The organism is Vibrio sp. S457-15 (genome assembly GCF_000960545.1).
Lineage (GTDB): Bacteria > Pseudomonadota > Gammaproteobacteria > Enterobacterales > Vibrionaceae > Vibrio > Vibrio parahaemolyticus.
The window spans coordinates 1-101,396 of record NZ_JYOQ01000126.1; the positions used below are offsets into that span (position 1 = coordinate 1).

At 45.7% G+C, this 101,396-nt stretch carries 88 protein-coding genes, 3 tRNA genes, 1 rRNA gene and 1 riboswitch; of the genes, 36 read left to right on the forward strand and 56 right to left on the reverse strand.

Features of this window, described 5'->3' with window-relative positions; translation table 11 throughout:
* Nucleotides 1–490: 490 nt before the first annotated feature.
* From UF05_RS13245 to UF05_RS13275, 7 genes are all read right to left on the reverse strand, one after another.
* Entirely contained in the window at nucleotides 491–1,744 is a 1,254-nt protein-coding gene (locus tag UF05_RS13245) for an HD-GYP domain-containing protein (RefSeq protein WP_005497344.1), read from the reverse strand.
* Between the two features lie 148 nt (nucleotides 1,745–1,892).
* Entirely contained in the window at nucleotides 1,893–2,903 is a 1,011-nt protein-coding gene (locus UF05_RS13250) for a LacI family DNA-binding transcriptional regulator (protein WP_045544938.1), read from the reverse strand.
* A 105-nt stretch (nucleotides 2,904–3,008) separates the two neighbouring features.
* Entirely contained in the window at nucleotides 3,009–3,764 is a 756-nt protein-coding gene (chbG, locus tag UF05_RS13255; RefSeq protein ID WP_005461089.1) for a chitin disaccharide deacetylase, read from the reverse strand.
* An 18-nt stretch (nucleotides 3,765–3,782) separates the two neighbouring features.
* Nucleotides 3,783–5,105 carry a 6-phospho-beta-glucosidase gene (locus UF05_RS13260; protein WP_045544937.1) on the reverse strand — a complete coding sequence of 441 codons (1,323 nt, stop codon included), beginning with the start codon at nucleotides 5,103–5,105 and terminating at the stop codon, nucleotides 3,783–3,785.
* A gap of 10 nt (nucleotides 5,106–5,115) precedes the next feature.
* Nucleotides 5,116–5,427 carry a PTS lactose/cellobiose transporter subunit IIA gene (locus UF05_RS13265; RefSeq protein ID WP_005461092.1) on the reverse strand — a complete coding sequence of 104 codons (312 nt, stop codon included), beginning with the start codon at nucleotides 5,425–5,427 and terminating at the stop codon, nucleotides 5,116–5,118.
* A gap of 49 nt (nucleotides 5,428–5,476) precedes the next feature.
* Complete coding sequence (locus tag UF05_RS13270) at nucleotides 5,477–6,811, reverse strand: PTS sugar transporter subunit IIC (protein WP_005478832.1); 1,335 nt, start codon at nucleotides 6,809–6,811, stop codon at nucleotides 5,477–5,479.
* Between the two features lie 86 nt (nucleotides 6,812–6,897).
* On the reverse strand, nucleotides 6,898–7,203 hold the full coding sequence (locus UF05_RS13275; protein WP_005478850.1) for a PTS sugar transporter subunit IIB: 306 nt from the start codon (nucleotides 7,201–7,203) through the stop codon (nucleotides 6,898–6,900).
* Nucleotides 7,204–7,450: 247 nt separating this feature from the next.
* Here UF05_RS13275 and cod point away from each other — a divergent pair, with 247 nt between their 5' ends.
* A complete protein-coding gene (cod, locus tag UF05_RS13280; protein ID WP_020841301.1) occupies nucleotides 7,451–8,734 on the forward strand; it encodes a chitin oligosaccharide deacetylase in 1,284 nt (427 codons plus the stop codon).
* 303 nt (nucleotides 8,735–9,037) lie between these two features.
* Here cod and UF05_RS13285 read toward each other — a convergent pair.
* Both UF05_RS13285 and UF05_RS13290 read right to left on the reverse strand, forming a co-directional pair.
* Nucleotides 9,038–9,122 (reverse strand) — tRNA-Leu (locus UF05_RS13285).
* Nucleotides 9,123–9,312: 190 nt separating this feature from the next.
* Nucleotides 9,313–9,978, reverse strand: coding sequence for an SDR family oxidoreductase (locus tag UF05_RS13290; protein WP_020841306.1), 666 nt, complete (start codon nucleotides 9,976–9,978; stop codon nucleotides 9,313–9,315).
* A 303-nt stretch (nucleotides 9,979–10,281) separates the two neighbouring features.
* Here UF05_RS13290 and UF05_RS13295 point away from each other — a divergent pair, with 303 nt between their 5' ends.
* Nucleotides 10,282–11,550 (forward strand): DUF2254 domain-containing protein, encoded by a 1,269-nt coding sequence (locus tag UF05_RS13295; RefSeq protein ID WP_045544936.1) that lies wholly within the window; start codon nucleotides 10,282–10,284, stop codon nucleotides 11,548–11,550.
* 182 nt (nucleotides 11,551–11,732) lie between these two features.
* A complete protein-coding gene (locus tag UF05_RS13300) occupies nucleotides 11,733–12,212 on the forward strand; it encodes an RDD family protein (RefSeq protein WP_045544935.1) in 480 nt (159 codons plus the stop codon).
* A gap of 49 nt (nucleotides 12,213–12,261) precedes the next feature.
* Here UF05_RS13300 and lptG read toward each other — a convergent pair whose 3' ends face one another.
* Nucleotides 12,262–13,332, reverse strand: coding sequence for an LPS export ABC transporter permease LptG (lptG, locus tag UF05_RS13305; RefSeq protein WP_005461103.1), 1,071 nt, complete (start codon nucleotides 13,330–13,332; stop codon nucleotides 12,262–12,264).
* A gap of 3 nt (nucleotides 13,333–13,335) precedes the next feature.
* Complete coding sequence (lptF, locus tag UF05_RS13310) at nucleotides 13,336–14,436, reverse strand: LPS export ABC transporter permease LptF (RefSeq protein WP_005461105.1); 1,101 nt, start codon at nucleotides 14,434–14,436, stop codon at nucleotides 13,336–13,338.
* A gap of 201 nt (nucleotides 14,437–14,637) precedes the next feature.
* Between lptF and pepA the strand changes: the two genes are divergently transcribed.
* The 5 genes from pepA to UF05_RS24710 all read left to right on the forward strand — a co-directional run bounded on the left by pepA (nucleotide 14,638) and on the right by UF05_RS24710 (nucleotide 21,294).
* Nucleotides 14,638–16,146 (forward strand): leucyl aminopeptidase, encoded by a 1,509-nt coding sequence (gene pepA / locus UF05_RS13315; protein WP_005461107.1) that lies wholly within the window; start codon nucleotides 14,638–14,640, stop codon nucleotides 16,144–16,146.
* 114 nt (nucleotides 16,147–16,260) lie between these two features.
* Complete coding sequence (locus UF05_RS13320; protein ID WP_005497325.1) at nucleotides 16,261–16,710, forward strand: DNA polymerase III subunit chi; 450 nt, start codon at nucleotides 16,261–16,263, stop codon at nucleotides 16,708–16,710.
* A gap of 94 nt (nucleotides 16,711–16,804) precedes the next feature.
* Nucleotides 16,805–19,663 carry a valine--tRNA ligase gene (locus UF05_RS13325; RefSeq protein ID WP_045544934.1) on the forward strand — a complete coding sequence of 953 codons (2,859 nt, stop codon included), beginning with the start codon at nucleotides 16,805–16,807 and terminating at the stop codon, nucleotides 19,661–19,663.
* Between the two features lie 210 nt (nucleotides 19,664–19,873).
* A complete protein-coding gene (locus tag UF05_RS13330; RefSeq protein ID WP_045544933.1) occupies nucleotides 19,874–20,278 on the forward strand; it encodes a DUF2061 domain-containing protein in 405 nt (134 codons plus the stop codon).
* Nucleotides 20,279–20,388: 110 nt separating this feature from the next.
* Nucleotides 20,389–21,294, forward strand: coding sequence for a bifunctional helix-turn-helix transcriptional regulator/GNAT family N-acetyltransferase (locus UF05_RS24710; RefSeq protein WP_082064030.1), 906 nt, complete (start codon nucleotides 20,389–20,391; stop codon nucleotides 21,292–21,294).
* 19 nt (nucleotides 21,295–21,313) lie between these two features.
* On the opposite strand, the gene UF05_RS13340 is transcribed toward UF05_RS24710, so the two are convergent.
* Both UF05_RS13340 and rraB read right to left on the reverse strand, forming a co-directional pair.
* Complete coding sequence (locus tag UF05_RS13340) at nucleotides 21,314–22,114, reverse strand: glycosyl hydrolase 2 galactose-binding domain-containing protein (RefSeq protein ID WP_025610192.1); 801 nt, start codon at nucleotides 22,112–22,114, stop codon at nucleotides 21,314–21,316.
* A gap of 146 nt (nucleotides 22,115–22,260) precedes the next feature.
* Nucleotides 22,261–22,674, reverse strand: a complete 414-nt coding sequence (gene rraB, locus UF05_RS13345; protein WP_005455099.1) for a ribonuclease E inhibitor RraB — start codon at nucleotides 22,672–22,674, stop codon at nucleotides 22,261–22,263.
* A gap of 575 nt (nucleotides 22,675–23,249) precedes the next feature.
* On the opposite strand from rraB, the gene arcA reads away from it, so the two are divergent.
* The 5 genes from arcA (at nucleotide 23,250) to UF05_RS13370 (ending at nucleotide 27,869) form a co-directional block, all read left to right on the forward strand.
* Entirely contained in the window at nucleotides 23,250–24,473 is a 1,224-nt protein-coding gene (gene arcA / locus UF05_RS13350; RefSeq protein WP_005455102.1) for an arginine deiminase, read from the forward strand.
* A gap of 155 nt (nucleotides 24,474–24,628) precedes the next feature.
* Nucleotides 24,629–25,633 (forward strand): ornithine carbamoyltransferase, encoded by a 1,005-nt coding sequence (locus UF05_RS13355; RefSeq protein ID WP_005484915.1) that lies wholly within the window; start codon nucleotides 24,629–24,631, stop codon nucleotides 25,631–25,633.
* Between the two features lie 276 nt (nucleotides 25,634–25,909).
* Nucleotides 25,910–26,839: an aspartate carbamoyltransferase gene (gene pyrB / locus UF05_RS13360; RefSeq protein WP_005484879.1), complete on the forward strand. Its 930-nt coding sequence runs from the start codon at nucleotides 25,910–25,912 to the stop codon at nucleotides 26,837–26,839.
* A gap of 16 nt (nucleotides 26,840–26,855) precedes the next feature.
* A complete protein-coding gene (pyrI, locus tag UF05_RS13365; RefSeq protein WP_005455107.1) occupies nucleotides 26,856–27,317 on the forward strand; it encodes an aspartate carbamoyltransferase regulatory subunit in 462 nt (153 codons plus the stop codon).
* A gap of 162 nt (nucleotides 27,318–27,479) precedes the next feature.
* On the forward strand, nucleotides 27,480–27,869 hold the full coding sequence (locus UF05_RS13370) for a RidA family protein (RefSeq protein WP_005455108.1): 390 nt from the start codon (nucleotides 27,480–27,482) through the stop codon (nucleotides 27,867–27,869).
* Between the two features lie 74 nt (nucleotides 27,870–27,943).
* Here the strand turns inward: UF05_RS13370 and UF05_RS13375 are convergent, their stop codons facing one another.
* The 8 genes from UF05_RS13375 to mlaF form a co-directional block, all read right to left on the reverse strand.
* Nucleotides 27,944–28,669 (reverse strand): 1-acylglycerol-3-phosphate O-acyltransferase, encoded by a 726-nt coding sequence (locus UF05_RS13375; protein ID WP_005455109.1) that lies wholly within the window; start codon nucleotides 28,667–28,669, stop codon nucleotides 27,944–27,946.
* Nucleotides 28,670–28,824: 155 nt separating this feature from the next.
* Entirely contained in the window at nucleotides 28,825–30,081 is a 1,257-nt protein-coding gene (murA, locus tag UF05_RS13380; protein ID WP_005455110.1) for a UDP-N-acetylglucosamine 1-carboxyvinyltransferase, read from the reverse strand.
* 9 nt (nucleotides 30,082–30,090) lie between these two features.
* The gene (ibaG, locus tag UF05_RS13385) at nucleotides 30,091–30,345 is read right to left on the reverse strand and encodes a BolA family iron metabolism protein IbaG (RefSeq protein WP_005484869.1); all 255 of its coding nucleotides are present in this window, start codon (nucleotides 30,343–30,345) and stop codon (nucleotides 30,091–30,093) included.
* 3 nt (nucleotides 30,346–30,348) lie between these two features.
* Complete coding sequence (locus UF05_RS13390; RefSeq protein WP_005455113.1) at nucleotides 30,349–30,669, reverse strand: STAS domain-containing protein; 321 nt, start codon at nucleotides 30,667–30,669, stop codon at nucleotides 30,349–30,351.
* Complete coding sequence (locus UF05_RS13395) at nucleotides 30,669–31,307, reverse strand: MlaC/ttg2D family ABC transporter substrate-binding protein (RefSeq protein ID WP_005478835.1); 639 nt, start codon at nucleotides 31,305–31,307, stop codon at nucleotides 30,669–30,671. The genes UF05_RS13390 and UF05_RS13395 overlap by 1 nt, the downstream gene beginning before the upstream one ends.
* A 2-nt stretch (nucleotides 31,308–31,309) precedes the next feature.
* A complete protein-coding gene (mlaD, locus tag UF05_RS13400; protein ID WP_005455116.1) occupies nucleotides 31,310–31,798 on the reverse strand; it encodes an outer membrane lipid asymmetry maintenance protein MlaD in 489 nt (162 codons plus the stop codon).
* 2 nt (nucleotides 31,799–31,800) lie between these two features.
* On the reverse strand, nucleotides 31,801–32,592 hold the full coding sequence (gene mlaE, locus UF05_RS13405; protein WP_005455118.1) for a lipid asymmetry maintenance ABC transporter permease subunit MlaE: 792 nt from the start codon (nucleotides 32,590–32,592) through the stop codon (nucleotides 31,801–31,803).
* Complete coding sequence (mlaF, locus tag UF05_RS13410) at nucleotides 32,582–33,385, reverse strand: phospholipid ABC transporter ATP-binding protein MlaF (protein WP_005455119.1); 804 nt, start codon at nucleotides 33,383–33,385, stop codon at nucleotides 32,582–32,584. The genes mlaE and mlaF overlap by 11 nt, the downstream gene beginning before the upstream one ends.
* 388 nt (nucleotides 33,386–33,773) lie before the next feature.
* Between mlaF and UF05_RS13415 the strand changes: the two genes are divergently transcribed.
* The 11 genes from UF05_RS13415 (at nucleotide 33,774) to mgtE (ending at nucleotide 42,613) form a co-directional block, all read left to right on the forward strand.
* A complete protein-coding gene (locus tag UF05_RS13415) occupies nucleotides 33,774–34,739 on the forward strand; it encodes a calcium/sodium antiporter (RefSeq protein ID WP_005455122.1) in 966 nt (321 codons plus the stop codon).
* Nucleotides 34,740–34,776: 37 nt separating this feature from the next.
* Nucleotides 34,777–35,748, forward strand: coding sequence for an arabinose-5-phosphate isomerase KdsD (kdsD, locus tag UF05_RS13420; RefSeq protein ID WP_005484881.1), 972 nt, complete (start codon nucleotides 34,777–34,779; stop codon nucleotides 35,746–35,748).
* Between the two features lie 90 nt (nucleotides 35,749–35,838).
* Nucleotides 35,839–36,402 carry an LPS export ABC transporter periplasmic protein LptC gene (lptC, locus tag UF05_RS13425; RefSeq protein WP_005467805.1) on the forward strand — a complete coding sequence of 188 codons (564 nt, stop codon included), beginning with the start codon at nucleotides 35,839–35,841 and terminating at the stop codon, nucleotides 36,400–36,402.
* A complete protein-coding gene (gene lptA, locus UF05_RS13430; RefSeq protein WP_005467803.1) occupies nucleotides 36,383–36,877 on the forward strand; it encodes a lipopolysaccharide transport periplasmic protein LptA in 495 nt (164 codons plus the stop codon). Before lptC ends, lptA begins: the two co-directional genes overlap by 20 nt.
* A 1-nt stretch (nucleotide 36,878) precedes the next feature.
* Nucleotides 36,879–37,604, forward strand: coding sequence for an LPS export ABC transporter ATP-binding protein (gene lptB / locus UF05_RS13435; RefSeq protein WP_005467801.1), 726 nt, complete (start codon nucleotides 36,879–36,881; stop codon nucleotides 37,602–37,604).
* A 50-nt stretch (nucleotides 37,605–37,654) separates the two neighbouring features.
* Nucleotides 37,655–39,121 (forward strand): RNA polymerase factor sigma-54, encoded by a 1,467-nt coding sequence (locus UF05_RS13440; protein ID WP_005484866.1) that lies wholly within the window; start codon nucleotides 37,655–37,657, stop codon nucleotides 39,119–39,121.
* Nucleotides 39,122–39,145: 24 nt separating this feature from the next.
* On the forward strand, nucleotides 39,146–39,433 hold the full coding sequence (gene hpf, locus UF05_RS13445) for a ribosome hibernation promoting factor (RefSeq protein WP_005467451.1): 288 nt from the start codon (nucleotides 39,146–39,148) through the stop codon (nucleotides 39,431–39,433).
* A gap of 2 nt (nucleotides 39,434–39,435) precedes the next feature.
* Nucleotides 39,436–39,882, forward strand: a complete 447-nt coding sequence (ptsN, locus tag UF05_RS13450) for a PTS IIA-like nitrogen regulatory protein PtsN (protein ID WP_005467453.1) — start codon at nucleotides 39,436–39,438, stop codon at nucleotides 39,880–39,882.
* Nucleotides 39,883–39,896: 14 nt separating this feature from the next.
* On the forward strand, nucleotides 39,897–40,760 hold the full coding sequence (gene rapZ / locus UF05_RS13455) for an RNase adapter RapZ (protein WP_005468663.1): 864 nt from the start codon (nucleotides 39,897–39,899) through the stop codon (nucleotides 40,758–40,760).
* 2 nt (nucleotides 40,761–40,762) lie between these two features.
* A complete protein-coding gene (locus tag UF05_RS13460) occupies nucleotides 40,763–41,038 on the forward strand; it encodes an HPr family phosphocarrier protein (RefSeq protein ID WP_005468661.1) in 276 nt (91 codons plus the stop codon).
* Nucleotides 41,039–41,257: 219 nt separating this feature from the next.
* The gene (gene mgtE, locus UF05_RS13465) at nucleotides 41,258–42,613 is read left to right on the forward strand and encodes a magnesium transporter (RefSeq protein WP_005468659.1); all 1,356 of its coding nucleotides are present in this window, start codon (nucleotides 41,258–41,260) and stop codon (nucleotides 42,611–42,613) included.
* Between the two features lie 76 nt (nucleotides 42,614–42,689).
* Here the strand turns inward: mgtE and pmbA are convergent, their stop codons facing one another.
* The gene (gene pmbA, locus UF05_RS13470) at nucleotides 42,690–44,033 is read right to left on the reverse strand and encodes a metalloprotease PmbA (RefSeq protein ID WP_005459755.1); all 1,344 of its coding nucleotides are present in this window, start codon (nucleotides 44,031–44,033) and stop codon (nucleotides 42,690–42,692) included.
* A gap of 110 nt (nucleotides 44,034–44,143) precedes the next feature.
* On the opposite strand from pmbA, the gene yjgA reads away from it, so the two are divergent.
* A complete protein-coding gene (gene yjgA / locus UF05_RS13475; RefSeq protein WP_005457057.1) occupies nucleotides 44,144–44,671 on the forward strand; it encodes a ribosome biogenesis factor YjgA in 528 nt (175 codons plus the stop codon).
* Between the two features lie 72 nt (nucleotides 44,672–44,743).
* Here yjgA and UF05_RS13480 read toward each other — a convergent pair whose 3' ends face one another.
* Complete coding sequence (locus UF05_RS13480) at nucleotides 44,744–45,706, reverse strand: D-2-hydroxyacid dehydrogenase (RefSeq protein WP_045544932.1); 963 nt, start codon at nucleotides 45,704–45,706, stop codon at nucleotides 44,744–44,746.
* A 34-nt stretch (nucleotides 45,707–45,740) separates the two neighbouring features.
* Nucleotides 45,741–46,493, reverse strand: a complete 753-nt coding sequence (gene rluA / locus UF05_RS13485; protein WP_020841316.1) for a bifunctional tRNA pseudouridine(32) synthase/23S rRNA pseudouridine(746) synthase RluA — start codon at nucleotides 46,491–46,493, stop codon at nucleotides 45,741–45,743.
* 328 nt (nucleotides 46,494–46,821) lie between these two features.
* Here rluA and UF05_RS13490 point away from each other — a divergent pair, with 328 nt between their 5' ends.
* Nucleotides 46,822–48,087 carry an NRAMP family divalent metal transporter gene (locus UF05_RS13490; protein WP_020841318.1) on the forward strand — a complete coding sequence of 422 codons (1,266 nt, stop codon included), beginning with the start codon at nucleotides 46,822–46,824 and terminating at the stop codon, nucleotides 48,085–48,087.
* 69 nt (nucleotides 48,088–48,156) lie between these two features.
* Here the strand turns inward: UF05_RS13490 and rapA are convergent, their stop codons facing one another.
* Nucleotides 48,157–51,066 carry an RNA polymerase-associated protein RapA gene (gene rapA, locus UF05_RS13495; RefSeq protein WP_045544931.1) on the reverse strand — a complete coding sequence of 970 codons (2,910 nt, stop codon included), beginning with the start codon at nucleotides 51,064–51,066 and terminating at the stop codon, nucleotides 48,157–48,159.
* Nucleotides 51,067–51,623: 557 nt separating this feature from the next.
* Here rapA and UF05_RS13500 point away from each other — a divergent pair.
* Nucleotides 51,624–53,000, forward strand: a complete 1,377-nt coding sequence (locus UF05_RS13500) for a PhoH family protein (protein WP_045544930.1) — start codon at nucleotides 51,624–51,626, stop codon at nucleotides 52,998–53,000.
* Between the two features lie 70 nt (nucleotides 53,001–53,070).
* Here the strand turns inward: UF05_RS13500 and tldD are convergent, their stop codons facing one another.
* The 26 genes from tldD to UF05_RS13630 form a co-directional block, all read right to left on the reverse strand.
* Nucleotides 53,071–54,516 carry a metalloprotease TldD gene (gene tldD, locus UF05_RS13505; protein WP_045544929.1) on the reverse strand — a complete coding sequence of 482 codons (1,446 nt, stop codon included), beginning with the start codon at nucleotides 54,514–54,516 and terminating at the stop codon, nucleotides 53,071–53,073.
* 11 nt (nucleotides 54,517–54,527) lie between these two features.
* Nucleotides 54,528–55,349, reverse strand: a complete 822-nt coding sequence (locus UF05_RS13510) for a carbon-nitrogen hydrolase family protein (RefSeq protein WP_045544928.1) — start codon at nucleotides 55,347–55,349, stop codon at nucleotides 54,528–54,530.
* Between the two features lie 34 nt (nucleotides 55,350–55,383).
* On the reverse strand, nucleotides 55,384–59,262 hold the full coding sequence (locus UF05_RS13515) for a YhdP family protein (RefSeq protein ID WP_045544927.1): 3,879 nt from the start codon (nucleotides 59,260–59,262) through the stop codon (nucleotides 55,384–55,386).
* A gap of 11 nt (nucleotides 59,263–59,273) precedes the next feature.
* The gene (gene rng / locus UF05_RS13520) at nucleotides 59,274–60,743 is read right to left on the reverse strand and encodes a ribonuclease G (RefSeq protein WP_005461826.1); all 1,470 of its coding nucleotides are present in this window, start codon (nucleotides 60,741–60,743) and stop codon (nucleotides 59,274–59,276) included.
* A gap of 18 nt (nucleotides 60,744–60,761) precedes the next feature.
* Nucleotides 60,762–61,331 carry a Maf family protein gene (locus UF05_RS13525; protein ID WP_005461824.1) on the reverse strand — a complete coding sequence of 190 codons (570 nt, stop codon included), beginning with the start codon at nucleotides 61,329–61,331 and terminating at the stop codon, nucleotides 60,762–60,764.
* Nucleotides 61,332–61,335: 4 nt separating this feature from the next.
* Nucleotides 61,336–61,824: a rod shape-determining protein MreD gene (gene mreD / locus UF05_RS13530; protein WP_005461823.1), complete on the reverse strand. Its 489-nt coding sequence runs from the start codon at nucleotides 61,822–61,824 to the stop codon at nucleotides 61,336–61,338.
* Nucleotides 61,814–62,710: a rod shape-determining protein MreC gene (gene mreC, locus UF05_RS13535; RefSeq protein ID WP_005461822.1), complete on the reverse strand. Its 897-nt coding sequence runs from the start codon at nucleotides 62,708–62,710 to the stop codon at nucleotides 61,814–61,816. The genes mreD and mreC overlap by 11 nt, the downstream gene beginning before the upstream one ends.
* A 137-nt stretch (nucleotides 62,711–62,847) precedes the next feature.
* Nucleotides 62,848–63,891: a rod shape-determining protein gene (locus tag UF05_RS13540; RefSeq protein WP_005381144.1), complete on the reverse strand. Its 1,044-nt coding sequence runs from the start codon at nucleotides 63,889–63,891 to the stop codon at nucleotides 62,848–62,850.
* A 151-nt stretch (nucleotides 63,892–64,042) separates the two neighbouring features.
* Complete coding sequence (locus UF05_RS13545) at nucleotides 64,043–68,596, reverse strand: DUF6701 domain-containing protein (protein ID WP_045544926.1); 4,554 nt, start codon at nucleotides 68,594–68,596, stop codon at nucleotides 64,043–64,045.
* A 4-nt stretch (nucleotides 68,597–68,600) separates the two neighbouring features.
* The gene (locus tag UF05_RS13550) at nucleotides 68,601–69,029 is read right to left on the reverse strand and encodes an MSHA biogenesis protein MshP (RefSeq protein WP_025552718.1); all 429 of its coding nucleotides are present in this window, start codon (nucleotides 69,027–69,029) and stop codon (nucleotides 68,601–68,603) included.
* Nucleotides 69,019–69,780, reverse strand: a complete 762-nt coding sequence (locus UF05_RS13555) for a PilW family protein (protein ID WP_025574980.1) — start codon at nucleotides 69,778–69,780, stop codon at nucleotides 69,019–69,021. Before UF05_RS13555 ends, UF05_RS13550 begins: the two co-directional genes overlap by 11 nt.
* Nucleotides 69,780–70,343 carry a type IV pilus modification PilV family protein gene (locus UF05_RS13560; RefSeq protein WP_025545968.1) on the reverse strand — a complete coding sequence of 188 codons (564 nt, stop codon included), beginning with the start codon at nucleotides 70,341–70,343 and terminating at the stop codon, nucleotides 69,780–69,782. The genes UF05_RS13555 and UF05_RS13560 overlap by 1 nt, the downstream gene beginning before the upstream one ends.
* On the reverse strand, nucleotides 70,340–70,801 hold the full coding sequence (locus tag UF05_RS13565; protein WP_025545966.1) for a type II secretion system protein: 462 nt from the start codon (nucleotides 70,799–70,801) through the stop codon (nucleotides 70,340–70,342). The genes UF05_RS13560 and UF05_RS13565 overlap by 4 nt, the downstream gene beginning before the upstream one ends.
* 109 nt (nucleotides 70,802–70,910) lie before the next feature.
* Entirely contained in the window at nucleotides 70,911–71,135 is a 225-nt protein-coding gene (locus UF05_RS13570; protein WP_031821277.1) for a hypothetical protein, read from the reverse strand.
* 66 nt (nucleotides 71,136–71,201) lie between these two features.
* Nucleotides 71,202–71,657 (reverse strand): type II secretion system protein, encoded by a 456-nt coding sequence (locus tag UF05_RS13575; protein ID WP_021822980.1) that lies wholly within the window; start codon nucleotides 71,655–71,657, stop codon nucleotides 71,202–71,204.
* 294 nt (nucleotides 71,658–71,951) lie between these two features.
* Nucleotides 71,952–72,413 (reverse strand): MSHA biogenesis protein MshF, encoded by a 462-nt coding sequence (locus tag UF05_RS13580; protein WP_005456302.1) that lies wholly within the window; start codon nucleotides 72,411–72,413, stop codon nucleotides 71,952–71,954.
* A 3-nt stretch (nucleotides 72,414–72,416) separates the two neighbouring features.
* A complete protein-coding gene (locus UF05_RS13585; protein WP_025631444.1) occupies nucleotides 72,417–73,640 on the reverse strand; it encodes a type II secretion system F family protein in 1,224 nt (407 codons plus the stop codon).
* A gap of 8 nt (nucleotides 73,641–73,648) precedes the next feature.
* A complete protein-coding gene (locus UF05_RS13590) occupies nucleotides 73,649–75,373 on the reverse strand; it encodes a GspE/PulE family protein (protein ID WP_005456306.1) in 1,725 nt (574 codons plus the stop codon).
* Nucleotides 75,370–76,446: a tetratricopeptide repeat protein gene (locus UF05_RS13595; RefSeq protein ID WP_029851997.1), complete on the reverse strand. Its 1,077-nt coding sequence runs from the start codon at nucleotides 76,444–76,446 to the stop codon at nucleotides 75,370–75,372. Before UF05_RS13595 ends, UF05_RS13590 begins: the two co-directional genes overlap by 4 nt.
* Entirely contained in the window at nucleotides 76,443–77,288 is an 846-nt protein-coding gene (locus tag UF05_RS13600) for an ExeA family protein (protein ID WP_005497278.1), read from the reverse strand. The genes UF05_RS13595 and UF05_RS13600 overlap by 4 nt, the downstream gene beginning before the upstream one ends.
* A gap of 43 nt (nucleotides 77,289–77,331) precedes the next feature.
* Complete coding sequence (mshL, locus tag UF05_RS13605) at nucleotides 77,332–78,975, reverse strand: pilus (MSHA type) biogenesis protein MshL (protein ID WP_005456314.1); 1,644 nt, start codon at nucleotides 78,973–78,975, stop codon at nucleotides 77,332–77,334.
* Between the two features lie 20 nt (nucleotides 78,976–78,995).
* Nucleotides 78,996–79,325, reverse strand: coding sequence for an MSHA biogenesis protein MshK (locus tag UF05_RS13610; RefSeq protein ID WP_005481006.1), 330 nt, complete (start codon nucleotides 79,323–79,325; stop codon nucleotides 78,996–78,998).
* Nucleotides 79,318–79,968: a type II secretion system protein GspM gene (gene gspM, locus UF05_RS13615; RefSeq protein ID WP_005497276.1), complete on the reverse strand. Its 651-nt coding sequence runs from the start codon at nucleotides 79,966–79,968 to the stop codon at nucleotides 79,318–79,320. The genes UF05_RS13610 and gspM overlap by 8 nt, the downstream gene beginning before the upstream one ends.
* Complete coding sequence (locus tag UF05_RS13620) at nucleotides 79,965–81,410, reverse strand: hypothetical protein (protein ID WP_045544925.1); 1,446 nt, start codon at nucleotides 81,408–81,410, stop codon at nucleotides 79,965–79,967. The genes gspM and UF05_RS13620 overlap by 4 nt, the downstream gene beginning before the upstream one ends.
* Nucleotides 81,411–81,421: 11 nt before the next feature.
* Nucleotides 81,422–83,431, reverse strand: a complete 2,010-nt coding sequence (gene csrD / locus UF05_RS13625) for an RNase E specificity factor CsrD (protein ID WP_011106082.1) — start codon at nucleotides 83,429–83,431, stop codon at nucleotides 81,422–81,424.
* Nucleotides 83,432–83,671: 240 nt separating this feature from the next.
* On the reverse strand, nucleotides 83,672–84,202 hold the full coding sequence (locus UF05_RS13630; protein WP_005466625.1) for a single-stranded DNA-binding protein: 531 nt from the start codon (nucleotides 84,200–84,202) through the stop codon (nucleotides 83,672–83,674).
* 278 nt (nucleotides 84,203–84,480) lie between these two features.
* Here UF05_RS13630 and UF05_RS13635 point away from each other — a divergent pair, with 278 nt between their 5' ends.
* From UF05_RS13635 to UF05_RS13650, 4 genes are all read left to right on the forward strand, one after another.
* The gene (locus UF05_RS13635; protein WP_005480993.1) at nucleotides 84,481–85,125 is read left to right on the forward strand and encodes a LuxR C-terminal-related transcriptional regulator; all 645 of its coding nucleotides are present in this window, start codon (nucleotides 84,481–84,483) and stop codon (nucleotides 85,123–85,125) included.
* A 257-nt stretch (nucleotides 85,126–85,382) separates the two neighbouring features.
* Complete coding sequence (galU, locus tag UF05_RS13640) at nucleotides 85,383–86,255, forward strand: UTP--glucose-1-phosphate uridylyltransferase GalU (RefSeq protein ID WP_005466627.1); 873 nt, start codon at nucleotides 85,383–85,385, stop codon at nucleotides 86,253–86,255.
* Nucleotides 86,256–86,392: 137 nt separating this feature from the next.
* The gene (gene uvrA / locus UF05_RS13645) at nucleotides 86,393–89,215 is read left to right on the forward strand and encodes an excinuclease ABC subunit UvrA (protein WP_045544939.1); all 2,823 of its coding nucleotides are present in this window, start codon (nucleotides 86,393–86,395) and stop codon (nucleotides 89,213–89,215) included.
* A gap of 67 nt (nucleotides 89,216–89,282) precedes the next feature.
* The gene (locus UF05_RS13650; protein WP_045544924.1) at nucleotides 89,283–91,061 is read left to right on the forward strand and encodes a PglL family O-oligosaccharyltransferase; all 1,779 of its coding nucleotides are present in this window, start codon (nucleotides 89,283–89,285) and stop codon (nucleotides 91,059–91,061) included.
* 118 nt (nucleotides 91,062–91,179) lie between these two features.
* On the opposite strand, the gene UF05_RS13655 is transcribed toward UF05_RS13650, so the two are convergent.
* Nucleotides 91,180–92,301: a pyridoxal-phosphate-dependent aminotransferase family protein gene (locus UF05_RS13655; RefSeq protein WP_029837284.1), complete on the reverse strand. Its 1,122-nt coding sequence runs from the start codon at nucleotides 92,299–92,301 to the stop codon at nucleotides 91,180–91,182.
* 325 nt (nucleotides 92,302–92,626) lie between these two features.
* Nucleotides 92,627–92,805: riboswitch (Lysine riboswitch) on the forward strand.
* A 102-nt stretch (nucleotides 92,806–92,907) separates the two neighbouring features.
* Between UF05_RS13655 and lysC the strand changes: the two genes are divergently transcribed.
* The gene (gene lysC, locus UF05_RS13665) at nucleotides 92,908–94,260 is read left to right on the forward strand and encodes a lysine-sensitive aspartokinase 3 (RefSeq protein WP_005480997.1); all 1,353 of its coding nucleotides are present in this window, start codon (nucleotides 92,908–92,910) and stop codon (nucleotides 94,258–94,260) included.
* 123 nt (nucleotides 94,261–94,383) lie between these two features.
* Here the strand turns inward: lysC and metH are convergent, their stop codons facing one another.
* The gene (gene metH / locus UF05_RS13670) at nucleotides 94,384–98,064 is read right to left on the reverse strand and encodes a methionine synthase (protein WP_029864664.1); all 3,681 of its coding nucleotides are present in this window, start codon (nucleotides 98,062–98,064) and stop codon (nucleotides 94,384–94,386) included.
* A gap of 191 nt (nucleotides 98,065–98,255) precedes the next feature.
* Between metH and UF05_RS13675 the strand changes: the two genes are divergently transcribed.
* The 4 genes from UF05_RS13675 to UF05_RS26835 all read left to right on the forward strand — a co-directional run bounded on the left by UF05_RS13675 (nucleotide 98,256) and on the right by UF05_RS26835 (nucleotide 100,619).
* Nucleotides 98,256–99,590 carry a cation:proton antiporter gene (locus UF05_RS13675; protein WP_011106084.1) on the forward strand — a complete coding sequence of 445 codons (1,335 nt, stop codon included), beginning with the start codon at nucleotides 98,256–98,258 and terminating at the stop codon, nucleotides 99,588–99,590.
* 195 nt (nucleotides 99,591–99,785) lie between these two features.
* Entirely contained in the window at nucleotides 99,786–99,905 is a 120-nt protein-coding gene (locus tag UF05_RS26830) for a helix-turn-helix domain-containing protein (RefSeq protein ID WP_079400693.1), read from the forward strand.
* Nucleotides 99,906–99,934: 29 nt separating this feature from the next.
* The gene (locus UF05_RS25815) at nucleotides 99,935–100,129 is read left to right on the forward strand and encodes a helix-turn-helix domain-containing protein (RefSeq protein ID WP_223848341.1); all 195 of its coding nucleotides are present in this window, start codon (nucleotides 99,935–99,937) and stop codon (nucleotides 100,127–100,129) included.
* A gap of 307 nt (nucleotides 100,130–100,436) precedes the next feature.
* Nucleotides 100,437–100,619, forward strand: a complete 183-nt coding sequence (locus tag UF05_RS26835) for a transposase (protein WP_079400692.1) — start codon at nucleotides 100,437–100,439, stop codon at nucleotides 100,617–100,619.
* A 407-nt stretch (nucleotides 100,620–101,026) separates the two neighbouring features.
* Here the strand turns inward: UF05_RS26835 and UF05_RS13680 are convergent.
* The 3 genes from UF05_RS13680 to rrf all read right to left on the reverse strand — a co-directional run bounded on the left by UF05_RS13680 (nucleotide 101,027) and on the right by rrf (nucleotide 101,394).
* Nucleotides 101,027–101,103: transfer RNA gene (locus UF05_RS13680), tRNA-Trp, on the reverse strand.
* Between the two features lie 68 nt (nucleotides 101,104–101,171).
* A tRNA-Asp gene (locus tag UF05_RS13685) sits at nucleotides 101,172–101,248 on the reverse strand.
* A gap of 30 nt (nucleotides 101,249–101,278) precedes the next feature.
* Nucleotides 101,279–101,394, reverse strand: a 5S ribosomal RNA gene (gene rrf, locus UF05_RS13690).
* Nucleotides 101,395–101,396 lie beyond the last annotated feature (2 nt).

The following is a 101,396-nucleotide window of genomic DNA, read 5'->3' on the forward strand; positions in this document are numbered from 1 at the left end:
TTTAAAGTTTTGTTCGGCTCAATGAATACTGAACATTACATAAAGTAATGTTTGAATTGACTGTGCTGAATCCGAAGATTCAATGGTCACTTCGTTTCATTGAAACCTAATTTGATACCGAAGTATCGAATTGGATTATCATCAACGAGTGCCCACACAGATTGATAGGTCTATATTGTTAAAGAGCTTGCTTTTCGAGAAGTTTTTCTCTCAAAGCGGAGGTGCATTCTAGCGATTTGGTTGTTAGTGTCAAACACTTTTTTCAACTAATTTTTCGTAGAAGCTTTTTACCTCTCCGACCCTGCTGAAGCCTTATCGCGTCTGCCGTGTCGGTGGATGCGCATTATAGGGAGAAGAATTTCTTTAGCAATACTAAAAATGCATTTTTTCTAAAAAAACATGCCAAATGGACACTTTCCACTCAACATCTAAATTCACCTCAATTAACACCCAGCATTTCTACAGAATACTCACAAAAAACTGTGGATAACTACTCATCACTGTCGAAGAAATAGGATATTCGCGAGCGTGGGTTTAGGTACTCTTTTATCTTATCTGGCAATTTAGATGGATGAATCGCATTTACGATCCTCAAATCTTTCGATGCAAGCTCAATGATGGGAGCTTGAGTTCTTGGCACTGATGGGTCGTAAACCAGAACATTTGGAAATAGCAGGTTTGAAGCGTTCACTGAGATGACCAATCCCACCATATTATTAGATAACTGAACAACCGTGCCAGGAGGGAAGACGCCCATGAACTTGATCAGAATATTAAGGTTTTCTTCTTTATATAGGTGTTTACAGTTTTTATATAAATGAGAAAGGGCGGTGTATGGGATTTTCTGTTCTGATGCGATCGGTGTATGGCACAAATTATCAAATGCATTTGCCACTATGACAATTTGAGCCAATTCATCAATTTCATCCCCTTTAAGACCCTCAGGATAACCGGAGCCATCTCTTAACTCATGATGCTGAGCAATCACGGTTTTAGCTGGTTCTGGAAAACCTTCGATCTGATTCGCGAGATCCAAACCATATTTAGTATGTAACTTTAGGTAGTTGGTTTCTGGCTCGGTTAATGGCACTTGCTTTCTTAATATAGCGGTAGGGATTTTGATCTTACCCATATCATGAAACAGAGCAGCGAAAGAGAGCTCTTTTAATTGCTTGGCAGAATACCCTTTCGCACGCCCAATCATCATGGCAATAACCGCAACGTTTAGAGAATGGAAATAGATATCTTCAAATTCGTTTTTGCCATTCATTAGATGAAGCGTGACGTTATCATCGCACATCAACTTCTCAACAATGTCTTCTATTAACAGTTGAGCTTCATCGACAGCGGCAGTTGGGCGGTTACGAATTTTCGTCATGACTGATCGCATCCGTGCAAGTGAGCGTTCAAACTCTTTCTCACACTGAATCACTCGTCGACGATATGCACTGAGCTTTTCAATTCGTTTCTGTTTTTCTTGCCACAGTTTTTGCGTTTCTAGATCCAACGATTCATTGCTTGTTGTGCTGTCCGTTTGGATTTGATTAACGGGCAATGGTGCGGTGTCGCTTTGTTCTGGATTAAAGTATACGAACTTCACACCGAGATGACGAATCATCTCGATCTGTTCCTGGTCTTTAATTTTAAAGCTATTGAGTAGGAAGGGGTGATCGTTCCACTTTAGCGGAAGGCGGATATGTAATCCCGGCTGAATACGATCCACTGTAAGTTTAATTGCTGCCACTTTTTCACTACTATTAAGTTTTCACGATAAACCAAGAATAGTAGTAGATTCTGTAAATAAATTCATCAATAAGAACTCACAAGTGCGAGTCATTCGCGTTAAGGACCAATGTGTTGTTCATAATTTGAATCAAGCTCATACCTGAGTATCAATCAGAGTCTTGTTTTAATACTCGATCCGCATGACGCAGTTTTAGCTTGGCTTCGAAGACAGGTTTTTCTATGTGTTCCTGTTTTTTTACTAACCCCATTAACGTTTGCACAGCTGCTCGCGCCATATCACTAATAGGGAAATGCACCGCAGATACCGTCGGGTACAAACTTTCACATAGGTCTACACTGTCAAAACTGGTCAAAGAGATTTGCTCCGGCACCGAAATTTTATGCTCATGAAGATATTGCATCGCCCCAACCGTCATTTCTTCGCTGCATGAAAATACTGCGGTTACCTCTGGGTGACGTTTCAAAATGGAAGCCATCGCATCATAACCGCTTTGTCTGCCGTAATTCCCTTCTTCACACCAACTTTCATCAATGTCGATGCCCGCTGTTTTCATTGCATCAACATAGCCAAGCTTTCTGAGCAAACTATTGTGACGTAGGGATGGCCCGGTAATACAGCCAATGTTTTTATGGCCACCAGCGATTAAGTGCTCAACAGCGATACGACTTGCATGGTGGTGATTAAACGTAATGCAGCGCTCTTCAATCCCTTCAACATAACGATCGAGAAGCACAAAAGGCGTAGGAAGTTTTGCTAACTCACGTAGATCATCATCGGATAAATAGCGACTATGCAGAACATAGCCATCGCAACGAAGATCGTTGAAACGCTGAATCGCTTCTTTCTCTCCTTCAGCAGAATGATGGCCTTGCGCAGTGATGAGAAACTTCTTATGAATGTCTAATTCTGTTTGCACTTGCTCCATCATTTCACCGAAAAATCCACCGGTGTAATAAGTCACCAACAAACCGACCATATTACTTGACGATGTTGCAAGAGAACGGGCGATCGCACTTGGACGGTAATTCAATTGCGCCATGGCTTGTTCTACTTTTTTTCTAGTTTCTTCACGAAACTTTCCTTCCCCATTAATGATGCGAGAAACGGTAGAACGATTTACACCGGCGAGTTCGGCGACATCTTTAATCCTTGCCATAATGCTAATGAATCCAACTGCTAATAAATAATGAATGTTTTTATTCGAAAAATGGCTGCCAGCAATTCGTAAGGTGACTATAGGGGTCGAATCTGGCAGCCTTAATCATACACCTACAACTTGGCTGGTAGAAACGAGTGCGGAGTAATCCGTGACGGCTATACCATGCTGCGCCAATTGCTCTTTTAGAATGGGAGATGTGAGCACTTGTAGCTCTAACTCTCTTTGCAGAGCATAGCCACTTTTCATAATAAGGGGCTGGTCGGCATAAGCAGGATGACACATCACCTCTACCACATCGTAATTCTCTTTTAAGCTCAAAAGGTGTTGCATTAATCCGTCCAAACTTACCTTTTGATCGTAAAACTCATCGGTAAAGAAATAGCTTGTCGTCATTGGTTGGTGACAGATACCACTCCCGCGAAGTGGCACGCGGTGCTCTTTCGCGAGTTTCTGAACAATAGGAAGAATCTGGGGATGCGTATGAGCATGATGATGACTATCAAGGTGGCTGAGCGTTAGTCCAAGTGACAAGAAGTGATCAATTTGAGCTTTAGCTTCATCGTAAACCGCTTGAGCTTCAAAATCTTGCTTGTTCCACAATTCACTGTATTTGACGAAATGCGTTCTACCATTGGTTAAGTTTGGGTGCTCCGTGAGAGGAGCACCTGCTGTAAACCGTAGATGTACGCCAATTTTTAAGTCTGGATTTTGATGAGCTAACTCGATTGCATTCTGCTCGGCATCCATCCCTACCATCATAGTAGTCGATTTCACGACACCATCTTGATGGGACTTTACAATGCCGTTATTAACACCTTGAGTCAGACCAAAATCGTCCGCATTAAAAATGACTTTCATTGACGCTCTTCCTTAGTATTACAACGCTGTAAGTTTAAATTGAGGCAAATAAGGCGCATTAACCGCTAACAGCTCATCCAATATCGCTTTCGCTCGACCAATGTCTGGCACCAAAGGATTATTCGTTAATGCCATTAATGCTTTGTCGTAGTTACCTTCAACAGCGGCTTCTATCGTCAACTGCTCATAAGCTTTCACTTGATGCAGTAGTCCTTTGATGTTGTTTGATAGCTCACCAACAGCAAGTGGTTTTGCTCCCCAACTACCAATCACTGCACTGCATTCAATCACGGCGTCATCCGGTAGACCATTGATCGCGCCGTTGTTTAAGACGTTTACGACATGAATGCTGTTACGGTTGTTATAAATAGAGTCGACGAGATTGAGTGACGCATCTGAGTAATACGCTCCCCCTCGCTCTTCCAACTCTTTCGGTTTGTGGTCTAAGTTCGGATCTTGATAGAGCTTAAACAATGCGTTTTCGGTTTCCATGACTTGCTCTGCGCGAGTCCCTTTTTCACCTGCGCTCTGCTTTTCTTCTGCCAACATAGCGTCTGTTTGGTAAAAATAGCGATGATAAGGACAAGGAATCGCACCGAGCGCTTTTAGAAATGCCGGATCCCACGGTTCTTCCCAAATGTTCTTCATACTGAAGTTAGCGCCATCTCCGACTTTCTCTAAGACGGTTTGAGTGATGTCTTCGCCTTTCAGCCACGCTTTGTGTACCCAGACCAGATGATTTAGACCTGCAAACTCCAACTGTAGCTCTTTAGGCTCGCAATCCATCATCTCTACAATCATCATTTCCATTGAGACGGGTACATTACATAAGCCGATACTTTTGACTTTAGTATGCTTACTCACCGCTTCTGAGACTAGACCAGCAGGGTTCGTAAAGTTGAGCATCCAAGCGTTTGGCGCCAACTCTTCAATGTCTTTACAGATATCAAGAATGACCGGAATGGTTCTCAGTGCTTTAGCAAATCCGCCAGGGCCTGTGGTTTCTTGTCCGATCACATCGTATTTGATAGGAATTCTTTCATCGTTTGCTCGAGCAGCAAGCCCGCCAACACGGAATTGAGTCATGACAAAGTCAGCGCCTTTGATCGCAGCACGGCGGTCAAAATCCGCTTTAATTTCAATATCCGCGCCCGCTTTATCGACCATCCGCTGAGCCAAGCCTCTGATGATTTCTAGCTTTTCCGCGCCGGATTCTATGTCCACAAAGTGAATCTGTTTAACTGGCAAGTAATCCAAGCGTTTGATTACCCCTTCAACCAATTCCGGGGTATAGCTACTGCCACCACCAATAATGGCAAGTTTGATCGCCTCTCTAGACATAATGATTTCCTTACTTATTCGCGAGTTGCTTGTTCAAAGCGACAATCTCAACAGCCATTTCTTGCGCTAGAATCGTTGTCATTAAATGATCTTGAGCGTGCACCATAACCAGAGTCATCGGCACTTTGCCTTCCCCCTGATCTTCTTCGATCAATTGCGTCTGAATTAAATGCGCCTTGTTAATGCACTCTCTGGCTTGCAACAATTTCTCTTCTGCTGCTTCAAATTTTTGCTCTCTCGCCAAACGAAGTGCTTCATAACTTAAACTTCTGGCTTCACCCGCATTACAGATGATTTCCATTACAACCAGTTCTTGTTCCATTTTCTCTCTCCAGAAATATGGGCTGCTTGGTAAAACAGCCCATTCATAATTAAGCGGTTACGCCTTCACCAGCAGGTTGTTCTGCCTGTTTCGTTTCTTTGGTTGTTGGTAGTTCTTGCTCAAGCATTTGCTTCTCAAACATTTTGAAGAATGGGAAGTAGATAAGAAGGTCAAGAATCAACAGACCCACTACGAGCAGTACCGGAGAAAACGTCCAGCCGCTTCCCCAAGACGCACCAATAATTGCCGGCGTCGTCCATGGCGTAGTAGCCACCCCCATACCTACGAAGCCAAGATGCACAGCAAAGTAAGCAATCGTTGCGTTAATTACTGGAGCAAAAACAAATGGGATGAACAATGTTGGGTTCATTACGATTGGGCTACCAAAAATCACTGGTTCATTAATTTGGAAGAAGCCAGGAACCGCACTCATTCGGCCGATACTCTTTAAGTGAACAGATCGGCTAAATGACATGAGTAGCACCAAAGCTAACGTCGCACCAGAACCACCAATGAAGATATAGAAATCCCAGAACGGCTGAGTGAAGATATTCGGAACAGGCTGCCCAGCAACAAATGCGTCGATGTTTCCACTGATGTTTGTTAGGAAAATTGGCGATAGAAGGCCAACCACAATCGCGGCACCATGAATCCCTGCAAACCAAAGTAATTGACACATGAGTAGTGCACCAATGATGGCAGGCAAAGTATTTGATGCGCTGATTAATGGCTTGAACATCGCCATAACTGCATCAGGAATCAACATGTCGTATTGGGTTTGAACGAAGATGCTTAATGGATAAAGCGTGACAAACACAGCTAGAACAGGCAGTAACACCTCGAAAGAACGCGCGATCGCAGGTGGCACCTGCTCTGGCATGCGAATCGTGATGTTGTGCTTTTTCATAAATCGATACAGCTCAACAGCAAAGAAGGCACACATTACTGCAGTGAAGATCCCTGTACCGCCCATGTGTTTCATCGCTAACGAGCCATCTTGAGCTGGTGCAGCCACCAGCAAGAAACACATTAAAGATAAAACCGCGCTAGTGATCCCATCCATTTTGTACGCTTTCGCCAGACTGTAGGCGACACCGAGCGACACAAAGATGGTCATGATCCCCATCGACATATTGAAAGGCATCATAATGGTGTCAAAGTGAGTGGTAGCAAAGTCGAGCCAAAGACGACCAAAGGTAAACGTCGTATCTTCAGCAAATGGTGGAAATGCAAAAATCAAAATGAAACTGCCCACGATGATAAACGGCATAGCGACAATAAAACCATCTCTCATTGCGCGAACGTGGGGTTGATTACCCACTTTTGCAGCGATAGGGGCTATATGCTTTTCGACTGTTCCTATAATCGCGTCATAAAGCTTCATAGAGTCCATCCTTATTTCAGACAAAATAATCCCGCATCAAATATTTATATTTGATGAACAATTTTCTTTTATTTCAAATTATTGGCTTAGTTAATTAATTCTAATGCTTGTTCTAGAACTTCGTCCCCTTTCATCATTCCATATGCTTGGGGAGATATCGCATCGATATTTTTTCCGTACTCTTGCGCTGTTTTTCTTAACTCTTCCAGTTGAAAACGTACCTGAGGACCTAGTAAACAAACGTCATACTCTTTAATCGCCTCTTCAAATGCATTCACTGACATCGCATCAATTTTGCATTCAATTCCTTTAATTTCAGCAGCTTGCTCCATTTTTTTAACAAGCATACTGGTCGACATCCCTGCGCTACAGCATAAAAGGATCTTTTTCATAGCCTTACTCCCGTTGTGTAAATTTCAACCTGCAAAAACTGTAGCAAAAATAATCAGCACAAAAAAGCGCAACCGGTTGCGTTATTCGTGAACAGAATCTCACTTTAGAAAATAAGGTCTATTTTTTAATAATTATTTAGGTCTAGGATAAAAGTCAGAGAATTAAGGAAGATTACGAATTTACATTTACAACTATCAATATATTACTACTGACAACGTCATTATTAATTTCGAAAAGGAATCGAAAATGAAATTAAATAAACTAGCTATTGCAACGCTTGTAAGTGCCGCTCTATCTCAATATGCATTTGCCCAAACTGACACCAAAGGAACCATTTATCTGACGTTTGATGATGGCCCAATCAACGCCTCAATTGACGTCATAAATGTGCTAAATCAAGAAGAAGTAAAAGCGACGTTTTACTTTAATGCGTGGCATCTAGATGGTATTGGTGATGAAAACGAAGACAGAGCGTTAGAGGCACTAAAACTGGCGTTGGATAGCGGCCACATCGTCGCAAACCACAGTTATGACCATATGGTTCACAACTGTGTTGAAGAATTTGGCCCAAACAGTGCGGCAGAATGTAATGCAACGGGTGATCACCAGATCAACTCTTATCAAGATCCAGCCTACGATGCCTCGATGTTTGCAGAAAACTTGTCAGTACTAGAAAAATATTTGCCGAACATTACGAGCTACCCAAACTATAAAGCGAATGAGTTTGCTCGTTTGCCGTATACCAATGGTTGGCGCGTCACTAAAGACTTCAAAGCAGACGGCTTATGTGCCACGTCCGATGATCTAAAACCTTGGGAGCCTGGCTATTCATGTGATACGGCAAACCCATCCAACAGTGTAAAAGCAGCCATCGCGGTTCAAAATATCCTAGCGAATAATGGCTATCAAACTCACGGTTGGGATGTGGATTGGGCCCCTGAAAACTGGGGCATTGCGATGCCAGCAAACAGCCTTACAGAAGCTGAACCATTCCTTGGGTATGTCGACTCCGCGCTAAATACTTGTGCACCTACGACAATTAACCCTATCAACTCCAAAGCGCAAGAGTTCCCATGTGGTACACCTTTGCATGCTGATAAAGTTATTGTGCTAACTCACGAGTTCCTGTTTGAAGACGGTAAACGTGGCATGGGTGCAACTCAAAACCTACCGAAGCTCGCGAAGTTTATCCAGCTAGCCAAACAGGCTGGTTATGTCTTCGATACCATGGATAACTACACACCGAACTGGCAAGTTGGTAACAACTACAGCGCCGGCGACTACGTTCTACACCTCGGTACGGTATATCAAGCAGTAACAAGCCATACAGCGCAACAAGATTGGGCGCCATCACCAACATCTAGCTTGTGGACGAATGCGGATCCAGCAACTAATTGGACTCAGAATGTTTCATACAAACAAGGCGATGTGGTGACTTATCAAGGTTTGCGTTACCTAGTTAATGTACCGCACGTATCTCAAGCAGACTGGACTCCGAACTCACAGAACACCTTGTTCACAGCTCTATAAGCTGTTCCCTACTATCATCATGTAGTAGTTTGCGCGAGGCATACCCCTCGCGCTTTTTTCTTTTGAAACGCGGCAAATCGGTATTCAACTCGAATCTCCAAACACACGTAAATCTAAGCACATAAACACCCCAAACGACGAAAGGCCGCTATAAAAGCGACCTTTCTATATATGGTACTGATAAGTGAGGTGACTGGACTTGCATCCAACTGGGCAGGCACTCCTGACACCACGCTGGATTTGAATTAACAAACGCCAGAAACAACAAAGCCCCGACTTTCGTCGAGGCTCTGTCTTGGAATATGGTACCGGTGGGCGGACTTGAACCGCCACGCCCGAAGGCAACGGATTTTGAATCCGTCGTGTATACCAATTTCACCACACCGGCATCTCTGGGCTATTGCCCTTTGATGGTTGGCATTATACGGAAGCTTTTGACCTGCGCAAGCAGAAAAACCTTAAATAACTATCGTTTGCTGATAATTTCGCCACAAAGTGTGACAAAGCTAAGCTCAGAGGAAAAAATCAAATTCATCTTCACAAAAAAATCGCGCAAAATTCTCTAGTTCAGAAAAGATTTACTGTCGATTCACTGTAATATCAGAAACGTAGCCGTTGCCAATGTTAGCTAGCGAACCATGTATCATTAATGCTGCTTCTTCTGCGCTCATAAAGCTACTCGTATCCAAGCTCTTACCACTGGTTTCCCAAAACTCCGTCGCCATTCCTCCCGGATACACGGCAATAATCTTCATTGGCTTACCTTTCAGCTCCAGACGAACCGATTCAATCAATCCTTTGACTGCCCATTTCACAGCGCAATATGTGGATTCTTGAGCTTTGGGCTGCTGAGCCGCAGTAGACATGATCATCACTACATTAACAGGCTGATCCTTGTATCGCTTAACCAACTCCCGAAGCACGTTAATCGCTGAGCTGAGATTGTTCTCTATTAAGGTTTGAATCTGATCTGGATCTTGCTTTTCTAACGGCCCAAAGTATCCACTGCCTGCACTGTGAACCACCGTGCTCGGAATAGAATCTAACTGTTCAAACAATTGTTCTACTTCTTGATGGGACGCGAGATCACAAGCTCGATAGCCAACATTGTTCGATAAACAGTTTGTGACTGTAGAGAGCTTACTCTCACTTCGGCCAGTCAGATAAGTGGCTTTCCCTTCCGCATCATAAAGCTTGGCCAACTCCGCCCCTAAGCCGCTACTTGCACCTGTGATTACAATCATTTTCTACCTCGTTCGTAAAAGTGCTTTCTAATGTGTGTACCAATTAAGGTAACGGAATATAGGCTGATTCACATCTTACGAACGCCATTCTTTGAAGCAGCAAGACTTTCTGATTTTAACGCTCGTTAACTTCTAAATATGCCCAATAGTTTTCAAAACTATCCAATGGTTCGGATACCAGTACCTTGATCACGAAGCCCATCAAGCACAAAGAGAACCCGGAAATTTCACCTATGCTTAAACAAAGAATAACGTTTTGAATTTCCTATCGACTTTCTCACTAAAGATAAGAGGCACATGAGAATGACCGGCTCCAAATGGCAGTGGCTGCTTAAACAAATGACACGCAAACTGTGGGTTCGAACATCACTTTTTGCCTTACTTGCTGTTGTAACCGCCCTGATCTCTATTGTTTTAAATAAATTTATTACCCTGCCTCCCACCATCAATGTCAGTAATGAGCTGCTGAATAACATATTGAATATTCTCGCGACGTCGATGCTGGCGGTGACGACGTTTTCACTCAACATTATGGTTTCAGCGTACAGCGCGGCCAGTGCAGGGGTCACTCCTAGAGCTACCAAGCTATTGATGGAAGACAGCACAACGCAAAATGCTCTGGCGACTTTTCTTGGCTCATTCTTGTTTAGTTTGGTAGGCATCATCGCACTTGGCATTGGCGCCTATCACGAGCAGGCACAGATCTATTTGTTCATCGTAACCATGGTGGTGATCATTATGATCATCCTGACTCTACTTCGCTGGATTCAGCACCTATCTGTACTTGGTAGAGTCTCGGAAACCACCTCAAATGTGGAACAAGCACTATTAAGTGCGATTCGAAAACGAGGCTGTGAGCCTTGGCTGGGTGCATTTCCTTGGAGTCATCCAGAACACAAGCCGAGAGGAAGCAAACCGATTGTCAGCCAAGAAATTGGTTACTTACAACATATTGATATGCACCATCTAGATAGTATTGCTAAAGCCTCTCAATCCACTATCTATATTGAGAGGCAGCCAGGGAGTTTTGTTTATCTTGGTCAACCATTGGCTTGGATCTGTGGCGAATTAGCAGAAGAAAGTGAGGTAACGGCAGCGTTCACGATCCGAACTGAGCGATCCTATGACCAAGATCCTCGCTTTGGCTTAGTTGTACTTGCAGAAATAGCCTCTAGGGCCCTCTCTCCTGCCGTTAATGATAATGGTACTGCGATTGATGTTCTGGGACGTTCGATTCGGGCGCTTTCACTTTGGGGAGAACTTATTAGCCAACAGCCGACCAAAACTCGCTTCCCAAGATTGTTTGTGCCCTCGTTAAACTGCCAAGATTTATTCGATGATGTCTTTTTGCCGATAGCTCATGATGGGGCAGCTCAACTGCAAGTTCAGGTTCGCCTGCAAAAGGCATTACTAGCCCTGTCTAGTATGTATCCCAAGCTGTTTAGCTCTCCAGCAACCAAGCTGTCAGAGAAAGCATTAGAACTCACGTTGACCCAACATTTTACTGAAGATGAAAAGCATCAACTTGCGCAACTTTCGAACCAGGTAACTGATCCCAAAACACGGCGCTGACGATCCATTCAATCAGCAGCGTTTTAAGCACACGCCTCAAACATGCGTATGCGTAGCCATCATCCTTCGTGAAAAGTCTCTTAGATTTGGCCGTAATTGGAGAGTCTGTGCGTCAGCTCTCTTTTCACAGACAGGCGGAATCTATATCCTGACGCACAATTTTTAAGGTAAGTGATGGAATTATGACTACTTCTACAACTCTTCCACCAGCGGGATTTTTCCGTCGATTGGCCGCTTTGTTTTATGACACACTAATTGTCTTAGCCATTGAGATGATGGCGGCGGGTGTCGTAATAGCAGTGGTGTTTGCTTTGAATGCAGCAGGCTTGCTGAGCTACGGAGAATATGTGGATGCCGCAGATATGTTAGGGAAACACCCGGTGTTGAGTCCGATATTCACACTTTATCTGGCGGTAGTCTGGATTTACTTCTTCGTCTTTTTCTGGACGCGAGCAGGTCAAACCCTAGGCATGCGCGCTTGGAAAATACAAATTCGAAACGCGAAAGACGGCGCTCCAATTACGGCTACTCAAGCATTAATCCGCCTTGCGACATCAGGCTTTGGTCTTGCGAACTTAACCGTGCCAATTGACCCGCAAAAACGTGGTTTCCACGATATATGGGCAAAAACTGAAGTGGTGTTTTTGCCAAAAGCAAAATAAATCGCAGAGAAACAAAAAAGGAAGGCATAGCGCCTTCCTTTTTCTTTGATTATAGCTTTCTTCTCAGCAACGCCACCGCAATCGCCAAAAAAGCTAAGCTCGGGGCTAAGGCACCAAATATCGGCGGTATGCCATACACCAGAGTCAATGGCCCGAAGAACTCACTGGAGATATAGAAAGTGAAACCAGCCACAACGCCAGATAAAACTCTCGCCCCCATTGTTACACTTCGCAACGGACCAAAGACGAAAGACAACGCCATCAGCATCATTACGGCAATCGACAAAGGCTGCGTCAGTTTACGCCAAAATGCGAGTTCGTAACGTGAAGCATCTTGCTCTGATGCTTTCAAATACGTCACGTAATCATACAAACCGCTCAGAGAGAGCTCTTCTGGTTTTACTGTCACCACGGCTAGCTTGTCAGGAGCCAACGACGTGTGCCATTCCATTTGATCCATCTCTTGTTTGGAAATCACATTTTCGTCTTGCATGTTGGTGATTTGTACGTCACGCATCAACCAATTGTTATCTTGTTGGTAATCCACTTCTTCAGCGAAGATAACTTTTTCTAAGTTCTTGTCATCATCAAAGCGCCACATGTTCAACGCATACAACTTGTCATCTTCCACTTTACCGATGAAGATGAAGTCGTTGGCATCACGAGCCCAAACCCCAGCACGAACCGAAACGATGCTGCCGCCAGACAATGCAAAAGATCGCAAATCACGCGCCATTTTCTGAGCTTCTGGAGCCCCCCATTGACCTAAAGTCATCACGATAAGCATCAATGGAACGGCCGTTTTTAGCACTGACAAACCGATATCCAGCTTGGAGAAACCCGCCGCTTGCATGACCACAAGCTCAGAGCTTGACGCCAGCATACCCAAACCAATCAGCGCACCCAGCAATGCTGCCATTGGGAAAAACATTTCAACGTCACGAGGCACGCTCAACAAAACGAAATACAAAGCGTGCGTCAGGTCATACACACCACGCCCCACTTTTCGTAGCTGTTCCACGTATTTGATGATACCCGATAGGCCAACAAACGTTGCCAGAACCAAGGCTGTGGTAGAAATGATGGTTCTGCCGATGTAAAGGTCTAAGATTTTGAACACAGCTTACGCGAGCCTCTTCTTACGGAATTTTTCTTTCATTCGTCGAGCTGGAACACTGTCCATCATATTGGCCATGATCGCGACAATCAGCAACATCGCATTAATAGGCCACATGCCAATCGCCGCAGGAATCGCACCATCTTCCAATGCCGATTTTGTCGCACTAATCGCAAGGAAGTATGCCAAGTAAATCAGAATCGCCGGGCCCATTTTGGCAAAGCGCCCTTGACGAGGGTTCACCGCAGACAAAGGAATCACAAGCATCGTGAGCAATGGAATACATACAAACAGAGAAATACGCCATTGCAGCTCCGCTTGCGCTTCAGGATCCGGGTGGCCAATCAAATCCGCCGTTGGGTAAGCTTCCCAGTCACGACCTTTCTGTTTGACTTCACGCTGCCCGATCACCCCTTCATATTCATCAAATTTGGTGATCATATACTCCACGCGAGTTGGCACACCTTCATAGCGTGTACCTTCTTGCATCGTAATAACCTGACGGCCATCTGACAGTTCTTTTACTTCACCAGAAGAAGAGAACATCACGCTAGGTAGAACCGAATCTCGTGGACGCATTTGCGCGACAAACACGTTACTAAGCGTACTGTCCTTAATATCGTCAATGAACACCACGGATGAACCGTCTGGCGTACCTTGGAACTGACCCTTTTTAAGTAAGTCGACGCTATTTTCCGCCGCGACTTGTTCGTAAAGGTGCTCCACTCGGTCTTGAGACCAAGGTGATAACCAAAGTGCATTAAACGCAGCCACACCAGAGGTGATCAACGCCAAGTAAAGTGCAGCTTGCACTAGGAACTTGTTGCCGATCCCCGTCGCATTCATCACGACAATTTCGCTTTCTGCATAGAGACGACCAAAAGTGATCAATATGCCGATGTACAAACTCAATGGCAGCATCAATAAACCCATTGCTGGCATGTTCAAACCAACAATAGAGAAAATCAATCCAGCAGGAATATCCCCGTCAGAAGCGTCAGCGAGAACACTGATGAACTTCTGGCTCACAAACACCAAAAAAAGTACGAAAAAAATCGCAAATTGACTCTTGAGTGTTTCGCGGATCAAATATCTAACAATAATCACGCTGAAATTACCTATACAAAACTTGTTTTTTTGGTCGAATCACTATAGTTTCCCGTTGAACCATTTATTTTTTTAAAAATTATAAACTAAATGTTAGTCGCTTAAATCAGCTCTAAATGTAAGCTCGGAGCTAAAATTCAACAAGTAAGCGATCATTATCTAACATTTAGAGCAATTTGTCTTCAGGATGTAGGAGTACGCATGGAGTTCAGTGTTAAAAGTGGCAGTCCAGAGAAACAACGTAGCGCATGTATCGTTGTTGGTGTGTTTGAACCACGTCGCCTTTCTCCAGTAGCCGAGCAACTTGATAAAATCAGTGACGGTTACATCAGTTCACTACTTCGCCGTGGTGATCTAGAGGGTAAACCTGGTCAGATGCTGCTACTGCATCAAGTACCAGGTGTTTTGTCAGAGCGCGTTTTACTTGTCGGTTGCGGTAAGGAACGTGAGCTTGGCGAGCGCCAGTACAAGGAAATCATTCAAAAGACGATCAGCACACTTAACGAAACAGGTTCAATGGAAGCCGTATGTTTCCTAACAGAACTGCACGTTAAAGGTCGCGATACTTACTGGAAAGTTCGCCAGGCAGTAGAAGCGACGAAAGATGGTCTATACACATTCAACCAATTCAAGAGCGTTAAACCTGAAACTCGCCGCCCACTGCGTAAACTTGTTTTCAACGTACCAACGCGTCGTGAATTGAGCCTAGGTGAAAAAGCAATCACCCACGGTCTAGCCATTGCGTCTGGTGTAAAAGCATCGAAAGACCTTGGCAACATGCCACCAAACGTAGCCAACCCAGCTTATCTTGCCTCTCAAGCTCGTCGTCTAGCGGACGATTACGAAAGCGTAACCACCAAGATCATTGGTGAGCAAGAGATGGAAAAACTGGGCATGACATCTTACCTAGCGGTAGGTCGTGGTTCGAAGAACGAATCTATGATGTCTATCATCGAGTACAAGGGTAACCCTGACTCAGATGCAAAACCTATCGTGCTTGTAGGTAAAGGTCTAACCTTCGATTCAGGCGGTATCTCATTGAAACCGGGCGAAGGTATGGATGAGATGAAGTACGACATGTGTGGTGCGGCATCGGTATTCGGTACAATGAAAGCGCTAGCGAAGCTAAACCTACCAATCAATGTAATTGGTGTTCTAGCAGGCTGTGAAAACATGCCAGGCAGCAACGCTTACCGTCCAGGTGACATCCTGACCACAATGTCAGGTCAAACTGTTGAAGTACTAAATACTGACGCAGAGGGCCGTTTGGTTCTGTGTGATGCACTGACTTACGTAGAGCGTTTCGAACCAGACTGTGTTGTTGACGTAGCAACGCTAACAGGCGCTTGTGTTATCGCACTTGGTCACCACATCAGTGGCGTTCTATCGAACCACAACCCACTGGCGCACGAACTTGTAAACGCATCTGAGCAATCAAGTGACCGCGCGTGGCGTCTACCAATGGCGGATGAGTACCACGAACAGTTGAAGAGCCCATTTGCTGATATGGCAAACATTGGTGGTCGCCCTGGTGGCACTATCACTGCGGGTTGTTTCCTGTCTAAGTTTGCGAAAAAGTACAACTGGGCACACATTGATATCGCAGGAACTGCGTGGAAGTCAGGCGCAGCGAAAGGCTCAACGGGCCGTCCTGTCTCAATGCTTGTCCAATTCCTTTTGAACCGCAGCGGCCAAGAGACAGAAGAGTAATTTCTGAACAAAATCGAAAAGGGCCGCAAGGCCCTTTTTTATTACCCCGATTTTCTTCATTGAAAATGGGCTTTAAGATGGTCTTAGGATGAGACCAAGGCAAGTGAGAGAATGATGCAAACTGCGACCTTCTACATCATTAACGAAGAGAGCCCGCAAGCAACGACGGCTGGCTTTGAAGAGTACATCGTTTTTTTGGCGCAGCATTTCGCACGCCAAGGCGCTAAAGTGTACCTAAACTGCCAAGATAAACCGCATGCCGAACAGCTTGCTGAAGCTTTCTGGCAAATTGATGCAGACCAGTTCATGGCACATAATCTCGTTGGCGAAGGACCGAAATACGCCACCAATATTGAAATCGGCCACGATGGTGTGAAACCATCTTGGAATCGTCAACTGGTAATTAATTTGGCGGAAAATGAGACAACCTTTGCGAACAAGTTTGCTCAAGTGGTAGACTTCGTGCCTTGCGAAGAAAAAGCTAAACAGCTCGCAAGGGAAAGATATAAAATTTACCGACAAGCAGGCTACCAGCTGCAAACGATCGAAATTCAATATCCTTAGCAGTCAATCCTTATAGTTAAGCTCTCTCTTTAGAGAGTTCACTTATAGAGATTGACTAAGATTCAACCATCAACGTATCCATTTAAAGAGCGCTATGGAAAAGACATACAACCCAACTTCAATCGAACAAGCTCTGTATCAGACTTGGGAAGAGAAAGGCTACTTTAAGCCACACGGTGACACTACTAAAGAATCATACAGCATCATGATCCCGCCACCGAACGTCACTGGTAGCCTACACATGGGCCACGCGTTCCAAGATACGATCATGGATACGCTTATCCGTTGTGAACGTATGAAGGGTAAAAACACCCTTTGGCAAGTAGGTACTGACCACGCAGGTATCGCTACTCAGATGGTTGTTGAGCGTAAGATCGCAGCAGAAGAAGGCAAAACTAAGCACGATTACGGTCGTGATGCTTTCATCGACAAAATCTGGGAATGGAAAGGCGAATCAGGCGGCACAATCACTAAGCAGCTTCGTCGTCTTGGTGCATCGGTAGACTGGGATCGTGAACGCTTCACGATGGACGATGGTCTTTCTAACGCCGTTCAAGAAGTTTTCGTTCGTCTATACGAAGACGATCTAATCTACCGCGGTAAGCGTCTGGTTAACTGGGATCCTAAGCTACACACCGCAATCTCAGATCTAGAAGTAGAAAACAAAGACACTAAAGGCCACATGTGGCACTTCCGCTACCCGCTAGCAGATGGCGTTAAAACAGCAGATGGCAAAGACTACATCGTTGTTGCGACCACTCGTCCAGAGACCATGCTAGGCGATACTGGTGTTGCGGTTAACCCAGAAGATCCACGTTACAAAGATCTTATCGGTAAAGAAATCATCCTTCCACTCGTAGAACGTCGCATCCCAATCGTGGGCGATGAGCACGCTGATATGGAAAAAGGTACTGGCTGTGTGAAAATCACACCTGCGCACGACTTCAATGACTACGAAGTTGGTAAGCGCCACCAGCTACCAATGATCAACATTCTGACGTTTGACGCAAACATTCGCGGTGCGGCTGAAGTATTCAACACAAACGGCGAGCCAAGCGACGCTTACTCAACCGAACTTCCTGCTAAGTACCACGGCATGGAACGTTTTGCTGCACGTAAAGCTATCGTTGCTGAGTTTGACGAGCTAGGCCTGCTTGAAGAAGTGAAAGATCACGATCTACAAGTACCTTACGGCGACCGTGGTGGCGTGGTTATCGAACCAATGCTAACTGACCAATGGTACGTACGTACTGCGCCTCTAGCGAAAACAGCAGTTGAAGCAGTAGAAAACGGCGACATCCAATTCGTTCCTAAGCAGTACGAAAACATGTACTTCTCTTGGATGCGTGACGTTCAAGACTGGTGTATCTCTCGTCAGCTATGGTGGGGTCACCGCATCCCAGCTTGGTACGACAACCAAGGTAATGTTTACGTAGGTCGCACTGAAGAAGAAGTTCGTAAGAACAACAACCTAGAGTCAGTCATTGAACTGCACCAAGACGAAGACGTACTGGATACCTGGTTCTCTTCTGCACTATGGACGTTCGGCACTCAAGGTTGGCCAGAGCAAACTGACGATCTGAAAGTATTCCACCCTTCAGACGTACTAGTAACTGGTTTCGACATCATTTTCTTCTGGGTTGCGCGCATGATCATGATGACCATGCACTTCGTGAAAGACGAAAACGGCAAACCACAAGTACCATTTAAAACGGTTTACGTTACTGGTCTAATCCGTGACGAAAACGGCGACAAGATGTCTAAGTCGAAAGGTAACGTGCTTGACCCAATCGACATGATCGATGGTATCGACCTAGAGTCTCTAGTAGAGAAGCGTACTGGCAACATGATGCAACCTCAGCTAGCGAAGAAGATCGAGAAGAATACTCGTAAGACGTTTGAAAACGGTATCGAAGCATACGGTACAGACGCACTGCGTTTCACGCTTGCAGCAATGGCATCAACAGGTCGCGATATCAACTGGGATATGAAGCGCCTTGAAGGTTACCGTAACTTCTGTAACAAACTATGGAACGCAAGCCGTTACGTAATGATGAACACAGAAGAGCAAGATTGTGGCTTCAACGGTGGTGAGATTGAATACTCACTAGCGGACAAGTGGATCGAGTCTCAGTTTGAACTAGCGGCGAAAGCGTTCAACAACCATATCGACAACTTCCGTCTAGATATGGCATCTAACACGCTTTACGAATTCATCTGGAACCAATTCTGTGACTGGTACCTAGAGCTAACGAAACCGGTTCTATGGAAAGGCACAGAAGCACAGCAACGCGGTACTCGTCGCACGCTAATCACGGTTCTTGAGAAGACACTGCGTCTGGCTCACCCAGTGATTCCTTACATCACAGAAACTATTTGGCAAAGCATCAAGCCACTAGTAGACGGTGTTGAAGGCGAGACGATTATGCTTCAAGCACTACCTCAATTCGACGAAGCAAACTTCAACCAAGAAGCGCTAGACGATATCGAATGGGTGAAAGCGTTCATCACTAGCATCCGTAACCTACGTGCTGAATACGACATCAACCCAGGTAAGCCGCTTGAAGTGATGCTGAAAGCAGCAAACGCAGAAGATGCAGCGCGTCTAGAAGCAAACAAGCAAGTACTGATGTCTCTAGCGAAGCTTGAATCTGTACGCGTGCTTGCAGCTGACGAAGAAACGCCAGCGTGTGCAACAGCATTGGTTGCTAAGTCTGAGCTGATGATCCCAATGGCGGGTCTGATCGACAAAGATGCAGAACTTGCTCGTCTTGATGGCGAAATCAAGAAGACTCACGGCGAAATCAAGCGTATTGAAGGCAAACTAGGTAACGAAGGCTTCGTTGCGAAAGCACCTGAAGCAGTTGTTGCTAAAGAGCGTGAGAAGCTTGAAGGCTACAAAGAAACACTAGCGAAGCTGGAAGAGCAAAAGAAAACCATCGCAGCTCTTTAATCGTTAGCGTTGGACTAGAAGCGAAACGCTTCTGCTCTTAAAATCAGAAAGGTTGGTCATAATGGCCAACCTTTTTTGTATCAGTCCATTCAGTAAAAACCTCCTATCGATAGTTTTTACCTATCAAATTAATATCCACCACCCATTAGCATTAATGAGAAGCATTATCGATAATGTATTCATCGAAACAAACACGATTGAGTAATTATCATGAAAAAGACACTAACATTCGCAACGCTGCATTTTACTATCGCATTTAGTGTCGCTTACGTGCTTACTGGCGACATTCTAATTGGTAGTTTAATTGCCATGATTGAGCCATCAGTAAACACCGTCGCTTTTTACTTTCATGAAAAAGCTTGGGCAAGTGTTCCCGCTTTAAAAGCTCGTCAATTCATGACCAAGCTAAAAACCGCGAGTTTCGCAACGGTACACTTTAGCGTAGCGTTTACGGTGGTTTACTTGTTAACGGGTGATGCATTTATCGGTAGCGTTATGGCAATGCTAGAGCCATCATTAAATACCGTAGCCTACTACTTCCACGAAAAAGTTTGGTTACGTAAATCGTCTGATGAGAGCTCAGCGCCGCATTTTTGCTTTCATAAACACGCATAAGAGCGGGTCGAAACCGAAGCAACAGCTAGCTCAAACCGATTCATCATTGACAATGTTGCGCACCGCAATTAAATTAATTGCGGTGCGCAACTTATTATAGGTAACTTAAGATGAATTCTCGTCAGCTCAGACATTACTCCCGACAGACCGTCCGCTTGTTAGGTATGCTTGATAAACAATGTGGTGAGGTTACCCTCACCCCAGTACAAGCTCATGCCTTGGGCGAGATCCAATTACAGCCACTGACTATCAATCAACTGGCGCAGCAGCTTAACGTGGATAAATCCAATGCCAGCCGCACCGTAACTGCTCTCATCAAGCAGAGCCTGGTTGAGAGCATCGAAAATCCAAAAGACAAGCGCAGCCAGTTCATAGCTTTGACCGAGCAAGGCCAACACGCGCTATCTCAACTCGACCAACAACAAAATACTTTCTTCGAATCATTGCTATCCCATCTGGACGAAAACGAACAGCACCAGCTCAAACAAGGGCTTGAAGTGTATCTAAAAGGCTTAACCAAAGTATGCCAAGCAAACCAATTTGTTCTTCGCCCACTCAGCAAGGCCGATAACCCACAAGTCGCCGACGTGATTCGTCAGGTTTCCGCGGAATATGGTCTAACCGCAGACAAAGGATACGGCGTCGCAGACCCAACACTTGATGACATGTATTCTGTGTATAACCAACAAGGTGCCGCTTATTGGGTGATTGAGCACAATGGCGTCATCGTCGGTGGTGGTGGTTTTGCTCCACTAGCAGGCGAACCTAACGTGTGCGAACTACAGAAAATGTACTTTTTACCCCAAACTCGTGGACACGGCTTGGCAAAACGTATCGTCGCGCTGAGTCTGCAATTGGCTAAGCAACTTGGCTATCAAAAGTGTTATTTAGAAACGACAGAATGCTTAAAAGAAGCGATAGGTTTGTATGAGAAGTTAGGCTTTGAGCATTTACATGCCCCGCTTGGACAAACAGGGCATGATGCATGTGAAGTAGTGATGCTTAAAACACTGTAATAAAGAGCATTACTAAGAATTAAAGCACAACATGGGTAACGCAAAGCTCTTGGCTAAGCGCAACTGAAAATGCTTGGCGCTGCCCATCTAATTCCACCGCAAGTTGGTAGAGATCTTTCGGATCGGGATTATTCAAATCAGCGTACTTAGGCGCTTCGATCTGAAATAACGCACTGGCATGATCGGCGCGCACATCAATTGGAATATGGTAAGTCATACCATCAAACTTCACTGATGCCGAGACCAGACCCGGCACAAAAGTCTGATAGTAAAGATCCACTTTAAACTCACAACCACCACCGTGGTGCCAGATTTGTTCGGTCGCGACACGATCTAAACGTACGTTGCGAATAAACTGCAGGTAAGGCACTTGCCACACGCCTAAGCGGTCATCGCTTTTTCTATATTCATGATCAGACAGCGAACACAGCTCAGGTTTATCTTCATCAAACAGAAGATCTTCGTCTTCCTCTAAGAACAAGATTTCAAAGCGGTTGCGCCCCATTTGCATGTAAGGGCGAATGTCTTTCTTGTAGACATTCTGAGAGCCATCGCAGTCAAACAATGCAACGCCATTCAAACGCACCTCAGCGTGGTAGTCCACCCCACCCAGCACCATTTCAACCGCTGGGAACGCCATCATGGATTCATCCACCTCAATGTCGTGCATCAAGTGCCATTCTTGTTGGCGAATGGCCGCTTCCGTCAATTCAGCGGGCAGCACCTGACTAAGAGGAGCAGGGAAAGTGATGTCATCCTGTGGGATAGAAAGGTCCGTCAGTGGAGAGACTTGCCATAATCCGGCGAGTGAGAGTTGCATATTTACCTTGAGCTAGATCAATTTTCACGCATTATAGGGAGAAATACCCCATAAACTCAACGTGAATTGTTTATCGTTACCCACCGTTGTCATTTTCTAGGCATAAAAAAACCAGCGATAAACGCTGGTTTTTCGAAAACATTAAATTACTCGTCTTCATCATCTTCGTCAGAGTAAAGCGCATCTTCGCCTTCGTAGTACGTACCCCAACCATCGTAGATGATGTCGTATTTTTCAGCTAGGTGAACCAGCTTTTCAACTTGTGCGTCAATCGCCTCTGCATTTAGAGCCGATTCCATTGTCGCGTCACAACACAGCAGTTTGTTGCCGTCTTCGTCTTCTGTTTCTTCTGCTTCTAGAACTTCGAAGCCCATTTTGAACGCTTCAACAACCGCTTTTTCTAGCGTATCGAAATCTTCAGCAAAAAGGTGGTGCTCAATTTCGTATAGCGAATCTGGATCGCTGCCATCTTCTAGCAATGCTGCAATGATATCGCGAGTCTCTTCCTTTTGAATCTCAATTAATTCTTCTACTGATAGATATTCATCTTCGTGAGACATGTTTTTGGCTCCAGATTAGTTACTTGATGGAAACACTATACCCGATACTGAGTATGTTGATCCGGTGAAATATGGCATGGATTGCGATGAAAAGCCACAAACAAACGCCAAACCGCGATGATTCTTCCTGCCCAAATATTAAAACCCATCACAAAGAAACAAAAAGTTAACAAAAAACGGTATTTTTTAATATTCAGAAGATCCTAATTGAGCTCATTGTAGGATATTTGATGGTTTGTTGAGTGATTATGACGCCTGAGTGAATACAGCCACGCTACCAATTTGGAAGGATAACGAATAAAGAAAACTTAAAAACTGCATATTTTGGAATAGAAATGCACATTTTATGCACTAAGCATGTAATCTTTCCTGCAAAATACAAAAAGAATAAAAACGCATTCATTTAAAAACCAGCAATATGGAATTAAAAACCAAAAATTAAATACAAAAATGCCAACTAAAATAAAAACCACTAAAAATATAACCAATCACAACATTTAAACGAAGTTAACGAATTTGCATCTTTGCCGTAAGATTGTCATAACTAATGGCTGGAAAATTTGTAAGGATGCAAAATGAGTAAGCTGTACGTTGGATCAGAAGTTGGTCAACTTAGACGAGTACTTTTAAACCGCCCAGAGCGCGCCCTCACCCACCTCACGCCGTCAAACTGTCATGAGCTATTGTTTGATGACGTGCTTGCTGTAGAAGCCGCGGGTGAAGAGCATGATGCTTTTGCTCGAACCTTGAGAGAGCAAGATGTTGAAGTACTTCTGCTCCACGATTTACTGGTGGAAACCCTAGCCGTTCCAGAGGCAAAACAGTGGCTGTTGAACACGCAGATTTCTGACTTCCGCTACGGGCCAACCTTCGCTCGCGATTTACGCCAATATCTTTTGGAAATGGACGACGAACACCTCGCGACTATTTTGCTTGGCGGCTTAGCCTATTCTGAGTTACCTATTCAATCTTCTTCGATGCTACCGAAGATGAAGCGCCCACTGGATTTCGTGATCGAACCACTACCAAACCATCTATTTACCCGCGACACCTCATGTTGGGTATATGGCGGTGTATCACTCAACCCAATGATGATGCCTGCGCGCCAGCGCGAAACAAACCATTTACGCGCTATCTATCGCTGGCACCCGATCTTTGCAGGCCAAGACTTCATTAAATATTTTGGTGATGATGATCTGCATTACGACAACGCAAACGTTGAAGGCGGTGACGTACTGGTGATCGGTAAAGGCGCGGTATTGATTGGCATGTCTGAGCGCACCACGCCACAAGGGGTAGAAAACTTAGCGGCAAGCCTGTTTAAAGCAGGACAAGCGAGCGAAGTGATCGCCATTGACCTACCTAAGCACCGCTCTTGTATGCACTTAGATACGGTCATGACACATATGGATGTGGATACCTTCTCGGTCTATCCAGAAATCATGCGCAAGGATCTGGATACATGGCGTCTGACCCCGAAAGGCACAGACGGTGAAATGCATGTCGAAGCGTCACACAACTACCTACACGCGATTGAATCCGCTCTTGGTCTTGATCAGCTTAAAATCATCACCACAGGCGGTGACAGCTACGAAGCAGAGCGCGAGCAATGGAATGACGCGAACAACGTGCTGACTGTAAAACCAGGCGTTGTGATTGGTTACGAGCGCAACGTCTACACCAACGAGAAGTACGACAAAGCTGGCATCCAAGTGCTGACCGTTCCTGGTAACGAATTGGGTCGTGGTCGTGGTGGTGCTCGCTGTATGAGCTGTCCAATAGAACGAGACGATATATAGCCGATTCGCCTTTTACATTAAGTGAATAAAAACTAAGGTTGATGTGAATGCATCAACCTTTTTTAGTTTTATTTCAAAATAATTATTCACAATAAAAGCATTTATATGTTTTAATGCAATGACTCAATTCAATCACACGTACTAAGGGACGAGCTATGGCTTTCAATTTACGTAACCGCAACTTTTTGAAGCTATTGGATTTCTCAACCAAAGAAATCCAGTTCTTGCTCGAACTGTCTGCAGAGCTAAAAAAAGCAAAATATGCAGGAACAGAGCAGAAGACACTTCAAGGTAAAAACATTGCACTCATCTTTGAGAAATCTTCTACTCGAACCCGATGTGCGTTTGAAGTCGCCGCCTTTGATCAAGGCGCACAAGTCACCTATATCGGTCCTTCAGGATCTCAAATCGGCCATAAAGAATCGATGAAAGATACCGCACGCGTCTTAGGTCGCATGTATGACGGCATCGAATACCGCGGCTTTGGTCAATCCATTGTGGAAGAGCTTGGCGCTCATGCGGGCGTGCCGGTTTGGAACGGATTAACTGACGAGTTCCACCCAACGCAAATCCTCGCAGATTTCCTTACCATGCAAGAACATAGTCGTGGCAAACAGCTCCACGAAATGACCTTCGCGTACCTTGGCGACGCTCGCAACAACATGGGTAACTCATTGATGGTTGGCGCAGCGAAAATGGGCATGGACATTCGCCTAGTGGCACCAAAAGCGTTCTGGCCAGAAGAACACCTTGTCGCGACTTGCCAAGACATTGCTAAACAAACCGGCGCGAAAATCACCTTGACGGAAAACGTCGAAGAAGGCGTGAAAGGCTGTGATTTCCTCTACACTGATGTTTGGGTTTCAATGGGTGAAGCAGCAGAAGCATGGGATGAACGTGTCGCGCTTATGACGCCTTATCAAATCAATATGGATGTCATCAAGCAGACGGGTAATCCACACGTGAAATTTATGCATTGTCTACCTGCGTTCCATAATGACGAAACCACTGTCGGTAAAGAAATCGCAGAGAAATACGGCATGAAAGGCCTAGAAGTCACCGAGGATGTGTTTGAGTCAGAGTACTCTATCGTCTTTGATGAAGCAGAAAACCGCATGCACACAATCAAAGCCATTATGGTTGCAACGCTAGGAAGTTAGTGTTTTTTGGAAAGCAAAAAGCATGATGTAATCGCTTGCGCTCGCAAAAGTTAGGCGTATAATGCTCGGCAATTTGTCTGAGGATTAAGAAATGACCAAGCTGATTGCTGACGTAAAAACGCGATTTGCTCTAACTAAGCGACTACGCTTACGTAGTGTTATTTTCGTTAATTCTATCGGTTTTTAAACCTCCCCATTTGGGGAGGTTTTTTTATGTCCAAAATTCCTCAGCGGTCAATTTTGGAGATAGTCATCACTGTTATAGGGAAGAAGATCATGGCGAACTCGCTTTACCAGAAGCACATCATCTCTATTCCAGAGCTTTCTCGTGAAGAGCTGGAACTTATCGTCGAAACAGCAGGTAATCTGAAGAAGGAACCTCGACCAGAACTGATTAAAAACAAAGTCGTTGCGAGCTGTTTCTTTGAGCCATCAACGCGTACTCGCTTGTCGTTTGAGACCGCGATTCAACGCATTGGTGGTGATGTCATTGGTTTTGATAACGATGGTAATACGTCTCTGGCGAAGAAAGGGGAAACGCTTTCTGATTCTGTACAAGTTATCTCTTCATACGTCGATGCATTTGTGATGCGCCACCCTCAAGAAGGTGCAGCGCGCCTTGCTTCCGAGTTTTCGAATGGCGTTCCAGTGATTAACGCGGGCGACGGTGCTAACCAACACCCAACACAAACGCTGCTTGACCTCTACACCATCGCGGAAACGCAAGGTCGCTTAGACAACCTAAACGTAGCATTTGTCGGCGATTTAAAATACGGCCGCACCGTTCACTCACTAACTCAAGCACTGGCGAAGTTCAATAACATCCGCTTCTACTTTGTCGCTCCAGACGCATTGGCGATGCCAGAGTACATCTGCGAAGAACTCGATGAAGCTGGCATTGAATACAGCCTACACACAGAGATGGAAGCGGTAATTCCTGAGCTCGATATTCTTTACATGACTCGCGTTCAAAAAGAGCGTTTCGACGAGTCTGAATATGCGCACATCAAATCGGCTTACATTCTGACGGCGGCTCTATTGGAAGGCGCGCGTGAAAACCTAAAAGTACTGCACCCGCTACCTCGTGTTGATGAAATCACGACAGACGTAGATAAAACCCCACACGCGTACTACTTCCAGCAGGCACAAAATGGCGTGTACGCTCGCCAAGCGCTGTTGGCTTTGGTTCTAAACGAAACACTGTAATCGAGGAGATAAAAACATGGCTAAAGAAACTCAATTGCAGGTAGAAGCAATCAAAAACGGCACCGTCATCGACCACATTCCAGCACAAATTGGTATCAAAGTGCTGAAATTGTTCGATATGCACAATTCTTCTCAACGTGTAACGATTGGTCTGAACTTGCCATCTTCAGCTCTGGGTCACAAAGACTTGCTGAAGATTGAGAACGTGTTCATCAATGAAGAACAAGCAAGCAAACTGGCGCTGTACGCACCGCACGCGACGGTAAACCAAATCGAAAACTACGAAGTCGTGAAAAAACTGGCTCTAGAGTTGCCAGAGAAAATCAACAACGTGTTTGAGTGTCCAAACTCAAACTGTATCTCTCACAACGAGCCAGTAGAAAGCAGTTTTAAAGTTTTCGAAAAGAAAGAAGAGATTCGTTTGAAGTGCAAATACTGTGAGAAAGTATTCTCACGTGAGATTGTGACTGAGCGATAATCTCGCCAACGCTCCGAACTCTCATACGCATGAAATACCCTGTCTTGGCAGGGTATTTTGCTCTTTACCTGCCGCAGGTTTAAAGGCAAACTGATTACCTTCAAGCATATTAATAAGGCTTGGGTATACTCTTTCTTCCCCTAAAACAGATGGAAAAATCAAATGACGAAAGTACTTCACACTGAGTCTGCACCAGCAGCAATCGGTCCTTACGTTCAAGGCGTAGATCTAGGCAACATGGTTCTAACTTCTGGTCAAATTCCAGTAAACCCAGCGACAGGTGAAGTGTCTGCTGACATCGCAGAACAAGCTCGTCAATCTCTAGACAACGTTAAAGCGGTTGTTGAAGCATCTGGTCTTAAAGTGTCAGACATCGTAAAAATGACGGTTTTCGTTAAAGATCTAAACGACTTCGGTACAGTAAACGAAGTGTACGGCAAATTCTTTGATGAGCACGAAGTAGCAAACTACCCTGCTCGCTCTTGTGTTGAAGTTGCACGTCTACCAAAAGATGTGGGTATCGAAATTGAAGCAATCGCGGTTCGCAAATAATTGCGATATCAGATTGAATGAATAAAAAATGGGTAGCCTTAGCTACCCATTTTTGTGCTCGGCGTTTAACCCGTTCAAGCGGCGTTACGTTGTTTTACTTCTTCATCCAGCGCTTCTAGCTTTTCCTTCATCTGCTCGCGGCATACATTTGCGAGTTCACGAATGCCATCTTTACCGTAACCTTCAGTGCTCACCGGTGGCAACATTTCAACAATCACATGACCATTGTTCCAGCGGTTAAGTTTAATGTGGTCAGTGGAGCTACATACGATTGGAATAATTGGCACTTCAGCGCCGATTGCCGCATGGAACGCACCCGTTTTAAACGGCAGCAAACCACGACCACGTGAGCGTGTACCTTCTGGGAACATCCAAACCGACACATCACTTTCTTTCATGCTGTTAACCACTTGGTCGATGGTACCTTTGGCTTTTGAACGGTTTGCACGGTCAATCAGAATATTGCCCGTCAACCAGTAAAGCTGACCAAACAGTGGCATCCACGCTAGGCTTTTCTTACCGACGGTCACCACTTTCGGTGTCACTGCCGCAGACACAGTAAACATGTCCCAGTTGTTTTGGTGGTTAGCGATGTAAACGTGCTGACCACGAGAGTACGCATCTTCAGGAATACGTAATTCTAGCTTTACCCCAAATACGCGAGACATCTTGGCAAACAAGCGGCCAAATGTGAAAACGTGTTTAGGATTTCGAGGGCTTAATAGGCAGTAACCACAACCACCAATAAACATCACAATTGCGAAAATTGCGACAGCAAATACACGTAACAGTGCAATCATTCTTGTTCTCCAGGAACCGGCTTTTGCCAGATACAGCTATTAATATCGCTTTTTACATAGTCAGAAACTATGACAGAAAGCGCGATATAAAAAAGCCGAAACCTGAGTTTCGGCTCTCTTCATATCCAAGTCACCTGCTGTGCAGTTTAACTTGACTAGCTCACTCGCTCAATATTTGCGCCGAGTGCAGCCAGTTTATTTTCAATTTTGTCATAACCGCGATCGATGTGATAAATACGATCTACGATGGTTTCGCCTTTCGCGATACAACCAGCAATCACCAAACTTGCCGAAGCACGTAAATCCGTTGCCATCACTTGTGCACCACTTAGAGATTCAACGTCACCACAAATAACCGTATTACCTTCAATCTCCGCTTTCGCCCCCATACGCATCAGCTCAGGCACGTGCATAAAGCGGTTTTCAAAGATAGTTTCAGTGATCACGCCGCCGCCTTTCGCCATCATGTTCAATAGCGTAAATTGCGCTTGCATATCTGTCGGGAAACCAGGGTGAGGCGCAGTACGGATACTTACCGCTTTTAACTCGCGGTCTGTCATATCAACAGAGATCCAGTCTTCGCCTGTCTCCACCAATGCGCCCGCTTCTTCTAGCTTCGCTAGAACCGCTTCAAGCAAGTGACCGTTGGTATTACGACAAACCACTTTACCGCCAGATACCGCTGCAGCTACTAGGAATGTCCCAGTTTCAATACGGTCTGCTACGACACTGTGCTTGCCGCCACCTAAGCGCTCAACACCTTCGATAGTGATGGTGTCTGTACCCGCGCCAGAGATTTTCGCGCCAAGTTTATTTAGGAAATCCGCCGTATCGACGATTTCAGGCTCGCGCGCTGCGTTATCTAACGTTGTGGTACCTTCAGCCAAAGCTGCTGCACACATGATGGTAATGGTCGCGCCAACGCTCACTTTGTCCATCACGATGTGCGCGCCTTTCAGACGACCATCAACTTCAGCTTTCACGTAACCATCTTCAAGTGTGATGGTTGCGCCTAGTTGTTCCAGGCCAGTAATGTGCAAGTCAACTGGACGTGCGCCGATAGCACAACCACCAGGTAGAGAAACTTGACCTTGACCAAAACGAGCCACAAGTGGGCCTAACGCCCAGATAGAAGCACGCATGGTTTTAACTAAATCATAAGGAGCGCAATATTCATTGATGCTGCTTGGATCGACGTGAACAGAACCGTTACGGCTTACTTTAGCGCCAAGGCGTTTTAGTAGCTCCATGGTTGTGTCGATATCGCGAAGATGTGGTACGTTTGCCACTTCTACAGGCTCTTCAGCCAAGATAGACGCAAATAAAATAGGCAGTGCTGCGTTTTTTGCACCAGAAATGGTCACTTCACCAACTAGTGGTTTATCTGACCCAATAACTCGAAACTTTTCCATCAATAAACCTTAAAGCGACATCAGTTTCTTATCACGAGCCCACTCTTCCGGTGTGAACGCTTTGATCGATAATGCGTGAATGTCGTTACGCTGGATGTATTCCATCAGAGGACCATAAATCAATTGCTGCTTCTTAACGCGGCTCATTCCCTCGAAACAAGCATCAACAGCAACCACTTCATAGTGGCTACCTTCACCTTTTACATGCACTTCTTGAAGGTTTAGTGCTTCTTCTAATAACTGTTGTACTTTTGCGCTGTCCACAATTTACCCCTGATAATTCTTTATGTGTTTGGCCACTAAAGATTCAACGTTGCTAAGTTGAAACAAAGTGCGCAGTTGCGCCGGCACGAAACTGAGCATTATATGACAGTTTTGCTTTTTTGCATGCTCTAATAAGTGGATTAACATCACCATTCCTGCAGAGTCGACTCGTTCGATCTCTTCTAGTGAGCATTCCAGTTCTTTTTGCGACGGTTTCCACTGCTGGGCAAAGGCCCACAATGACGGCACTGAGTCTCTATCCAGCGCCCCCGTTAGTGTTAACGTGTCTTGTTGCAACTGCCACTGTGCGTGAGACTGAGCCATTACTTTTTCGCCTCAAAGCGAATTGGCTCCGCTGCAAGTTTTTCAAGGTCTTGCGCTACCGCAAGAATACCGTCTTGGCGAATTTTGGTGTTCCACTCAGATTGCTTGCTTGAAAGTAAACTAATGCCTTCTGCAACCATGTCGAACGCTTCCCATTCGTCAGTTTTGTTGTCTTTACGCAGTTTAAATTCTAGTTTGATGTTTGGACGAGGCGCATCAATGATCTCAACTTTGATGCTGGTAATACGCTTAGAGTCGTCTAATTTCGGCTCTGGACCAAACTCAATTTGTTGATCGCTGTATTGCGTCAATACTTGTGCGTAAGACGCAATCAAGTAAGCACGGAACGCATCGACAAACTCTAGCACGTCTTCACGTTTTGCCCCTTTCAAGTTAGGGCCAAGCAGTTTCAGTGCTGCGTAACGGTCGTTGACGTAAGGCATCAGCTCTTGCTCAACAATCACCTTTAATAGATTAGGATCTTGTTTGATTTTTGGCTGTTCTGCTTTTAGTCGGGCAAATGTCACTTCAGCCACTTGCTTCATCATTTGATATGGCTGAGTTTTATCCACTTCTGCCGCGCCAACACCAAAAGCGGTAAGCACCACTGAAAATGAAAGTAATAGTCTAGCTAACATAGTTATTCCTTACTTGAACCGTCTGAACCACCAACGCTGTAAAGTACCTGACCAATTAAGTCTTCAAGTACTAACGCAGATTTAGTGTCTTCGATGGTATCTCCGTCTACCAGCATAGCTTCGTCATCAAAAACAAACCCTGGTACTAAACCAATGTACTGCTCACCGATCAACCCTGACGTTAGAATTTGTACGCTGGATGTTTCTGGAAATTGATTGTACTGGCTGTTAATTGACAAGCTGACCACTGGCAATAAGTTATCTGGATTCAGAGTAATGTTACTTACACGACCGATAACCACGCCTCCAACTTTCACCGGAGAGCGTACTTTCAAGCTGCCAATATTATCGAACTCGGCTTTGAGGGTGTAAGTATCACCAGAGCCAATGCTTTTTACGTCAGCAACTTGAAAAATCATCACAAGAATCGCGCAAATTCCCGCTAATACAAAGCTGCCAACCCATAATTCTGTTTTACGTGTTTGTTGCATGATTAATTCCCAAACATCAATGCGGTCAGTACAAAGTCTAGTCCCAGTACTGCTAAAGAAGAATGCACAACAGTGCGCGTAGTTGCTCGGCTGATCCCTTCCGAGGTAGGAATCGCATCGTAGCCATTAAATAGAGCAATCCAAGTTACCGTAATGGCAAACACAAAGCATTTGATCATGCTGTTGCCGATATCTTGTCCCAACTCAACAGAAGATTGCATGGCTGCCCAAAAGCTGCCGTGATCCACACCTTTCCAATCCACACCGACGAGCTGTGCCCCCCAGATGCCAACAGCCATGAAGATCATCGCAAGTAGTGGCATTGAGATAGCCCCAGCCCAAAAACGTGGTGCAATCACTCGTTTCAGTGGGTCAACCGCCATCATTTCTAAGCTTGAAAGCTGCTCAGTCGCTTTCATCAAACCAATTTCTGCCGTCAGCGCAGAGCCTGCACGTCCAGCGAAAAGAAGCGCAGTAACCACCGGCCCAAGTTCACGCAGTAGTGACAACGCGACCATCTGACCAAGACTGCCTTCCGCGCCGTAATCCACCAGCACTACATAGCCTTGCAAGCTAAGAACCATGCCGATGAACAAACCGGATACTACGATGATAGCCAGTGATTGCACGCCAACGGAATACAACTGTTTGATGAGTAGAGGAAAACTTTTAGAGGGTTGAGGCTTAGAGAAGATAGCGCCAACAAGCATCAAGGTTGCACGGCCAAAAGCTTCACAGATGGCGAGCGTGCGTCTTCCTAATGAAGCGACAAATTGAATAAAGCTAGCGACCATCAAATAGATCCTTTTCGATACTTTGCGCAGGAAAACGAAACGGCACTGGGCCATCAGCATCACCTTGTAAGAACTGCTGCACTCGCGGGTCTGGGTTTTGACTCAACTCCTCTGGCGTGCCAAACGCGATGATCTTGCCATCTGCTAGTAGGTAAACCCAATCAGCAATACTCATGACCTCCGGTACATCGTGTGATACCACAATAGACGTAAGGCCTAGAGCTTGGTTTAAGTCTTTGATCAACTCAACCAAAACACCCATGGTAATTGGATCTTGTCCCACAAATGGTTCATCGAACATGATTAAATCAGGGTCAAGTGCGATGGCACGAGCCAATGCGGCGCGCCTCGCCATACCGCCCGAAAGCTCACTTGGCATTAATTGCGCGGCTCCGCGCAGACCAACCGCTTCAAGCTTAAGCAGCACCATAGTACGAATCAAATCTTCTGAAAGATTGGTGTGTTCACGCAGTGGAAAGGCCACATTGTCAAATACATTCAAATCCGTGAACAGAGCCCCGGATTGAAACAGCATGCTCATTTTCTTACGAGCGTTGTAGAGTTTTTTGCGAGAAAGAGTCGGAATGTTGTCACCATCAAACCAAATCTCTCCTTGTTCGGGATACAACTGACCGCCAATTAAACGGAGCAGTGTCGTTTTACCGATTCCCGATGGTCCCATAATCGCCGTCACTTTACCTTCAGGAACATGCAGATCAATACCATCAAAGATCGTGCGATTTCCTCGTGAAAAAGTGAGGTTGTTCACGGTGACTAAATCGTTGTTCGACATATCATCTCTTCTACTGTCAGAGCATTAACGCTCGCAGAGTTGTCAAGTCAATCCACTTCCGAATAGCGCTAAGGGTTCCCTTATCGCCGCTTCGGTACATTTATTAGGCTGCAATCATAAGCACATTGGCTTGGAATTTAAAGCACTGTTCGATTAAATAAAGCCGACCAAATTCAAGCTATTCTCCATAAATTATGGCCTGATCGTCACCAAGTGTTTAAATCCTAGACCAGAATCGTCACTTTATTTGCAATGATTGAATGAGTGACAATTACATACATTTTCGTTACTAACCTTTAATTTATTCGTTGTTTATCTTCCATTTTAAGCTGCAAAAGGTCAAAATTAGCGGTTACTCATTTCACTCATTTAATACTTAGGAATTCTCATGCTCGAAGCCGTAGCGTTGCTTATCGTCGGTCTTGTTTTACTTGTTTGGAGCGCAGATAAACTTGTTTTTGGTTCTGCAGCTATAGCCCGCAACGTCGGTATTTCACCTTTAGTGATCGGTATGACCATTCTTGCAATGGGCTCATCAGCACCAGAAATGATGGTGTCAGCAACAGCCGCTTGGGACGGTAAAACCGATACCGCTGTCGGTAACGTTTTGGGCTCAAACATTGCTAACATTGCCCTAATCCTAGGTATTACTGCGCTGATCAAACCTCTTTCTATTAGTTCTGCAGTTATCCGTCGCGAATTACCATTAATGATCGCGGTAACTGTGTTAGCTGGGATTTTACTGTGGAACAGCCACCTTGGTTTTTATGAAGGTGTCTTACTATTTGTTCTGTTTGGTGCTTTTTTATTTGCTATGTTGCAAATCAGCCGCAAAGAACAAAAATCTGGCGATGCGTTTCTTGAAGATCAAGAATCAGAAATCCCACAAGGCGTTAGCAACCCTAAGGCCATCATGTGGGTGGTTATCGGTTTAATATTGCTTCCTTTGGCAGCAAGCCTGCTGGTCGACAATGCGGTTATTATTGCTAAGCATTTCGGCATGAGCGACCTAGTGATCGGTCTGACAATTATTGCCATCGGTACGAGTCTTCCTGAGCTTGCAGCATCACTTGCTGGTGTATTGAAAGGCGAAGACGACATGGCAGTTGGTAACATCATCGGCTCGAACGTTTTCAATATTTTGGCGGTAATGGGCCTTCCTGGCATCATTAACCCATCCACACTAAGTGAATACGCAATGGGACGTGACTTTTGGGTCATGCTTGGCGTGTCACTGTTGTTAGTAGCAATGTGTTTAGGTAAATCACGCAGCATCAACCGCCTCGAAGGGGCGATTCTGTTTACGTGTTTCTTGGGTTACCAAGTGTACCTATTTGCCAACATGGCCGCTTAATCCCCATTAATAAGTAGAGACAAATTGGAGCCCTGATATGTCCAATCCATTTGATTTTCGCGCTGCAGCTAAACAAGTTCTAGATATCGAAGTCGCGGCTCTGCAAGAGCTAGACAAATACTTTGATGAGCAGTTTGAACAAGCTTGCGAATTGATCCTTTCCAATAGCGGCAAAGTTGTCGTGATGGGTATGGGCAAATCAGGCCACATTGGCAACAAGATTGCAGCAACGCTTGCCAGCACAGGTACATCAGCGTTTTTTGTTCACCCGGGTGAAGCAGCGCATGGTGACTTGGGTATGATCAGTGCGGGTGACATTGTTATCGCCATTTCTAACTCTGGCGAGTCCCATGAAATCTTGTCTCTCTTCCCTGTTCTAAAGCGTTTGAACATTAAAATCATTAGCATGACGGGCAAGCCAGAATCCAACATGGCAAAACTGGCTGACTTGCACTTGCAAATCACTGTCCCTCAAGAAGCTTGTCCACTTGGCCTTGCACCAACCAGCAGTACCACAGCAACTTTAGTAATGGGCGATGCGCTAGCAGTTGCCCTACTTCAAGCGCGTGGATTCTCAGCAGAAGACTTCGCTCTCTCACATCCTGGTGGTGCTTTAGGAAGAAAATTGCTACTTAAGCTGTCTGATATTATGCACTTCGGAAATGCATTACCGAAAGTGTCTCCAGATGCGTTGATTCGCGATGCACTTTTGGAGATTTCAGAGAAAGGTTTGGGAATGACCGCCATCGTGGACGAGCACGATGCTATGCTTGGTATATTCACCGATGGTGACTTACGCCGCACTTTGGATAAGCGCATTGATATTCATACCACGGCTATTGGTGAAGTCATGACGAAAAATCCAACCACGGCACATCCAGAAATGTTAGCAGTGGAAGGATTGAACTTAATGCAGAACAAAAACATCAACGCACTCATCCTATGCAAAGAAGATAAAATCGTTGGCGCATTAAATATGCATGATTTACTAAAAGCTGGTGTGATGTAATATCGGCAACACGAAACATTCAAACGATTGATTACACAGATTAAGGCAATAGTCAGGGAAGTACTGAGCTAAACAAAAGGCCTTTAATATATGAGTTTTACTCGCCTTATTTATTTGCTCTTGGTTTTCGTCGTCGCATGGTGTGGTTATTACCTGCTCACACCAAAAGGTAACGATGCAATTCAAGTAGCCCCAGACACCGAACTGCCATTGTTCAGTGGAACTGGTTTAGAAAACATCACCTATGGTGAAGATGGTGTACGTAGTTACATCATCCGCTCCAACAACTTAGATTACTATGCTAAGAGTGGAGAAACGATTTTTAACAGCCCTACCTTGATGGTTTACCGAGAAGGTAGCGTCGTCGAGTGGAAGGTAACAGCCACAAGAGCTGTTTTAGATGAAGACCAAGTGCTGACTTTGTACGACAAAGTCTTAATGCAAAACCTATTACCGGGCGCCAGTTTCGATACGATGGCGACCGATAAGTTGGTCATCAATCTAACCAATCGTGATTTTAAAGCCGATCAACAAGTAATGTTGGTTGGACCGCAATTTGAAACTACTGGAGGCGCGATGCAAGGAAACTTAAAACAGCACACCGCGACTCTAACGAATGAAGTTCAAGGTCGATATGAAACCGTTACACCTTAGTCTACTGGCACTAGTATTAGCAGCGCCTCAAGCGTTTGCACTTAAGTCGGATACTCAACAGCCGGTTTACATTAACTCTGACACCCAACAGGTGGACATGAAGAGTAACCAGGTCATTTTTAAAGGTGATGTCTCGCTTAAGCAAGGCAGCATCAATATCGATGCAGATAGAATTGTCGTCACTCGCGATCCAAAAACGGAAGCAATCAAACAAATTCAAGCATTTGGTAAGCCTGCGACATTTTCGCAGCTGATGGACGATGGTAAAACGTTAAGTGGTCAAGCAACCGAGCTCGATTACCGCATCTCGACTGACGAACTGACCATGAAAGGCCAAGCGCAGCTCGCTCAAGATGGTAACACCATCAAAGGCTCATCGATTCGTTACCAAATCGGTCAACAGAAGTTGGTGGCTGACAGCTCTAAAAACGAGCGTGTAACCACGATTTTGCAACCAAATCAGATAGAGAACTAATATGGCGGTACTGAGTGCAAAAAATCTCGCAAAAAGCTACAAAAAGCGCAAAGTCGTCACCGATGTTAGCTTAGAAGTAGAATCTGGTCAGATTGTGGGTTTACTTGGTCCTAACGGTGCCGGTAAAACCACCTCGTTTTACATGATTGTTGGTCTGGTACCTCGCGATGAAGGCACCATCACCATCGACGACAAAGACATCAGTATTTTACCAATGCACAGCCGCTCTCGCATGGGTATTGGCTATCTACCGCAGGAAGCGTCGATTTTCCGCAAACTGTCCGTGGAAGATAACATCATGGCCGTATTGGAAACTCGCCAAGAAATGACCCGCGAAGAGCGTCAGGACAAGCTGGAAGATTTGTTGGAAGAATTCCACATACAGCACATAAGAACCAGTGCGGGTATGGCACTATCGGGTGGTGAACGTCGCCGAGTCGAAATAGCTCGAGCTCTTGCGGCAAACCCACAATTCATTTTGTTGGATGAACCTTTCGCAGGTGTCGACCCTATTTCGGTTAATGACATCAAGAAAATCATCGAGCACCTACGCGATCGTGGCCTTGGTGTATTAATCACAGACCATAACGTACGTGAAACACTGGACGTATGTGAAAAAGCCTATATCGTAAGCCAAGGGCACCTCATTGCATCGGGAACTCCGGAAGAAGTTCTGAACAATGAACAGGTGAAACAAGTTTATCTCGGCGAACAATTCCGTCTATGATTACATTAGGAACGGTAAGATTCTGAGCATTACAAGGTAAGTAACACTGAATGAAACCTTCATTACAACTCAAGCTAGGTCAACAGTTAGCCATGACGCCACAGTTGCAACAAGCGATTCGCTTGCTGCAGTTGTCGACTCTCGATCTTCAACAAGAAATCCAAGAAGCGTTGGACTCAAACCCGCTATTGGAAGTTGAAGAAGGCCACGAAGAACCTCAAGCAAATGGTGAAGACAAATCAGCACTCGAAACTGCTGACAACAGTGCTAACGAGCCAACAGAAATCGAAGTTCCTGATAGTTCTGACGTCATCGAAAAGTCCGAAATCAGCTCAGAGCTTGAAATCGACACAACTTGGGATGATGTCTACAGCGCAAATACGGGCAGTACCGGTTTAGCGTTAGACGATGATATGCCGGTCTACCAAGGCGAAACCACAGAATCGCTGCACGATTACTTAATGTGGCAACTCGACTTAACGCCTTTCAGTGAAACCGACCGTACGATTGCCATTGCCATCATTGATGCGATTGACGATTACGGCTATCTGACCCTATCTCCTGAAGAGATTCACGAAAGCTTCGACAACGAAGATATTGAGTTGGATGAAGTCGAAGCCGTGCGCAAACGCATCCAACAGTTTGACCCGCTTGGTGTGGCATCGCGGAACCTGCAAGAATGCTTACTCCTGCAACTTGCAACCTTCCCAGAAGACACGCCTTGGCTTGCAGAAGCCAAAATGATTCTTGCCGATCACATCGATCACCTTGGTAATCGCGATTACAAACTGGTCATCAAAGAAACTAAGCTAAAAGAAGCGGATCTACGCGAAGTATTAAAACTGATCCAACAGTTAGATCCTCGTCCGGGCAGCCGCATTACCCCAGACGACACAGAATACGTCATTCCGGACGTATCGGTATTTAAAGATCATGGGAAATGGACCGTTTCCATCAACCCTGACAGCATTCCAAAGTTAAAAGTTAACCAACAATACGCTCAATTAGGCAAAGGCAACAGTGCGGATAGCCAGTACATTCGCAGCAATTTGCAAGAGGCAAAATGGTTAATTAAGAGCTTAGAGAGCAGAAACGAGACGCTACTCAAAGTTGCAAGATGTATTGTTGAACATCAACAAGATTTCTTCGAGTATGGTGAAGAAGCCATGAAGCCAATGGTACTCAATGATGTAGCCTTGGCGGTGGACATGCATGAATCCACAATATCTCGTGTTACGACACAAAAGTTCATGCATACGCCACGTGGCATTTTTGAATTGAAGTACTTCTTCTCCAGCCACGTCAGTACAGACAATGGCGGAGAATGTTCGTCAACAGCAATCCGTGCACTCATTAAGAAACTGGTCGCGGCAGAGAATACTGCTAAACCACTTAGTGACAGTAAGATTGCTGCTCTTCTGGCTGACCAAGGGATTCAGGTCGCAAGACGTACGATAGCTAAATATCGAGAATCCTTGGGTATTGCCCCTTCAAGTCAGCGTAAACGCCTACTTTAAGGCACTAACTGAAAAGGAAAGTCTATGCAAATCAATATTCAAGGCCATCACGTTGATCTTACCGATTCAATGCAAGACTATGTTCAATCTAAGTTTCAGAAGCTCGAAAGGTTCTTCGACCATATCAATCAAGTACAAGTTGTACTTAAAGTTGAAAAAATTAACCAAATCGCGGAAGCTACACTCCACGTAAATCATGGCGAAATCCACGCATCAGCCGATGACGAGAATATGTATGCCGCGATCGATTCGCTGGTAGATAAATTGGTTCGCCAACTTAATAAGCACAAAGAAAAATTAAACAGTCATTAATCATGCAACTGAGCGAAATACTGTCATTGGACTGCACGAAAAGTGCAGTCCACTGTACGAGTAAAAAACGCGCCCTCGAAATGATCAGCCAAATCGTCGCTGAACACACGGGCCAAGATTCTACCGAGCTGTTTGAGTGCATGCTCAACAGAGAGAAAATGGGCAGTACTGGTATCGGAAACGGTATTGCAATCCCACACGCACGAATGCAATCTAGCGACAAAGCCATTGCGGTACTTCTGCAATGCGATGAAGCAATTGAATTTGATGCGATTGACAATCGACCTGTCGACCTTTTGTTTGCACTCCTTGTACCAGAAGAACAGTGCAAAGAGCACCTCAAGACTCTATCCTCTATGGCAGAACGTCTGAGCGACAAGCAAGTACTGAAATTGCTACGCAATGCTCAGAGTGATGAAGAACTCTACGACATCATGATTCACCAATAAGCAGGACGATCACCATGCGATTAATTGTTGTTAGCGGGCACTCTGGTGCAGGCAAAAGTATTGCGTTGCGCGTGCTAGAGGACTTGGGGTACTACTGTGTCGACAACCTACCAGTAAACCTATTGGATGCGTTTGTACATTCCATCGCTGACAGCAAGCAAAATGTTGCGGTGAGCATTGATATCCGCAACATCCCAAAAAAGCTCAAAGAACTGACTGGCACGTTAGAGCAGCTAAAAACTGAACTCGATGTAACTGTACTTTTCTTAGACGCCAATAAGGAAACCTTGCTCAAACGCTACAGCGAAACTCGTCGCATCCACCCGCTATCATTAGGCGGTCAGTCGCTATCGCTCGATCAAGCTATCGAGAGAGAAAAAGAGATCCTGACACCACTAAAAGCGCATGCGGATTTAATCCTCAACAGTAGCGGTCAGTCTTTGCATGAACTGAGTGAAACAGTTCGCATGCGAGTTGAAGGACGTGATCGCAAAGGCTTGGTGATGGTGTTTGAATCATTCGGCTTTAAATACGGCCTTCCGTCTGATGCGGATTACGTATTTGATGTGCGATTCCTACCGAACCCACATTGGGAACCTGCACTGCGCCCACTGACGGGTTTAGATGCTCCTATCGCTGCGTTTTTGGAACAGCACCAGTCGGTATTGAGCCTCAAGTACCAGATAGAAAGTTTTATTGAAACTTGGCTACCTTTGCTCGAAAAAAATAATCGCAGCTATCTCACCGTAGCCATTGGGTGTACTGGCGGCAAGCACCGCTCAGTGTATTTAACCCAACAGATTGGCGAGTACTTTGCGGATAAAGGGCATCAAGTTCAGATTCGTCACACCTCGCTCGAGAAAAATGCTAAGGAGTAGCAGTGGAGTTAAGTCGTAAAGTATTGATTCAAAATCGTCTTGGGTTACACGCGCGCGCCGCAGTTAAGTTGGTAGAACTTGCGCAAAGCTTTGATGCTGTAGTAACCATCGACAACGAAGAAGACAAAACCGCCACCGCAGACAGCGTGATGGGGCTGCTGATGTTGGAATCAGCTCAAGGACAATACGTAACAATTCATGCCACAGGCGATCAAGCAGAGTTGGCACTCGACGCTGTATGTCATCTGATTGAAGACAAGTTTGACGAAGGCGAGTAATTTACTCGCTTTTTTAGTTCCAATCTCTAGCCTCCAAACTGAATAGAGCGCAATCCCCTTTCCTAGCTAAAAAGTACAGCGATATCTCTCCCAAATCTTTGCGACTGCTCTGGTCACTCAGCAAATAATTTTGTCCTGTTTCACAAGTTGTTATTAAAAGGTGCCTAGAATTAAGTTATTATTCAAAGCATTGTAAATATCAGGAATTGGGAGGAACGAATGGCAGAGCAAATAGAATTCGACCAAGCTCACCAAGCCCTCCAAGAAGTCACAGAAGCGCTGGAAAACGGCCGCTTCGTCCATGTTCGTCGTCAGCTTCAGGACATGGAACCTGAGGATATTGCTCACCTTTTAGAAGCATCCCCACGTAAAAGCCGTGAAGTTCTTTGGCAACTTACCGACCCCGAAGATTATGGTGAAATTCTTGACGAACTAAACGAAGACGTTAAAGACAGTCTTGTATCAAAAATGGCTCCCGAAGACCTTGCAGAGGCGACGGAAGGCATGGATACCGATGACGTAGCATACGTCCTACGTAGTTTGCCAGATGATCTTTCCCGTGAAGTTCTCTCCCAAATGGATTCAGCAGATCGTGCTCGCGTCGAGACGGCACTGTCTTATCCTGAAGACACCGCTGGTGGGTTGATGAACACGGACGTTATCACGATTCGTGGTGACGTTGATGTCGACGTAGTCCTGCGTTATCTGCGTATGAAGGGCGAGCTGCCTGAAGCCACCGATGCACTCTACGTGATTGATGACGAAAGCAAACTGATTGGCGAACTCCCAATCACGACACTTATTACGACCCAACCCGACGTAAAAATTATCGACGTCATGGAAGATGCTGACGATGCGATTACCGTTGACACCAGTGACTCAGACGTTGCTAGCCTGTTTGAACGTCGTAATTGGGTGTCAGCACCCGTAGTGGATGAAAACCAGCACCTTGTCGGTCGTATCACCATCGATGACGTGGTTGACGTTATTCGTGAAGACGCCGAACACTCAATGATGAGTATGGCGGGTATGGATGATGACGAAGATACCTTCGCTCCCGTCTTCAAATCCGCGCGTAAACGAAGTGTTTGGCTCGGAGCCAATGTCCTAGCGGCATTAGCTGCTGCTTCGGTTTCCAACATGTTTGAAGCCACGCTGGACCAAATGGCGGCAATTGCGGTCTTGATGACCATAGTGCCATCCATGGGTGGTGTTGCAGGTAACCAAACCGTTGCACTGGTTATTCGTGGCCTTGCTTTAGGTCATATCGGTGACTCGAACAAACGTGAACTGTTGATGAAAGAAGCCGCGATCGGTTTGCTTAACGGCATCATGTGGGCGTTGATCATCGGTGGTATCGTTGTGGTTTGGAAAGGCAACTGGATGCTCGGAGGTATCATCTCTGCCGCCATGTTGACCAACCTGTTCGTCGCCGGGGTTGCAGGGGTAACCATCCCTGTCCTTCTGAAGAAGATGAATATCGATCCTGCCCTTGCTGGCGGTATGGCACTGACGACTGTCACTGATGTGATTGGCTTGTCTGTTTTCCTTGGTCTCGCAACCTTGCTGATCTAAGCCAGTAGCCAACAATGAACATTAAAAAAGCCTGATGAATACATCAGGCTTTTTTGTATTTCCGCGCTAGTAACTGTTATTCACCTGCGACTTTCATTGTGTCGAGCAAGATAGAACCGGTTTGGATTTGTGAGCGTGTTTCAATATCACTACCAACTGCTACTATCTTCGTGAACATGTCTTTTAGATTACCGGCGATGGTAATTTCAGAGACTGGGTATTGGATTTCACCGTTCTCAACCCAGAAGCCTGCCGCACCGCGAGAGTAATCACCCGTTACCACGTTCACACCTTGGCCCATCACTTCTGTTACCAAAAGGCCTGTGCCTAATTCCTTCAGCATTTGCTCAAAGTTTTGGCCTGTCGACTTCACGTACCAGTTGTGAATACCACCAGCATGACCAGTTGGATCCATCTTCATCTTGCGAGCGGCATAACTGGTTAGTAGATAGGTCGCCAACACACCATCGGTAATGATTTCACGATCTTGCGTATAAACGCCTTCGCTATCGAATGGGCTGGAAGCCAAACCGCGCAATACATGCGGACGCTCTGAAATATTGAACCATTCAGGCAAGACTTGTTTACCCAAATGATCCAGTAAGAAAGAAGATTTGCGGTACAGGTTGCCACCGCTGATCGCCATCACTAGGTGACCAATCAAGCCAGTTGCCACATCTGCCGCAAACATAATTGGGTATTGGCCCGTTTTCAATCGTTGAGCATCCAGTCGGCTTACAGTATTTTCCGCCGCTTTGCGGCCGACGGTTTCAGGCGTCCACAAATCATCACGATGGCGGGCAACGGTATAGCTGTAGTCACGTTCCATTTCGCCATTTTTGCCTACGCCAATAACGCAGCAGCTTGTGCTGTGGCGGCTAGACGCGTAGCTTGCTAACAAACCATGGCTGTTTCCGTACACTTTGACGCCGTAGTGACTGTCGTAGCTTGCACCGTCACTTTGCTTGATTGCATCGCTGTAGCTTAGCGCTTCTTTCTCAGCGGCAATCGCCACTTGTGCTGCGTAGTCTGGATCTGGAGAGTCTGGGTGGAAAAGGTCAAGATCTGGCACCTCTTTCACCATAAATTCTTTCGGCGCTGGGCCTGCGAACGGGTCTTCAGATGTGTAATGAGCGATATCAAGCGCGGCATTCACTGTCTGTTCAATCGCCGCTTCACTCAAATCAGATGTGGAAGCACTGCCCTTACGTTGGCCTCGGTAAACGGTAATGCCAAGCGCACCATCACTGTTGAACTCGACATTTTCTACATCACCCATTCGAGTGGAAACACTCAAACCTGTGCTTTTAGTAATTGCGACTTCTGCTGCATCCGACTTCGCCGACGCGAGCTCTAATGCTCGTGCCACGGCTTGCTCTAGCTCGGTACGTTGCTCAGCAACCTGCTGTTTAATATCCATTGTCTTTCACATCTTGTATTCAATACGCAATAGAATAACAAGAATTTCGCTTTCTCCCCACGATTCTTGTTAAAATAGTCATAATATTAATCAAAACACAGGCAACTGAAATGGCACGTAAGAATCAAAAAGCGCCATGGGAACCAGAAGAAGAGATCATCTGGGTAAGTAAATCCGAGATGAAGCGAGACATGGAAGAGCTGCAAAAGCTTGGCGAAGAGCTTGTCGGCCTAAAGCCAGCAGTTCTCGAAAAGTTTCCATTGAGCGAAGACCTGCGAGAAGCAATTGCCGATGCACAGCGCTTTAAGAACGAAGCGCGTCGTCGTCAGCTACAACGTATCGGTAAATTGATGCGTTATGAAGACCCAGAACCAATCCAAGCGGCATTGGACAAAGTACGCAACAAACACTCGCAAGCAACAGCAGCGCTGCATAAACTGGAAATGCTGCGTGATCGCGTTGTAGAAGAAGGCGACAAAGCCATTGATGACGTAATGGAATTGTACCCAGAAGCGGATCGTCAGCGTCTACGTCAACTTGCACGCCAAGCAGCGAAAGAGAAAAAAGCCGGTAAACCAGCAAAATCTTACCGTGAAATTTTCCAAATCCTGAAAGCGTTAAACGAAGAAGAAATCTAATCTTCCTTCGTAAACCATAAAGACAAAGCAGACCACTAGGTCTGCTTTTTTAATGCGGATAATCAATGCCCATTAAGCGAGGCGATTGAGGAGGTCTCCGCGCTGAAACGCGTTAATGTTCTCAATCAGAATGTCGGCCAAGCGTTGAATCGACGAATCACTTCCCCACGCAACATGAGGCGTTAACAGCAAATTCGGTAAGTGAATATTAGCGATCAGAGGGTTGCTCTCATCGGCAGGCTCCTGAGTAAATACATCAAAACCTGCTGCTGCGATCTCCCCCTGTTTTAGAGCATCCACCAACGCTTGCTCATCAACCAAACCGCCTCGACCGGTGTTGATTAGAATCGCGTTTGGTTTCATTTGCTGTAACTCGGCTTTGCCAATCAAATTCTGCGTATGCTCGTTAAGCGGACAGTGCAAAGTCAACGCGTCAGAGTGTTTCAACACTTCCTCAAATGGCACATAACCTGGTCGACATTCTGCCGCGCCTTTACGCTCCGCAAATAAAACGGTCATTCCTAGCGCTTGAGCCAGATTCGCCGTGGCTTGTCCCAATGCACCACTACCGACGACACCTAGTGTACTGCCGCCAACATCCCCGATGGAATGAGTAAAAAAGCAGAACTGCTTATTACGCTGCCATTCACCAGCCGCAATGTCTTGATGGTACCCAAACAGGTTGCGACGCAAAGCAAACAACATCGCGATCACATGCTCTGGCACAGATCGAGTGGCATAACCACGTACGTTCGCGACTGCAATGCCATGTTCAGCACAATAGTTCACGTCGACATTGTTAAACCCTGTCGCCGCAACGGCAATCATCTTGAGCTGAGGCAGCAGCGAAAGCACCGATTGATCCAACACCACTTTATTGCTGATGACGATATCGGCATCAGCCAAGCGCTCAACCACGAACTCAGGCGGTGTCAGTTCATACTCCATCCAATGATGAGGAAACTTAGGGCGCGGGACTTGAATGTGATTGGGAATGGTGGCACGGTCGAGAAAGACCACTTTAGGCAGTGACATAACGGCTCCTTGTTCACTGCCTAATGAAATCTATTTATGGGCGTGGCAGTGTTTTGTAATCAGGTAATTTACGCTCTGGATCGAAATAGTCAAAGATCATCTCTTCGGCTTCCGGGTAAAAGTCACACGGAACAAAAATACTGCGGAGCCAGTGACTTTTCGGGTGGTAGAAGCTCAATTCAGAAGCGTGCAGTTCCAAACGCTCAGAGAAAGCTTTGGCTTCTTCGGTCGCGTAGAACTCGTCACCAACAATAGGGTGACCCAACGCTTGCATGTGCACACGCAATTGATGTGATCGGCCAGTAATAGGCAGTAAACGTACGATGGTCGTCTTTGTGCCGTCTTCATGTTCTTCTCGCTTCGCGACTTGGAAGAGAGTTTTTGATGGCTTACCATCTTCAAAACACACTTTTTGCAGCGGACGGTTTGGCCAGTCACAGATCAATGGCAGATCGATTTCGCCCTCTTCCTGTTCGACATGACCCCAAACGCGTGCGTAGTAAATTTTATGCGTTAAGCGGAACTGGAACTGCTTTTTCAACGCACTTTCTGCTCGCTTGTTTTTAGCCAGTACCATCAATCCCGACGTCGACATATCTAAGCGATGCACGACTTGGATGTCTGGGTACGCTTCCTGCAAACGACTCCACATGCTGTCATGGTGTTCTGCAAGACGTCCCGGAACTGACAACAAACCAGACGGCTTATTCACAGCCAAGATATGGTCGTCCTCAAAAACGATGTCGATCCAAGGATCAGTCGGTGGGTTGTACTCAAGCATTGCCATGGGTGGGATCTCTAGAAAATAAAAACGCCGCGATTATAACGAGGGCTCAGTCAAAACGCATTTTAATTTCACGACCAGTGAAAACACCAAAACCAACAGGGTTAATCAAGTCAATAAATTCAAAAAATAAAATCAAAACTGATTTGTAAATATAGTTTGACAACAAATGCGGGAATGATATTTATAGAGTGGTTACCCAAATAACTTTATTCCGTTCGGAAAAGCACCCCATAACATTAAATAAGGTTTCACGCCGTTTGGATTCCCGCGAACCGTTCTCGCGGGGGAAGGTTATGCCGCTATACACAACATCAAAGGACAATAAGAAATGGAATCCGCCGTACCAGATCAACTCCAATCCAGAATATCGCTATTTTTCCGCTCACTTGGCCCAGGCATCCTAATGGCTTCTGCGGCGGTGGGTGGCTCTCACCTTGTAGCCTCAACCAAAGCGGGTGCCATCTATGGCTGGCAACTTGCCGCACTCATCCTGCTCGTAAACCTGTTTAAATACCCATTTTTCCGAGCTGGCGTGCAATACACGATGGGCACAGGGCTTACGTTAGTCGAAGGCTACGCGAGACTGGGGCGCCCTTACCTTTGGTTGTTTCTGTTCTTAAGTGTGGTGTCGGCGGTGATCAACACCGCAGCATTGTTGATGTTTAGTGCGAGCCTGCTGGGTTACTTCATACCATTTTCACTGTCGATGGCATCGTTGAGCATCATCGTTTTGGTCACGTGTTTGATCATCTTATTCGCCGGCCATTACAAAGCACTCGACACACTTTCGAAAGTGATCATGTCCGTGCTCACCATTGCAACGCTGCTTGCTGTTGCAATTGCGTTTGGTAACCCAGTGGAACCCGTCGCGAACTTTGAATCGCCTTCCCCTTGGTCAATTGCGGCAATTGGTTTCATCGTGGTTACGATGGGGTGGATGCCAGCACCAATTGAGATTTCGTGTTTAACCTCAGCGTGGCTAAAGCGCCAGTCGAGTCAGCAAGAAGTAACACCTCGCTCTGCTCTGTTTGACTTCAACGTTGGCTACATCGGTACAGCCGTTTTGGCGCTAGTGTTTGTTTCGCTCGGTGCGTTAATGCTGCACGGTTCTGGAATTGAACTGAAGAGCTCCGGGGTAGGCTTCTCGCATCAGTTGGTTGGCTTGTACGCTTCGACCATCGGTGAATGGTCACGTTACTTAATCGCGGTGATCGCTTTCTTCTGTATTTTCGGCAGTACGATTACTGTTATTGACGGTTACTCGCGCGTAATTGCCGACTCACAACGCCTGTTGCGCTCTCAAGCGGAAACCGATCCAAAAGCAACGTCAGCGATTATGTTGGCGGTATCATTGCTGGCGCTAGGTATCGTCGTATTCTGGGCATCGGCACTGCTACCTATGCTCGACTTCGCGATGGTTCTGGCGTTTATGACGACACCATTCTTCGCGCTACTGAACTACATCTTAGTGAGCAAAACGGACTTGCCGGAACCGCTGGCTGTGGGACGCAAACTGAAATGGCTATCGATTGCTGGGCTCATTTACTTGTTTGGCTTCTTAGCTTTGTTTATTTGGTGGAAGTGGTTGATGTAATCCGCAGGCAAACCGTAGATAAAGAAAAAGGTCTTCGATTGAAGACCTTTTTTAATGCGTTTAATGCGATTAGTTGTGGCTCACCACGATCAGACGGAGCGAATCGAGCTGCACTTGAGCTTGATTGATGTAACCCGTCAGCTCTTTGATTTGCGCTTCAATCGCTTCAATCTCTTCATCACGAATGTTTGGGTTCACCGCTTTCAAAGCTTGTAAACGCTCTAGCTCCGCATTCAAGCTTTGCTGCATATCTTGCTGCGCTTGCTTACGAACGGCTTCCACTTTCTCTTCAACCAGCACATCACCCGCTTCAATCAAACGGTGCACGTCTTTTTGCACAGACGTCACCAGCTTGCTGCCAAGATGACGGTTTACTGGGCTAAGTTGACGGTTGAAACCTTCAAACTCTACTTGAGCCGATAGATCGTTACCACGCGAGTCCATCATCAGACGGATTGGCGTTTTCGGTAAGAAACGAGTGATACCGCTGCGTTTTGGTGCTTGCGCATCTACCGCGTAAATCAGTTCAAGCAGAATCGTACCAACTGGCAACGCCTTGTTTTTCAACAGAGATACCGCAGAAGTACCCACACCTTCACTCATCAGAAGATCGATACCACCTTGGATCATTGGGTGTTCCCAACTGATGAAGTGCATGTCTTCACGAGAAAGCGCGGTATCGCGATCAAAAGTGATCGTCGCACCTTCGTATGGCAAACCAGGGTAGCTTGGCACCATCATGTGCTCTGATGGCGTCACCACCAGTGCATTTTCGCCTTTGTCGTCTTGGTTCAAACCAATCGTATCAAACAGAGAAAGCGCAAACGTGACTAGGTTTGTATCACCATCAGTTGATTCAATTTTCTCAACGATTTGCTGAGCTTTTTCGCCGCCGTTAGAGTGCATTTCTAGCAAGCGGTCACGACCTTGCTCTAGTTGCGATTTCAATTCTTTGTTCAGCTTCGCTGATTCTTCGATGATCTCATCCAGAGTGCTGGTATCTCCTGACGCCAGAATCTCAATCAGAGCGTCTGAGTACTTGTCATAAACCACACGACCTGTCGGGCAGGTTTCTGCAAAGGCGTTCAGACCTTCATCGAACCAACGCGCAAGGATCGCTTGCGATGTACCTTTCAGGTAAGGAACATGAATGTCGATATCGCGGTTTTGACCGATACGGTCCAAACGACCAATACGTTGTTCAAGCAAGTCTGGGTTGAATGGCAAGTCGAACATCACCAATTGGTTGGCAAATTGGAAGTTACGACCTTCAGAACCGATTTCGCTACAGATCAGAACCTGTGCACCGCCTTCTTCTTGCGCAAAGTAAGCCGCAGCTTTGTCGCGCTCAAGAATCGACATGCCTTCGTGGAAGACCGTCGCACGGATGCCTTCGCGTTCACGCAGCGCTTGCTCCAATTGCAATGCCGTGCTCGCACGAGAAGCAATCACGAGAATTTTCTCGCCGCGTTTCTCTTTTACTTTTTCAAGTAGCCAGTTTACACGTGAGTCAAACTGCCACCAGCTTGCGTCATCGCCTTCAAATTCTTGGAAAATTTCTTCCGGGTACAGGTTCTTCATCGCACGCGCTTCAGAACTCATCTTACCGCCAATCATCCCTGCCACACGCATTGACGTGGTGTACTGCTGTGGGATATCCATCGGCATAAGATGCACATTACGCGTTGGGAAACCTTTGATTGCCGCACGCGTGTTACGGAACAAAACACGCCCCGTACCGTGACGGTCCATTAGGTTATCGATAAGCTCTTGGCGCGCTGATGCTTTCGCCTCTTCATCGCTGTTGCTTTCGATAATGCGGAAAAGTGGTTCTACGTCTTGTTCAGACAACAGTTCAGTGATCTGGTTTTTCGCTTCATCAGGCAGCTTTTCGCCTGAGAATAGTGAAGTAATCGCATCCGCTACAGGCGCGTATTGCTCTTCTTCCTCGACGAACGCTTCGTAATCATAGAAACGATCGGGATCCAGCAGGCGTAGACGAGCAAAGTGGCTTTCACGACCAAGCTGTTCTGGCGTTGCTGTCAGTAGCAACACGCCCGGAGTACGTTCAGCTAAACCTTCTACCACTTGGTATTCACGGCTTGGTTTGTCTTGGCTCCACTCAAGGTGATGCGCTTCATCGACGACAAGCAGATCCCATTCGCCTTCTAGTGCTTGTTCAAAACGCTTGCGGCTCTTACGTAGGAAATCGAGTGAACACAGCACGTATTGCTGAGTATCAAATGGGTTTTCAGCGTCCGCGAATGCTTCAATACAACGCTCTTCGTCGAAGATAGAGAAATGCAGGTTGAAACGACGCATCATCTCAACTAGCCATTGGTGTTGCAGTGTTTCAGGCACCACAATCAAAATGCGTTCAGCACGACCAGACAACACTTGCTGGTGGATGATCATGCCCGCTTCGATGGTCTTACCCAAACCTACTTCATCCGCCAACAAAACGCGTGGCGCGTGACGGCGACCGACTTCATGCGCGATGTAAAGCTGATGAGGGATCAAACCTGCTCGCATACCACACAAGCCACGCATTGGGCTCTTGTACTGTTCAAACTGGTTGGTTAGCGCACGGTAACGAAGAACGAAGTTGTCCATGCGGTCGATTTGACCGGCGTACAACTTATCTTGAGGTTTGTTGAAACGAATTTGGTTGCTAAGAAAAATCTCACGCAGAACAACTGCGGTTTCTTGCGTGTCTTCACGAGTACCGAAATAGGTGTACAGACCTTCATCTTCCAGTACTTCTTCAACTTTCAGAGACCAACCTTCTTGGCAATCGATGACATCACCGACGTTAAACGTTACTCGGGTAACAGGTGCATCGTTACGTGCGTAAACTCGGTTTTCCTCTGACGCTGCAAACATCAATGTCACAGTACGAGCATCCATTGCTACTACGGTACCTAAACCTAAATCGCTTTCCGTATCGCTAATCCAGCGCTGCCCCAAAGCAAATGTCATGAATTGACTACCTCGTTATTAGTTCTTGATTCGTATTTCTTGTTGGTCTACTCACACCCGAGGGCATGGATAATAGTTTAGATCTGATTCTGGCTTCTGCTATGCACATTGAGCTCGTCATGCGAGTGTGGACTGAACATTTTTAAGTCAGCTCAACATGATAAATCGGACGTAGCCTATGCGCAGAAAAAGGTCGCTAATCTTACTTGAAGCTGTGATTTAGGTCACGCCGAAACCGCACCAAGCGGAAACTTTTTTTCCCAAATTACAAATGCAATCAAATTGTAAAAAACTCATGCCAATTATTAAGTTGTTGGAAGTAAATATTACGTATACTTCTAATGAGGGGCGCTTAAAGACATTGCATATGATTTGAGCGCATTAGTACACGATTAGGATCAACACGGGTTTGCAGTAAGTTGTCTTGCTACTCGGTTGCTAACTAACCGACGATAGCCCGATAACCTCTATTGCAAGCAATCAGAGTTAGGTCATTTCTTATGTTGAATTTGGCTTAACCACTCGCAAGCAAAGCCGCGCTGCGGCAAGGAGACGCTATGGGCGATACCGATCGGAAACTGTTTGTACTTGATACCAACATCCTTCTTCATGAACCCTTCGCCATCTTCTCTTTCCAAGAACACGATGTTGTCATCCCTATGACCGTGTTGGAAGAACTCGACCGAATTAAAGACAGCAAACGCGATGTCGCAAGAGACGCACGCGTAGCTATTCGCGCTTTGGAAGATCTCTTTAAAGACGCAACGCCAGATGAAATTTCAGAAGGCATTCCCGTATCGAAAGAAAAACCAGACCAAGGCTCTATTGCCATTTTGGCGGATTTTGAATTGCAGGAAACCGTCAAAGCTTTCGCCGACAAAGCCGGTGACAACCGTATTCTCAACGCGGTGCTTTATCTGCAAAACAAACGAGCACCACGAGAAGTCGTGCTTATCACCAAAGACATCAACATGCGTCTGCGCGCGAAAGGAGCCGGAGTTCGCTTTGTTGAAGACTACCGAACCGACCAACTCATCGACGACATTCAATACCTCACTAAAGGCTTCCAGCAACGAGAAGGCGATTTCTGGAGCGGTATTGATGAAGTTGAAAGCTACGCGTTGGGTGGCAAAACCTACCACAAACTCAGTCGTGAGCCTTTTGACCCAACGTTCATCAACCAATACGTCATTGATGAAGACAGCGATTTTGCAGGCCGCGTTGAAACCATCAATGAAGACAAGCTAACCCTACTCGACCTAAGCCGAGAACGCATGATGCACCGCCGAGCTTGGGACATCACACCAAAAAACATTTATCAGGCCATGGCACTCGATACCCTGCTCGACCCTGACATTGATTTGGTGATCCTCACTGGTGCGGCGGGTAGTGGTAAAACGCTATTGGCCATGGCAGCTGCGCTCGAGCAAACTATTGAAAAAGGCATGTTTGATAAAATCATCGTCACGCGTAACACGCCAGACATTGGTGAGTCGATTGGCTTCTTACCAGGCTCAGAAGAGGAAAAAATGATGCCTTGGCTGGCGGCGGTAACCGATACTTTGGAGGCGCTGCATAAGCACGATCACTGCACCGAAGGCTCGTTGAAATACATCTGCGATAAAGCCAACATTCAGTTTAAGTCGATCAACTTTATGCGTGGCCGTTCGATTCAAAATGCGTTTGTGTTACTTGATGAGTGTCAAAACCTCACTGCATCACAAATCAAAACCATCATCACCCGCTGCGGTGAAGGAACCAAAATCGTCTGCTCCGGTAACTTGGCGCAGATTGACTCACATTACCTAACCCCAGTGACGTCAGGTTTGACCTACATGGTTGAACGCTTCAAGAACTTTGAAGGCAGTGCGAACATTCACCTCAACGGCGTGGTTCGTAGCCGCTTGGCAGAGTTTGCAGAAGAGAACCTCTAACCCACGTCGATTCACGCACAAAGTAAAAGAGCGCTCCAATGAGCGCTCTTTTTATCAAGGTTCGAGTGATTTACTCGGTGCCACCAACAGTCAGTGAATCAAGCTTCAACGTTGGCTGACCAACGCCTACTGGCACGCTTTGCCCTGCTTTACCACAAACGCCAACACCTTTATCGATGCTTAAGTCGTTACCGACCATCGAAACTTGCTGCATCGCTTCAATGCCTGAACCGATTAGAGTTGCCCCTTTGACGGGACGAGTCACTTTACCATCCTCAATCAAATACGCTTCTGATGCAGAGAACACGAACTTACCTGAGGTGATATCCACCTGACCACCACCGAAGTTAGGCGCGTAGATGCCTTTCTTCACGGTCGAGATGATTTCTTCTGGTGTGTGTTCACCTGGCAGCATGTAGGTATTAGTCATGCGTGGCATCGGTAAGTGCGCGTAAGATTCGCGGCGACCGTTACCCGTTGGGTTTACCCCCATTAGGCGCGCGTTCAGCTTGTCTTGCATGTAGCCTTTCAATACGCCATTTTCGATCAGCGTGTTGTACTGACCATTCACACCTTCGTCGTCCACATTGAGTGAACCACGTAGATCTTTCAGCGTACCATCATCCACAATCGTACATAGCGATGACGTCACCTGCTGACCCATTTTGCCAGAGAATACCGACGACTCTTTGCGGTTGAAGTCCCCTTCTAAACCGTGACCTACCGCTTCATGCAGCAATACGCCCGGCCAACCAGAACCCAGAACTACAGGCATCATACCTGCAGGTGCAGCTTCTGCTTCTAGGTTAACTAACGCCATACGGATGGCTTCGTCCGCGAAGTGGAAGGCTTGCTTCACACCATCTGTTTCAGACAAGAAGAAATCGTAGCCAAAACGACCACCACCACCAGCACTGCCACGCTCGCGACGGTCACCTTTCTGTGCAAGTACACTGATGGATAGTCGAACAAGAGGACGAGTATCACCAGCGAAAGTGCCATCTGTAGCGGCAACTAGCATTTGCTCGTGCACGCCACTGATGCTGATAGAAACTTCTTTGATCAGAGGCTCTTTAGTGCGAATGTACGCATCCAAAGACATCAGTAACTCGGTTTTTTGTTGTTTTTCCCAGCTTGCTAGCGGGTTAACCGCATCATAGTAAGCTTGATTTCCCGAACGTTTGAATGCTTGAACTTTGCCATTTTGGCCCTGCTGCGCAATGCCTCGCGCCGCGATTGCACTTTGCTTCAAACCTTCCGGATTGATTTGATCTGAGTAAGCGAAACCGGTTTTTTCGCCCGTCACCGCACGCACACCAACACCACAATCAATGTTAAAAGAGCCATCTTTGATGATGCTGTCTTCTAGAACCAGAGACTCGTGCCAGCTGGACTGAAAGTAGATGTCCGCATAATCGATCTGGCGCGTAGCAATGCTGGCAAGCGTGTCAGCAATGTCCTGCTCTGTCAGACCATTTGGGGCAAGGAGTGCCTGTTCTATTTGGTTTGTGCTCATAGTTAGCTCTTTTATTTCCGTCTCAATTCATTTTGAAAGCGACTGTGTTGAGTCAGCGGCATATTCTGCCTTACTTGCTGGGTTTGTGACAAATCTATCTCTGCCTCCAGCAAACCCACTTGGTCTTGAAGTTGTTTGTGAATGCGTCCCCAGGGGTCAATCACCATGGAATGCCCCCACGTTTTACGGCCGCAAGGGTGTGTTCCCGTTTGTCCACTGGCTAAAATCCAACATTGCGTTTCAATTGCTCGAGCTCGCAGCAACACTTCCCAGTGAGCTTGCCCAGTAACCGCAGTAAACGCGGCGGGAACAACAATGATATCCGCCCCCGCTAAACGCAGTGCTTTGTACAATTCGGGGAAACGAACGTCGTAACAAATGCTCAAGCCGACGCTACCGATATCCGTTTCTGCCACCACAATTTGGTTGCCCGCGGTGAAAGTATCTGACTCTCGGTAGCTGCCATGGCCATCTTCTACATCGACATCAAACATATGCAGCTTGTCATAATGGGCAATGCATTTTCCGTGAGGAGGTAAAACGAGCGTCGTCGTTGTCACACCACGCGCGGTTTGAATCGGCATGCTACCAACGACAAGCGTCAGTTGATGACTCTTCGCGATATTGGCTAAACGCTCTTGAATAGCACCGCTACCTAACGGCTCTGCATGTTGATGGTACTCTTCTCGACTGGCAAACAACACCGCATTTTCCGGCGTGAGCACCAGCTTTACTCCTTGATTGGCCGCCAAAGTACATTGCTGGTCAATAAAGTCCAAATTCGCCTGAATATCAGGCCCCGAAGTCATTTGAATGATGCCAACACGTTCCATGTGTTCTCTTCCTTCTACCACTTAGTCGGGCGATCTATTTAGCCTGCTCACGCAGTTTTTCTGGCAGCTTGTATTCGCCTTTACTACGTGAAATCTCTTTTACGGTTGGTGAATCTAACGGGCCTTTGACCTCGTAATTCACTTGGGTGAACACCTCTACAACAGGAGAAATCACCGTAGAAATCGCCAGCACGTACAGAGCGGTTTGAGGGGCCACCGCAAACGCCGTCAACATTGGTAACCCTGACGTAATATCCGGCGTAAACTTCACTTCCGCATCTACCATTCTGGTGGTCATGTTTGCAATACCACGAATTTGCATTTCACCAGCTAGCGCATCCATCACAATATCATTGGTGATGAACACACCATCTTGGATTTTACCTGTACCCGTGATGGAGTTGAACGCCATGCCTTTGTCGAATACGTCGGTAAAATCGAGCTGCATCTTACGAATGATGGAGTCCAAGCTAAATAGGCCAAGCAAACGCGCCGCGCCGCTGACTTCACTCACGACCCCTTTGCCAAACTCCGTCGAGACATTCCCCTGCAAGGTTGGTGTTTTCATCGACCAAGGCGCACCATCCCAATTCATATTGGCGTTGATCTCAAATGGCGCTTGCTGGATCCCAGACGTGATACCAAAACGCTCCATCAGATCCGTATTGTTATCGCCTTTCATTTTTAACGTCAGATTGGAATGGCTACGATCTTTGGTCAGCTCCCACCAACCATTCATATCGATGCGGTTTTTGCCGCTACTGAAGGTAATGTTTTTCCACTCCAAACGATCATCTTGACGCTGTAAGTCGACATTCACTTTGCCAACCTTGTAACCTTGCAGCCAAAAATCGTCGATGTTCAATGTTAAGTTTGGCATCTCTGCGTGAAACTTGCGGTCAAAGTTGGTAATAAGTGGCGCACTCTGATCTTCACTAGCGAAAATCGAACTGCGCTCTTTGGTCATTTCCTCAAAGTCTGGCAAGTACAAATGCAAATGGTCTAGAGACACCGATAAATCGTACGGTTTGAGGTACGTTGCTTTGCCTTTCACCTCTTGGCTACTCACGTCCAACTGCCAACTTAGGTTCTTTTTACTAGCGTTCAATGCCACATCGTGAAACTCAATGCCGCCCAATAACAAGTTCGGCGTTTCGACTTCAATACGCGTTGGTAAAGGAATCGTAGGCGTCTGCATGTTTGCCAGCACCGATTGCGCTTTACTCTCTGGCGTATCCAGTAACGTCGCCCACTTATCTAGGTTTAACTCATCTAGACGAATCGAAGCATCGTGCCCAACGACAGGGCTAATTTTAAAACCGCCTTTGCCTAACACTAAGTTGGTCGCGGTTAACACTGGCACATCGCCCGAGATATCAATTTCGGTCTGATATTTCGCATTTGGGATTTGCAAACGAGCCGAAATGCTCTCCTGATTCCCCGATGCTTGGAGTTTCGCCTGACCAGCTTCACCGACCTTTTTCGTCAATGGGTATGGGTATTCACTGGCTAATCGACCGAGCTGCGCCAACACATCCACTTGGTAAGTAAAACCCACATCGTTGAGCTGCAAGTCAATGTCCATTTGCCAAGGTGCATGACCGGAAACCAAGCTCAACCAACGTTCACCCAAATAAGGCTTGAGAGGCTCTACATCCCAATCACCTAAAGTATTGATGGTCACGTTGTAGCCTTGGTCCGCACTTTCGCCGTGGAAATCGAGTGAAATAGGCTGCGAGAGTAACTCTGCTGACAAGCCAGATGTCGTCACCACATCGTTGTCGAACTGAATGCGGCCTGTGGCTTTTTCTAGCGTCATTGGCGGCGCATCAATGTCAACACGGTTGTCTTTCAAATCCGCATAACCCCAAGCTCGCGCGTCTTTTTCCATATCAAAAGGAATGTTGAGCTGGAACTCGGAATACACCGGGCCACTGACTTGCAAGGCCGTCAACGCGGCACCAACCGAGTCAACCAGCGGCGTAGCCATCATGTAGTCGCGAACTTCATTACCTGGAGCTGTGGCTTTAGCTTCAATTTCGATATGGCCATCTTCAGCCAACTCCGGAATGCGCCCCGTGATGCGTTTAGCGTGAACGCCATTTAACGTCGCCGATTTGGAATCCAGATACATGGCGTCGTTTTCAAACAATAGATCAAGCTGCAAGTCGGTAATGGTTGGCCACGCAGTATCAAAACTGAATTTCGCGTCTTTTAAGCCAACCCATGCCTGAAACATGCCGTTGTGCTCTTTGTAAGGAAAATCTCCTAACTCGCCATACCACAGCAATTTGGCCGTATTTACTTTACCGCCTTGAATGGCGGTCGATAGGTAGTCCGTCAGATCTTGGCCTAATGCCAAGGTTGGCAAGTAACGCCAAGTTTCACCAGCGTTGTAGAGATCCGCCTCAGCATAAAACGATAGGAATGGGCTTTGCTCTTTAGGGAAATCGAGTCGAAATGCGCCCAACACTTGAAGGTCCGGAGTCGCAGCCGTGACTTTATCCGACCACAAACGCCAACCTGTCTCATCTTGCTGCCAGATAATGTCGACTTCGCCTTGCTTGATGTTCAATGGGGCTTGGAATACATCCCCGTACGGGAAAACATCATCAATGACCGTGACTTTCGCTTTCGCTTGCTTCAAGTCACCCGCAACGCTGCCTTGCACATGTTGAAAGCCCGGCAGCAGTTCCCATTGAGTCATAGCTAACTCATCGAGGTCCGCCGAATAACGCAAGGTATCTAAGCCACCATTCATGGCTAAACGAATGTCTTCAACACGACCTTTCGGCGCTAATTTATTGAGTAAGTCACTGGTTGATTCCGATTCCGGCGCGAGCTTAACGAGTGGAATCAACGCCTCAATGTCGAGCTGAGAAAGGTTGAGCTTCCAGCCATCTGGTTGCCAATCAAAAGCCGCATCAAGTTCAGGCCAGGATTTGTCATCGGTGCGAATTTGAAGTGAGTGACCATTTACTTTCCAACCTTGCTTATCAGGCAAGAGCTTAAACACTCCCGATTCGATAAACAGTTCATGGCGGCCATTTTCATTCCATACGAGCTCAGACGGTTGTAGCTCTACGTACGCATAATTAGGTTGGCTGTGTTTGAGAGTCAGCCAGGTATTCAAACTGACCTTGCCAGACTCCGCACCCGATTCTTCTTGCATGTACGTGGTAAGCCAAGGTGTTACCGAGACATCTTGCGCACTCACGTAAAACTCACCAGACACATCACGCAGCGAACCATGGTCTTTAAAGTTAGCATTTACTAACAGTGAGTTCAGGCTAGCGTCTGCAATACTGACTGTGCCTTCCGCTAAGTGACGTTTACCTTGATTACTCCAGCGAAGCTGTTCGATATCGAGTCGACGAGTTTCGCCCGATACCGATTTGTACCAGACGCGTGAATTCGTAATGGTGAAGTCTTCAAACTGACGCAGCAATAGTGAGTCCAGCTGATCAATCAGCTTAATTTCATTTTGGTCAACATCAGTGGCCGGCTCTTGATTGCTCGACGTAGGTAGAAGATCGACCGTGCGAATATCTAATGCCAAGTTATGAATGGTTAAGTCTGCCACGACGGGCTTAAACTGAAGTAACGATTGAATCAAATCGAATTCAATTTGAATTTCATCAACGGCGAATCGAGCTTCTTGGTTATTCGGTAAGTTAGCTTCTAAGCCGAGTAACGCGATAGAGGGATGGCTATTACGCCAAGAACCAGCAACGCTGGAGATAGAAAAGTCAAAACCTGTGCCTTGTTTGACCCAGGTTTTGATCTCATCTTGGAAGTGGTTAAGTTGTGGCAATGTGACGCGTAGAGTGGTCACTAGAATGGCTAAAAAAACCAAGACAGTGACTAACATCCACGCGCAAAAACGCCCAAAACGGTTAAAACCAGAATTCACAAATGTTCCAATTACATCATCACGACGTCAAACTGTTCCTGAATGTACAGGGGTTCAGCCTGAATACGGACTTGCTTACCAATAAATACTTCAAGTTCTGCCAGCGCATGAGACTCATCACCCAAAAGCGCTTCTGCAACAAATGGCGATGCGTATACGACAAAGTTGTCGGCATCGTACGCTCGGTTTACACGAGTGATCTCGCGCAGAATCTCGTAACACACCGTTTCAACCGTTTTCACGGTGCCACGGCCTTCACAAGTAGGACAACCAGAACAAAGAATATGTTCAATACTTTCGCGCGTACGCTTACGCGTCATTTCAACCAGACCTAACTGCGTAAAGCCATTGATGTTGGTTTTCACGCGGTCTTTCGACAATGCAGCTTCTAACGAAGTTAGTACTCGCTGACGATGCTCTTCTGACGCCATATCGATAAAGTCGATAATGATGATGCCACCTAGGTTACGCAGACGTAACTGGCGAGCAATGGCTTGAGTCGCTTCAATATTGGTATTAAAGATGGTCTCTTCTAAGTTACGACGACCAACAAACGCACCCGTGTTGATGTCGATGGTGGTCATCGCTTCTGTTTGATCGATGATTAAGTAACCACCCGACTTGAGCTCAACTTTGCGCTCCAAAGAGCGTTGAATTTCGTTCTCAGTGTCGTACATATCAAAGATAGGCTTGTCACCTTCGTAAAGCTCAAGCTTATCGGTCAGCTCCGGTACGTACTCAGAAGTAAACTCTTTGAGGTTCTCATATTCTAAACGTGAATCGACCAAAATCTTGTCGAGTTCCGTTCCAACGAAGTCACGCAAAATACGTTGTGCAAGACCAAGCTCGCCATACAGCGTTGAACGTGTCTTGTACTTAGAACGACGCTCCATGACTTTCAGCCATAAGCGTTTTAGGAACGCAGCATCTTGAGAGAGTTCTTTCTCGTCCGCCCCTTCTGCGGCCGTGCGGATAATGAAACCACCGTGCTCATCGCAGTAGTGATTCACCACTTTTTTAAGGCGCTCACGTTCACTTTCGCTTTCAATACGTTGCGATACACCAACGTGGCTAGCGCCAGGCATAAAGACGAGATAACGGGAAGGAAGTGTGATGTCAGTAGTTAAACGCGCACCTTTAGTGCCAAGAGGATCTTTAACTACCTGTACGACGATATCCTGACCTTGGCGAACCAATTCAGAAATGTCACGAACTTGAAACTGCTGTTTCTCGTTCTCTGCCACACATTCAGTATGCGGAACGATATCAGACGCATGTAAAAACGCCGCTTTATCTAAACCGATATCGACAAAAGCCGCTTGCATGCCAGGCAGCACTCGGCTTACTTTGCCTTTGTAAATGTTGCCCACAATACCGCGACGAGATTCGCGCTCGATATGAATTTCTTGTAGTACTCCACCTTCAATCATGGCCACACGAGTTTCACTCGGGGTCACGTTAAGCAGCAATTCTGCACTCATGTGCACACCTCAAAACAATTATAAAAATTCTTGAATTAGCTGATCGGTTTCGAACAAAGGTAAGCCTACTACAGCGTGATAACTGCCTTCGATTCGGGTGACAAATCGCCCTCCGAGTCCCTGAATACCATAACTTCCAGCTTTATCGCATGGCTCTCCTGACTGCCAATATTGTTCGATTTCTTCGTGAGTCAGTGGCTTAAACCATACGTCAGTGGTGACGACCACCGAGTGTTGTTGTTCCGATGATACGACGCTCACCGCTGTCATCACTTGATGACGACGACCGGATAAGTCAGTAAGCATACGCTTTGAATCTTCAAAACTTTTTGGCTTCTCTAACACACGGTCATCGCATACTACGACCGTGTCTGAGCCCAATACAACGGAATCAGGCTTAGCCAACGCTAAGCCTGCCTGAGCTTTTTCCAAAGAAAGACGCAGCACGTAGTCTTGTGCTTGCTCATCAGCCTGTTTGGCTTCTTCGATGTCCGGTAATACGATATCAAAGTCATAGCCTAGTTGAGCAAGCAGCTCTTTTCTTCTCGGAGAACCCGAAGCGAGAACGAGAGATAGGCTCTTTTTCACCGCATTACCTTACGTGCCAAGCGCGACGAACTCGTCGCATTAATAAAAACATCCATGGCCAAAGTATACAGTTTATTGCCGCCGTCCACAGAGATAATGGATTAAATACTACGTCCTGGTTCAAATATTCCCCACAGAATATCAAAACTTCCAATAACGCAGTAAAAAAGGCAATTAAAATCGACTGTTGCCACAATGCCATGTTACGAATTAGCAAGAAATTCAGTGCCACCAAGTAGATGACAATGGACATCATCATGCCCCGAATTCCTAGCGTTGAACCAATGAGAATGTCCCACAATAAGCCCAACACTAACGCCGTGCCGACGTTTACTCGATGCGGCAATGCCAGCACCCAATAACACGTCACCAAAAATAGCCATGAAGGACGAAGTAGGTCCAATACACCAGGCCAAGGAATGGTTTGCAGTACTAGCGCAACGAAGAAACTAACACCAATCACCATTCTGCTACGCAATACATTACTGGCCATTAGTTACCTCTTGTTCTTGCTCTAACCCGTCATTCGCGTTGGATTGCAGTACTTTGTGCTGACGATCTTCGTTTGGCCAGATCAACAGCAAGTATCGTAGACGATCAAACTCCACCACAGGTTCGGCTTTGATTGATGCAAACTCTTGACGAGTATCGTGATCCACATTCGTGACCGTCGCCACTGGGTAGCCTTCAGGGTAAATGCCTCCCAGACCGGATGTCACAAGTAAATCACCGACTTGAATATCAGTACTGGTTGGAATGTGTTCCAGTTGGATTTCATCCATTTCACCATTACCTGATGCAATCACTCGAATGTCATTACGAATGACTTGAACTGGAATGGCATTTTTTGCATCTGTCAGTAGCAATACGCGCGCATTGTGCGCCGCAACAAACGTAACCTGACCGACAATACCTTTTTCGTTAATAACGGGCTGACCAACGTACACACCGTCAATTTGGCCTTTATCAATCACCACTTGATGACGATAAGGTGAAGTATCCACCGCCATTACTTCAGTCACGACCTTCTTCTCATCACGAACAAAAGACGAGCCAAGCAACTTACGCAAGCGTTGGTTCTCTTCTTTATATTGGTCGAGCAAGATCAATTCGCTTTTTAGACGAAGCACTTCGCGCTTTAAGTTGCGATTGCCTTCTACTAATGCCTGACGAGTATTAAAACGTTCGAATACACCATCAAACATGCTGCGAGGCATATTCGCGGCGTACTGAATTGGCGCAACCATACTGTTGAGTAGGTAGCGAACGTTGGAAAACGTATCTAGACGACTATCAGCCAGCATCAAGCTCGCCGACACGATGACAGCAAAAAACAGACGTAATTGCAGAGACGGGCCTCTGCCAAAAATCGGTTTCATCTTGTTTTTAACCTGATTGCTTCCATGATTATTGAGCCTTACTTGGCAACCTGAAACGCGTTCAGATATGGAGCATGTTTGAATTACAGAGAGAGCAGAAAAGAAGGTGAAGCCCGTAATGAGCTTCACCTACATTTTTATTCTTCAGAGAACAGATCGCCACCGTGCATGTCGATCATTTCTAGTGCTTTACCACCACCACGTGCCACACACGTTAGTGGATCTTCAGCGATAACTACCGGAATACCCGTTTCTTCCATAAGTAGGCGATCAAGATCTTTCAGTAGTGCGCCACCACCGGTTAGCACCATGCCGTTTTCAGAGATGTCTGAAGCTAGCTCTGGTGGACACTGCTCTAGCGCAACCATGACTGCAGAAACGATGCCTGATAGCGGCTCTTGTAAAGCTTCTAGGATCTCGTTTGAGTTCAAGCTAAAGCTGCGTGGCACACCCTCTGCAAGGTTACGGCCGCGAACTTCAATCTCTTGAACTTCATCACCTGGGTAAGCAGAACCGATTTCGTGCTTGATCTTTTCTGCCGTAGCTTCACCAATCAAACTACCGTAGTTACGACGCACGTAGTTGATAACGGCTTCATCAAAGCGGTCACCACCGATACGTACAGAAGACGAGTAAACCACACCATTTAGAGAGATAACGGCAACTTCAGTAGTACCACCACCGATATCGACCACCATCGAACCTGTTGGCTCAGAAACACGCAAACCAGCACCAATCGCCGCCGCCATTGGCTCGTCAATTAGGTAAACTTCACGTGCGCCCGCACCCAATGCAGATTCACGAATCGCACGGCGCTCAACTTGAGTAGAACCACAAGGAACACAAACTAGTACGCGAGGGCTTGGCTTAAGGATGCTGTTATCGTGCACTTGCTTGATGAAGTGCTGAAGCATTTTTTCAGTTACGTAGAAGTCAGCGATTACGCCGTCTTTCATTGGACGGATAGCTGAAATGTTACCAGGTGTACGACCCAGCATTTGTTTTGCTGCATGACCGACTGCAGCAACGCTTTTTGCAGAACCTACACGATCTTGACGAATAGCAACTACAGAAGGTTCATCAAGGACAATACCTTGTCCCTTTACGTAAATTAGAGTGTTGGCAGTACCCAAATCGATAGATAGATCGTTAGAAAACATGCCACGAAGTTTCTTAAACATACTCTTCGCTCATCCTGCAAAAATTTAGAAGACAAAAATTGTCCTAAATGTACCAATGCCTCGCTGTCACAGCAAGGCATTGGTACACAAACATGAGCAGAAAGCCTCAATTTCTTGCAGTTTCCTTACTTAACGCAAGAAACCGAAGTTGTTACTGTCCGGTTAATCCCGGCTCGCCACGATAAATCACGCGATCATTGCCACGGTGAATACCAAATGTGACAACGGAAGATGGATTTTCTTCTCCAGCGTTATTATTATCCCAGTTGTATTTGAGCCAAGGTAAACCATTGGTTGAATCATCAAGATCTAACCAAACGCGCGTTTGCTGACGGTATGGTTCAGCTTGAGTTGCAGTAACAGAGCGAGAAGAACCTGAGGAAACAGTCCCACCACCTCCTAACGTGACTGCTTTCGGAGCAGCACTAGCACCTGTTGGCCAAATGTGACGCAAGGAATCCTTTTTCATCACTCCCATAACTTTTGTCTGGCTGTCATCTTGATTAACAATAAAACGCCCATCATTCCAATATTCGACTCTTAGCGGGATATGTAGCGTTGTACCCTGATTTCCACCTACATCATCAAGAGCAATGCGACCAAAGCGTAAATCCGGCTGGACAAATAGCTCCTTGGTACCAATAGTCACACCAACCTTATCTACTGATGATGAGGAAAGATCAATAGAAATAGACGTATCTGAAGAATTCTCTAAGTAATTTAATGGGCCGTCAGGTTTAGTGACTACTTTATTCCACACCAGTCCACTCGCGCTATATTTCCCGACACTTTGCCCTGAAACATAGGGACCTTTACTACCGTTCAACCAGTTACCAGTGTACGTGCCCGGCGCACTGAACCTATTAACATTGGCATAGTTATCTTCGTACAAGTTAAATTTAGCTTGGTGTCGTGCATCAAAATACGCGTAATTATGTAAGGCACCGTCTCCTTTCGACAATGCTTCAACGTAGAACTGTTTTAACCCAAAAGGCTGTCCCATATAAGCAAATGCTTGGCCATTTGGGTAATCCCATATGTTGTTGTACGAAGTTGTTTGATCGCTACTGTAAACATTGAATTTACTAGGGTAGAAACGTCCAACATTGAGCGTTGCATCGGCAATCTTATACGTGCTGCTTCCCAGATAGGTAGAGAATGCTTCCCCTTCACCACCAACAGGGGCAGTAGCGGTAAACTCGAATGAGCCTACTTCATCAACAGACTGCTTGAAAGACACGGAACCACTAACCCACTTAGCATCTTCTGGTAGCTTTTCTGTTAGTAACGAGCCATTCACAACATTACCCTTGTTCACACTCGTTGTCGGGTCTGGATAAGTCACTACATGATCAATACTAATATGCGACTCTTGGTAATTTCGGGCAACTTCTCCGTCTGATTGATATGCTGTTACCTGCATTGTGAACTCTTGTCCTGCTGGAATATAGCTTTTGCAATCAGGTAAACACGCACCATTACCACTTACGTTCAGACTTAACTTCGCAGGGAAACTCACAAATGATGCAAAGCCCGCCGAATCCTTCACGTCGTTAACTTTCGCATCGATACGGATTTTACCAACCTCTTTATAATTAACTTTGAGGTAAGCTTTACCATTTGAATCAAAGTAGACATCGGACAAAGACTTAGCAACTTGAGGTTGCAATACGGTATGACCACTCCATTTAGCATTGCTGTCACCCGCTTTTTTGTACCATACCTCAACAGATTTCGTTTTATCGACGGGTGCAATCTCGTGAGTCACTTTCATAGTAACATCTCGGCTTTCGCCCCCAGCTTTTACATGTGATGAGCAGAATGAAAGATGATCTGTACCGGCAGATTGTCTAGCCGAAACCACATCCCCTATGTTTACTCCGAGTACGTTTTGAGAAAATAACACATTACAGTTCTCGACGGACAATTCATCACCGTTATTGATGCGACAACGCGCTCCTTCAAAACCAAACTGAGGTACCGAACTATTCGCGACTCCCATCGTAACCGTACCGGCTTTATACCCCTGTAATAGAAGATCAACTGAATTGTTGAAAGTAATGTCCGTGAGCTTTTCTTGCTCTCCATTTACCCAGTTAGCGACGCTATTGGTGGATGATGGCAGTAAAGTAACTGTCAATGGTTCTAACTCGCCTTCGCTTGCGGCTGCATCTTCTGGATAGGTTTGAGTACACCTTTCATTCATACATGCTTTTAGCGTGACTTTCGAAGGCTGGCACGTACTACCGGATCCTGAATAGTCAAATTCAAAGTGATGGATACCATCCGTTAACTTCTTGTATTTATCTGCACAAACTTGGAAATCATCAATTTCGTGGATATTGGTATATGACCCCGTCGATGCAGTTACAGAAATACGGAAGTTTTCTGGAGCAATAGACTGCCCATAACCATTCATAACATTGAATGATTTGATTAACGTTTCCCAGCGACCACCATCAATTTGACGCTCAATAGAAACCCAAACTCCGCTCGCTCGGTTTTTAACGGTTTTGCGAGAGTCTACAGTCATTCTGTAACGGTGGACCTCATCTTCACCTCGACCATTGTAATAAGTTCCGAATACATCAAGTGCACCAACATCTGTATTATTTTTAATAAATTTATAGCCCCCAAACCAACCTTCTTTGGACTGACCGTTGTACTGGATTGTCTTCTTATAACCTGCTCCGCGAATAGCAATAGATTGTTGGCTACGACCTGGACGGCCATAGTCATTCTCATAATAACTGCCTTCATTCGAGAAGTTACCATACTCATCGATACCAAATGCTAACCAACCGCCGGCAAAACCTTCTAAACCGGGTTTTACACCAAAACCTAAAGGTCCACCAAATGCACCTGTCGCTGGTGGGACATTTGCGTCAGAAAAAACGATACCAACCCCATCTGCACCAGGTCGTGTGGTATTTGAATGAGCATAGTGATTAAACTCCACCTGCATAACGTTATCATCAGATGGGAAGATATAGTTGTAGGCTGATGCTGTTGCTTGATTATATTGGTTGCTTGATAACCTAAACTTGCCACCAGTAATGCTCGGTTTAGCACTATTCTTAAAGCCCATCACAGACCAGTTTGTAAGAGAGCCTGAGTCAAAATCTTCAGGTGGCAACGATTCACATTGAATAGGCTCTGGGTCAGGGCCTGGTGGCGTCATTCCACAATAGTCGTAGAAATCTTTGTATTGAGAGCTCTCACCAACTTCAACGGGACATGTACCTCGAGTTTGAGATGTATCACAGCTCGTATCATTTAGACCGCAATAACCAACCAATTTACCGTTATAAGAGTATGAAGAGTTTGCGGTTCCGCAAAGCGTTGAGTTACTGGCAATACTTACGTCTTTGTGAGTAGGGAAACCAATCGCTTTGGCGTCCGCAAGAATTTTAGCCGACGATAACGCCATTCCCTCATTTTTCACACTCGCAGTACCAAAAACAGAAGAGTTAGTCACGTGCAAGTATTTCTTGGTAGAGACGTCATCACCTACATATGAATTACTAATATTTGCACCGTCATTCCAGCTGGAAGCGGCACCACACACATAAGAACTTTCGATCACATGAAGATATTTCTTAACATCAACATCACCTTTTATTTTTGAGCTCTTGACCTGACCGCCTTCGTCAGTACTCGACACAACACCTGAAACTTGAGAGTACTGAATGTCGACATAGCCTTTCGCAGTGACGTTGCCTCCAACTTGACTGCTGACAATGGTCATACTTTGGTTACTACCCTGCGTATTATCGATGTTTCCATCTACACTAGAATGAGAAACGCTTACGTAGCCTTTAGTAAACACATCACCTGAAATCGATGAACTATTGGAAATAGCAATGGCTGGATTTCCATTACTTTGAGAAGTCACATTTCCTGTCACATCAGTTCTATTGAGCTCAATGTAGCCATCTGCGGAAACAGACTGGTTAACCTTATAGTTTATGACTTTCACTTCATTCTTAGCGTTGATGTAGCCATCAACAAATTTAGTTGAACCTGATGCTGAAAGTTCCGCACCACCGTGAGACGAAGATATGTGACCTCCAACGGAAGTGTTCGTTATTTGAACTTGGTTCTTGGCTTCGATATGTGAGCCCACATTTACGTTGTAAAGCGAGATTCCACCATTATCACTATCGACGTAACCATCAACGTTACCGTGATTAATTGTAAGCTGACTGTAAGCCAAAGCATTTTGTCGAATATCGACATTGTTTAACTGGAGACCATTATTAACACTTCTCAGTGAACCAAATATTGTTGAATCTGTTAGTTGGATATAACCACCATTATCAACATGGCCATACACATACAGGTTGCGAGCGCTAAAAGAGTTACGATTCAGGTTTAACGATAAGTTGTGGCTAGGACTACCGATCGTGTTTCCACCACCTAAAGAAGCGTTTCGACGTAACACTAATTGCGAGGTGCTTCCGCCAGTAACAATATTATCACCGTAATAGAGAGTTACATTACTAGGACACACGTAAACAGAAAGGCCATTGGAATAATAACCATTTGTTGGGCAAGGACTATAAACAGGCACCCATTGACGTTGCCAGTTCCCTTTTTCCCTGACCCAATCAACGGTAGGGGTTAGATCATACGTTACAGCAGCAAGCCCTTGAGCACATAACAAAGAGTAGGTTATAGCACCAAGTATTATTCTTTTTTCCATTGTGTTAATCCTTAATCCAAATCTCTTGTCTGCGTTCAACCAAACTCAATCCAGAACCACACTGGACTGCTGCTTCGATACGATAAAATGTTTGACTATCCAACTTTTTATCGCCCCCGTCACACACAAGTGAAACTAATCGGCAGCTTCCGTAATCAATGCTCTCTGAGCTTGGCGCTTTACCATTGACTTTATTACTGCAATTGCTTCCCACATCTGGGCTTTCATCGTTAAGTGGGTATATTTCAGTGAGCGCCCACTCTGTTGAAGATTGAGCGTAAAACCATGCTTGTGTCCCTAAAAACTCACGAGTCATTGAGTTTTGATTGGACCAGTTAGTCTTTGTGAGCGTTGCTCCTAGATACCCCATCACAATAATCACGAACAGGCATACAATGAGCACATTTCCGCTGTTTTTCTGTTTATGGGACATTTAACACCTGCACATCTTGTTGGTAGGTACTAACTTCACCATTTTGTTCAAAAGCAAATTTGAGATAGACAATCCCACCAGTCTGTAAACTCACATTCGTGTAATCAAATTGACTTTCATCTGCCACGATATTTTCAACAACAGTGCCATTGCGAGTTAAGCGGTTACTACGCACACCTGTTTTGACAATGCAGTATTCAACTTTGGTTGCTAACTGATATAGATAAATACGATGAGCGATCGAATCGCTAGGTAAAGACGCCGTTAAGCTATAGCGATAAAAGTCGGCATTACCATTGCTATCATCACCATTTAAAGCAAGATCGTTATCAATCAAGTGATTACTCACAGCGCCTGATATCAAATCGTCATAGCGTGTAGGGTTAATAACAAAGCGTATCCCGTCGGAGGCTTTTAATGTACCTCCAGGAAAGTTTTCTCCAGTGATAAAAAGCAGATCGTTGCTGGTTGGTTCTTGAAAGTAATAACCGGAATTTAAAGTTGGAACAAACGACAGGCAGGATTCGTCAACCGTGTTTGTCATTGCAAAGCTATTGGGAACGGCGTGTCTAATTTCACGCGCCATTTTTTCTAGCACAAATTGAGCTTGGGTTTGAATTCTTTGTCTTGAACTTGCATCAACATACCCTTTCATCCCAACTTGAACATAACCTGCAATCCCCAGCATGATGATGCTACCAATAACAATGGCCAGCACGAGCTCTATGAGAGTGAAACCTCTTTGACTCATTAATAATTACCTCGGTAACCAACCAATGAAATCGCTAACGCGGAACCAGCAAATATATCTAGCTTCACTTGCTTCATTTTAGGGACACTTCCTTCGAGCTCTGTCGTTTTTACCGCAACCTCTACACGAAAATTGATATAACTACTGTCTGCACTATTACCGACAACATCTGAGAGTTGGTATTTTTCGCTACCTGACGGACAACTATTCTGAGTATTTTCGGTGTACCAACAACCAATATAATCATCAACGTCATTAAAAGCAGAGGGCGAAGCCTCTCCATCTCTTCCAAGAAGTGAGCAAGCGTCTGCCCCGCTTTCGCCGCAGCGGAGCATGCCACCGTTGTCATCATAATAATGGTCAAAATTGCGGGCCAAAATTTGCGACATCATGCTATGTCCTAAAGCAATGGCTCGACTTTGATAATGGGAGGTGGAAGCATCTTTAATTTGTGGTATCAATGCTGTCGAAAACATCACCATGGCGATGCCCATCAAGACGATCGCAATAATCATCTCAATAAGCGTCATTCCTCGAAGCGTTTTTTTGCCTTTCATCGTCATGAGCAACCACCTTTACTTACGTAACCTTGCTCATTAATTGTGACCGTACAGGTTTGAGAGCTATTATTTTCGCTAATAGAGATAGTGACCGAAGGAGGGGTCGGATTTCCTAGCAGATCAAATTGAACCTCTCGGACAGGAGAAAAAGTAACACTGCTATCTTCTACCCAATCACTACGACTACTGGACTGAGATGAGCAAGAGGCTTTTGAGCCGATACAATTGGTTGCTATGGATAGAATAAAATCGTTATTTCCTACCGCACTACTGACATTAGATTGCATGCGATTCACCTGGACTTGGCGAACAACAGAAATGACTTGATCTTGAATTGCGACGGCAGAAATACCAGTGCGTATAAATCGACTGGATGCATAAAGTGATAATATAGAGAGGATGACGATGACCATGATCAGCTCAATGAGAGTAAACCCTGATATCGTTGAGCGCGACTTCATACTGAGGAACCTTCGGCTTACAACAAGCGATTAAATTATAAGCAAAAAAGCATGGTAATTTTGGACTAAAATCACACTTCTTTTACATAGCAAACAAGATTGCTCTAGATTAGTTTTTCGATCTATCGATTTCTTCTTCAATTCGATCGTAAGTTTCTTTGTTGCTTAGCGTCTCAGAAACGTGCTCAGCGGTTTGCTTAGTTTGCTCCCACTTGGCTTCATAAGTTTCTGGTTCAAAGCTGATAAATCTTGGTAATACCACATAACCGACGACACCCAAGATAATCAGCACAACGACAAACTCTATTGCACTAAGACCCGATGATTTACGCATATGAACCATTCCGAGATTAATCAAAATAAAGAGATAAAGGCCAGACTAGCTGGCCTTTGAATTTAATTAATTGCCACAATCATTAACTGTAATTGTTGGTTCTTGTGCAGTTGGTAGCATCGAGTATTGAACAGAACAGTTAGAAGCATCATTGTTTCCTTCGTAACCAAATGTAATAGCGTTGCTACCTGATGTAATGACATTCCAATCTGTATCCAATCCTGTTACGGCGTTCATAATGCCATTCCCAGACGCCTCTGGATAACCATTTACTAGATTGATAGTTCGACCATTCTCAGTAATTGACTGCCCTTGAGAAACAGATTCCAAACCATCAATTGCAGCCTTGCCATATACAATACCTGCTGCGCCATCTAAAGCACCTTTAAGGCCTTGAAGAGCTGAGTTACGAGCATCATCTTGCAGGTTAAGGAAACGTGGTGCCGCAGTGACCGCTAGAATACCTAGGATTACAATAACCACTACTAGTTCGATAAGGGTGAAACCACCTTGTCTTTTCATTGTTTACTCTCTCTATGTAAGCATGCAGTGTGACTGCAAGGTTTCGTTTAGGTCACGCGACCATTTTGGATATTGTCAAAACGGTTTGGAGCAGCAACGTTCACTAAAACTGACCGTGAAGTGGATACTGTATCTACCGCTTGAGCAGAATGACGAATCGCCATTATTCCGAAAAGGTTTGATAACAAAGGTAATCATTTTATGGTTTACCTTTTATTACAACCTTAGGCTTATGGTAATGTTTGCATTATACCGACTTTCATTCCCATTTATAGTACTTAAGTGTCAAAAAATTCACTCCGCCGACATTTCGACGTCTATTATCAGTCGATTAGCGGTAGACATAACTACAATTGTTTGGCCACTTTCGTAAGTATAGTTGCAGATATAACGATTACTTTTGATTGTTCCGCTAATATCTAATAACTCACTAGCCATAATCTTACGTTGCGGGTAATGAACAGCTAACCAATATCCGCAATCGAGTACGCCTTGTTGTGTGAATGGCGACACCAACCCCCCTTCAGTCATGGTGAGTTGAAAACCATCCATTTCCATATGATTGGGCTCACCTTGCACTAACCACGCTTGGTGATAACGCTGAACACTGTCTAGCATCCAAACCTTTGCGAGTTTTGCACCTGTCGCTTGTGCTTCTTCAGTGACTGGCTGCAATTTAATAGCCATTCCAACCACGATGATGACCGCAACTAAGCCAAACATAATGAGCGTTGCTCGGCTTTGATTCTCAACCACGTATTAGCCGCCTTTGATGATGTCCAGCATCCCCCACATTGGTAAGAAAATACCCAATGCAAGTACCATCACCATCCCAGCGACAATGACCAAAAGTAATGGTTCTATTCTTGCCGTCAGTGTTTTAAGGTCATAATCCACTTCTCGATCATAAAAATCTGAGACTTCGAGCAAAAGTTCATCAATACGACCCGTTTCTTCACCAACGGCAATCATTTGAATAACTAATGGCGTAAAAATATTGCTGTTGATGGCGGTAACAGAAATGGTGCTACCCGCTTCGATGGCGGCTTTCATCTCTAAAATTCGATTTTCTAAAAAGCGGTTACCCAATGCTTCACCAGCAAGCGCCAAAGATTGGTTGAGCGGCACACCTGATTTCAACATCAACGAGAATGTTCGAGCAAAGCGCGACAATTGAGCGCGATTTACGATATCACCGACGATTGGTAAGCGGAGGCGAAATTTATCAAATTTCTCCCGCCCATCTGCTGTCGCAACCCAAGCTTTGAACACAAAGAATGCACCGACTATAGCGGCAATGAGCAATCCCCAGTAGTGAACAAAGAAGTTGGACGTCGCAATCAAGATCCGAGTTGGAAGCGGCAACTCAACCCCAAAACGAGTAAACATCGATGCAAACTCGGGGATAACCAGAATGTTCAGAATGAACATGGCGATGGTAATAAATACGATAACGAACGTCGGGTAGCGCATCGCGGCTTTAATGCGTTTACGTGTTTCTAGCTCTTGCTCATAGTAGTTTGCTAGCTGCAGTAATGCTTCATCGAGTCGACCGGTATTCTCACCCACGTTGATCATGGAAACGAATAACGGACTAAACACTTTGTTGTGCGGCTGCATCGCAGACGATAAGCCACGACCATTACTCAACTCAGAAACCACATCTTCTAGCGCTTCTTTAAGCTGTTTGTTCTCACAGTTTTGCAGTAAGCCGCGCATTGAGCGCAGCAAAGGCACACCAGCTTTAGTTAAGCTGAACAACTGACGAGAAAACAGGATAATCACTTCCAGTGGAATGGCAGGAACCAACAATTTAGACAAACTAACGTGGTTCTTTACGCCTTCTTTCTCTAATCGCAGATTGAGCGGGATGATCCCTTTATTCATCAACGCTTCCGCTGCGGCTTCTGAATTCACCGCATCGACTTTGCCACTGGTTGATGAGCCGTCTAATGTGCGGCCTTGATAACGAAAAGTTGGCATTCACTTACCTACATGAAAATGGGATCAGTTTTACCCGAAGCGTCACCCTCGCCGAGGGTCATCACTTCATCCAGGCTCACAGCACCTTGCAGTGCAAGCTCCATTGCTGAGGCAAGAAGCGGTTTGTAGTTTTCTGAACGTCGAGCCGCTTGTGCAAAGCCAACCGCATCATTCGCGCGCAGCTTATCCATCATCTCATGTTCCAGCTCAAGCATTTCAAACACACCGATTCGACCTCGATATCCCGTCAAGTTACAGTTTTGACAACCTGCTCCTTTGTGAAAAGTCACCCCAACTTGATTTGGAAAACGCCCTGCTAACCATTGTTGACGCGACTCATCGAGATGATCTTGGGTTTTACAATCTGGACAAACACGGCGAACCAATCGCTGAGCCACAACGGCACGCACGGCGCTGGCAACGAGATAGCCTGGCGCACCCATGTCGATCATACGCAGTGCGCTGTCGACCGCATCGTTGGTATGCAACGTACTCAATACTAAGTGGCCGGTTAGTGCTGCTCGCAAGCCAATCTCTACCGTCTCTTGGTCACGCATCTCACCAATCAAAATGATGTCAGGGTCTTGACGCAAGAAGGTGCGTAGCACGCGTGAAAACGTTAAGTCGATCTTGCTGTTGATCTGTACTTGCGTGATGCGTGGTAAACGGTATTCCACCGGATCTTCTGCGGTGATGATCTTTTTACCCGGTTCATTGAGCTCACTCAACGCGCCGTAAAGTGTCGTGGTTTTCCCCGATCCCGTAGGGCCAGTTACCAAAATCATGCCATGAGGACGAGATAACTGACGACGCAAGCGTGCCAGTAGCTCAGGCGGTAAACCCGATTCTTCTAATGGACGTAAGCCTGACGACTGGTTAAGCAGACGCATTACAACCGATTCACCGTACTGAGTCGGTAACGTCGACATACGAATATCAATCGATTGGCCACGAACTTTGATGTTGAAGCGACCATCTTGTGGCAGACGCTTCTCAGAAATATCCAAGTGCGCCATCAACTTAAGGCGTAATACCAATGCAGAAGCGATGTTCACTTCGTTCAGAATGGTTTCATGCAGCACACCATCGACACGCTGGCGTAAACGCAGGACTTTATCGTCTGGTTCGATATGGATATCCGATGCACCAACTTGCACCGCGTCTTCAAACATCGAATTAACCAGTTTTACCACGGTGACTTCTTCACTGTCGGCTTCATCGATGCCATAGTCAAAGCTTTGTACGTCTTGGTGCTCTGCTTGTAACTGCTCAGCAAAGGACGCGATCTCTTTGGTACGGCGGTAGTAACGGTCGAAACTGCTGATCAACTGACGCTCAGAGGCAATGATGAACTCAAGGTTGTACTCACCTAGCAAGTTCATTAAAGACTCTTGGGTAAACAGATCCGCCGGATCACTCATCGCAACACGTAAAGTGTCACCATTACGAGCCACCACCATTGCACGTAAACGACGAGCATGCACTTCTGGCAGTATTTGCACCGCATCCGCATCCACTGGAGCGCGTCCAAGATCGATCAACGGTAATCCTAGTTGCTGAGACAAGAACTCCAGCATTTGCTTTTCGGTAATAAACCCGAGGTCAATCAGGGCATCACCTAACTTTTGTCCGGTACTGCGCTGAGCGGATAGAGCTTGCTGAATTTGATCTTCCGATACGATGCCTTCTTCAACGAGTAGGTCACCTAAGCGTTTTCTCAACTGAATTTTCATTGTGCGCTCTCCAGTTGCTTTAAGATGGTTAATCGATCGCGAATAAAAGCTTGCGACTGATTCGAGATCCCTACTTTACCTAACGCTTCGTTGTAAGAGTTAATCGCAGCAGTAAAAGTGAGCGCTCGCTCTTGCTGAATCGCCAAACCAAGCCACCACCGGGCATTGTCTGGCTCGCGTTGAGTCAGTAGCTGGTAGCTTTCTAATGCGATGTCGTTTTGCTTTTGTTTCTGCGCAAGGGCTGCGCGCATTGCCAAGTAATCTCGACTCGGCATTGGAGGCAAGTGAACCAGTGGGCTCAGTGCCGCAGAAGGCTGATTGGCTTTAACCAATAGCTTCGACAACGCGAGTCTTAGTGGTTGGTTATCCTTATCAAGGTTGATGCCTTCTTGCAGGATTTCGTAAGACTTTCTGGTATCCCCTTTACCGAAATAAAGCGCCGCCAGCTTTTGACGCGTTTCGATATTGCTTGGCTCATAACGCAATGCTTCGGTATAAGCAGAAAGCGCCGTTTCCATATCGTTTGCATCAATGGCTTTTTCTGCTCGACTGATCGCTTTCAACGATAACTGACGGTGTGAAAGTTCAACTTGCTCAATGCGCATTGAACTCTCTTCAACCAAATTGGTGGTCGTATTGCTCGGTGCATTCGCTACTTGCGCGATCAGCATCGGAGCGTCTGAACTCATATCCACATCCGCACGTGAACCAAATACGCCCTCACTAGGTTGAGGCGTTGGTAAAGCTGCAACTGCTTGCGGTTTTTCTACAGGTTTAGAATAAACCACGTTGCTGGTTTCTGGTGTCATCTTATTGGTAGGAGAAGATGCCAGACGGTCAGCATTAGCGGTGTCTAAAGGTTGCGTTGCGCTTGGTTGGAACGATGTGATCTCATCTGAAGGTGTAGGGCCTTGGGACACAGCCCAGCCGCCGACGGCAAGACTTAATGAAAAACCAGCAACCAACCACAACCAGGGCTTACTGCGTGAGACATTCGGAATCTCAGCACGAGTAAGTTCACTCGGTGATGTTTTTTCAGCAAGTTCAGATAATGCTTTATTGATGGCACTCAAGGTTGACTCCATCCCCAAAATACGGGTGTTTTAAACTTAGGTTTACGGGCATCAAACGTATCGTGCATGGCCGCATAAACGTGGTGATTTTTCAGTAAGGTACAACGGTCGTTAAACGCAGCTAACAGAGCTTTATGACTAATTTGGTTGATCAACCTTGGTATGCCCATGGCTGAACGCCAAATCGCTTTTTTCTGTTCAATGGAGAAAATGTGCGACCCATTACCCGCTTTGTCTAAGCGGTTATTGATGTACGCAACTCCTTCATCGACAGACAACGGACGCAGCCCACAACTGAACGTAATGCGTTGACGAAACTGTCGTAATTCGTGCATGGACAAGCGTTCATCCAATTCAGGCTGACCGAAAAGTACCAACTGAATCAATTTGTCTTGCTCGGTTTCTAAATTGCCGAACAAGCGCAGTGTTTCTAAAGCCTCAGGAGAAAGAGCTTGAGCTTCATCGACGATCAGAACGGTTTTCTTCCCGGTTGAATGCACACGAATCAAGTGTTCTTGAATTAAAGAAACAATGCGCAATGGATCGTCATTATCAATACCTAGCTCTCTTGCCACGGCAAACTGTAATTGCTCTCCGTTGAGCACAGGATTGGGTAGATAGACCAATTCCACTTGCGATTCGATCTGTTCAATCAGCTTGCGACAAACCATGGTTTTGCCCGTACCAACTTCACCTGTCACCTTAATCACCCCTTCTCCCATCTGCACGGCGGCTAAGATGGTTTGAATCGCCTCATAGTGAGGCACTAACCCCAAAAACATTTCCGTATTTGGGGTCAGTGAGAAAGGTTGAACTCGAAATCCAAAATGCGACAAGTACATAACGAATCACAAACTCTTTGAAAAGCGAACGTTTCTTCTGCGCTTATTGCGCATCAGGGAACCACTCTTGCAGCAAATCACGCGAGCGCTCTAGCTCTTTTTGCCAAGAGTTCACGCCAACAACGGTCGGTTTAAGCAGAATAACTAGCTCGGTTTTTTGCGTCACATTCGAAGTGTTTCGGAACAAGTGCCCCAGAGCAGGCACGTCGCCAAGGAATGGGACTTTTGACACTTGCTCGACATTTTGTTGCTTCATCAAGCCGCCGATAACCACAACATCGCCATCTTTCGCACGAATGACCGAATCAGATTCTCGAATCGAGCTTTTTGCCAAAGGCAATTGAATGTTTTGAAAATCACCACCAAGATTTAACTGCTTCACTTCTTCTGTGACTTCAATGACCGCTGGATGCACATGCAAGAACACGTTGCCCTTGTTGTCGATTTGTGGCGTCACATCAAGTGAAATGCCCGAGAAGAATGGCGTCAGTTCTACTTCAGGGACCGCATTAGAGTTTTCACCATTACCCGCATTACTGGAAAGCTCAGTCACGAAGTACTGATCGGTACCAACTTTGATCACTGATTTTTGGTTGTTCGCCGCCGTAATACGTGGGCTTGAGAGCACATTTAGGTCGCCTTGGGTCGACATAAAGTTTAATACAGCCTCGAAGTTACCATCAGAGATCGTAACGTTGGTTTGACCGCCAAGAAGCGTACCAATCGCATCTAATGGAGGCAGAGCAGAAGCGGGGCGATTAACAATGATACTGCCTGAGTTACCAATTGACGCCGATAAGTTAGACCAGTTAATACCTTGCTGGTAACCATCGCTGAGCGTGACTTCTAAGATTTTCGCTTCAAGAATCACCTGGCGCTGCATTCGTTCTTGAGATACACCCAAAAACTCACGCACTTCACGAATATCATCAGGGAAAGCTCGCACGGTGATCACACCAGCTTGTGGCGTAACTACCACACTTTGGCCTTTACCCGAACCAATTAAGTTCGCCACCGCTTGTTGCAACATTGGCCAAAAATCACTTTCGGTGATGGTTTCAATGCGCGTTCCGCCTGTTGATGTCGTCGAGCTATCATTGCCGTTATTGCTGTTGTTGGAATCTGAAGAGTCAGAGCTGTCTGAACTACCACCAGAATTGGACGTACCAGCTGAAGTAACGGAACCCGTGACTATGCTCGTCAGTGAGCGACCTGAGCGTTTAAACTGTAGGTAGTCGACTGGAATCGTCACCGTACGCATACCTGCCGGATAAACTTGGATTACTTTGCCCGATTTCATGACATCGTAACCGTACATGTTTTGTACAACGCTAAGCACTTCATCTAATGTCACGTCAGAAAGGTTGACCGTGATATTGCCTTGAACCGCTGGATGAATCGCAACGCTGTATTCTGTCCCTTTTACCAACGAAGCAAAGAAACTTCTCGCCTCTACTGCATTGGCTTGGATACGAAAACGCTTTGACGTTCCGTTATCAGAAGAAACATTGGAGTCTAAGTTAGGCATAAGATCCGCTTCTACCGAAGAAGGAATTTCCTCCAACGCGCGGCTATTCGCTTGATTGATAGATTCATTGAGAGCTTGCTTCACTTCAACCGGATCGCGGTGACCCATCGAACATCCCATTAAAGAAGCAATCGTTATTCCTACAACTAATTTGCGCATATCTGATCAGGCTCTGGTTATTATTTTTTTACGTTTAAACCAAAAAGCTCAAGGTTCCACTGACGGCTACCACGCTTTAAAGTTACAAATTCACTATTGATGCTTGCTACTCGATAACCGTTAAACAGTTCACCCTGTTCGACAAGTCGGTTATTCATGATTGCGACACATTCGGTATTTGGCTTACAGACAATGCTGTTCAGTGTCGGCAAGCGGTATTGTTTCGCTTTGGGCTTGGCAGACACCTCTGCTGGTTTTTGCCAACCAAGTGGTGCAGTTGGATCCTGATTTGCCAAGACTGAACCAGACAAGGCGATAGCCGCGATTGAGATAATGAGTTTTTTAACCACCGATAAACTCCTCTCGAGAACCTAATGTGTACACTTCAAGCACTAACTTCGCTTTTGGATATTCTTCTACTTTGTAACTGAAGCTACGCCAAAAATAGCTGGCAGGTAAGCTCTCTAACTTGTTTAAGTAGTTGGCAATAGAAAAGTAGTCACCAGTTAGCTCCATACGCACTGGGTGTACGTAGTAGCCAGAGTATTGTGATGCTTCTTTATCTTCTGTGATCGGCTCAGATGGCAGAGTCTGCAATGACACCAAGTGAATGCCACTTTGCTGCTCTAATACGCTCTCTAATACGCCCGCCATTTGTGAAGGCGTTACCAAGTGTTCAATAATTTGCGACAACTGCATCGAAAGATGCTGACTTTCCGTCAACAGGTTGGAAATTTCCAAATCAATATCTGCGTTTGGATCTTTCTTCAATTGAGCCTTAACACGTAAAATATCAATTTCTGTTTTTTGGTTTGACTGCTTTAAGTTACTCAGCTGTCTTTCATTGTTTGAGATCTGATTGAGCTTAGGTTCTAGCACCAACGTAAACAGCAACATAACTACAGTCACGAAGCCACACAGCGCCACCAGCATTTTCTCGCGCGCGCTCATGTCTCCAAAGCGCTCTTCTAATGAGCTCCAGAATTCGTTCATTTCTCTTTATCCTCGCGCGTTTTCAACTCAAACGTCACTATGTCTTTCTCATTGCGACCGATTTTCACGTCGTCAAATGTTCGCCCAACAAGACTGATCTCATTCTTGAACTGGCTTACCCAACTCGGCACTGAACTCGGAGCTTTCGCTAAGCCTTTTAAATCCAAGGTGTTGTTGTTGATGCGAATTTCGGATAAAGAGATTTCTTGGTTGCCCAATTTTGCTAATGACTGCATCACACCTGAGTAACCCGTGCGTTGCGAATCATCGTACTTGCCCACCGCTTTCAAGGAATCTCGCTTAGCTTTGACTTCACGCTCTAGACGCGCTTTGGCCGCTAACTTATTTGGATCAGGCTGATGCTTTCGCAGCTTCACTTGGTAGTAATCTAAGTCAGATTTAAGAATATCGCCCTTGCCTTTCACAATCGCGATTTCATCTTCCAAACCTTCACTTTGCCAAGACACGTAGCCGTAAGACAACAGAATCACAGCCGCAGCCGCACCCCAAGAAATCGCCACATTTTTTAGCGTAAGGAGATCTTTTTTCGGCTTTAAATGATCAGGATATAGATTGACGCGTCGATTTGTAGACGCCGCCGCCGCATCCGCAAGCACATGACCAGAGAGTTCATGTTCTTCAGGCAGTAGTGACGATACTTTGGTGCTTAAGCGGTAGTTAAGCGACTGAACCAATTCGTTCTCATCTTCTTCATCACAGCACACTTTCAATTGGTGCAACTGAACCTGACGAAGCTGAGCAGAGAGGTAGTCTATCGAACGTTGCAGCTCCAGAGACAAACTGTCCATCTGTAGCTCGCTTGACGGTACACCAGTAAGAGGAGGTGTCACGCTACGAATCGAACGATGGAATGCAATGGTGTGCTCAACAAAAGCACTGATGCGGAAATGCCCACGCGCGCTGCGTTGCAGCAACAAAAAGTTACCAAGCTCACCAGCGGTACCACCCCAAACATCATCTTCCGGAATGATCGCTTCTAACGGCAATTGAGCACGACTAGCCAGTAGCACAATTTTATCAAGCATCTTTCTTGATAAAACATAAGCTTGCACTTTACTTGAGTTTGGTAGCTCTACCGCATCAGCGATGATATCGATGGCACGCTCAGAAATAAGCTCTTTGAGTAAAAACGGCAGCGCCGCCGACCACTCTTGGCGTGGCATGGCTGGCTTGTCGATTTGATACATCTGATAGTAGTTGTGTGACAGCACTACGGTCAGAGAATCATAAGCGCTCGCGGCAACGCTTAACGCTTGCTCAACAGCGCGTTCCCAATTTGATTCAGAAATTTCAAACTGAGACGGACGGCCACTTTTAGCTGGTGATGATAAATAAACTGCGTCTGGCTGAATAACCAAAAAGCAAGAGCGACCACCACCAGATGATCGCATCAGCTTGTCGAATACTGCTTTAAATTCCATGATTATTATCTTTATTTTTTCCGCCAGCGATTTCGTCTTCCCAATTTAACTTGGGATTCTGATTGAGAATGTTGCGCTGTTTGTGGGCGAGGAAGATATTGCTGCTCTGCAGAAAAATAGCGTCCTTGTCCGCCGTACACACCTAATTCAAGAAGCGTGTTTAGCTCTTGTTGATTCTCAATTCCCACTGCTATGATTTTGGTTTTGCTGTTCGCCGCTGCACCTAGCATACTGCGGACAAAAAGCTGGTTCTCATGTCGCTGATCGATTTTTGCTACCAAGCTGCGATGAAGCTTGAGATAACGAATGTCCACTTCTTTTAGGTAGTGAGTGCTGACGATGGTTCGTCCCGCTTGCCCCACCATGAGATGGCATCCCAAACCGGCCAGCATTTTAGCGACTGGTCGCATAAAGTCTAAGTGTCTTACAAATTGTGCTTCCACAAACTCAAAATTGAGACACTTTCTCTGCTCGCGTGACAACTGTAAAAGTTCATCACGAAACCACTTGAAGTATTCGCGACTCGAAAAAGGCGTCACATTTAGATTTAGAGCATAATTTTTAGAGCTGTCAAAATTCTCTTTAAAGTCTTTTAAGAATTTATGAAGTACAGCTCTATCCATTTGAGCTTCATAGCCCACTTGTCTGATAGCAGAGATAAACCGGGACGCTTTAACAATGCCATTTTCAGGATCCCGAATTCGACATGTTAACTCTTCGTGTAAGGCTTTTTTATGCGTCGCATCACTTATTGAGTGAACCGATTGTGCGTAGAGTATCACATTTTCTGATGTAAGTGCCGTATCAAATAACGTACGCCATCTCACACTTCCGCGCGCTTCTTCATCGTGGTTCCATTTCTTAAAACGGCTCCAGTTATTGTTGTTTTGTAGCTGCGCACTTCTGAGTGCCGTTTCCGCCTCATCAATAATTTGGCTGTGTCGCTCTCCCTCTTTGTACATAGTGATACCAATATGGCACCAGTTGTCGGGGTCGAGCGGATCTGGCGGCGTAAGTTTCTCTAGTTGACGAATACATTGTGAGGCCAAGTTGGCAACATCTTTGGCGCTTTGATGAGGTAAGAACAGTGCAAAATCGGCATCGTAATAACGAGAGAACACCACGTCTGGGTAACGCTGCACTAAATTGGATAACAAGCTGCCGACTTCAACAATAAACTCGTCGGTGATTTGCTTATCTTGCTCTTCTTCCACGAGCTTCCAATCTTGAATACGAATCAGCAAGACCGCGCCACGTGCGCCACTCTCTAAAAGAGCCGATTCCAGCTTGCTATCAAAGAGCACTCGATTGGCTGTTCCAGTGAGCTTATCGAGAAAAGTTTGAGTGCGGATAAAGGTATCAAAGCGGCTGCGCTCCTGACGCGCATCCTGTAATTCTTCGATCAACACATCGAGTGCTTCACTCGCGGTGTAAGGCCACTCTTTTTTATCTCCCTTGGCGTATTGCTCAACTCGCCCCGCCAAGATCATTCTTCCTCGCTCTTCCAGCATTTCTGAACCAGCAAGCTGCTCTTTTAGCCACGCAACACCGCGCATCAAACAAAAGATGATCAAAATAACGGCAAGAGTGATCGACCACAACGCCTGCATGGAGTAGCTGTAACCTAAGTAGGGAGGGATGGCTTTAAAACGGATGACATAGTCTTGATTGTGAGTCAGCTGGTACTCAGTTTCAAACAAGGCCGACGCTTCTATTTGATGCGAAGTGTCTTTGAACCGATAAACGACGGCGTTGTTTGTCGAGAGCGTCATTTCAACGATGTTGCTTGCTTGCAACATTTTGGGCATCCAACGCTGCATAGAATAAGCTGCATCAGGATCTTCCATCTCTTTATCAACAACCTCGACAATCCCTTCCAAGTAGTGGGTAAGATATTCTTGCCCAAGTCGTTTGAAAGAGAGGGTGCCGCCGACAAACAAGATAAACATTGCGCATATAACGATCATGGTGACAAAAGCCACCAGCCGCGTGCTTAGCTTAAGAGTTGGGGTATACCTCATGAATACCAAATTCCTTTTCTATTCATCATATACCTTATTGAAATATTTATACTTGATAAGTGCTCGGCAAACAATCGGATTAGTCTGATTGTGAGAGTTGGAAGCATATAGAGAATTGCTTTCATTGATAAGCTTTATCGTTAGTGCGAAGTGATTAAAAAGATCGGGCTCACATGCTGAATTCAGGCAATAAAAAAGCCGCGATATTCGCGGCCTTTTCGATTCAAACATAGCGGGGATTCAGAACGGAATATCGTCATCAAAATCCATTGGTGGCTCGTTGTATTGCTGCTGTGGTTGCTGCGGAGCCTGTTGCTGCTGTTGAGGTGCATTGTATTGCTGCTGAGCCGGTTGTTGAGGTTGACCCCAACCGCCTTGCTGCTGTTGTTGACCGCCCATTGCAGGAGCGCCACCTTGAGCACGGCCACCAAGCATTTGCATTACACCATTGAAACCTTGAACCACAACTTCTGTTGAGTAGCGATCTTGGCCACTTTGGTCTTGCCATTTACGAGTTTGAAGTTGGCCTTCAACGTAAACTTGTGAACCTTTACGCAGGTATTCACCAGCAACTTCTGCCAACTTACCGAACAACACAACACGGTGCCATTCTGTTTTTTCGCGCTGTTCGCCAGTCGCTTTGTCACGCCATGACTCAGAAGTAGCAATCGTGATGTTTGCTACCGCACCGCCATTAGGCATGTAACGAATTTCAGGGTCGTTACCTAGATTCCCCACCAAAATAACTTTGTTAATTCCACGGCTGGCCATGATGTGCTCCGTTTCACTCTGGATCTGTATATTAATTTTAGCGCAATAGAATACACGCTTTGATGTTTTGGTTAAAGCCCAATGCCATTGTGTTCGATCACGCCCTACGCTAGAACCAAAATCTCAGTTCAACTTTCATATGTAGCATTTTTGATTCGCGTTGCAGACTTCATTCGTGAACCTTTGAATCTCAACGCATTTATTCACCAAAGCTATAGCTCTCCCCATACTTTAATGCCAACTTACGGCCTCTACTGAACCTTGGGAGATTTGAACACGTGAGAAAGTCGGCTTACGCAAGAAAGCTATTTCTGATTAGTATGGAAGACGATGCTGCGCAAAAAGTCGCATCATTAGAAAAGTACATCGATATGAGCATTCCTGTAATCTCAACCGATGCCCTAATGGAAGCGAAACCCGAACATCGAAATAAAATTCTACTCATTGACTTCAGTGAACATAAATCACTCGTTCAATCGATTAAAAACCTGCCATTGGTTTGGAAGAACTTTGAGACGGTCGTGTTCAACGTTCCAAAGCGCCTCACTACGGATGAACTGCTCGCCTTCGGTCAATTAAAAGGCTTGTTTTACAGCGAAGATTCTTTAGAACAAGTCGGCGAAGGACTGAAAGGCATTGTCAACGGGCAAAACTGGCTACCACGCAACGTAACCAGCCAACTGCTGCACTACTATCGAAATGTGATAAATACTCACACCGCGCCAGCAACCGTCGATCTCACCATTCGTGAACTGCAAGTGCTGCGTTGTCTGCAAGCCGGGGCATCGAATAGCCAGATGGCAGAAGAACTGTTTGTTAGCGAATTTACGATCAAGTCGCACCTGTATCAGATCTTTAAAAAGCTCTCAGTGAAAAACCGAGTTCAAGCCATTGCTTGGGCCGATCAAAACTTGATGTCTTAACCTTACATTCATGTATTAAGACGACTAATAGAACCTGAGATTACGAGCCCAGCGAGTCGAATAGTGAACACAACGAGAGAGTAAGTTTCCTGTTTATTGTTAGACATAGCTCCTCAACAGCGGCACGGCCTGACTGATCATGCTTTTTTCCGCACTGCGTCTCACATTTTTTCCTACTTTATTCATGATTCATGCGCGACTCTCGTGTTAAAGTGTTGCGCAGATTCTTGATAATGACGAGAAAGGATATTCCCCCAATGATTAAAAAATGTCTGTTCCCTGCTGCAGGCTACGGCACGCGCTTTCTTCCAGCTACAAAATCAATGCCAAAAGAAATGATGCCAGTAGTGAACAAACCGTTGATTGAATACGGCGTTGAAGAGGCAATTCAAGCTGGTATGAACGGTATGTGTATTGTGACAGGCCGTGGCAAACACTCAATCATGGATCACTTTGATAAGAACTACGAGCTTGAGCACCAAATTAGTGGTACCAACAAAGAAGAGTTACTTGTCGATATTCGTGAGATCATTGAATCAGCGAACTTTACCTACATTCGCCAACGTGAAATGAAAGGTCTAGGTCACGCGATTCTAACGGGGCGTGAACTGGTTGGTGATGAACCTTTCGCTGTAGTACTTGCCGATGACTTGTGTGTGAACGAGGAAGAAGGCGTTCTTGCTCAAATGGTTGCGCTGTTTAAGCAATTCCGCTGTTCTATCGTGGCAGTACAAGAAGTACCTGCTGATGAGACGCACAAATACGGCGTGATTTCTGGTGAAATGATCAAAGATGACATCTACCGCGTAGATGACATGGTAGAAAAACCAGAACCAGGCACAGCGCCAAGCAATCTTGCGATCATTGGTCGTTACATCCTTACCCCTGATATTTTTGAACTCATCGAAAACACAGAACCAGGTAAAGGTGGTGAAATCCAAATTACGGATGCGCTGCTGAAACAAGCAAAAGCCGGTTGTGTTCTCGCATATAAATTCAAAGGTAAGCGCTTTGATTGTGGTAGCGTAGAAGGCTACATTGAAGCAACAAACTACTGTTTCGAAAACTTGTACCTAAAAGATGAAAAGAAGTCTGAATTAGGTAAGCACGCGACAAAGAAAGAAGTGTAAGCCTTTCATCAGCCTAGACTCTAAAGCCCGGTTTTATACCGGGCTTTTTGTTTACTGTTTTTTTGTCCAGTATTCCTTTGCACATTTCTCACACTATGTAATACTTGCCCAACTTGGTTATACATAGAGCAAAAATGATGGATAAAATAGAAGTTCGCGGTGCCCGAACCCATAACCTCAAAGACATCAATCTGACTATTCCTCGCGATAAACTGACAGTAATTACTGGGTTAAGCGGCTCCGGTAAGTCCTCTCTCGCATTCGATACCTTATATGCAGAAGGCCAACGACGTTATGTCGAATCACTGTCTGCTTATGCTCGTCAGTTTTTGTCTCTTATGGAAAAACCAGATGTCGATCACATCGAAGGTTTATCACCGGCGATTTCTATTGAACAAAAATCGACATCTCATAACCCTCGCTCAACCGTCGGTACCATCACCGAAGTTTACGACTACTTACGTCTGCTTTACGCTCGTGTTGGTGAACCACGCTGTCCTACTCACCACGCCCCATTAGCCGCACAAACTGTCAGCCAGATGGTGGATAAAGTATTGGAACTGCCAGAAGGCAGCAAAATGATGCTGCTTGCTCCAATAGTAAAAGAGCGCAAAGGCGAGCATGTAAAAACACTAGAAAACCTTGCCGCCCAAGGTTTTATTCGAGCGCGTATTGACGGCGAAACTTGTGATCTTTCAGATCCTCCAACACTTGAGCTACACAAAAAACACACCATTGAAGTCGTGGTCGACCGATTCAAAGTTCGCCCAGATCTGCAACAACGTTTAGCAGAGTCATTTGAGACGGCGCTAGAGCTTTCTGGTGGTATTGCGGTGATTGCTCCGATGGATGGCGATGGGGAAGAAATCATCTTTTCAGCGAACTTCGCTTGTCCGCAATGTGGCTACAGCATGCAAGAGCTGGAACCGAGATTGTTCTCATTTAACAACCCAGCAGGCGCGTGTGGAACTTGTGATGGCTTGGGTGTACAACAGTATTTTGATCCAAGCCGAGTGATTCAAGATGACTCACTCAGTTTGGCACAAGGTGCTATTCGTGGTTGGGATCAAAAGAATTACTATTACTTCCAAATGCTGACTTCATTGGCGGATCATTATGGATTTGATTTGCATGCTCCGTTCAACTCTCTGCCAAAGAAAACGCAAGACGTTATTCTCAAAGGCTCAGGTCGCACCGAGATCGAGTTTAAGTACATCAATGATCGCGGCGACATTCGTGTAAAGCGCCACCCATTTGAAGGGATTTTAAATACGCTTGAACGTCGTTACCGCGATACCGAGTCCAACTCGGTTCGAGAAGAGTTAGCTAAATACATCTCGACAAAATCATGCTCAAGCTGTGGCGGTACTCGTCTACGCCTTGAAGCACGTAATGTATTTATTGCCGATACTACCTTACCTGAGATCGTTGAGCTCAGTATTGCAGATGCCCTTACCTTCTTCCAAACACTCAAGCTAGAAGGTCAACGTGCACAAATCGCAGAAAAGGTCATGAAGGAGATCAATGATCGTCTACAGTTCCTTGTAAATGTGGGCTTGAACTACCTTAATTTATCCCGGAGTGCAGAGACGCTATCCGGTGGCGAAGCACAACGCATTCGCTTAGCGAGCCAAATTGGTGCAGGTCTTGTTGGTGTCATGTACGTATTAGATGAACCGTCGATTGGCCTCCACCAGCGTGATAACGAACGACTCCTAAAAACACTGACTCATTTGCGCGATTTAGGTAATACCGTACTCGTGGTAGAACACGATGAAGATGCCATTCGCTGTGCCGATCACGTGATTGATATTGGCCCGGGAGCGGGGGTACACGGCGGTAATGTGGTTGCCGAAGGAACGATGGATGAGATCATCGCCAACCCGAACTCTCTCACAGGTCAGTATCTAAGTGGCGCAAAAGAGATAGTAGTCCCTAAAGAGCGTACCCCTCGCGATCCCAAGAAAACCGTCGAGCTACTAGGCGCAACAGGTAACAACCTGAAGAACGTCGACTTGTCTATTCCTGTCGGATTGTTTAGCTGTATTACTGGCGTGTCTGGCTCCGGTAAATCAACCTTGATCAACGATACGTTCTTCAAAATTGCACACACCCAACTCAATGGCGCTACTACTGCACACCCATCGCCTTATAAGTCGATTAAAGGTCTAGAACATTTCGATAAGGTTATCGACATCGATCAAAGCCCAATTGGCCGAACACCACGCTCGAACCCTGCGACGTACACGGGAATCTTTACCCCTATTCGCGAGCTGTTTGCTGGTACGCAGGAATCACGTTCACGTGGTTACAAACCTGGCCGCTTTAGTTTTAACGTTCGTGGTGGTCGCTGTGAAGCTTGTCAGGGGGATGGTGTTATCAAAGTCGAGATGCACTTCTTACCAGACGTGTACGTGCCATGTGATGTGTGTAAAGGGAAGCGCTATAACCGCGAAACACTGGAAGTACGCTACAAAGGCAAAACCATCGATGAAGTACTGGAAATGACCGTCGAGGATGCTCGCACCTTCTTCGATCCTGTTCCTGCGATTGCCCGCAAGCTGCAAACTCTAATGGACGTTGGTCTGTCTTACATTCGTTTAGGTCAAGCGGCAACCACATTATCAGGCGGCGAAGCGCAGCGAGTGAAATTGGCAAGAGAGCTATCCAAGCGTGATACGGGTAAAACCTTGTACATTCTGGATGAGCCAACAACTGGTCTGCACTTCCATGATATTCAGCAGTTATTGACCGTACTTCATCGCCTGCGCGATCACGGGAATACCGTTGTGGTTATCGAGCATAACTTGGACGTCATCAAAACAGCAGACTGGATCATCGACTTAGGACCAGAAGGCGGACAAGGCGGCGGAGAGATCATTGCCCAGGGAACACCAGAAGATGTGGCTCAGATCGAAGGTTCGCACACAGCTCGATTCCTTAAGCCTATGTTGAAATAGAAAAAACAGGTAAAGTACAAAGACCAGCCTACGCTGGTCTTTTTTCATTCAAAACAACGCAATATATATGGCTACTATACATGTAAGTGGAACCAAACTTTCTCCTGAAAAAGTACAAGTTCCTCTCAATCGCAAGTTTCTCATCGCCTTGGCCGTTCTGTTTTTACTGGCCATGCACTTTTTTATGCCCAATCCAGGTGGGTCAGGGTTAGCCTTATCCTTCAACGCAACAACGTGGATTGCATTTAGCTTTGCGTTAGGTATCGGTTGCTATCAGCTCGCGAGTAACCGCATTTTACGCTATTCAAAGCTAACCATCGGGTTACTGATCAGCGCGATCATCATGACGTTGCCAGTATTCTACCCCAATGCGGACAGCACTCTGGCAGCGAACAAACTTATCGGCCTGTGGAGTGGTTTCCTGTTTTTTGTTGTCTTACAGCAATTTCATTTCAGTAATAAGCATCGCCAACGGTTACTTTGGTTCATCGTACTGGCTGTCGTGATTGAAGCTCTATTTGGTCTGACGCAATATCTTTTTCTAAAACCAGGAAATCCTTTCGGCTACGACACGATTGCTAACCGTCCGTACGGGATCTTTCAGCAACCGAATGTGATGGCTAGCTTTCTCGCTACTGGATTAGTCATTGCCAGTTACCTTCTAGCTCGTCAACCCTATAAGTACTCACGTAAGCTAAGCGACGTTTACCTTTTATATGCCGTACCTGTTGTTACCTTGCCGTTGATTGTCGCGTTAGCTTCGCGCACAGGATGGCTAGCGACCATCATCGGTTTGTTGTTAGTGATTCCGTATATGTATCGCTTTGCAACCAAAGGCCGCTTTATTCGCTGGATCGCAGCTTTGGTTACGGGCTTGGTGCTCTCGTTCGTTGTAATGAGCATTGCATTCCCGGATGGAAGTGGACTGGCGACAGAGAAAGTGAATATGGAATCGCCTCGAGCGTACACTTTCCCTCAAACCTTGGATATGGTGATCGAGAAACCGTTCACTGGCTACGGTTACGGTAAGTTTGAATCTGAGTACATGCTGTACACCGCGCGCCAGCATGCGCTGAATGAGAACTATCCTGCAGGCTTGCCATCGATGGATCATCCACACAATGAAATGTTGTACTGGGGCGTAGAAGGTGGGCTTCTGCCTGTATTAGGCATAATCCTCGCAATGGGATTGGTTTTACATCGGATTTATCAAGCCAAACGTGGCACACGCCTAGCGTTGCTTGCGTTATTCATTCCTATCGTACTTCACTCTCAGTTGGAATATCCGTTTTATCACTCTCTCGCGCACTGGCTGATTTTCATCATTTTGCTGTATTGGGTCGACCAACGTGTCTCGCGCTATCGCCAAGTTGGGTTTAGCAAAGTGACCAAAAGTCTGCTACGTGTTTTTAGCTTGGTGATTCCGGCCGTGTTTACCTTCTATATGGTGAGCGCACTACACACGAACTACATTCTGACGAAGTTCGAAACTACGCGACCAACTAATCCTGATATTTTGAATCAGGTAAGTAACCCGGTCGTATGGAAAGACAGATTTGACTGGGACGTTTACAGTACCTTTTTGAATATTGGTCTGTACAAGCAAGATCCAAGTTTGATTCAACCTTATATTGATTGGTCATTGCAGATCATTAAAGATAAGCCACGCCCTGCGTTCTACAATAACTTAATCTTGGCTTATCAAGGACTGGATGACAGCAGTAAAGCAGAACAAATTCGTGCTGAGGCTCAATTCTTATTTCCGAACATCGACTTTAGCCAAGTAAATTATCAACCACCCTCACAAGCCCAATCGGCAACGCCTAGCACGTCTGATGCGGAATAGACAAACAAAAAAGCGAAGGACTTCCTTCGCTTTTTTGTTTTCAGCCCAATGATTTTAGGCCCTGTTGGTCTATGAGTAATAGAGTTCCAAGCTCTTGAGACGCTCTAATGCGCAACTCTTACTCAGTTAAAGACTCTTCCAGAGCCTTCAAGCACAGCGCGACGTTTTCCGCACGAGCACCGTATCCCATCAACCCAATACGCCATGCTTTGCCAGCCAACGCACCTAGCCCTGCACCAATTTCAAGGTTGTAAGTTTCAAGTAGATGCGCGCGAACTTTCGCTTCATCGATCCCTTCAGGCACATAAATCGCGTTCAATTGAGGTAAACGGTAAGATTCTTCCACTACAAATTCAAAACCCAGTTTCTGAAGACCATCTTTCAACTTCTCATGCATCAATTGATGGCGAGCCCACGCGTTCTCAAGCCCCTCGTTCTGCAACACAAGCAGTGCTTCATGCAATGCATATAGGCTATTCACTGGAGCTGTGTGATGGTAGCTACGCTTACCTTCCCCACTCCAGTACCCCAACACTAAGCTTTGATCGAGGAACCAACTTTGAACTGGCGTAGTGCGCGATTGAATTTTTTCGATAGCAGCCGGAGACAGCGTCACCGGAGACAAGCCAGGCACACACGACAAACACTTTTGACTGCCCGAGTACACAGCATCAAGCTGCCATTCATCAACTTTTAACGGTACGCCGCCTAACGATGTAACGGCGTCCACAATCGACAACACATTATATTGCTTGGCTAACTTACCTAGAGTTTGTGCATCACTGACAGCACCTGTTGATGTCTCAGCATGCACAAAAGCCAGAATTTTTGTATCAGGATGTTGCTGTAGTGCTTGTTCAACTTTATCTACTGAAACAGGCACACCCCATTCATCATCGACTAGCACCACTTCACCACCAGCACGAATCACGTTTTCACGCATGCGCTCACCAAAGACACCGTTTCGACAAACGATGACTTTGTCACCTTTCTCGATCAAGTTAACGAAACAAGTCTCCATCCCAGCACTGCCTGGAGCAGAAACCGCAATAGTGAACTCATTTTCGGTTTGAAAAGCGTATTTCAACAGCTGTTTAAGCTCATCCATCATCGCGATAAACAGAGGGTCTAGATGACCAACCGTTGGACGGCTAAGGGCTTGCAATACCTGCGGATAAACATCGGAAGGACCAGGGCCCATTAAAATTCGGTGAGGGGGAATAAAGCTTTGGATCGGCATGTCAGCTCCTTGATTGCAGTCATTTAGCCTGAAAGAAGTCATTTTTAGAATTATTTGCCATCAAAACATCGTCACTCTTATGCTTTGCAAGAAAACTCACTTGAATTATTTAACAAGTAGTTCACCAGAAAACAGGAGCAATTTTTATTTCGATTAGCAATACATTCAGGCATCAAAGGTTTCACACTAATGTATTTTGTTGCACACGGCAATTAGCCCTAAGTATAGAGGTCAAACCACTGTCACAATTTCGTTAATAAAAACCATCATTCTGGTTGAAATATTGATTGACATTGTGACGTCAAAACCGTTCAATGTTTGAGCTTTATGTAGAAGAGGAGCACTGCCCAGGCAGGTGATTTGTGGAACCGCAATTCCAATACCAATCATTCAGGGGGAGTAGTGCCGAGGTAAGTCAAAATTGCAGGGTTTGGCTTGTCGGTTGACTTGGGTTGAGTCCCATCAACTGTCATCAGCACCGTCTGATGAAGAGCTTCTGAGGGTACATTTTCAAATGACAATCTAACTACCTCTCTTTTTGCTCTGTTCCTTTCCTCACAAAACATTGGATGTGTATATTTTTTAGGAAGTCGTGGGAGAAACGCAGTGAGCGCATTTAACGTAGCTAAATTCGGTGGGACCAGTGTTGCCAATTTTGAGGCAATGAGTCGTTGTGCCACCATCATCGAAAACAATCCAAATACTCGCCTTGTTGTTAGCAGCGCTTGCTCTGGGGTAACCAACATCTTGGTAGAACTGGCCAATGGCGTTCAAGATCAGGAACACCGTGCTGAGTTACTAAAAAACCTAGCTGAGATCCATGATTCCATTTTGGCTCAATTGGAAGATGCGACAGAAGCCTCTTCAGAGGTGTACGGAATTTTAGATACCGTGACCAGCCTTGCAGAAGCTGCCTCAATTCAAGCAAACACCAAACTGACCGACCACCTTGTGGCATGTGGTGAGTTAATGTCGACACACATTTTGGCGCAGCTCATGCGAGAGCGTGGTATCAATGCAGTGCGATTTGATATTCGTGAAGTGCTAAGAACCGACGACAACTTTGGTCGCGCAGAACCGAATGTCGAAGCCATTGCTCAACTAGCGCAAGAGAAGCTTATCCCTTTATGTCTTGATTCTGTCGTCATCACACAGGGCTTCATTGGCTCTGACGAAGAAGGCAATACAACAACGTTAGGCCGCGGTGGTAGCGACTACAGTGCAGCCTTGATTGCTGAAGGTGTGAAAGCATCTGGACTTGAAATTTGGACAGATGTTCCTGGTATTTACACGACCGATCCTCGCATTGCACCAAAAGCGTCACCAATCCCAGAGATCAGTTTTAGTGAAGCCTCTGAAATGGCTAACTTTGGCGCGAAAATATTACACCCATCAACACTGGTCCCTGCTCTACGCCATGATATCCCGGTTTTTGTTGGCTCATCCAAAGAACCAGAAAAAGGCGGCACGTGGATTCGTCATCAAGTCGAAAGCTCACCACTGTTCCGCGCCCTCGCTCTGCGTTGTAATCAAACGATGGTCACTCTACGTAGTGCGAACATGTTCCATGCGTACGGCTTCTTAGCAAAAGTATTTGAGATTTTAGCCAAGCACAAAATTTCGGTAGACCTTATCACCACATCAGAAATCAGTGTGTCACTCACGCTAGATCAAACTGATACCTCAGGCGGCGCACCACAACTTCCTCAAGCAGCACGTGAAGAGTTGGAAGAGTTGTGTAAGGTCGAAGTAGAACATGACCTTTGTTTGGTAGCCTTGATTGGTAACAAGATGAGTGAACGTAAAGGCTATGCGAAGCAAGTGTTTGGTACGCTAGAAGATTTGAACTTACGCATGATCTGTTATGGAGCAAGCCCTCATAACCTGTGCTTCCTTGTGAATGAGTCGGTGGCGAAGCAAGCCATTCAGAAGCTGCATACAGAGCTCTTCGAACAATAATATTGGTTTGTTCCTCAAGTGCCCACTACCGTGGTTCAAAAAGCATAACGTGGTTTTTGAGGGAACAACGACAAATTAAAGGGCTGCACATTGGCAGCCCTTTTTATTGCTTGTTCACTTGATTTAGCCGTTAATGTTTGGCCCCAACCATTTTTCAGCTTCGATCCTATCCCAACCTTTACGATCAGCATAACTCTCTAACTGATCGTCTTGGATCTGAGCGATCGCAAAATAGCGAGAGTCTGGATGTGAGAAGTACCAACCGGACACTGATGCCCCCGGATACATTGCATAGCTCGTTGTTAGTGACATACCGATGTTCTCTTCAACATTCAGTAACTCCCAAAGCGGGCCTTTCTCTGTATGCTCAGGACAAGCTGGGTAACCCGGTGCAGGACGGATCCCTTGGTACTTTTCACGGATGAGCTCATCATTCGATAGATTTTCATCTGCTGCATAGCCCCAAATTTCTTTCCTGACACGCTCATGCAAGTATTCAGCAAAAGCTTCGGCTAAACGATCCGCCACCGCTTGAATCATGATTGCGTTGTAGTCATCGCCTTTCGCTTTGTACTCATCGGCCAACTCACGCTCACCGATACCGCCAGTTACTGCAAACGCTCCAACCCAATCCTGTTTGCCAGATTCTTTTGGCGCGATGTAATCCGACAAGCAGTAGTTAAAGCCTTTAGGCTTTTCTGTTTGCTGACGAAGATTGCGCAATACTTTAGCAACCTCGGTACGCGACTCATCGGTGTACACTTCAATATCATCACCCACACTTGCCGCTGGGAATAGGCCACATATCCCGCGAGCCTTAAGCAATCCTTCACGCTCAACTCGATCAAGCAGCTCATTGGCATCATGGAATAGACGCTGAGCCTCCTCACCCACTTCTTCATGTTTGAAGATTGTCGGGTATTTTCCTACCAGCGACCACGTCATGAAAAACGGCGTCCAGTCGATATACTTGCGTAAGGTTGCGACATCAAAATCATCGAAAATATGAAGGCCTGGTTTTGCAGGAACTGGTGGCGTGTATGCATCCCAATCTATCGCGACTTTGTTTGCACGCGCTTGTTCTAAAGTGACAGGCTTAGTACGCGGCTTCTTACGATTGTGTTGGTCACGAACACGCTCATAATCCGCATCCAGTTTTTCTATAAAGGCAGGTCGACGTTCATCGGAGAGTAATGACGAACAAACCCCTACTGCGCGCGACGCATTGTTTACGTAAACCACCGGATTTTTGTAGTTCTGCTCAATCTTCACGGCAGTGTGAGCTTTGGATGTGGTAGCTCCGCCAATCAGAAGCGGAAGATCAAAATTGAGACGTTCCATCTCTTTAGCAACATGAACCATTTCATCCAGAGATGGGGTAATCAACCCAGACAAACCGATAATATCAACGTTCTCTTCTAGCGCGACTTTTAAGATCTTTTCACACGGTACCATCACGCCAAGATCGATGATCTCGTAGTTATTACACTGCAGTACAACGCCTACAATGTTTTTGCCGATGTCGTGCACGTCACCCTTCACTGTCGCCAACAAAATTTTTCCGTTACTGCTACCAGATTGTTTTTCGGCGTTAATAAAAGGCTCTAAATGCGCGACAGCTTGCTTCATCACACGTGCAGATTTCACTACTTGAGGTAAGAACATCTTACCCTCACCAAATAGGTCACCCACCACGTTCATGCCATCCATCAAAGGGCCTTCAATCACTTCAAGTGGCTTTGCCGCATTTACACGTGCTTCTTCAGTGTCTGCGACAATGAACTCTGTGATCCCTTTAACTAACGCATGCTCTAAACGTTTTGCGACAGGCCAAGTTCGCCACTCAAGCGCAGAGGCATCTTCTTCTTTGCCAACACCTTTATCTGCGTACTCAGCTGCGATATCTAACAATCTTTCTGTAGCGTCATCTCGACGGTTAAGCACAACGTCTTCTACTGCTTCTCGTAATTTTTCCGGTACGTTGTCATAAATTTCGAGCTGCCCCGCGTTCACAATGCCCATGTCCATACCGTTTTTAAAACAGTGATAAAGGAATACGGCATGGATTGCTTCACGAACGTAGTTATTACCGCGGAAAGAGAAAGACACGTTCGACACGCCTCCGGAGATCATCGCGTGTGGCAAATCGCGCTTGATGTCCGCTACAGCTTCAATGAAATCAACAGCATAGTTGTTGTGCTCATCGATACCCGTTGCGACGGCAAAAATGTTCGGGTCAAAAATAATGTCTTCTGGCGGGAAGCCAACTTCATCTACCAAAATACGATAAGCATTTGTACAAATTTCTAGCTTGCGCGCGCGTGTTTCTGCCTGACCAACCTCATCGAATGCCATGACGATCACAGCTGCGCCATAACGACGGATCAGTTTAGCTTGCTCAACAAATTTCTCTTTGCCTTCCTTCAAAGAGATAGAGTTCACAATGCCTTTACCTTGAATGCATTTCAGACCCGCTTCGATCACTTCCCATTTGGAAGAGTCGACCATGATTGGCACTTTGGAGATTTCTGGTTCTGAGGCACATAGGTTTAGAAAACGCACCATACAAGCCTGTGCGTCTAACATCCCCTCATCCATGTTGATGTCGATGATTTGGGCACCATTTTCAACTTGCTGACGCGCGACTTCTAATGCTTCGTCATACTGTTCTTCTTTGATCAAACGTTTAAAGCGAGCAGAACCTGTGACGTTAGTTCGCTCACCGACATTGATGAATAAAGTCTCTTTCTCAATCGTTAATGGCTCTAATCCGGAGAGACGACAAGCAACAGGCAAATCTGGCAAAGCGCGAGGTGTAACACCTTCAACGGCCTGCGCCATTTGGCGAATATGCTCCGGCGTTGTACCACAACAGCCACCAATCAGATTTAAAAAGCCGCTGCTAGCCCACTCTTTTACATGCTCTGCCATATCTTCTGGAGAAAGGTCATATTCTCCAAAAGCATTCGGCAAACCTGCGTTAGGGTGTGCGGAAACAAATGATTCAGAAATACGAGAAAGCTCTTCCACGTATGGGCGCAGTTCATCTGGCCCCAATGCACAGTTAAGACCGAAAGATAACGGCCTTACATGACGTAGAGAGTTGTAAAATGCTTCCGTGGTTTGCCCTGATAGCGTTCGGCCCGAAGCGTCCGTAATCGTACCGGAAATCATGACAGGCAGTGCGAAGCCAAGCTCTTCAAATACAGAATCAACAGCAAAGGCACATGCTTTAGCATTCAATGTATCGAAAATAGTTTCGATCAAAATAAGATCAGCGCCACCTCTGATTAATGCTCGAGTTGACTCGGAATACGCTTCAACCAGCTCATCGAAAGAAACATTGCGGTAGCCGGGATCATTCACATCAGGGGAGATAGAGCACGTTCGGTTGGTTGGACCAAGTACACCTGCAACGTAACGAGGTTTGTCAGGCGTTTTCGCCGTCCACTCATCGGCAACTTCACGAGCCAGTTTTGCCGCGGCGAAGTTAATCTCTTCACTCAGGCTTTCCATCTCATAGTCAGCCATCGCAATGGTGGTCGCGTTAAAGGTATTGGTTTCTAGAATATCAGCGCCGGCTTCAAGGTAAGCGCTATGGATTTCCTTAATTAGTTGAGGCTGGCTTAGCACCAACAAGTCGTTGTTGCCTTTTAGATCACAGTGCCAATTGGCAAAGCGCTCTCCTCGGTAATCTTGCTCTTCAAGTTTGTACCCTTGGATCATGGTGCCCATACCACCATCAATCAATAAGATACGTTTCTTCAATTGAGCTTCAATCTGTTGTCTTACTTTGCTTCCCACAGTACAGCCTCATTCCTTTAGTTATGATTCCATCCTATCACACAAACTTCAGGAGTCTAGACGTCTAAATGGAGATTTAATGATTATTTTATCTCCTTCTTAACTTGCAAAATAAACCCGAAAAAATGTTTGCTATTTAGACAGCATCAGCCGAGAATTCCATTCATAAAATGTTACAAATAGAGAGCTCTATGTCGGTCTATCATACTTTATGTTTTCTATCCGCAGCTGCAATGCTAATTGCTTTTGTAAACAGCAAGATAGGAAAGATGCAAACCACTATAGCCATTACGGCTGGTTCAATGGTTCTTTCTCTACTTATTTTGATCGCCGGTCAAAACAACTGGTTTCACCTTACGGAGATTGCAACCGAGACGGTAACAAGAATCAACTTTGAAGACTTTTTGTTGAAAGGCATCCTTGGATTTTTGCTTTTTGCTGGCGGCTTGGGCATCAAGCTACCCAACTTAAAAGATCAAAAGTGGGAAATCACGGTATTGGCTCTTGGAGCAACCCTGTTCTCAACCTTCTTCATCGGCTTTGTTCTTTATGGCCTTTGTATGCTGATCGGCATACAGTTTGATTTGGTTTACTGCTTGCTGTTTGGCGCATTAATCTCGCCTACCGACCCGATTGCCGTTCTAGCTATCGTTAAAAAGTTAGATGCACCTAAACGTATCTCGACACAGATCGAAGGGGAGTCACTATTCAATGATGGCTTCGGCTTGGTTATTTTCGTCACGCTTTTCACCATTGCATTTGGCTCAGAAGCACCAACAGTCGGTAGCGTCACTCTACTCTTCATCCAAGAAGCGATTGGCGGGATCGTCTATGGCTTTCTATTGGGCTTAGTATTCCACTACCTAATCAGTGCTACTGACGATCACTCAATGGAGCTACTACTTACCATCGGTGTTCCTACAGCAGGTTACGCATTTGCTGAGTACATTCATGTTTCAGGCCCACTTGCGATGGTGGTGTCGGGAATTATGATCGGTAACTGGACGCGCTTTATTGGCTTCTCTAAAGAGAGTGAAGACCACCTAGACCACTTCTGGGAGTTAGTAGATGAGTTCCTAAACGGCGTGCTATTCCTATTAATTGGTATGTCGATGCTGCTATTTAAGTTCCATGAAGAAGACTGGATCATGATGGCAATTGCAGTCCCTCTGGTGCTAGCCTCTCGCTATCTCAGCGTCTTTATCTCATACATAGGCTTTAAACGTTACAGAAAATACAACCCATGGTCAGTAAAAATTTTGACTTGGGGTGGCCTACGTGGCGGCCTAGCGCTAGCAATGGCACTTTCAATTCCATCAGGAATTTGGGTGGTTCAAGACAAGCTGATCGATGTAAAAGAGATCATCCTTGTAATGACCTATTCGGTTGTGGTGTTCTCTATCCTTATTCAAGGTTCAACCATTACACCAATGATTGAAAAGGCGAAAGCTGAAGAAAAAAAGATGGAAGATGAAAAGCTAGCTCAAAGCTCTTTAGCAGAACAAAGAGAACAAACTGAAGCCTAATTCCATTCTCCCCATATTTAAAAAGCAGCCTTAGGGCTGCTTTTTTATGCTCTAAAATTCGAAGACTTCACCAACAATGTTATCTAGAAACCTCCCCGTTCTACTCTCCTCAGAGCGAAGCCCAAGCCTAATAACAATCTAAGTAAAAATATGATCCAATTGAGGCGATTCAGATAAAAATGAGCCTGCTGGCCCTTGCTCATCTCAAATGATGTATATTCACGCACACAAATCGTCAAGTTTCTCAAGGTAAGTCGAACTAGTATCAATAAATGGGTTCAAACCTTTCTTGAAGAAGGGCTAGAAGAACGGTAAGAAAAGCCAATAATACACAAGGCGGACGACTGACTGGTTCCGATATCCACGCTTTTATCATGAAAGAATTTGGCGAGTACTACCGCCCTGACTCTATCTATTACCTACTCGACCACATGGGATTTTCATGGATAACTTCCCGCTCAAAACACCCCAAACAACCTCAACAAGCACAAGACGATTTTAAAAAATTCAAAATCGAAACGATCAGGACAGTGTGTTGATGTCTGGTTTCAGGACGAAGCCAGGTTTGGGCAACAAAACACGACAACACGCTTATGGACTGAAAAAGCAGCTCGCCCAAGAGCCGTGAAGCAACAACAATTCGTGTATGCTTATCTGTTCGGTTCAGTCGTCGCAGCAGAGGAATTGGTGAGGCTATCATTGTCCTTGGGTTCATAAAGACATCATGATAGAGCACTTAAAACAAATATTGGCAGTCACGGAGGAGGGATGTCGCGCCGTCATTGTTATGGATGGTGGAGGATGACGTACAGAAGAAATTGCCAATGACTTTAAAATGTCAGTGTCATCAAACTTTCACCCTATTCTCCAGAGCTAAACCCTATCGAACAAGTATGGCGTTGCTTGAGGCAACGCTATTTAGCCAACCAATCTTTTACTGATTACCACGACATCATCTCCAAGTCTGCGATGCATAGAATCGAATCGGTTTTGGATTGCTCCAAAAGAATCACCAAAATGCATTCGTAAAAATGGATAGACCTAACCAGTTAATTTTCAAGATTGGTATAATAACGGTATGGAGAAATATCTTCAGCTCAGAGCTACAGATGTAAACTACCACCTTCTAAAGAAGGTGGCTTTGTGTGAGCCCCCTAAAAGGGGGCCTAGACCAGAACCTCGATGTGGCACCGCAGTCTCTCTTCACTCTCCAACACTAAATTTATGGCATCACTTATAGAGTGCAACTAAACAAAACTATTGAGTTCGTTGAAGATGTGTACTGAAGTGCTTTGACTTACTTCTGGTGAGTACGATACAAAAGTAAGAAATTTGGGAATTAGGCAAAGCCGCAACGAATGATAACCACCTACTGAAGTAGGTGGTTTAGGGCTGAAAACAAAAAAGCCCCAGTCTTTCGACTGAGGCTTTAAATATGGCAGGGGTGGAGAGATTCGAACTCCCAACACGCGGATTTGGAATCCGCTGCTCTGCCAATTGGAGCTACACCCCTGTTGTAACTACAGTTTATCACATTGTAGATTCAAAAAAACCTCGCAAAGGCGAGGTTTTCGAAATAAGTGGCGGAGCGGACGGGACTCGAACCCGCGACCCCCGGCGTGACAGGCCGGTATTCTAACCAACTGAACTACCGCTCCGCACTGGTTAGACCTAAGTCTAAATTAAAAGCCTGGCGATGTCCTACTCTCACATGGGGAAGCCCCACACTACCATCGGCGCTATTTCGTTTCACTTCTGAGTTCGGAATGGAGTCAGGTGGGTCCAAAACGCTATTTTCGCGAAGTA

Bases quoted from the DNA above. Each gene is read 5' to 3' on its own strand.
- UF05_RS13250 (WP_045544938.1), bottom strand. From the start codon at position 2,903: ATGGCAAGGATTAAAGATGTCGCCGAACTCGCCGGTGTAAATCGTTCT.
- chbG (WP_005461089.1), bottom strand. From the start codon at position 3,764: ATGAAAGTCATTTTTAATGCGGACGATTTTGGTCTGACTCAAGGTGTT.
- UF05_RS13260 (WP_045544937.1), bottom strand. From the start codon at position 5,105: ATGTCTAGAGAGGCGATCAAACTTGCCATTATTGGTGGTGGCAGTAGC.
- UF05_RS13265 (WP_005461092.1), bottom strand. From the start codon at position 5,427: ATGGAACAAGAACTGGTTGTAATGGAAATCATCTGTAATGCGGGTGAA.
- UF05_RS13270 (WP_005478832.1), bottom strand. From the start codon at position 6,811: ATGAAGCTTTATGACGCGATTATAGGAACAGTCGAAAAGCATATAGCC.
- UF05_RS13275 (WP_005478850.1), bottom strand. From the start codon at position 7,203: ATGAAAAAGATCCTTTTATGCTGTAGCGCAGGGATGTCGACCAGTATG.
- cod (WP_020841301.1), top strand. From the start codon at position 7,451: ATGAAATTAAATAAACTAGCTATTGCAACGCTTGTAAGTGCCGCTCTA.
- UF05_RS13290 (WP_020841306.1), bottom strand. From the start codon at position 9,978: ATGATTGTAATCACAGGTGCAAGTAGCGGCTTAGGGGCGGAGTTGGCC.
- UF05_RS13295 (WP_045544936.1), top strand. From the start codon at position 10,282: ATGACCGGCTCCAAATGGCAGTGGCTGCTTAAACAAATGACACGCAAA.
- UF05_RS13300 (WP_045544935.1), top strand. From the start codon at position 11,733: ATGACTACTTCTACAACTCTTCCACCAGCGGGATTTTTCCGTCGATTG.
- pepA (WP_005461107.1), top strand. From the start codon at position 14,638: ATGGAGTTCAGTGTTAAAAGTGGCAGTCCAGAGAAACAACGTAGCGCA.
- UF05_RS13320 (WP_005497325.1), top strand. From the start codon at position 16,261: ATGCAAACTGCGACCTTCTACATCATTAACGAAGAGAGCCCGCAAGCA.
- UF05_RS13325 (WP_045544934.1), top strand. From the start codon at position 16,805: ATGGAAAAGACATACAACCCAACTTCAATCGAACAAGCTCTGTATCAG.
- UF05_RS13330 (WP_045544933.1), top strand. From the start codon at position 19,874: ATGAAAAAGACACTAACATTCGCAACGCTGCATTTTACTATCGCATTT.
- UF05_RS24710 (WP_082064030.1), top strand. From the start codon at position 20,389: ATGAATTCTCGTCAGCTCAGACATTACTCCCGACAGACCGTCCGCTTG.
- UF05_RS13340 (WP_025610192.1), bottom strand. From the start codon at position 22,114: ATGCAACTCTCACTCGCCGGATTATGGCAAGTCTCTCCACTGACGGAC.
- rraB (WP_005455099.1), bottom strand. From the start codon at position 22,674: ATGTCTCACGAAGATGAATATCTATCAGTAGAAGAATTAATTGAGATT.
- arcA (WP_005455102.1), top strand. From the start codon at position 23,250: ATGAGTAAGCTGTACGTTGGATCAGAAGTTGGTCAACTTAGACGAGTA.
- UF05_RS13355 (WP_005484915.1), top strand. From the start codon at position 24,629: ATGGCTTTCAATTTACGTAACCGCAACTTTTTGAAGCTATTGGATTTC.
- pyrB (WP_005484879.1), top strand. From the start codon at position 25,910: ATGGCGAACTCGCTTTACCAGAAGCACATCATCTCTATTCCAGAGCTT.
- pyrI (WP_005455107.1), top strand. From the start codon at position 26,856: ATGGCTAAAGAAACTCAATTGCAGGTAGAAGCAATCAAAAACGGCACC.
- UF05_RS13370 (WP_005455108.1), top strand. From the start codon at position 27,480: ATGACGAAAGTACTTCACACTGAGTCTGCACCAGCAGCAATCGGTCCT.
- UF05_RS13375 (WP_005455109.1), bottom strand. From the start codon at position 28,669: ATGATTGCACTGTTACGTGTATTTGCTGTCGCAATTTTCGCAATTGTG.
- murA (WP_005455110.1), bottom strand. From the start codon at position 30,081: ATGGAAAAGTTTCGAGTTATTGGGTCAGATAAACCACTAGTTGGTGAA.
- UF05_RS13390 (WP_005455113.1), bottom strand. From the start codon at position 30,669: ATGGCTCAGTCTCACGCACAGTGGCAGTTGCAACAAGACACGTTAACA.
- UF05_RS13395 (WP_005478835.1), bottom strand. From the start codon at position 31,307: ATGTTAGCTAGACTATTACTTTCATTTTCAGTGGTGCTTACCGCTTTT.
- mlaD (WP_005455116.1), bottom strand. From the start codon at position 31,798: ATGCAACAAACACGTAAAACAGAATTATGGGTTGGCAGCTTTGTATTA.
- mlaE (WP_005455118.1), bottom strand. From the start codon at position 32,592: ATGGTCGCTAGCTTTATTCAATTTGTCGCTTCATTAGGAAGACGCACG.
- mlaF (WP_005455119.1), bottom strand. From the start codon at position 33,385: ATGTCGAACAACGATTTAGTCACCGTGAACAACCTCACTTTTTCACGA.
- UF05_RS13415 (WP_005455122.1), top strand. From the start codon at position 33,774: ATGCTCGAAGCCGTAGCGTTGCTTATCGTCGGTCTTGTTTTACTTGTT.
- kdsD (WP_005484881.1), top strand. From the start codon at position 34,777: ATGTCCAATCCATTTGATTTTCGCGCTGCAGCTAAACAAGTTCTAGAT.
- lptC (WP_005467805.1), top strand. From the start codon at position 35,839: ATGAGTTTTACTCGCCTTATTTATTTGCTCTTGGTTTTCGTCGTCGCA.
- lptA (WP_005467803.1), top strand. From the start codon at position 36,383: ATGAAACCGTTACACCTTAGTCTACTGGCACTAGTATTAGCAGCGCCT.
- lptB (WP_005467801.1), top strand. From the start codon at position 36,879: ATGGCGGTACTGAGTGCAAAAAATCTCGCAAAAAGCTACAAAAAGCGC.
- UF05_RS13440 (WP_005484866.1), top strand. From the start codon at position 37,655: ATGAAACCTTCATTACAACTCAAGCTAGGTCAACAGTTAGCCATGACG.
- hpf (WP_005467451.1), top strand. From the start codon at position 39,146: ATGCAAATCAATATTCAAGGCCATCACGTTGATCTTACCGATTCAATG.
- ptsN (WP_005467453.1), top strand. From the start codon at position 39,436: ATGCAACTGAGCGAAATACTGTCATTGGACTGCACGAAAAGTGCAGTC.
- rapZ (WP_005468663.1), top strand. From the start codon at position 39,897: ATGCGATTAATTGTTGTTAGCGGGCACTCTGGTGCAGGCAAAAGTATT.
- mgtE (WP_005468659.1), top strand. From the start codon at position 41,258: ATGGCAGAGCAAATAGAATTCGACCAAGCTCACCAAGCCCTCCAAGAA.
- pmbA (WP_005459755.1), bottom strand. From the start codon at position 44,033: ATGGATATTAAACAGCAGGTTGCTGAGCAACGTACCGAGCTAGAGCAA.
- yjgA (WP_005457057.1), top strand. From the start codon at position 44,144: ATGGCACGTAAGAATCAAAAAGCGCCATGGGAACCAGAAGAAGAGATC.
- UF05_RS13480 (WP_045544932.1), bottom strand. From the start codon at position 45,706: ATGTCACTGCCTAAAGTGGTCTTTCTCGACCGTGCCACCATTCCCAAT.
- rluA (WP_020841316.1), bottom strand. From the start codon at position 46,493: ATGGCAATGCTTGAGTACAACCCACCGACTGATCCTTGGATCGACATC.
- UF05_RS13490 (WP_020841318.1), top strand. From the start codon at position 46,822: ATGGAATCCGCCGTACCAGATCAACTCCAATCCAGAATATCGCTATTT.
- rapA (WP_045544931.1), bottom strand. From the start codon at position 51,066: ATGACATTTGCTTTGGGGCAGCGCTGGATTAGCGATACGGAAAGCGAT.
- UF05_RS13500 (WP_045544930.1), top strand. From the start codon at position 51,624: ATGGGCGATACCGATCGGAAACTGTTTGTACTTGATACCAACATCCTT.
- tldD (WP_045544929.1), bottom strand. From the start codon at position 54,516: ATGAGCACAAACCAAATAGAACAGGCACTCCTTGCCCCAAATGGTCTG.
- UF05_RS13510 (WP_045544928.1), bottom strand. From the start codon at position 55,349: ATGGAACGTGTTGGCATCATTCAAATGACTTCGGGGCCTGATATTCAG.
- rng (WP_005461826.1), bottom strand. From the start codon at position 60,743: ATGAGTGCAGAATTGCTGCTTAACGTGACCCCGAGTGAAACTCGTGTG.
- mreD (WP_005461823.1), bottom strand. From the start codon at position 61,824: ATGGCCAGTAATGTATTGCGTAGCAGAATGGTGATTGGTGTTAGTTTC.
- mreC (WP_005461822.1), bottom strand. From the start codon at position 62,710: ATGAAACCGATTTTTGGCAGAGGCCCGTCTCTGCAATTACGTCTGTTT.
- UF05_RS13540 (WP_005381144.1), bottom strand. From the start codon at position 63,891: ATGTTTAAGAAACTTCGTGGCATGTTTTCTAACGATCTATCTATCGAT.
- UF05_RS13545 (WP_045544926.1), bottom strand. From the start codon at position 68,596: ATGGAAAAAAGAATAATACTTGGTGCTATAACCTACTCTTTGTTATGT.
- UF05_RS13550 (WP_025552718.1), bottom strand. From the start codon at position 69,029: ATGTCCCATAAACAGAAAAACAGCGGAAATGTGCTCATTGTATGCCTG.
- UF05_RS13555 (WP_025574980.1), bottom strand. From the start codon at position 69,780: ATGAGTCAAAGAGGTTTCACTCTCATAGAGCTCGTGCTGGCCATTGTT.
- UF05_RS13560 (WP_025545968.1), bottom strand. From the start codon at position 70,343: ATGACGATGAAAGGCAAAAAAACGCTTCGAGGAATGACGCTTATTGAG.
- UF05_RS13565 (WP_025545966.1), bottom strand. From the start codon at position 70,801: ATGAAGTCGCGCTCAACGATATCAGGGTTTACTCTCATTGAGCTGATC.
- UF05_RS13570 (WP_031821277.1), bottom strand. From the start codon at position 71,135: ATGCGTAAATCATCGGGTCTTAGTGCAATAGAGTTTGTCGTTGTGCTG.
- UF05_RS13575 (WP_021822980.1), bottom strand. From the start codon at position 71,657: ATGAAAAGACAAGGTGGTTTCACCCTTATCGAACTAGTAGTGGTTATT.
- UF05_RS13585 (WP_025631444.1), bottom strand. From the start codon at position 73,640: ATGCCAACTTTTCGTTATCAAGGCCGCACATTAGACGGCTCATCAACC.
- UF05_RS13590 (WP_005456306.1), bottom strand. From the start codon at position 75,373: ATGAAAATTCAGTTGAGAAAACGCTTAGGTGACCTACTCGTTGAAGAA.
- UF05_RS13600 (WP_005497278.1), bottom strand. From the start codon at position 77,288: ATGTACTTGTCGCATTTTGGATTTCGAGTTCAACCTTTCTCACTGACC.
- mshL (WP_005456314.1), bottom strand. From the start codon at position 78,975: ATGCGCAAATTAGTTGTAGGAATAACGATTGCTTCTTTAATGGGATGT.
- gspM (WP_005497276.1), bottom strand. From the start codon at position 79,968: ATGAACGAATTCTGGAGCTCATTAGAAGAGCGCTTTGGAGACATGAGC.
- UF05_RS13620 (WP_045544925.1), bottom strand. From the start codon at position 81,410: ATGGAATTTAAAGCAGTATTCGACAAGCTGATGCGATCATCTGGTGGT.
- csrD (WP_011106082.1), bottom strand. From the start codon at position 83,431: ATGAGGTATACCCCAACTCTTAAGCTAAGCACGCGGCTGGTGGCTTTT.
- UF05_RS13630 (WP_005466625.1), bottom strand. From the start codon at position 84,202: ATGGCCAGCCGTGGAATTAACAAAGTTATTTTGGTGGGGAATCTAGGT.
- galU (WP_005466627.1), top strand. From the start codon at position 85,383: ATGATTAAAAAATGTCTGTTCCCTGCTGCAGGCTACGGCACGCGCTTT.
- uvrA (WP_045544939.1), top strand. From the start codon at position 86,393: ATGGATAAAATAGAAGTTCGCGGTGCCCGAACCCATAACCTCAAAGAC.
- UF05_RS13650 (WP_045544924.1), top strand. From the start codon at position 89,283: ATGGCTACTATACATGTAAGTGGAACCAAACTTTCTCCTGAAAAAGTA.
- UF05_RS13655 (WP_029837284.1), bottom strand. From the start codon at position 92,301: ATGCCGATCCAAAGCTTTATTCCCCCTCACCGAATTTTAATGGGCCCT.
- UF05_RS13675 (WP_011106084.1), top strand. From the start codon at position 98,256: ATGTCGGTCTATCATACTTTATGTTTTCTATCCGCAGCTGCAATGCTA.